The organism is Syntrophales bacterium, assembly GCA_035363115.1.
GTDB lineage: Bacteria > Desulfobacterota > Syntrophia > Syntrophales > PHBD01 > PHBD01.
The window spans coordinates 630,877-746,219 of the sequence record DAOSEM010000001.1; the positions used below are offsets into that span (position 1 = coordinate 630,877).

Sequence of the window (115,343 nt, forward strand, 5' to 3'; positions counted from 1 at the left end):
CCTGCCATGGGTCGGGTTGCCGGCCCTCGCTGCTCCGGAACAAGGCGGGTTTTCCGTTTGCCAAGGGGCTGCCAAACCAGTATGATCCCGAAGCATTTCCATGGAGTTAACCAATTCGAAGAGACAGGTGCCGGTCCGTGAAAGTCCTGCTCGTTTCCCTCAACCGCCTGACAGCGCCCTACCCGGTATATCCCCTGGGGCTGGACTACGTGGCGGGGTCTATCCGCGACCGCCATCCGGTCCGCATCGTCGATCTGGCCGTCCCGGGGTCGCCGGAGGGGCTGGCCGGCGAGATCCGAAGCATGGCTCCGGACCTGGTCGGCCTGTCGATCCGCAACATCGACAACACGGATGCCTCCAATCCCCGGGATTTTATCGAGGAGTACCGGGAGGTTGTCGCAAGGATCCGCTCCGTTTTCTCAGGCCTCCTCGTTCTCGGGGGAAGCGGTTTCACGATTTTCCCGGAAGCGCTGATGTCCCGGCTCGGGGCGGATTACGGAATCGTCGGCGAGGGCGAGCGCCTTCGCCTGCTCCTGGACACCCTGGAAGACGGCGGGGATCCATCGGGACTGCCCGGCGTCGTCACGAAAGGCGGCGGTGCCCCGGCGCCGGTTCCCTGGGACGGTTCCCCGGTCCGGCATGTTGAGGAATCCGCCTGCCATGTCGCGACGTATCTCGACCGCGGGGGGATGATGAACCTGGAGACGAAGCGGGGCTGTCCGCATCAATGCCTGTACTGCACCTATCCCCACATCGACGGCGGAATCCTCCGCCGGCGGGACCCGGAAGAAGTGGCGAGAGAGGCGCGGATGCTCCAGGAGCGGGGAGCCCGTTTTCTCTTCCTGACCGACTCCACCTTCAACACGGACCTGTCCCATTCCCTGGAGGTGGCCCGCGCGTTCCGAAAGGCCGGCCTGTCCGTCCCCTGGACGGCATTTTTCGCCCCCTTCCGGGTGCCGCCGGATTATTGGCAGGAGCTGAAAGAAGCGGGGCTCAGCCACGTCGAGTTCGGCACCGAGGCCCTCTCGGACCGGATGCTCGCCTCGTACCGGAAACCCTTCCGGACCGCCGATGTCTTCCAGTGCCATGAGGCGGCCGTGGAGGCCGGTCTTCACGTGGCCCACTATCTCCTCCTGGGCGGTCCCGGCGAGGATGCCGAGACCCTGGCGGAGACCCTGGACCGGGCCGAGGAACTGCGCAGGGCCGTGTTTTTCCTGTTCCCGGGGATCCGGATCTACCCCCACACGGGGCTGTATGAGGTTGCCCTTCGCGAGGGGCGCCTGCAGGCCTCGGATGACCTCCTGAAGCCCCGTTTTTATATCTCCGGAGCCTTCGGGGAAGGGGAGCTGGAGCAGCGCGTGAGAAGCCGTGCCGCCGGGAGGGGCCACTGGGTCGTGGGGGCCGGCGGAGACGAGACGGCCTCTGTCGTCACCCGCCTCCACCGGCGCGGGTGGAAAGGACCGCTCTGGGAGCACCTGATCCAATGAAGAACGCGCCTTCGCCCTGGTCGCCGGCCCACCGGACGGGAGCCGCCTCGCTGCTGCTGGCGGTGGGGGCGGGGGCCGTGCAGCCCTGGTGGGCGATCGCTCCCCTCGCGCTTTTTCTTCTCCTCTGCGGCGTCCTTCCGTTCTTTCCCCGGTCAACGTTCTTTCTGCCTGTCATAAGTTCAGGAGATCCCGGAAAGAATGCCGTCTCGCTCACATTCGACGACGGACCGGATCCCCTGGTCACCCCCCGTCTCCTGGAGATCCTGGCCGCGGCAGGTGTCCCGGCGGCCTTCTTTGTGACGGGGGAGCGGGCGGCCCGCCACCCGGAGTTGATCCGGACGATCATCGAGGCGGGACACGAAGTGGGGAACCATTCGTGGCACCACGATCCCCTGCTCATGCTCCGCCCGGTGTCCGTCCTGAGGCGCGAAGTCGAGGAGACCCAGCGGATCCTCGCGGAGGCGGGAATCCACCCGCGGGTGTTCCGTCCGCCCGTCGGCATCACGAACCCGAGGCTTCCCGCTGTCCTTCGCGGATCGGGCATGATCTGCGTCACCTTCAGCCGCCGGGGCGCCGACTGGGGAAACCGCCGCGTTCCGGGACTGGCGCGGCGCCTTCTGCGGCGCGTCCGGCCCGGCGACATCCTGCTTCTGCACGATGTCTCGCCTCCCGAGCCCGGAGGGGCCGACCAATGGCTTGCCGAGGTCGCCGAACTCCTTCGGGGGCTTCGGGAGCGGTCCCTCGGGATCGCTTTACTATCCGATCTGATTGGACAATCTGTCATGGAACGGGCCGTCCGTCCGGGGAAAAAAGGTTTTGCTCCCCCGGGGCAAGAGTGATATAGAATCACGCTTTCATCGGCTTCCCTTGACAGGGTTTGGGCAGGGAATCATATTCATCATTCTCTTCAGGTTCCGGGACGTCCATTGCAGTTGGGGGAACATGACCGAATACTGGCAGGACCTGAAGCTGGAAGGGAAAGACGCATCCGGAAGGCTTGTTGCCGAGGCCCGGTTCGCCCCGGATTCACTCTGGTTTTCCGGTCACTTTCCCGGGCATCCCATTGTCCCGGGTGTGGCGCTGCTGTACCTGGTGGCGGAGGTTCTCCGCCGGGGCGAGGCCGGAGGAGAGCGGATGATCATGAAATCCATCCGGAGGGTTCGTTTTCGCCAGCCGGCTTATCCGGGTGACAGCCTGACCGTCATCATTTCCCCTGAAGAGGGGGGAGCGGAAGGCACATACCTGTTCCGCCTTCTCTCGGAGGGGGAAACGGTCTGCAGCGGATCCATCGGGACGCGCCGCGTCCGGGGCGGGAATGGCTGCTGAGAATACCGAATCGTCGAGGAGGAAGATTCATGTCTGACGTCAAGGACATCGAACAGCATATTCTACGCATCGCCCAGATCGTCATCGACGAGTTGAGGCTGGAAGACGTCACGAAGGAGACCTTCGATCCCGACCTGGATCTTGTGGATGAACTGGGGATCGACAGCATGGACCTGGCGACCGTGGCACTCGTCCTTCAGGACGAATACGGTGTGAGCATTGATGAAGACGATTATCCCAAGCTGAAAACCCTTCGGCTGATTGCGGAATATCTTCTGGCCAGGCTTCAGGAAAAGGCCGCCTGATGCCGGCGATGGGCAACGATTCCGGTAATGGAGGAGCCGTTGACGAATCGAACCGCCCCGGCGGAAAAAACGGAAGGAAAATGGAAGTTCGGCGATCTTCTTCGTGACGCGCAGGTCCGGGACCGGTGGGAGAAGGTCCGGAAGTACTTCTTCCTGCGGGAATCGACCTATGACATGACCAACCGCTGCAACATCCGGTGCGACGGCTGCTACTATTACGAAGGGGAAAAGCAGTTTGCCCCGGAAAACCGGGATCCCGGCGCCTGGCGGGAACGGATGCACAAGGAGAAGGAGCGGGGAATCACGTACGTGGTCCTGGCCGGAGCCGAACCCTCCCTGGTTCCCGAGCTTCTCGAAACCTGCTTCGAGGTCATGCCCCTGGGCAGCATTGCCACCAACGGATTCCGGCTCATCCCCCCCGCGATCGGCTACAAAATCCACATCTCCGTCTGGGGAAACGACGAGACGAGCCGGCGGGTCCGCAACGCCGCCAACCTCCTGGAGCGGCAGCTCGACAACTACGACGGGGATCCCCGGGCGGTCTTCGTTTATACCTTCACGAAACAGAATATCCGGGAAATCGGCGAAGTGGCGGAACGGATCGCCGGCCGGAACGGGAAGCTTACTTTCAACGTCTTTTCCGCTCCCGTCGGTTACGAGGGTCCCCTCCGGCATGACCGCGCCTCCCTGGAGGAAACACGCCGGGCGATGCTGGAGATCCTGGCGCGCCACCCGGCATCCGTTCTGTTTTCGAATTACAGTGCCATGGCCCATACGCACGGGCTGGGGCTGCACGCCCTGTACGGCTGCTCCTATCCCCGCCGGAACGCCTCCACGGACATCGGCCTCGGGCGCTCCTTCCGGCAGTACCGGGCCGATCTGACCTGGGACCGGAGCGTGGCCTGCTGCGTTCCCGACACGGACTGCGACGACTGCCGCCACTATGCAGCAGGCAGCGCCGTGGTGACGGCCCGCCTGTTCCGCCATGCCTCCGACCCCGATACGTTCCGCTCCTGGCTGGATTACGTGGACACGTACCTGGCGGTGTGGGTCATGGGTTACGAGAAAGGGGAGAATCTCTGCGACCGCCTGGTGGACCCGCCGGGATTTTCCATGAAATAGAGACCCCGGGAAAACCGGGACCGAGAGAAAGGATGGACCATGAAACCGAATTCCATGAAGACCTGGAAAGCCGGAGCCGCTCTTTTCGTTGCGATTCTGTTTCTCGCCGGATGCGGGGCCGCCGGGGGCGTCAAGGTCGCCGTCCAGCAGGATAAATACAGCCCCGGATTCCGTGCCTCCGACGCGGGGCGGCTCAAGAGCAAGCGGATCGCCCTGGCCTCCTTCATCAACCGGGCGGAAAACACGAAGACCTGGAACTTCTACAGCCCCGACAAGAAACGGGTCTACGAGACCTCGACGCCCCTGGAGTCGTTCTTCTGGGAGTGCTACAGCAAGGCCTTCCGGCATGCCGGCGCCCGGATCGTGGACTACCAGGCGGGTGCCTACCACGGCCCCGGTCCCTGGTGGTGGGGCGGGCCCCAGCCGGCAGGCGTCACCGCTCCGAAGGGCGTTCCCGAGGTCCAACTGGTTCTGACCTCCGTCACGGACCAGGAGGTGCGATTCCAGGTCTACGTCTTCCGGGACGGCGTCGAGAAATTGCGGAAGGACTATGTGGCGACGATGTCGCCGGCGGCGTCACAGGACGTGAAGGACCTGGAGAAGCGGGCCTATGAACTGGTCGACCAGACCTTCACGACCCTGGTCCGGGATCGTGATTTTCAGAGGGCCCTGTAGGCATGCAGACCGTCAGCTCCCTCCTCGACAGTGACTGGTACGAGCGATACCGGCGGATTTCACATCTGAACATCCGGAGCTCTATTTATGATGTGACAAACCGGTGCAACCTGCGCTGCAAGGGGTGTTTTTTCTTTTCTTCCGGGGAACACGAGGCGGCAAAGGACGAGGAAGATATCCATCGATGGGAGTCTTTCATCGACCGGGAGAAGGCCCGGGGCGTGAACATGGCCATCCTGATCGGCGGCGAGCCGACCCTCTTCCTGGACCGGGTGGAGGCTTTCTATCGGCGGCTCCCGACCTACTGTGCCACCAACGGCCTGATCCGCGTGCCCCGGGACCGCTTCCCCGGAATGCTGGTGGGAATCTCCCTCTGGGGGGACGAAGAGGACGAGAAGGCCCTCCGGGGGCGGGACGTCTTCAGCATATCGCGCAAAAATTACGAGGGGGACAGCCACACCTATTACCTGTACACGATCACCCCGAAACAGATCGGCAGGACGGAGACGATCATCCGGAAGATCGCCGACGCGGGGCTGAAGGTACACATGCAGCTCCTCACCAACGACGAGCAGGTGGAGGGCTTCCACTGGACCCCGGAGGCCCTGCGGGACGTCCGGGCGGAGATGGACGCGATGCTGGACCGGTATCCCCGGACGGTCATTTCCTGCCGGTACTATCACGAGATCATCTGTACGGGAAAGATGATGGGCCGCCCCTTCGGATGGGGCGAGTGCCCCTCCGTGACGGAGCCCCTGGACAACCGGGATCCGAAGCCCAAACGGCTCATCCGTTTCATCCGCTGGGCCGCGGATCTCCAGACGATGCACCGCTGCTGTACCAGCGCCACCCGGGATTGCTCCATCTGCAAGGACGGGGCAGCCCACATGAGCTGGGTCATGGTGAACAAGCGCGAGCACCTGCGCTCGGCCGGGGATCTGAAGAACTGGATCGAGGTGTACGAGATGTTCGCCAAGCTCTACGGATTCATCCCCTGGTAACGGCCCGCCAAACCCCTTTACGAATCGCAAGGACGGCATGCACCCCGATCAGCGACCCGTCATTCTCGGATACGATGCTGTTTCCCCCTTGGGCGTGGAGTGGGAGGACCAGTGGCGGCGCGCCGCAGGAGGCGACAGCGGCGTCGGTCCCCTGACGCGCTTTCCCCTCCGGGAGGGGTTTCCCGTCCGGGTGGCCGGCCAGGTGGACGGGTTCGACGAGACCCCCTATCCCTTTCTGAAGCCGCGGGAGATGGCGCACTGGACGTCGCCGATTTTCAGGCATGCTCTCCTTGTGGTCCACCGGGCACTTCGCCGGGCGGGTGTCGAGATCACAGGGGATTTGGCGCCCCGCGTGGCCGTCACCTTCAGCACCGCCGTGGGCGGCCTCGACGCCGTCATCTCCGCCGACCGCCTCCTCGTATCGGAGGGACGGCTGCCCCACCCCTTCACGAACGCCAATTCCTGCGTCAACATGGTGGGCGGAAAGGTGTCCATCCTGACAGGGGCCACGGGCCCCATCTGCTCCCCCATCACGGCCTGTGCCACCGGGTCCTCCTCCCTGATCCTGGGGGCGATGTTCCTTCGGCAGGGCATGGCCGATGCCGCGATCTGCGGCGCCGTGGATTTTTCCCTGGTCGAGCCGATCGTCGCCGGTTTCGCCACGATGAACGGGGCTTACCGCCCCAAGGAAGGCCGGCCGGAGGAGAATCCCCGCGCCGTGAGCCGTCCCTTTTCCCGGAATCGGCGTGGATTCGTCATCTCCGAGGGGGCCGGATGCTTCATCCTCGCCACGAAGGACTTCGCCCGGGCCCATGGACTGCCCTGGAGGATCGAAGTGGCCGGCTGGGGAATGACCTCGGACGCGTACCACTTCGTGGCTCCCAAAAGGGAAACGATCCGGCGCTGCATGACCGAGGCGATCGAGCACGCCGGAATCGAACCCGGCGACGTGGACGCCGTCAACGCGCATGCCGCCTCGACGAGGGTGGGCGACAAGGTGGAGGCGGAGGCCCTGGGAGATCTTTTCGGGGACAGGATTCCCCCCGTGTCGGCCAACAAGTCCCAGATCGGCCACGCCATGGGGGCCTCCAGCGCCATCGAGGCGATTCTCGGCATCGAGGGGATGCTCCGGGACACCCTTCTGCCGACCATCAATTACGATGCGGACCCGGAGATCGTCCTGGACTGCGTCCCCGGGGAAGCCCGCCGCGGGGAGCAGGAGTTTCTCCTGAAGAACGCCTTCGGATTCGGCGGATGCAACGCCTGCATTGTCTTCCGGAGGTCCGGATAGAATGCGGCCCCCGAGGAACAGACGCGTCTTCGTTGTCGGGTACGGCGCCGCCACGCCCCTGGGGGGAACCCTCGCCCGGACCTGGGAGAGGGCTGTTCGGGGCGAGGCGGGCTTCCGGACCATCACCCGCTGTGCGGTGGACGCCGCGTCGAAAGTGGTCGGCGAGATCCCCGACTGGGACCCCCGGGCGTACCGCTTCGCCAGCGCCAAGGAGGTCTACAACTGGAACGCCGCCTTCGTGCTGCTCACCATGGCCCTCTGCAAGGATGCCCTCGATGACGCGGGTCTGGCCATGGATGCCGGGACGGCGCCCCGGACGGCCTGCCTCGTCGGGTCGGCCCTCAACGGAACGGACGCCTTCCGGATCGCGTCCGAGCAGCTTCGGGAGAGGGGGCCCCTCCGGGTGAGCCCCTACCTGCTGCCCAACCTCTGCGCCAACCTCCCTTCCGGCAAGGCGGGCATTCTCCTGGGTTTCACCGGTCCCGTCTTTTCCCCCCAGGGGGCCTGCGCGTCGGGAAACCACGCCATCGGCCTCGGGGCCCGGATGATCCGGGACGGGGACTGCGATTTCGTCCTTGCCGGGGGTGTGGACATGCCGATTTTGCCGGAGCTGGTGCACGGCTTTGAGAACATGAACGCCACCATCAGGATCGGTCCGAAGGACCGGGCCTGGAACGATCCGTCCCAGGCCTCGCGGCCCTTCAGCCGCGACCGGAGGGGCTTCGTCCTGGCTGAGGGTGGGGCTGTCCTGGTCCTGGCGGCGGAGGACTGTCTCGGGTCGCAGGGACTGACACCCCGGGCGGAGGTCCTCGGGGTGGGCTGGACCTCCGACGCCTTCCACTTCACAAACCCGCGGCAGGAAACCATTGTCCGGGCGATCCGGGAGGCCATTGAAGACGGGGGGATCTCTCCGGCGGACGTGCAGTACGTCAACGCCCACGGGACGTCTACGCCGAAGGGGGACGCCGCGGAAATCGCCTGCCTCCGGGAGGTCTTTGGCCGTCATCTGAAGACCATGGCCGTGTCCTCCAACAAGTCGCAGATCGGCCACACCCTCGGGGCGGCGGCGGCCATCGAGGCGGTCCTCACCATCGAGGGCATGCGGCGCGGGGTGATCCTGCCCACGATCAACCACATTCCCGATCCGGCCCTGGAGGACGTGGACGTCGTCCCCAACGAAACAAGGAAGCAGGCCGTGGAGATCGCCCTGTCCAACGCCTTCGGTTTCGGCGGCACCAACTGCTGCATCCTTTTCCGGGGGGCATGAAGAGAAGAACAGCGCCGGGGCGGTCCCGGCGGAATCGTCGGGAGACGACGATGCGAACGATCGATCTTGGGACAACCTGACATGAAACCAAAACCCTTTCTCCCGGAACCCCTTGCGGATGCCCGTTTCGTCCGGGACCGGACAACGGGCCTGGCCTGGCACCGCTGCTCCAACCGGACCCTGTATGCCGACACGGACCGGTCCGCCGTGGTCTACCACGCCAACTACCTCCGGTATTTCGAGATGGGCCGGGCGTCCCTGATGCGCGACGCCGCCTACCCGTACCGGGAAATCGAGGAGAGCGGCTTCGTTTATCCCATTATCGATCTGGCGGTGCAATTCTACCAGCCGCTGCGCTATGACGATCCCATGTGGATCCACACCCGGCCCGGCGAACTGGAGCGGGTCCGCCTCCGGTTCGATTACGTCGTGACGCATGCCGAGACGGGGGTCCTGGTCTGCAGGGGCCACACCCGCCACTGTGCCCTGAACCGGGCGGGCAGGCCCGTGGCCGTGGATCCCAAGACGGTCCACCTCTGGAAGAGCTTCCCGCCATGACGGCGCGGGAAAGCGAATCCGTGAAAATCGCCGTCCCGGCCTGGCTGCGGGACCATTCCCTCGAGGGACGGACGATCCTGCCCGCCGTGGAGATTCTGGAAATCCTCGCCGATTCCGTGCAGGGCCGCTTTCCGGACACCGGTGTGCGGATCATGGAAGAGGCCCTGTTCCCCCGGTTTCTCGTCCTCGATCCCGGGTTGACCGTCCTGGACGGCCGGATCGAATGGCAGCCGCTGGAGGGCGGCCGTGTGAAGGCGGTCCTCGGGACGGCGGTCCGGTCCCGTTCGGGAGCCATCGGCCGGCTGGCGGTTCACGGGACAGCCGTCTTCGGGGGAGAAGCGGAGACAATAGCGCCTCCGGAAGAGGTGCAGGCGGCGCTGCGGACGGACCGGTTCACTGTTCCGGCCGGCCTGCTGTACCGGGATCTGGTCCCCTTCGGGCCGGCTTTTCGAAACGCCCGGGACCCCATCGAGATCTGGGAGGAGGGAGCGGAGGCCGTCCTGGAAGCCCCCGACGGCAGGCATTCCCTGCGGCTGCTCGGATCCCCCTTCGTGCTGGATGCCGCCCTGCACGTGGCCTGTGCCTGGTGCCAGCGTTACGGAGACACGGTTGCGCTTCCCGTCGGATTCGCGAGCCGAAGGATCGTCCGGCCGATTGCACCCGGCGAGTCCTGCCGGGTGAGGATGGATGCGAGAGGCGTTTCGGCGGGGACGTTTTGTTTCGATCTCGTGATCCTGGACTCGGATTGCAGCCTGCGGGAGACCCTTTGGGGGGTGCGGATGCGGGATGTGAGCCGGGGGCGCCTGCGGCCGCCCGCCTGGATCCGGACCGGGCGGGACGGGGCATCCGGAGAGCCGGTGCCGGGAAGCGGGAAGCCCCCCGCTTGACTTTTCGGGGAGGGGAAAGATACAAGGGGCGGGAGGCGTGTGAAACAAACGCCGTTATCCCCTGCGGAGTTGTTTTTTCCGGCGGGCCCGGCAAATTCCGATTCCAGAAAGGTGCGTTGAACAGGAACATGACACGCGAGGCGATCGAAGCCGAAATCCGGCGGATTTTTCTTCAGGAGTTCGAGATTGAAGACCCGGCCATGGACGCGGATCTCCGGGAAGCCTACCAGTTCGACAGCATCGACGCCATCGAGCTGCTGGTGGAGATCGAGCGGTTCCTGGGCTCCGAGCTGACCATGGAGGAGAAAAAGAGGGCCATGGATATCCGTACGGTTCGCCAGATCTGTGCTTACGTGGAGGATCTCGATCGGATCCGCCGTCCCGGCGGAGGCCGTCCCATCGGAGAATTATGCAAAGAAGGGTCGTAATCACAGCGGCATCCGCCATTACCCCGATCGGCCACGGCCGGGAGAACATCGTGCGGAGCCTCCGGCAGGGAGTCTCGGGCGTAAAGCCCCTCCGGCGGGATGATCTCCTTGCGCCCTTCATCCACTCCCAGGTCTTCGGCACCGTCGATTATCCCATTCCCTTTGACTTCAAGCGGGTCAACCGGAAAACCATGGGCCCCGTCGGATACTATGCCTGCCAGGTGGCGAAGGAGGTCCTGGAGGCCTCCGGCCTGGAGCAGGAATTCATCACCTCCGGCCGGCTGGGGGTGGCCTTCGGGTCCACCCACGGCAGCCCTACGATACAGCGGGACATTTACCGGGTCTTCCACAGCGCCGACCGGGCGGGCGTCGCTTCCATCGGGGCGGTGGATTACCTGAAGTCGATGGTGCACACCACGGCGGTGAACATCACCAAGATGTTCGGCATCACCGGGCGCGTCATCGCCTCGTCGACCGCCTGCACCACCAGCAGCCAGTCCATCGGCTTCGGCTACGAGACGGTCCGATACGGCATGCAGGACGCCATGCTCTGCGGCGGAGCCGACGAGTACGACACCACCACGGTGGCCGTCTTCGACAACCTTCTGGCCTGTTCCACCGGATTCAACGACGAGCCGCAGAGGACTCCCCGTCCCTTCGATGTCCGCCGGGACGGTCTTGTGGTCGGGGAGGGAGCGGGAGCGGTCCTCCTGGAGGAGTACGATTCTGCGCGCCGGCGGGGGGCTCCCATTCTGGCGGAAGTCGTCGGATTCGCATGCAACAACAACGGAGGGGACCTGATCCTTCCGAATCTGGCCGGCATACGGGAAACCCTGCGCCTGGCTCTCCGGGACGCCGGCATGACACCAGGCGAGATCGATCTCGTCAGTGCCCACGCGACAGCCACGAAGATGGGGGACATCATCGAGGCTCAGGCCATCTCTGCCGTCTACGGAGACCACCCCCTAGTGACGGCCCTGAAGAGCTACATGGGGCATACCATGGCCTCCTGCGGGGTCATCGAGACGATCCTGGTCCTCTACATGATGCAGGAGGGCTTCGTCGCGCCGACTCTGAACCTGGAAGAGGTGGACCCGCGGTGTGCCATGATCCGCCATGCCACCTCACTCGCGGAGACCCCCGTTCGGACTGCCGCCGTCCAGAATTTTGCCTTCGGAGGGGTCAATACGGGCCTGATCCTCCGGAAGGATCCGTGATTCCGCCTCCCGGACGGTGCAGATGAATCCGACGCGACCCACGATCCCCCGCCGCTCAGCATGCAGGTCGCTGATCGATCTCCTGGTGACGCTCCTCCTCTGGGTCTATTTCCTGGCGGGAACGCTGATCCTGCCGTTCTATGGTCTGGTGCGCCTGTTCTCGAACGACCGGGAGGCGTCCTTCCAGGGGATGAACAGCCGTTTCTACCGGGGATTCTTCCGGCTCGTCCAATGGCTGATCCCCGGGCTTTCCCTCCGGATCGGAGAGGACGTCCGGACGCTGCGCTCGGCGGTCATTGTCTCGAACCACCTGTCCTTTCTCGATCCGATCCTGCTGATCTCCCTTTTCGACCGACAGAAGACCATCGTCCGGAGCGATTTTTTCAACTATCCGATCTTCGGCTGGGTCCTGAAGACGGCGGGATACCTCCCCTCCTCGGCAAACGGGGACCGTTTCTCGACCCTGCTGATCCAGCGTGTGGAAGACATGGATCGCTATCTTGCCACGGGGGGCAATCTCTTCATCTTTCCCGAGGGGACGAGAAGCCGGAGCGGTCGCCGCCGGCCCTTCAGCCGGGGTGCCTTCCGCATCGCCGCCCGCTGCCGGGCGCCCCTCGGCGTGGTCCGGATCACGAATACCCACCTGCTGTTTCCGCCGGACCGGTTTCTTTTTCGAACGGGCATCCGGGAGCCGGTGTCTGTCGAGCTGCTGGCACTTCTGCACCCTGACTGGGATGCACCGGACTTTTCACTGAACGAGCTGATGGCCCGGGTGCAGGCCCTTTACGATGAGCGGGAGCAACGGGACGGGGAACGGGATCCGTCGCCGGCGGCCGGCCCCGGCGGAAAGCCGTCCGGAGGGGAGGCCGGGACACCGTGACGGAATGCCTGTTGGGGGCGGCCGTCGTCTATGTCGCCGCCTCGGTGAACTTCGCCATCCTCATCCTCACCGTCCTGGGGAAGGGGGATCCACGGGGCCGATTCAGCGGGAATGCGGGAACCACGAACGTATACCGCATGGCCGGCCCCTTCTGGGCGGCGGTGGTCCTGCTTCTGGACGTGGGACGGGCCGTGGCAGCAGCGGTCCTGGGCTCGATGCTTTTGCCTCCGAATCAGGTCCCCTGGCTGGGCCTGGCACTGGTGGCGGGAAACCGTTTCCCCTGTTTCCATGGCTTCCGGGGCGGAAAGGGTGTGGCCGCCTACCTGGGTTTCGCGGGGGCCCTGGCCCCGTGGGCGGCGGCCCTGGCGGCGGCGCTGTGGCTGGTTGTCTTCTCGGTCGTCCGGGTGCCCTTCGTGGCCTCCTTCTACATGATCGCCGCCCTCACGGCTGGAGAGGGACTGGCTTCCGGGGCGTCAGCAGGCGCCGCCGCAGCGGTGTCGGCGACGGTCCTTTTGATTCTGGCGGGCCACCGGCGGAACATCCGGGAGATCGGGAAGGGGAAGAAGACGGATGCCTCCGTGATCGAATCGGGGGCCGGATGACAGGAGATGCACGATGAAAAAAGGGGAAGTGCCGCAGGACGACATCCGCCATTTCCGGACCGCCCGCAAGGCGGCCTATGCCGTGGACGAGGAGGGACATTACACGACCGTTCCGACCACCGGCTGGGACGTGGAGGAGGTCATCCTGTACCAGGCCATCGGGGAGTTCGAGGAGCTGGCGGAGGCCTGCCGGCAGCGCGTCCTCCGAGGGGAAGACTCGCCCATTGCCTTTTTCATGTACAAGCGCTGCATGGATCCCACGGTCCTGGCCCAGGCCATGGGCCTGCCGAAATGGAGGGTCAAGCGTCACCTGAAGGGGAAGGTCTTCGCCCGGATGGGGGAGGAGATGCGGAAGGAATATGCCAGGATCCTGCGGGTTCCCCCGGACGCCCTCGCGCCGTTTCGTCCAGAGGTGCTGGATGGGGAGACCTACGAGCTGCCCCCCGGACTCTCCACGGAAGACCGGGAGGCCGGAAGAATCCCCGGGCCCAAATCGGAAGACGGAAAAACGAATGGAAGGAGCGCTTCTTGAAGCACGTCATCGATTTTGAACACCGCCATTACGGCCACTGCGAGAGCGGAGTCGTATCCGGCCTCCTCCGGCACAGCGGGCTCGACCTTTCGGAAGCGATGGTTTTCGGGCTCGCCAGCGCCATCATGTTTGCCTACGTGCCGTTCCTCCGGATGAACAACATGCCCACCATTTCCTACCGGATCCTCCCCCGGACCATCATCAGCGGCATCCAGAGCCGCCTGGGGGTTCCCTTCCGGAAGCGGACCTATCGGGATCCGGGCCGGGCGATGGAGGAACTGGTCGATTTCATGCGGAAGGGGCAGATCGTGGGACTCCAGACATCGGCCTACTGGCTGACGTACTTCCCGCCGGAGATGCGGTTCCAGTTCAATGTCCACAACCTGATCGTATTCGGGGTGGAGGATGGCGAATTCCTGGTGAGCGATCCCGTCTTCGAGCATCCCGTCCGCATCCAGGCGGCGGACCTGGAGAATGCCCGTTTCGCCAAGGGCGTCATGGCCCCGAGGGGGTTTGTCTACCACCCCGAAGCGGTCCCGTCGTCGGTCGACCTGCCGGTCCTGATCCGGAAAGCGATTGCCCGGACCCTCTTCATGATGCTCTCCTCACCGCCCCCCTTCGGGATCCGCGGGATCTTCTACCTGGCCCGGAAGATCGAGCGGCTGGACCGAAGCAGGGACGGCCGCTACATCCGCCTCTTCCTTGGACATATGATCCGGATGCAGGAGGAGATCGGTACGGGCGGGGGCGGGTTCCGCTTCATGTATGCCGCGTTTCTCCAGGAGGCGTCGGAGATCCTGCGTTCGGCCGCTCTTCAGGAGGCGTCGGGGAAAATGACCCTGGCGGGGGATCAGTGGCGGACCTTCGCGCTGGCCTGTGCGAGGATGATCCGGCAGCGCGACGGCGCTCCGGACCTGAGGGAAATCGCCGCGCTGCTCCGCCACTGCGGCGAGATGGAGCGGGACGTGTACGTGCTGCTGAAAAAGGGGATCTGAGGTCTCCGCGGGGGAGGTCGTCGATGCGTGTCGCCCTGGTCCAGCCGGCCGGGTCCAACTGGGTCCGGGGCCGCCGGGACATGGCCGCCGTGGCCAACCGGATGGCTCCGCTGGGTCTCCTGTCCATAGCCGCCTGGCTCGAGCGCGAGGGGCACGAGGTGTCGGTCCTGGACTGCCTGGGACCCGGCGCCGCGCCGGATGTGGAGTCGGTCGTCCGGAGCCTGCTTGGATTCCGCCCCGACCTGGCGGGATTCTCCACCACCACGTCCAGTTTTCTCGACGGCCTTGCCCTGGCGGTCCGCCTGAAGGAGGCCGCCCCGGGAATCCGGACCGTCTTTGGCGGCGTCCATGTCTCCGCCGTCGGCGGGTCGCTCCTGGAGCGGTTCGAGGCCATTGATTATCTCTGCCCCGGGGAGGGAGAGGCCACCCTGGCGGCGCTGGCCGGCGGCGGGGATCCGCGGGAAATCGACGGCCTCATTTGGCGAGACGGGGAGCGCGTCGTCGCCAACCGGGCCAGACCGACCCTGCCCGACCTGGATCGACTTCCTTTCCCGGCGTACCACCTGCTCCGGGGGTTCCCGCGGGGCTACAACCTTCCGCTGTTCAGCTATATCCGGACGCCGGGAGCCACCATGGTGACAAGCCGCGGCTGTCCTTACCGCTGCAGCTACTGCGACCGGTCCGTCTTCCGGCAGTCCTATCGCATGAATTCCCCGGAATACATCTACGAGCACCTGAGCCACCTGCGGCGGCATTTCGGGGTGCGCCATGTCAACATTTACGACGACCTGTTCACGGCCCACCGCCCGCGGATCGCCGAGCTCTGCCGGCTTCTCCGTTCCCGGCCCCTGGGGATCCAGTTCAACTGCGCCGTCCGGGCGGGCCATACGGATCGCGAGCTCCTTCGGATGCTCCGGGAGGCGGGCTGCCTGATGGTTTCCGTGGGCATCGAATCGGGGGAGCCGGAGTTGCTGGCCCGGCACAAGGCCGGGGTGACCCTGGAGGAGATGCGGGAGACGGTGGCGCTGATCCGGGAGAGTGGACTCCGGGCGAAGGGGCTGTTCATGATGGGGCTGCCCGGCGAGACGGAGGAGTCGATCCGGAAGACCAGCGACTTCTGTCTGTCCCTGGAACTGGACGACATGAATATGGCCAAGTTCACCCCGTTCCCGGGGGCGCCCGTCTGGGGCTCTATCCGGGAGGAGGGAGCCTTCGAGGAGGACTGGCCGCTGATGAACTGCCTGAACTTTGTCTTCGTGCCCCGGGGAATCGCCTCGCGGGACCGCCTCGATGAGCTGTACAACCGGCACGTGAAGCGGTTTTACACCGACCCGGGCTGGCGGCGCCGCCTGATCCGCCGGACCTGGCAGCACCGCTGGAGCCTCTGGTACCTGTTCTCCCACCTGCCCCAGTTCTGGACGGCGAAAAACTCGTTCCAGCCGAAGGGGTGACCGCGCCCATGATCCCGGGATAAACCGGGACGCCCCGGCTCCGGGATTCTATTTCGTCCGGTGGTTGAGGATGTAGTCTGCCAGCGCGTTGAGCGAGGCGAACACCTTCACCCCCAGCTCCTTGTTGTCGATCTTGACGCCGTAATCCTTCTCGATCATCATCACCAGCTCGAGCACGTCGATGGAGTCCAGGCCGAGGTCTCCACCGACCAGCGCTCCTTCCTCGTCAATATCCTCCGGGGCCACGTCCAGCAGGCCCAGCGTGGAGATAATCTTCTCTTTCAATTCCTGCTTCAGATTGTCCATTTGCTTCTCTTCTCCTTGCCGAAAATAACCGGGCCCGTTCACGGGCCTTTATCCATCTCCATTCCGCCCTTCCCCGGACGGGCGGGAAAGGGGAGGGCGGAGCAGGATTCGCTCCATGAACCGCCGGGTGGCGTGCTTCATCAGCAGCCTGATGTACCGGGCCCCCGCAAGCCATGCCCCGGCGAGGAACACCAGGTGGGACAGGCCGTACGTCAGGGGGCCGCCGACGGCGATGATCAGGGGTTCCCGGAACCAGGCGGCCAGCACTCCGAATGCGGCCACGGCGGGCCAGCCGATCACGTAGCTGAGGCCGACGAGGAAGAGGCCCGCCCACACCCGGGGGGAAGGTTTTCTTCGGATTTCCCGCAGGTCCGGAGGGTGTTCGAGAGCGTCCCGGACATAGGCCGTCCGGGCCAGGCGCTCCGCGATTTTCCGGATCATGCCCGGACCTTCCTGCGTATCACCGGGAGATCCGGACGTTCTGAAAGGCGAAATCAAACTCCTGCCACGACCAGAAAACCTTGCGGAAGTAAATGTAGGGATGAATCGTCAGCTTGCTGATGGATTTCATACCGGGGACCTGCTTGAAGTGCAACAGGACGCTTTTGGTCGCCCGGCCATCGAGAGGCACCCCCCTGTTTCCTGCACTGTACATGGTCGTCTTCTCGTTCCCGCTGTAGAACGTGACTTCCGACACGTTGTGTTGCTTTCCCTCCGAATCGGTAATCCGGGACTTGGTCCAGCGATAGGCATGGTCGTACAGGGCCACGCTGCGGATCGAGTCCTCCGTCAGGTTGGTGATGTCCACCCGGACCAGGATGTCCTTGCCGGCGGATTTCACGCTGATCAGCTCGAACAGGACGTCGTTGCCCTCGTGGGAGCCGATGGCATGGGGGTTCCGCCGGACCGGCGTCTTCGCCGCCGGAGCCGGTGCGGCGGGCTTTTCGACATCCCGGGACGGCTCCGGAGACGGAAGGATCTTTGCGAAGAAGCCGTCATCCTTGTCCTTCTCCTCGGGAGGTTTGGCAGCCGGGGTGTGCTCAGCGGGTTTCCGTTCGATCGGTTTGCGATTCACCTGTTTGCGATCGGAGGATTTGCGGTCGGCGGGTCTGCGGTCGACGGGTTTCCGTTCGGCGGGCCTGTAATCGGCCACCCGTTTCCCGTCATCCGCGCTCTCCTCCAGGACGGTCCGCACCCGGAACGCCATCTTCACCCGGACGCTGTCCCCCTCGTTGATGAAGGAAATGAGGCGGACGGACTGGATCCGGGCCTCCGTCACGGCCTGGTGGGACGATTCACCGGTGACGGTGAAATTCGTCACCTCCGTGGTGGATGTGGAGTGTTGTGTCTTGGCGTCGTTTTTCACCTCCGCCAGCTTGTCGATGATCGCAAGTGCCGAGGCCTCGGCCGGCGTCTGGGATCCCCGGGCCGTCGCCAGGGCGGTCTTGAAGATGATGGATTCGCGGACCCGCTTGGTGTCGTGCAGGGCTTGCTGGGCGTCCCGGAAGGCCTTGTCCGCTTCCTCCTTCTGAGATTGGACGGCGGCCGCTTCGCGGGTCGTCTTGTCGAGCTGTTCCTCGCGGCGCTTCAGGATGGACGCCTGGCTCTCCTTGTCCGCCTGGGCCTCCCGAATCCTCTTCTGGAGAGAGGCGATGCGGTCCTGGTAGGACTTGACCTGCTCCTGGAGTCCTTCCTCGGCGGCGGCGTTTGTCTGTGCGGTCTCGCGGATCAACCGGTAAGCGCGGTCGAGATCATGGGCGGTGGGGGTATAGCGGTTCTCGACGAGAAAATTGTCCAGGTCCTTCTTGCTCGTCACAACGACTGCCCGGATACCCCGGGATGCCGGCGGCGGTTTGACACGCCCCCCCTTCGGGGCCTGGAAGGGATAGAGCTCGTAGCGCTTCAGCCGGAGATAGGTCGTTCCCCTTGTGCCCTTTTCCATCTCGTAGCGGAGGGGTTCCTCGTTGTTCCACTTGGCCGTTCCCTCCTCGATGGCGCGGATGAAGTCCACCGACAGGACCGTATTGATGACCTTCGAAAAGGACTGGATGTAGGTGCCCATGTGCTGGGCCATCAGGGGGGCGGAGGCCTGGTCGGCCAAGGCCTCCAGTGTATGGGCCTTGTCCTTGAAGCCCCGGGTGAACAGGACCGCCACGGCGGCCTCTCCCTGCTTCTCGGTCTGGAGCCATTTCTTGAGGGAGGCCTGCTGGGCCTGGATGTCCTGGTTGTAGCGGGCAACTTGGCTGTCCAGGTTCTCGATGCCGGTCCGGATGGTCCGGACGTTCTTCTGCTGCTCCTCCCGTTCCGAAAAAACAGCCTGGTATCGGCTTGTCAGATCGTCCCGTTTCTTCTTGGCACGGACAAACTCTCGATTTGCGTTGGAAATCCCCTTCTTGTAGGCGGAGTCATCGTGCTCCTTTTCCTCCTCCGCGGACTTCAGGTTCGCCCTTTCCTCCTGGGACGTGGAAAAGCCCTCCCGCTTGTCCACCTCCGAGCGGATAGTCTCCCTGACTGCGCCGGTATCGTCGGAGCGGAGTGTCACCCAGCGACTCAGGGGTACGGTGGCGGCAAGGACCGGGACGGCCAGGAGCAGAACGAGCATAACCGGGACCCATTTTCGGATGGCCGCAGGCATGGATCATGATCCTTTCTGTATTATGCCCGGCAACAGGCTGGAACGAAAGAAAGACAGCAGGTACCCGGAACCCTCGTTTTGAGGACCCGATTCCCCTCCTCCGGGCAGGGCGTAATCTAATGGATCGATTGCCTGATGTCAAATCATTTTCAGCGATTACGAGGGAACAATCCTGTTGACAGTGGTTTTGGTGCATGTTAGGAATGACGACCTCGCGGAAAGCACGCAACGGCGCGGTTTTGAGCCTCTGCCCCGGGCCAGGAAAACCTGCGGATGCAGTGGCATGCCGATATGTTGCCGGGGAGCCCCCGCGGGGATGCTGTGCAGGGACATCAGGAGGCGTTCATGACCTTTCAAGAGCTTGTCCTGGCCCTCGACCGCTACTGGGCCGACCGGGGCTGCGTTATCCAGCAGCCCTACGACCTGGAGGTAGGGGCGGGGACCTTCAATCCGGCCACCTTCCTTCGCTCTCTGGGGCCGGAGCCGTGGAACGTAGCCTATGTTGAGCCGTCGCGGCGGCCCACCGACGGGCGCTACGGGGAAAACCCCAACCGACTCCAGCATTATTACCAGTACCAGGTGATCATGAAGCCCTCCCCCCTGGATGTCCAGGATCTCTACCTGGATTCGCTCCGCAGCTTCGGCATCGATCCCCTGGACCACGACATCCGTTTCGTCGAGGATGACTGGGAGTCGCCCACCGTCGGGGCCTGGGGCCTCGGGTGGGAGGTCTGGCTGGACGGCATGGAGATCACCCAGTTCACCTATTTCCAGCAGGTCGGGGGCTTCGACCTCAAACCGGTTTGTTCTGAAATCACGTACGGCATCGAGCGGATCGCCATGTACATCCAGGGGGTGGACAACGTCTACGACCTCATGTGGAACGATTCGGTGACATACGGGGACGTTCACCACCGGGGGGAGGTCGAATGGTCCGTCTACAATTTTGAGAAGGCCGACACGGCCATGCTGCGGACGCTGTTCGACATGTACGAGGCGGAGGGAGTCCGGGCCGCTGGACTGGATCTCGTTCTGCCGACATATGACTGCTGCCTCAAGTGTTCGCACACCTTCAACATGCTCAATGCCCGCGGAGCCATCAGCACGGCCGAGCGGACGAGCTACATCGGCAGGGTGCGCAACCTTGCCCGGCTCAGCGCCGAGGGATACCTGAAGCAGAGAGAGAAAATGGGTTACCCGCTGCTGGGCCGGACGTGGAAGACGTCCTGAGCGGGCGGCTTCTGAACCTGTCGTTGAACCAGGCTGCACCAATACGCACGAAAGCCGAATTCCCCGGTCCCTGAGCCTCAAGGCATGCCTGATGGCGCGCCGCAGGACGATGGGTGGGGGATTAGGGCGGTTCGGCGTTCTTTGGCATTCTGAACAAAGCGGTTACACGGCTACGCTGGATACGGGAGATGAACATGGGCAAGGAGTTGCTTCTGGAAATCGGAACGGAGGAAATCCCCGCGGGTTTCCTGCCGAAGGCGATCGCGGACATGGATGAAATGGTCCGGAAGGCCCTCGCCGAAGAGAGAATTTCTCACGGACCGGTGCGGGTTCTTGCGACGCCCCGCCGCCTCTGCCTGACCGTGGCGGATGTGGCCGAGCGCCAGGAGGACCAGCTGGTGGAGAAGATGGGACCGGCCCGGAAGGTCGCCTTCGACGAGGCCGGAAACCCCACCAAGGCCCTCCTCGGCTTCGCCCGGGGGCAGGGTCTCGATGTTTCGCAACTGGAGACGGTCGTGACGGAGAAGGGGGAGTACTTCTGTGCCCGCAAACGGATCGCCGGGGTGGAGACGGTGTCCATCCTCCCGGTCCTCCTGACGAAGCTCCTGGTCTCCATCCCCTTCAAGAAGACCATGCGCTGGTCCTCCTTCGACCTTCGCTTCCCGCGGCCCATCCATTGGATTCTGTCCCTGTTCGGAGGCGAGGTGGTGCCGTTTTGCATCGAGAACATCGCGAGCGGCCGGGAAACCCGGGGGCATCGCTTCATGAGTCCCGATCCTGCTCCCGTAAAGGGGTTTGAGGATTACCGGAACGTCCTCCGCGGAAAATTCGTGATCGTCGACCCGGAGGAGCGCAAGCGCATCATCCGGGAGGAGAGCCGCAAGGCGGCCGCGGCGGTTGGCGGCCTGCCCCTGGAGAATGACGACCTTCTGGAGACGGTGACGTTTCTGGTCGAGTATCCGACGGTTGTGTGCGGTAGTTTCGACGCGGCCTACCTGGCCCTTCCCCGGGAGGTGCTGGTCACCTCCATGATGTCCCATCAGAAGTACTTTCCCGTCGTGGACGCAGGAGGTAAGCTCCAGGCTCATTTCCTGACGGTGAACAATACCCTGGCGCGGGACCCCGCCGTGGTGACCCGCGGCAACGAAAAAGTCATCCGGGCCCGCCTTTCCGACGCCCGGTTCTTCTTCGACGAGGATCAGAAAATACCGCTCGACCGGCGCGTGGAGGATCTTCGCAAGGTCGTGTACCACAGCCTGCTGGGGACGTCCTTCGACAAGGTCGGGCGTTTCCGGGCGCTGGCGGCGGCCGTCGCCGGCCGGGTCTGCCCCGCAAAGAAAGGGACCGTCGACCGGACGGCTTGGCTCGCCAAGGCGGATCTGGACACGCAGATGGTCGGCGAGTTCCCGGAGCTCCAGGGCGTCATGGGGCGAGAATACGGCCTCCTGGCGGGGGAGGCTCCCGCCGTGGCGCGCGGCATCTACGAACACTACCTTCCGGTGGTCGCCGGCGGCGACCTGCCACAGACCGACGAAGGGGCCGTCGTCAGCATCGCCGACAAACTGGACACGATCGTCGGATTCTTCGGGGTCGGCGTGGTTCCCACGGGAACGGCGGACCCCTATGCCCTGCGCCGGCAGGCCCTGGGCATCCTCAACATCATCCTGGACCGGGGATATGTCCTTGACCTCGGTGAGCTCGTGGAGGAGAGCCTGGCCGTCCTGGGGCCGCTGGTCAGGAAACCCGGGGCGGACGTGAAGGCCGACGTCCTGGCTTTCATCCAGGCCCGTTTCCAGAACCAGCTCATCACCCAGGGCTACGCCTATGACGTGGTCGACGCCGTCCTGGCCGCCGGGGCGACGGACGCCGTGCAGGTGCTCCAGAGGGTCAAGGCCATGGACGTCTTCAAGTCCCACGAGGCCTACCGCCCCCTGGCGACGGCCTTCAAGCGGGCAGGGAACATCATCCGTGACTTCCAGGGGGGGAACGTGGATCCCTCCCTTTTCGAGGGCGAAGAGGAAAAGGCGCTTCACGCGGCATTTCTCGGTATGAAGGAAAAGGCCCAGTCGAACATATCCCGGCACGACTATCTGGCGGCCCTCACGGAGATGGCCGGGATCCGCGGACCGGTGGATGCCTTCTTCGAGAAGGTCCTGGTCATGGCGAAGGACGACCGGATCCGTTTCAACCGCCTGTCGCTGCTCAGCGAGATCTCTTCCTTTTTCCGGCAGGTGGCCGATTTCTCGAAGATTGTCACGGAATCATGAAGCGGGGAAAGAAGACCCCGAAGTTGAGGCGGATTTCGGACCGCCTTGTCCCCGCCTGACAAGGGGAGCAGCCATGCCGGTCCCTTCCGGATACGAAGGGTGAGAAGCCGGCACCGACAGAAAAGAAATCAGCCGGCTCGCATGTGTCCCGCCGGGAAGGCGGGCGGGTCGGGGGGAGTTGAAAAATGGCGTCGGATCCCGTCAGCAGCAGAAAAATATCCGAGCTCGAGGAGAAGCTGATTCTCCGCAAGCAGCTCCAGGATATCACCAACCGCATCCACGCGGCGCAGAACCTGAAGCAGATCCTGGTGGACCTGAAGGACGGCATCCTTACGCTTTTCGACGCCCATTCCGTCACCATCTACGTGGTGGACAAGATCCGCAACGAGATTTACTCCATGTTTCTGAGCGGGACGGAGCTCAGGGACATCCGCGTCCCCATCAGCAACAACAGCATCGCCGGTTTTGTGGCCAACACGGGCAAGATCGTGAACATAGCCGATGCCTACGACGCGGAAGAGCTCCGGAAGATCGACAAGAACCTGAACTTCGACCCGAGCTGGGACAAGAAGACCGGGTTCCGGACCCGGCAGATCCTGGCCATGCCGGTTCTGTACAACAACACCCTGATGGGAGTGGTCCAGATCATCAACCGCAAGGGTTCGACGGGCCGGTTCTCCGACGACGAAGAAAACTTCCTTCGCGAGATTGCCCAGGTCCTCGGGGTGTCCTTCTTCAACCAGGAGCGGTTTGCCCGGCGCCGGAAAACCAAGTTCGATTACCTTGTGATCCGTGGACTCCTGAAGGAGGAGGAATTGGATTCCGCCTGGGACGAGGCCCGGGAGCAGAAGGAGACCATGGAAAACTTCCTCATGAAGAAATACAAGATTTCCCGGGAAGACGTTGGGAAATCCTATGAGGAGTTTTATCGCTGCCGCTTCATCCAGTTCAACGACAAGCTTCCCATTCCCGGAGAGCTGCTGAAGAACCTCAAGCCCGAGTACCTGCGCCGGGAGCTGTGGGTGCCCATCGAAAAGATCGACGGCCAGATCCACGTCATCGTCGACGACCCGAACAACATCCTCAAGCGGGATACCATCGAAAGCCTCCTGAAGACGAAGGCGGTCAAGTACGACGTCTCCCTGCCGGAGGACATCATCAAATACATCGCCCAGTTCTTCCATTCCGCGGTGGACGAGACTTCCATCTCGGAGATCCTGGGGAGAATGGACACGCCGGACGAGGAGGCATACGAGGATGGCGAGGAGGTCGTTACCGAGTCGGACAGCGCCATCATGCAGCTGGTGAACAAGATCATCAACGACGCCTACGCCCGCCGGACTTCGGATATCCACATCGAGCCGAACGTCACCAAGAAGAACGTGGAAATACGGCTCCGCGTCGACGGGGACTGCGGCCTCTACCAGACCGTTCCCTTCAGCTACCGGAACGCCATTGTGTCGCGCATCAAGATCATGTCCAACCTGGACATCACGGTGAAGCGGATCCCCCAGGACGGCAAGATCAAGTTCCGCCGCGCCGGGGGGGACGAGATCGAGCTCCGCGTGGCCACCATCCCGACCCAGGGGGGAGTGGAGGACGTAGTCATGCGCATCCTCGCCAAGGGCGAGACGCTTCCCCTCGAAGCCATGGGGATGCTGCCCCGGAACTACAAGGAGCTGGTCAATTCCTGCGAGAAGCCCTACGGGATGGTCCTGGTGGTGGGTCCCACCGGATCCGGTAAGACCACCACCCTCCACGCGGCGCTGAAGCACATCAACACGCCGGACCGCAAGATCTGGACCGCCGAGGACCCCGTGGAAATCACCCAGTACGGGCTCCGCCAGGTCCAGGTACAGCCCAAGATCGGGTTCGACTTTGCCGCCGCCATGCGGGCCTTTCTCCGGGCAGACCCGGACGTGATCATGGTCGGGGAAATGCGCGACTTCGAGACGGCCAAGACGGGCGTCGAGGCCTCCCTGACGGGCCATCTCGTCTTCAGCACCCTCCATACGAACAGTGCACCGGAGACGATCACCCGCCTCCTGGACATGGGCATCGATCCCCTGAACTTCGCCGACGCCCTCCTGGCCATCCTGGCCCAGCGGCTGGTCCGGACGCTCTGCAAGAGCTGCAAGGAGGCCTATCACCCGACGCAGGCGGAGTACGACGAGATCGTCCAGAGCTACGGGGAGGAGGACTTCGCGAAGCTCAATATTCCCTACAGCGACAGCCTGACCCTCTATCGCCCCAAGGGCTGCGGTGCCTGCGACAATTCGGGATACAAGGGCCGGATGGGGATCCACGAGCTTTTGCTGGGAACGGACGAGATGAAGCGGCTCATCCAGAAACACTCCTCCATCGAGGAGCTGCGGGCCCTGGCCATGGACCAGGGGATGACCACGCTGCTGCAGGACGGCATTCAGAAATCCATCCAGGGGGTGACGGATTTCAAGCAGGTGAGGAGAGTCTGCATCAAATAGCCTGCCAAGGCCTTGAAATGATAAAAAGATTGTAAGAGTCCGTCTTTTTCTGTATAGTTTTTTTAAAGGGTTTGTAGGGATTCAGCAGGCGGACGGTTGGGGAGACATCATGCAGATGGGCAGGGGAGTACAATGAGCAAGTGGAAGGGTTCGTTCGTGGCCGATGCCATGATCGGCCTGATTCTGACCGTTCTGGCCCTTCTGGCTTTGTATTTTCAATGGGGACCCCTGGAAAGAATCGGTTACGGCACCTATGACCTGGGGCTTTCCCTGCGGCAGAATCCCTCCGCCCGGACCGCCCCGTCCCCCGTCGTCGTCGTGGCCATCGACGATGCCAGCATTGCCGGGATCGGCCGGTGGCCGTGGCCCCGCCACTACATTGCCCAGATGATCTGGTTCCTCCGGCAGGCCGAGGCCAAGGTCGTGGGGGTGAACATCATCTATTCGGAACCGGACCAGAATCAGGGCCTCCTGGAAATCCGGAACATCCTCAAAGAATTCGAGAGCGGTGCTGCCCGGTCAGGCCAGCTCTTCACCATGCTGAAGGATGCGGAGGGCCGCCTCGACAACGATACGCGCCTGGCGGCAAGCTTGGACGAGAGCAAGCGGGTGGTCCTGCCCCTGTATTTCCAGATTGGAAACGCTTTCGGCGGCGAGCGGAAGGACATGCCGGAGGTTCTGAAACGGAATTCCGTGTCGCTTCCCGGCCTCGCCGGCGGGCTGACGGCCATCGAGATCACGCCCCCGATTCCTGAGTTTGCCGAGAGAGCCGCGGCCCTGGGCCACCTGAACGTTCTCATGGATCCCGACGGCGCCGTGAGGAGCGCACCGCTCCTGATCAACTATGAAAACCGCTTCTTCCCGTCCCTGCCGTTGCAGATGACCCTGCAGTACCTGAATTACGGCATCGGCGACCTGACGGCCCGGGGGCAGGAACTCCGCATCGGCCGCCTCGTCATTCCCGTACAGCCGGACAATCGAATGTTCGTGAGCTATTCACGGTTTCCAACGGTCTATTCGTTCGTGGACGTGGCCAGCAACAAGGTACCGCCGGAGGCGTTCAAGGATAAAATCGTCCTCGTCGCCCTGAATGCGGTCGGCCTGGGGGCGTTCCAGTTGACGCCCCTGGGGCCCAACGTCCCGTCGTTCGTGGGGCTTTCAAATGTCATCACCGACATCATCGACAACCGGGACTTCGTGGTCCGGCCCGACTGGGCCTTCTGGGTGGAGATCGCGGTGACGGTTCTCTTCGGCCTCTTCCTGGCCCTTGCCATTCCCCATATGAAGGCCTGGCTGAGCGCCCTGATCTCCCTGATCCTTCTGGTGGCGTGGTGCGGCGCGTCCATGTTTCTCCTGGTGTCCCAGGGCTGGTGGATCAAGATGACCTATCCCGCCGTGCTGCTCCTGGCGGGGTACATCGTGCTCGTCTCGAAGCGGTTCCTCTGGACGGAGAAAACCAAGGAGCACATGGAGGCGGACGGCATCGAGACGAACAAGATGCTCGGACTTTCCTTCCAGGGCCAGGGGATGCTGGACATGGCCTTCGACAAGTTCCGGAAATGTCCCGTGGAGGACGAGTCGGTGAAGGATCTCGTCTACAACCTGGGCCTCGACTTCGAGCGGAAGCGGATGTTCAACAAGGCCGTGGCGGCCTATGAGCATATCCGCACGGCCGGGCCGTTCAAGGACGTCGACGACCGGATCAAAAAGCTCAAGGTGGCCGGAGAGACGATGATTTTCGGCCTCGGAGGCGCCAAGAAGGACGGAACCGTCCTGATCGACAGCGCCGAGACGAAACCGACGCTGGGCCGTTACGAGGTCGTAAAGGAGCTCGGCCGAGGCGCCATGGGTACCGTCTATCTGGGGAAAGATCCGAAGATCAACCGGGAGGTGGCCATCAAGACCCTCCGGTACGAGGACATCGACGAGGAGCAGCTTGCGGAGGTGAAGAAGCGGTTCTTCCGTGAGGCCGAGGCGGCCGGTCGACTTTCGCACCCGAACATCGTCACCATATATGACGTGGGTGAGGATTATGAAATCGCCTACATGGCCATGGAACTTCTCTCCGGCTCCGACCTGGCGAAATACTGCCAGAAGGAAAACCTCCTGCCCCTCCACGAGGTGGTGCGGATCGTGACGGCCACGGCGAACGCCCTGGATTACGCCCACGAGCACGACGTCGTCCACAGGGACATCAAGCCGGCGAACATCATGGTCCTGAAAAACGGCGAGGTCCGGGTTGCCGACTTCGGCATTGCCCGTGTGGTCACGTCTTCGAAGACCCAGACGGGGGTTGTCCTGGGTACGCCGAGTTACATGTCTCCGGAGCAGATCGCGGGACAGAAGGTGGACGGCCGTTCCGACCTGTTTTCCCTGGGGGTTGTGCTCTTCGAGCTCTTGACGGGGGCGAAGCCCTTCCAAGGAGACAGCATCGCCACGCTGATGTTCAACATTACGACGGGGCTTCCGCCCCGGGTGACCGAGCTGGTCCCGGACATCCCGCCGGCCTTGCAGGCCATCCTGGACAAGGCCCTGGCCAAGGACCGGGAACAGCGATACCAGAAGGGATCGGAGATGGCCGGGGACCTTGCCCAGGCCCTTAAATCGTAAGGAGGAGGCTCCCGAGGAATGCTCCGGATTGCCGCACGAACCGACACGGGACGGGTCAGGGCCAACAACGAGGACGGTTTTTACGTCCGCGGGGACAGCGGCCTCCTCGTCGTAGCCGACGGCATGGGGGGGCACGCCTCCGGAGAGGTCGCGAGCCGGATGGCTGTGGATATCATCCGGGACTACTTCGACGGCGCGGCCGGCGAGAAAGGCTTTGTCGGCGATTTCGATCCGTCCTGCCTGGAAGGGACGAACCGGCTGGGGGCCGCCATCCGGCTGGCCAACATGGCTATTTTCGAAGCGGCGGCAGGCCAGGCGAAATACGCCGGCATGGGAACGACGGTCGCGGCGGTGCTGATTCAGGGCAAACGCATGGGCATCGCCCATGTTGGAGACAGCCGTGTCTACCTGGTCCGGGCCGGGGACCTGATCCAGCTGACGGACGATCACTCCCTTGTGGCGGAGCAGCTCAAGCGGGAGATGATCACCCCCGAGGAGGCCGCGGCGGCGGAAAACCGGAACATCCTGACCCGGGCACTGGGCATTGCGCCGGAGGTCCGGGTGGATCTCGACGAGATGACCGTGGCCGATGGGGACAGGATTGTCCTCTGCTCCGACGGGCTGAATACCATGGTCTCCGACGGGGAGATCCTGTCCGTCGTCGAGACGGCGGAGGATTTCGATGCGGCCTGCGACAGGCTGATCGCGATGGCCAACGACCACGGCGGACGGGACAACATCACCGTGGTCCTGGCGGAAATCAGGAAGAAAAAGGGTCCGGTCGCGTCCATCTGGCACGCGTTGACATCATGGTTCAGGAGGTGAGGTATGGCAAGGGTTCTGCTGAAGTTCAAGGAGGCCTTGATCAAAGAGATCCCGCTTGACAAGCCCGTCATCACCATCGGCAGAAAGGCGGAAAACGATATCGTCATCGACAACCAGGCCGTCTCGGGTTTCCATGCCAAGATCCTGGCCGAAGGCGAGGCGTTTGCCATCGAGGATCTCGGGAGCCTCAACGGCACCTTCGTGAACGGGCAGCGGGTGACGAGGATCGACCTGGACAACGGCGATGTCGTTCTGATCGGGATTCACAGCCTGGAGGTGGAGTGCCCGCCCCGCAAGGAGGCGGACAGGCTGGCGCAGGCCGTGAGAGGACGGTCCATGGACGAGACGATGGTGATCGATCCGGCGTCCCAGAAGCGGATGCTGGAAGCGACCGTCAAGGCCGCCGAGGAGGTCCTCGGGGGATTTGTTGTCGTCGAGGGCTCCTCGGAAAAGCGGGAATACGAGCTCAAGGACCGGGTGGTGACGATCGGAAAGGACGACAGCGCCGCCATCCGCCTGAAGGGGTTCTTCGCGCCGTCCGTAGCCGCCCTGGTGAACCGCCGCAGGGAAGGGTACTTCATGACGCCCGCCAGCGGGAAATCCTTCAAGGTGAACGGCCAGGACGTGAAAACCCGCTATGACCTGAAGGACGGCGACCTGGTGGAGGTCGGCAACCTGAAGATGCAATTCTTTATCAAGGAGTGAATCCATGAAAAAGTTCATCGTCAACGGGGTGATTCTGATTGCAGCGGGGTTGCTGGTTCTTCCGGTCCTGTCGGGGTGCATGGTCAAGGAGAGCACGTACCTGAAAAAGGTGGAGGAAGAGAAGGCCCTTCAACAGAGGTACAACCAGCTGGAGAAGGAAAAGGCCGATGTCATCCAGAAGAAGGAGGAATGCGACCGCGACCTGCAGCGGATCATGACCGAACTCCAGCAGAAGAGCGTCGACATCAAGTCGCTGCAGAAGAAGAAGGAGGAGATCCAGACGGAGAGCCAGGCCTACAAGGACCTGCTCCGGGAGATGAAAGGCGAGATGGCCAGGGGCCAGGTGACCATCGAGGAGCTGAAGGGAAAGCTGACCCTCGGACTGGCGGACCAGATCCTCTTCGATTCGGGCCAGTCGGAGGTGAAGAAGGACGGCCTGGCGATTCTCAAGCGGATCGTGGACATCCTTGGCAAGGTGCAGGACAAGGCCATCCGCGTCGAGGGGCACACGGACAATGTGAAGATCTCCGGGCGTCTGGCCAAGCGCTTCCCGACCAACTGGGAGCTCTCGGCCGCCCGGGCCATCAATGTCGCCCGTTTCCTTGAAGAAAACGGGATCGACCCGAAGATCCTGTCGGCCGCCGCCTACGGCGAGTACAAGCCCATCGCGGACAACAGCACGCCGGATGGCCGCCAGAAGAACCGGCGGATCGCCATCATTCTCCTGCCGAAGGACTGAGGGCGAGGCGAACCGGGATTCATCACGAAGGGGTTGGAGGGGAGGGGAGAGCCGGAGCCCCGCCTCCGACCCCTTCCTGTTTTCGTATGGAGGGGCATCGTAGAGGAGCCATGCCGGGAAAAACCATCACCGAAAAGATCATCGCCGGTCACCTGGTAAAGGGAACATTCGGACCCGGCGAGGAGATCGCCATCCGCATCGACCAGACCCTGACCCAGGACGCCACGGGAACCATGGCCTACCTGCAGTTCGAGTCCATGGGAATCCCCCGTGTCCGGACGGAGCTGTCCGTCAGCTACATAGACCACAACACCGTACAGATCGGTTTCGAGAATGCCGACGACCACCGCTATCTCCAGACGGTGGCCCGGCGGTACGGCATCCACCTTTCCCGGGCGGGAAACGGCATCTGCCACCAGGTGCACCTGGAGCGGTTCGGACGCCCCGGGAAGACCCTGGTCGGCTCCGACAGCCACACCCCTACCGGAGGCGGGCTGGGCATGCTGGCCATCGGCGTCGGTGGTCTGGACGTGGCGCTGGCCATGGCCGGGGAGGCCTTCTGGCTGACCTGCCCCCGGGTCGTCGGGATCCGGCTGTCCGGAAAGCTCCGGCCCTGGGTCTCAGCCAAGGACATCATCCTGAAGGTGCTGGAGATCTTTTCCGCCAAGGGCAACGTGGGCACGGTCTTCGAGTACGGCGGGGAAGGCCTGGCGGGCCTCGCCGTTCCCGAGCGGGCGACCATCGCCAACATGGGGGCCGAGTGCGGCGTCACGACATCCGTCTTCCCCAGCGACGAACAGACCCGCCGTTTTCTCCGGGCCCAGGACCGCGAATCCGCCTGGGTTTCCCTGGAAGCGGACCCGGACGCATCCTATGACCGCGTGGTGGAGATCGACCTGTCCATGCTGGAGCCCATGGCGGCGAAGCCCCACAGCCCCGACAACGTCAGCCCTGTCCGGGAGATCGCCGGGATCGGGGTGGACCAGGTCTGCCTCGGCAGCTGCACAAATTCCTCCTACCGGGATCTGGCGACGGTGGCCCGCATCCTGAAGGGCCGGTCCGTCCATCCCGACGTCAGCTTTGTTATTGCCCCGGGGTCCCGGCAGGTTCTGGAGAACCTGCTCCGGGACGGATACCTGGAAGACCTGCTGGCCTCCGGCGCCCGGCTCATGGAAAACGCCTGCGGCTTCTGCATCGGAAGCGGCCAGAGCCCCCGCACGGAGGCCGTTTCCCTCCGGACCTCGAACCGGAACTTCTTCGGCCGGTCGGGGACGAAGGACGCCCGGGTCTACCTGGTAAGCCCCGAGACGGCGGCGGCCGCCGCGCTGGAAGGGCGCATCACGGATCCCCGGGAGCTCCGGATGCCCTTTCCGGAGATTTCCCTTCCGGAGCGGTTCCACATCGACGACGGGCTGATCCTGTCTCCTCCGGACGTCGAGGCCGCCCAGGCGGTGGAGGTCTACCGCGGTCCCAACATCGGGGAGCCTCCGGCCAACACACCGCTCCCGGAGGATCTCCGGATGGAGGCGGCCATCAAGGTGGGGGACGCCATCACGACGGACCACATCATCCCGGCGGGGGACCGGATGAAGTACCGGTCCAACATCCCCAAGTATTCCGAATACGTCTTCGAGATCGTGGACAATCATTTCCACCGGCGGGCCCGGAAGATCCAGAGCGAGGGAAAACAGAACGCCATCATCGCCGGCCTTTCCTACGGCCAGGGATCGTCCAGGGAGCACGCCGCCATCTGTCCCATGTACCTGGGGGTGCGGGCCGTCATCGCCCGATCCTTTGAGCGTATTCATGCGGCGAACCTGGTCAATTTCGGGATCCTGCCGCTCGTCTTCGCCGACGGGAGGGATTACGACCGAGTCGATCAGGGAGACCGCCTGGAGGTTCCGGGCATCCGGGAATCCCTGCTGAAAAACGGATCGCTGGTGTTGGAGAACCGGACGAAGGGGACCTCCTTCCGGGTGACCTGCGACCTGACGGACCGCCAGAAGCGCATGATCCTGGCCGGCGGGGCTCTGAACCTGCGTAACGGCTGAAGAAGGAAAACGGGACTCCCGGCGGGAAGCGCCGCGGGGTCCGGGAAAACCATTACGAACGGGAGTTGTCATTCATGGTCAAGGCTGCAAAAATTGTCGTCAAAACGCCCCTTGTCGAGATGGACGGGGACGAGATGACCCGTGTCATGTGGGCGATGGTGAAGCAGAAACTGCTGTTTCCCTTCCTGGAGATGTCCCTGGAGTACTACGATCTGCACCTGAAACACCGCGACGAGACGGACGACCGGGTGACGGTCGATGCCGCCCGGGCCGTGGCGAGGCTAGGCGTGGGCGTCAAGTGCGCCACCATCACCGCCAACGAGGACCGTGTCCGGGAGTATTCGCTGAAGGAAGCGTGGAAGAGCCCCAACGCCACCATCCGGGCCTTCCTGGACGGGACGGTGTTCCGGACGCCGATCCTCGTAAAGAACATCCGGCCTTCCGTGAGCTCCTGGAAGCATCCCATCATCATCGGCCGCCACGCCTACGGCGACGTCTACAGCGGTGTCGAGATCCGCGTGCCCGGAGAGGGGACGGCGGAGATCGTGTTCCGGCCCTCCGACGGCGGCGAGCCTCTCCAAAAGACCATCCACACCTTCACGGGGCCCGGCATCATCCAGGGAATCCACAACACCGACGCCTCCATCGAGAGCTTCGCCCGGGCCTGCTTCACCTACGCCCTGGACCGGAAGGTGGACGTCTGGTTCAGCACGAAGGACACCATCTCCCAGACCTACGATGCCCGGTTCCGGGAGGTCTTCCAGCGGGAGTACAATCAGAACTGGAAACAGGCCTTCGAGAAGGAGGGGCGGGAGTATTTCTTCACCCTCATCGACGACGCGGTGGCCCGGGTCATGAAGTCCGAGGGGGGAATGCTCTGGGCGCTGAAGAACTATGACGGCGACGTCCTGTCCGACATGGTCGCCTCCGCATGCGGCAGCCTGGCCATGATGACCTCCGTCCTCGTGTCTCCCCGCGGGTGGTATGAGTTCGAGGCGGCCCACGGGACGGTGCAGAAGCACTACTACAGGCACCTCAAGGGGGAAGTCACGTCCACCAACTCGATGGCCCTCATCTTCGCCTGGACGGGAGCCCTCCGGAAACGGGGCGAGATGGACGGGACGCCGGACGTCGGCGCCTTTGCCGATGCCGTAGAGAAGGCCGCCATTGGGACCATCGAGGACGGGACCATGACGGGCGATCTCCTGGCCCTGGCCGATCCGGATTCGCGAAACCGGAAGGTGACCACAGAGGGATTCATCGATGCCGTGGCGGAGCGGTTGGCGAGGGAGCTGTAACCGATTGTCCAAGCCTTTCCCTGCGGGTAGTTCCATGAAAAAACCGAATCTCCGGGACATGACGCTGGAAGAGCTGGAGGCCTTCATCGCCGGGATGGGGAAGGAGCGCTACCGGGCCCGCCAGATCATGAAGTGGCTCTACAACACGCCGGTGGAGTCCTTTGCGGAGATGACGACCCTATCCCGGCCGTTCCGTGAACAGATGGAGATCCAGGCCTCCCTGGACCAGCCGGAGATCGCCGGCGATCAGGTCTCCCGGGACGGGACGAAGAAGATCCTCTTCCGGCTGCGGGACCGGCGGTTCATCGAGAGCGTCCTGATCCCGGGGAAGAATCATTGGACCGCCTGCGTCTCCACCCAGGCGGGCTGCGCCATGGGCTGCCGGTTCTGCCTGACGGGGAAGACGGGCTTCGGGCGTGATCTCCTGCCGTCGGAGATCACGGGGCAGGTGACGCGGATCCGGTTCGGCACCCCCGAGGGGCCCGACGTGAAGAACATCGTCCTCATGGGGATGGGGGAGCCCCTGGCCAACTACCAAAACACGGTCAAGGCCCTGAAGAACCTGACCTCCGACTATGGGCTGGGATTCTCGACCCGGAAAATCACCGTGTCCACCTGCGGCCTGGCGCCCCGGATTCTCCGGCTTGGGGAAGACCTCTGCGTGAACCTCGCCGTCTCCCTGAACGCCCCGGACGACCGGCGTCGCAGCGAGCTCATGCCGGTCAATCAAAAGTATCCCCTGGCGGCGCTCCTGAAGGCCTGTCGCGACTATCCCATGCCGGGGCGAAGGATGTTGACCTTCGAGTATATCCTCATCGGGGGGATCAACGACGCGCCGGCCGACGCGGAGACGCTCGCCCGGCTTCTCCGGGGGCTCCGCTGCAAGATCAACCTCATCGCCTTCAACGAATTCCCCGGGTCCCCCTACCGCAGTCCCTCGGAAGAGGCGGTGCAGGCCTTCCGGGACATCCTCATCCGCCGGCACTACACGGCGATCCTCCGGGCCAGCAAGGGGAGCGACATCCTCGCCGCCTGCGGCCAGTTGAGCGGCCGGGCGGCGGACGAGGCCGGGCCGCCGTCTTACTCCTCCAGCATGTAGGGCAGGGACTCCCGGATGTTGTCGGGAATCCGGCCGTACATTCCCTCGAACTCCTCCAGGAAGGCCTGCCGTCCCCGGAAGAAGTCCCGGACTTTCTTTTTCAGGACTGCTGTATCCTCATGCAGCCGGGAAGCGACCATCATGTCCAGGTTTGCCCGGTCGCACTGGACGGGATAGGAGTATCCCAGGATGTCCGCGTCGGAGCTGAAGCGGATCTGGCGGCGCACCAGGTCGTTGTAGGAGGCCAGGGACTGGCGGAGGGTGACCTTTCGCTCGAAGGCGCCGATGGTTCCCGTGTTGGCCAGGTAGCAACGGGTGGGGTTCTTCATCAGGATTTCATGGAAGAGCATGGCGTGCTCCAGCCGGTTCCCAGTCAGGAAGGGATCGAGGAAGATCTCCCGTTTGAACTTTCCCGCCTCTTCGGGATTGCCGCCGCTCGACTCGATCGACTCGCCGTAGAGAAACTGCATGACCGCCTGCTCGGGAGTAAGGCGGGAGAGGACGTTGGCGAGAGGGTTCCGGGTCAGGATGATGATGTTGTGGACCCGGTCCGCCCGGAGGCCGGGGCTCGCGATCTCCAGATTGGCCCGGGTGACGATGGCCCGGCCGTTTCCCGTCTTGGAGGTGTCCCGGAAATCGGGCATATAGGGATATTTCGTAACGGCCACGTTTTCCAGGAAGGCATCCCGGGACTCGGCGGCCCGGAGGATCTCCGGCTGGCTTTCGTCGAGGCCTTCCGTCTTCACGTAGAGCCCGCCCATTTCGAAGGCCTCGTAGCCGCCGTCGAAGCCGAAGGTCCCGCCGTCGTCGCCGATCATCTCGGAGGTCTCCCGGGGCAGCCGGGCAAAGGACCGGCAGAGGGTGGTGGTCTTTCCCGTGGCGGTGAGGCCGGAGACGGCGGTGACGACTTCTGTCAGTTCCGGCCGGTCCGTCTCCGGAGAGAAGACCCACAGCCTGTCCCGGCGTGCCCCGGCATGGAGAAAGATGCCCGTCCGGTCGATGGCCTTGACCCGCCAGTTCTCGAAATGGAACACCCCTTTTTTCCCCTCCCCGAGGTACATCGTGTTGCGGCAGATCTTGACCTGCTCTCCCCGGCGGCTGCCCATCATCAGGCGGACCGTCAGGTCTTTTTCGAGAAGCTTCCGGAACCGGTTGAGCCGGAAGGCCTCGTCGGTGAAGAAGAGAATCGTGTAGGTCGGGTCCTCGACGCTGCGCGGAGCCGGGGAGTCGTCGAAGAGAAGCTTCAGGCCGTAGGCGATCTGGGCGAAGTGCTCAGGGATCAGGAAACGGCAGGACACCCCGTTTCGGCCGTCGCCGACGAGGACGTCAAGGGAGACGATCCGCTCGTTCCGGAGGCAGTAGACGGCCTGTTCCGCCAGGGCGTCCTCTTCCGTGCCGAAGGCGTCGTCGACGCTGTTTTTGGTATGGGGGGCCGACCGGTTCATGGGCTCCGAATCGGAGGCCAGGGATCCGAAGGACGTACGGATCACATCCTCCTGGCGCGTGGCGATATCCTTGATTTCGGTGAGGGAGAGCCCCTCCAGGAGACGTCCGTCCCGGCGTGCTTCTTCAAAAACCTGCCGGGCTGCCTTCTTGAACGTGTTCATCATGTTCCTCCACATTGACATGTCCGGCAAACTGTCATACCGGAGTGGTCGATGAAATCGCTTTTCTCTTTTCTGTCCGGGCTTCCGGTCAAACCGTCCACCCGGGCCTTTCTCCGGGAAGCCGAATCCGTGCCCGGATATGGATTCCTGGACTTTGTTCATGGATACGTTTACGGCCGGTGGCCTTCCCTGTATGTCGGCATGGCAACGGGATGCCATCCCCTGGCAAGGATCCTCGGGCCTCCCGCCCGGCTGCTCCTGGAACTTTACGAACGAAGCGTCCGGTGTCCGGACAGCGGCATGCCGCCAGGAAAAACAAGCTTCGCCGATGCATACCACGGCAAGGTGATGCCACTGGAGGGCGCGATCCGCCTTGTGTCCGTCCAGCGGGAGGTTTGCCTGCAAGGCATGGAATCGGTCGTTCCCTATCCCGTGGCCCGGGACCTGATTCTACGCGAGCCGGACCGGATGGTTGCTCTCGAGTGTCCCTGCCGCGCTCACCGGGCCGACCCTTGCAGGCCCCTGGACGTGTGTCTTGTTGTCGGAGAGCCGTTCGCCTCATTCGCCCGCGAGCACAACCCCCGGAAGAGCCGCTGGATTACGCCGGAGGAAGCGGCATCCATCCTGAAGGCGGAGCATGACCGGGGACACGTTCACCATGCGTTCTTCAAGGATGCCATGCTGGACCGCTTCTATGCCATCTGCAACTGCTGCTCCTGCTGCTGCGGAGCCATGAATGCCTATCGGGACGGGAGTCCCATGCTGGCTTCTTCAGGATATGTCTGCTGGATGGATGCGAGTCTCTGCGTCGGTTGCGGGAACTGTGTCGGAGCCTGCCCCTTCCGGGCGATCGGCCTGATAGGGGATAAAGCCGTCGTCGATCCGCTCCTCTGCATGGGTTGCGGGATCTGTGTCGACGGCTGCCCCACCGGGGCCTTGAGCCTGTTGCGGGACGTCACCCGGAGTGTGCCCCTGGAGATCCCTTGAGGCATGTAATTCCAATGTCGGCAGTACCTGCATCCCATATTCGGCGGCCCCGGTCAAGAGGCCGGGAGGGAACAGCCACGAATGGAGCCGGTGATTCGGGGCTTCTTTGGTCTTGGCCGATGTGGTAGGATGCATCCATACCGTCCGGAGAGGGGGTGGAGCCATGACGGATGAAAAGAAGTTGCCGGATGTCTGGTGGAAGTGCAGCAACTGCGGCAATACAATCCAGGCGGAAAAGCCGCCGGTGGAATGTCCGGCCTGCCGGCAGAAGTGCGAGTTCCTGAATGTGACCTGCTATCAGCCGGACTGCGGTTTCACTGGAGTCGATCCCCGGCTGAAGTGATCCGGCGGATGATTGGGCGGGCAGGACGTGACCGACACGGGGCCATGAAATCATGAGGTGAGATGATGACCGTTGAGCATATGGAAGGGGAAAACCGGGGGAGCATCATGCTGTATGCCCTGAGCACCTGTGGTTGGTGCAAGAAGACCAAGGCGCTGCTGGGCGAGATGAAGGTGGCCTACGATTACACGGATGTGGACCTTTTGGACAAGGAAGAGAAGCGGCAGGCCATGGAGGAAGTGAAGAAATGGAATCCCGCCTGTTCGTTTCCGTCCATGGTCATCAACGGAAGCCAGTGCATCGTCGGCTTCAACGAGGCGAAGATACGGGAAGCTTTGAAAAAATGAACCCTTCGATCATTGAGCAGGCCTGTGTCCGGCTGAGGCGGGAGGCCGAGGACGCCGGGTATCGCCTGAATCCCGACGAAGCCTTTGTCCGGGACCTTGTGGAAGGGCTTCTCGCCAACGAGGAACGCTATGGATACCGGGCTTGTCCGTGCCGTCTCGCCTCCGGGGTTCGGGAGGAGGATCTGGACATTGTCTGTCCCTGCGACTACCGGGATCCGGACCTGAATGACTTCGGTGCCTGCTATTGCGCCCTCTACGTGTCCGATGAGATCCTGAGCGGAGCCCGCGATCTGGAATCGATTCCGGACCGACGTCCGCCGGGGGGGCCCGGGCCCGTTTCCAGCGCTCCGGAGCCGTCCCGCAGTGTGGCCGGTGGAGGTCTGGCATATCCCGTCTGGCGTTGCCGGGTTTGCGGCTACCTGTGTGCCCGGGAGGAACCTCCCGGGGTCTGTCCGATCTGTAAGGCCAAAAAGGAGCGTTTCGAGAAGTTCATGTAAAGCATTTTTCGGTGGCGGAATCGGCGGGGCAATTCCAGCCGGGATCGTTGGTAACGGGTCCACGGACAACCGGCGGGAAACAAAAAAAAGGAGGGGCGGCCCCGGGGCAGCCCCTCCTCCTGTATGATGCGGGAACCACGTTATTTAAACGCTTCCGTTTCCCGTCTTGGCCTGCTCCTTTTCCTTGCCTTTCAGCCGGACGGCCTTCACAAAGCGCTTGCTGTAATAGGGATCGTCCAGGTTGTTGATGCTCACCTCGCGCTTCTTTCCCGCCGCCGCGTGGATGAACTGGTTGTTGCCGATGTAAATGCCGACGTGGCCGAAAGCGCGGCGCGTATTGAAAAAGACGAGATCTCCCACGTCCAGCTCGTCCTTGTCAACGTTCATGCCCACCCTGGACTGCTCACGGGCCGTACGGGGCAGGTTGACATCAAAAAACTGGTAGATCTTGGCCACGAAGCCCGAGCAGTCAATGCCTCGCACGGTCGAACCGCCGAACCGGTAGGGAGCGCCCAGAAAGCCCTTGACGACCTTCACGAACAACTGCTGCTCCTCCGGATTTCTCCAGTTCCCCATGAGATCGGCGCTGGAAACTATATCTTCCTCGATCTTGGCAAGATCCTCCGGTGTGGGCGCCGCGCCTTCATCTTCATCCAGTTCATCCTCGTCGCTCATTGCTGCTGTCCGCAGGCGCGGCTCGCTCCTCTCTGAATGCTGAGTTCCTGAAGCGACCCGTGCCAGAACAATTCTGCTCCCGGGTTTCAGCTTACTGGCGCGAAGATTGTTGAGTTTCTTGAGTTGTGCTACAGAGATGCCCGTTTTCTTGGAGATGCCGGAGAGGGTGTCGCCCGACCTGACCGTGTAGGTCGTTGTCCTGGCTGTTGCCGATCTGCCGTGGGAAGCGGCCTTGGCGCTCTTTACCGCGGTCCTGGATGCGCTTTTTGCGCTTGTTGACGGAATGGTCAGGACCTGCCCGAGTTTGAGCCGGTCGGATGTCAGGTTGTTGGCCTTTTTGATGGCATCAACGGAAACACCATGTTTTTTCGCGATGGTGTAAAGATTGGTACCGGATTTGACCCGGTACTTCGAGTCGGCAAGGCACTCCGTATGGATGAAAATCACGGAGAGCAGGACGATCAGTCCCAGCGAAACACAAATCTGCCGTCTCATCATGGAAGTACCTCCTTCTTGGAAGTCGGGGGATGCCCCACTAAGAGGCGGTGCACAGATTTCGGCAGAAAATGAACTGTACACGTGATGACATGTGCGCCTCTTGTATCTGAACAAACCCCCCAAGTCAATTTTTTTTTGCCTCCCATCCCTTCAAGGCGCTAAAAGCTTTGTGATTTCGGAGAATCCTGCTTTGCAAACGGGTTGTGTTGATGTATGAAGGGACCCCCGGCGGTACCGCCGGGCGAGTCGGAACAAAGGCTCCGTACGGATCGGTGAGCGATGAGGAAAAGAACCGGAAAAAGGATAAAGAATATCGTCAAGAAAAAGTGGATCTGGCTTCTTCTTCTGATCCCCGTGGTGTGGCTGATCGGCAGCATCGGTCTCTCCTTCGTCTGGCCCGGTGTTTCGAAGTTCCAGAAGGTGAACCCCGTGAAGACGTCCTTCATGGAATACCGGGAGGACGAGTGGCGAAGCCAGGGGAAGGGCATCCGGATCCAGCAGCGATGGGTGCCGCTCGGCAGGATTTCTCCCTATGTCGTCAAAGCGGTGATCATTGCCGAGGACGACAAGTTCTGGCGTCATGAGGGATTCGACTACGATGCGATCCAGAAGGCCATCGAGAAAGACCTGAAGCAGAAGAAGTTCAAGGTTGGGGGGAGCACCATCAGCCAGCAGCTGGCAAAAAACCTGTTTCTCACGCCGTCCAGAAATCCCGTCCGCAAGATCCGTGAGGCCATTTATACATGGCGCATGGAGGAGAACCTGTCGAAAAAGAGGATTCTTGAGCTCTATCTTAACGTTGCCGAGTGGGGGGAGGGAATCTTCGGAATCGAGATGGCCGCCCGGCACCACTTCGGGAAAACCGCGTCGGCACTGTCGGCCATGGAGGCGGCGCGCCTCGCCGCGGTCCTGCCGAACCCGCGTCTGTACAGTCCCACCGGAAACTCGCGCTATGTAAACTACCGTTCCCAGAAGATATACGGGATCATGGTGCGGCGGGGAATCGTAATCGAGGAATATGAGGAAGTCCTGCAGGATGCCAGGGAGGCCGTCAGCGATGAGGCCAGGGGCATAACCATTACGCCCGGGCAGGATGAGAAGGCGCCGGGTGCTTCTCCGGAGACCTCCGCTCCCGGCGGCCTGCAGACCCCGGCGCAGGAAAACCGGCCGCAGGAGCGGAAGCCGGAGCCCCTCCCCGGCGAGCCACAGCCTTCCCGTTATCCCGGTCGGTGAATTTTGGCGCATGCAGCGGTTGCGCCTGTCTGCCTCCCGACCAGGGAGGACGCCGTCGGCCGCGGCAGGGGTATCGATCCCCTGGGTAGTGCCAAGATTCCGATATCGCACAAGTATTTCTCTTGCAGGTGGAGGAAATCCATGGTGCCACCGGCTGAATAAACCTTGACAAGGGGTGGTGATTATGGTTTATCACACGACCTATTTCTATTTTCGGGAACGGACACGATGAAGAAAACATTAAGGAATACAACAAATAAGAAGCGGAAAAGGACCCACGGTTTCCGGGCTCGGATGTCCACCCGGGGGGGCCGTCAAGTCCTGAGCAGGAGGAGAGCCAAGGGCAGGAAGCGCCTGGCGGTGTGACACCGGAATCGGACGAGGAGAGCGGGGTGGCGGAGCCCGGCGGGTGAAATCATCCGCAGAGCATGACCAGACAAACCTTTCGCAGAACCGAGCGGATCCGCAAAAAAAAAGAGTACGATGCCATCTATCGTCACGGGATTCGCCGCCACTCGGCCCACTTCACCGTCATCACTGTACGTTGTTCCTCCGGTGTCAGCAGGCTGGGACTCACCGTCAGCCGGAAAGTTGGAAATGCGGTCAAACGAAACCGCATCAAACGGCTCTTGAGAGAATTTTTCAGGCTCAACCGATCCGGATTTCCAGTTCCCTTAGACATTGTTATCATTCCGAAGCGGAACCTGCCACCGCTGACGTTTGCCGATGTGGCCGGAGAACTGGAAAGTCTGCTGATTTCGAGAACTGATGTCTGACCGTCCAATCAGGGACCTGCTGGCAAAGGTTTTGATCCTGGCCATCCGGTTCTACCAGGCTGCCATTTCACCCTTCCTGGCTCCTTCTTGCCGTTTCCACCCGAGCTGTTCCGAGTACGCCCGTACGGCTATCGAGCGGTATGGGCCGTTTCGCGGACTCTGGCTCGGCCTGAAGAGGCTGGCCCGTTGCCATCCGTTTCATCCAGGCGGGTTTGATCCCGTCCGGTAACAGCCCATCGAGAGGCCGATCATGGACAAGAAAACCATCCTTGCGATTGTCTTATCCGTTCTGGTAGTTCTCATCTACCAGATATTTTTCATGAAACCGCCCGCCAAGACGACGGGGGCACCGGCGGCGACCAAGCAGGAAACCCCGACGGCAGGCAAGACGACGGGGACAGCCCCCTCCGCCGCTGTCTCGGCTTCAGCAGCTCCGGCCGCACCGGCAATGGCCTCTCCGCCGCCGGCAGCCGTGCCGGAAAAAGACGTGCGCATCGAAACCCTCCTCTATACGGCGGTTTTCTCAACCCGGGGAGCAACGCTCAAGTCCCTGAAATTGAAGGGATATCGTGAAACGATCCAGCAGGATTCCCCACTCGTCGAGATGGTGGACGTGAAGACGGGGATGCCGCGTCCCCTGACGATGACGTTTCCGGAATCGGATTTGAGTGTGCCGGGGGAAAGTCCCTTTGAGGTCAGCACTACGTCCCTGGACCTGACTGCCGCCCAGGAAAGCCGATCCCTGACCTTCAGCGTGACCTATCCGGGGGAGATCCGCATCGACAAGACCTTCACGTTCCATCCGACGAAGTATGTCATCGACCTGGAGGTGAAGACGACCAACCTGTCGGGGCGTCCCCTCAACCAGAACGGGTCCCTCAACTGGACCCAGTACGTGGATCCAAAAGCGGAAACGGACAGCTACACGCACCTGGGACCCATCACCATGGTGGGCAAGAGCGTGGAGTTGCAGGAAATCAAGAAGATCGAGACCACCAAGCTTCTGGGACCCAACATCGCCTGGACGGGATTTGAGAACAAGTACTTCATCGCCGCCATGGTACCGCAGAACCCGTCCCTGTCCTCCGTGTCGCTCGGCAAGGACGGGCGGGACATGACGACGGTAAGCCTCCGGGGACCCAAGAACCTCATTCCCCCCGGGCAGGCGGGCTACTTTCTCTACAGTCTGTTTCTGGGTCCCAAGGACCACGGGCTCTTGAAGGCGCAGGGCGTCGGGCTCGAGGATGCGGTGGATTTCGGATCATGGCTGAAATGGCTGGCCATGCCGCTCCTGTGGGTCCTGAACTTCATCTACAAGTACCTCCCCAATTACGGAATCGCCATCATCGTGCTCACGCTCATCATCAAGATCATCTTCTGGCCGCTGGGGAACATCAGTTACCGGTCCATGAAGGAGATGCAGAAGCTGCAGCCCAAGATGAAGGAAATCCAGGAGAAGTTCAAGAACGACCGGCAGCGCCTCAGCCAGGAGACCATGGCTCTCTACAAGGCCCACAAGATCAACCCCATGAGCGGCTGCCTGCCCATGCTCATCCAGATTCCCGTCTTTTTCGGGCTCTACAAGGCTCTGATGTATGCCATCGAACTGAGGCACTCGCCGCTCATCTGGTGGATCCAGGATCTGTCGGCGAAGGATCCCTATTACATTACCCCGGTCATCATGGGGGCGACCATGTGGCTGCAGCAGAAGATGACCCCCTCCACGGGAGACGCCATGCAGCAGAAAATCATGCTGTGGATGCCCGTGATCTTCACATTCCTGTTCCTGAACTTCCCTTCAGGCCTGGTCGTCTACTGGCTCTTCAACAACATCTTCAGCATCGGCCAGCAGTACTACATCAACAAGAAGGTCGCGTGACGAGAGGTGTCCATATGGAAACACTCGAAATTGAAGCAAAAACCATCGACGAAGCGATCGAGAAGGCCTGCCGGGAATTCAGCGTACCCCGGGAAAAGCTGAACATCGAGATCATCTCCGAGGGTGTGTCGGGATTCCTCGGGTTCGGGCAGAAGAAGGCGAAAATCAGGGCGGGCCTCCTGTCCATCGACCAGGCCCTGGAGGAGGTTCTCCTGGAAGAAGGGCCGGAAACACCGGCGGCCCGCAGGGAAAAACCCCGGGAGAAAGCGCGTGTCCGGGAGCCGGAGACCGCCGCCCCGCCGATGAAGGCGGTGGAGGTGGAGAAACCGCCCGCCCGCCAGGCACCTCCACCAGCGGAAAAACCGTCGGCCCGGCCGGCGCCCCCTGCCTTGGAAAGCCGGGAAGCGTTGCCGGTGAAGGCCCCGGTTGAATTCAATCCCGAGTTCGCGGAGAAAGCAAGGGAACTCCTCGTGGGAATCCTCGTCCGGATGGACCTGGAGTATCCCGTGGTCGTCGAAGAGACGGAGGACACGATCCGGCTCAACATTCAGGGCGAGTGCAGCGGCCTGCTCATCGGAAAGCATGGACAGAACCTGGATGCCATCCAGTACATCGTCAACAAGGCCCTCCACAAAGGTAGCAACGGAGGCAAGCCCGTCGTCATCGATATCGAGGCCTACCGGAAGCGGCGGGAGGAGTCTCTGGTAACCCTGGCGGCGAAACTGGGCGAAAAGGTCAAGAAGACCCGGAAAGCCGTCACGGTCAGCAACATGAACGCCCACGACCGGCGGATCATTCACCTTGCCCTGCAGAACGATGCAGCCCTGGTAACGAAAAGCCGGGGCGAGGGGGAATACCGCAAGATCGTCATCATGCCTTCCCGGAAGGGCCGTCCCGTCCGGAACGAGGGCTGACACACGGACGGGGCCGCCGTGTCTGAAACCGACACCATTGTCGCCGTCGCCACCCCGCCCGGGGTGGGTGCGATCGGGATCATACGGCTCAGCGGACCGGACAGCCTGCCCGTGGCGAGACGTCTTTTCCAGCCGTCGAACCCCCGTATCGAGTGGACCAGCCATCGGATGCTGCACGGCCGCGTGTTTTCCGGTGCGGGAGATTTCCTCGACGAGGTCCTGCTCTGCTGGATGCAGGGCCCGCATTCCTTCTCCGGCGAAGATGCAGTTGAAATTTACTGCCACGGGGGGCCCGTCATCCTCCGGTCCGTCCTGTCGGAAGCGGTACATGCCGGGGCCCGGCCGGCGGAGCCGGGTGAGTTCACGAAGCGGGCTTTCCTGAATGGCCGTATGGACTTGGCCCAGGCGGAGGCGGTGGCGGACATGATCGCCGCCCGGACCGAAGCGGCCCGGAAAGTCGCCGCATCCCAGCTGAAGGGGGAATTGTCCCGGCGGATCGAATCCCTCCGGAACGGACTGATGGATGTCCTGGTCCACCTGGAGGTGGAGATCGATTTCAGCGACGAGGACCTGGCTCCGGTTCCGCCGGAGTCGCTGGCGGAGCGGGTGATGTCCCTCCGGGACGGGATCGGGGACCTGCTGGATACCTGGAACGAAGGCCGGCTATACCGGAGCGGAGCCTCCGTGGTCATCGCCGGGCGTTCCAACGTCGGGAAATCCAGCCTCCTCAACCGGCTCCTGGGGATGGAGCGGGCCATCGTGACCCCCACGCCGGGAACGACCCGGGACTTCATCGAAGAATGGATCTCTCTGGAGGGGATTCCCGTGAAACTGGCCGATACGGCCGGGATCCGGGACACGGAAGACCCGGCCGAACGGGAGGGCATCCGGAGGGTCTGGGAACGGATCTCCGCCGCCGACCGGGTGATCGTGCTCCTGGACGGAAGCGAGGCCCTGACCGCGGAGGACCGCCGGATCACCGGAGAGGTGGGCAGCCGGAAGGGCTTTCCCGTGATCAACAAAGCGGACCTGACACCCGTCATCGATACGGAGGAGGTGCGGGCGCTGTTTGACGGGCAGGCGCCCCTGTGGATTTCGGCGAAACGGGGTGATGGAATTCCGGAGTTGATGAAATCCCTTCACCGTTTCCTCCTGCAGGGTGGCGGTGCCGTGTCTTTGGAGGGACTCCTGTCGAACGCCCGCCACAAGGCCGCCCTGGAGGGCGCCCAGTACTTTCTCTCCCAGGCCGTATCGGGCCTCGCGGCGGGGTGCTCGCCCGAGGTTGCCGCCTGCGATATCCAGGACGCTCTGGACCGGATGGGTGACATCGTGGGCAAGACAACGGCGGAGCAGGTCCTGGAGCGGATTTTTTCCACGTTCTGCATCGGAAAATAGAATCGCCCCTCATGACGGCGGGAGAGGGAATATTCAGAAAAAGGGCAGGAAAGGAGATCCGGAAATGACCCTGGACCGGACACAGAATCACGAGGAGGACCACGTTCACCTGGAGCTGGACCAGGTTATTCAATTCATCAGCGGTTCCTATTCGCTGACCGGGGAGGGCCGGATGCCCTTCAAGGGGCGGGAAGTTCTCTATGCCGTCGGGGTCGCCATGCTGGACCGGTCGTGCTGCGGGAGCGGAGGATGCCGATTCCTGAAGGTTCCCGGATACCTTCTCCGCTGGCAGTACCGGACCGGAGAGGACGGGCGGCCGGTCAGCCGGGTCGAGCCGATACAGGACGAGGCCGAGCGGATGGAGATCCGGAGGCTCCTGGAGCAGCAATTTCCTTATTCCCAAGTCAACTTTTCTTCCTGAAGGCCGCCGCTCATCCCGGCGGCGAATTTGCTGTCCGGCATCACGGGATACCGGACGTGACGGATATTTCCCGGCGGGACATTACAATCCTGTCTCCCTTGAAAGAAACAGTGGGGGTGTGTTAGGGTCCATGACCACGATGAAAGAGGAAAGACCATTGGAGTCCCTTCAAGACACGGCGCGCAACCTGCGCATCCGAATCCTGCGCATGCTCCATGAGGCGAAATCGGGGCACACGGGAGGTTCCCTTTCCGCGGCGGACATCATCACCGCCCTGTATTTCCATGTCATGAGACACCGTCCGGACGATCCGGAATGGCCGGGCCGGGACCGTTTCATCCTTTCCAAGGGACACGCCGCGCCGGCGCTTTATACCGCCCTGGCCATGGCGGGTTATTTCGACGAGGGCCTTCTGGCCACCCTTCGCAAGGTCCACAGTTGCCTGCAGGGGCATCCGAACGCCCGCTGCACGCCCGGTGTGGATGCCACCTCCGGCTCCCTGGGGCAGGGGCTCTCGGTGGCCAACGGAATCGCCCTGGGGCTGCGCCTCGACGGAAACGAGTCTTCCGTTTACGTGCTCATGGGGGATGGCGAGGTACAGGAGGGGCAGGTCTGGGAGGCCGCCATGACGGCGGCGCACCGGCGCCTCGGAAAGGTGCTGGCGATCGTCGACAACAACGGGCTGCAGATCGACGGGTTCGTGAAGGACGTGAAAGGGGTCGAGCCGCTGGCCGACAAGTGGAGCTCTTTCGGGTGGGATGTCCGGGTCGTGGACGGCCACGATTTCGGTTCCCTGCTCCCGGTCCTTGAATCGGTAAAGGAAAAACCCCTCGTGGACGTACCGACCATGGTGATCGCGCGGACCGTGAAGGGCAAGGGGGTCTCCATCTTCGAGAATCAGGCAAAATACCACGGCGTGGCGCCCTCCGACGACGAGCTGGCGCGGGCGCTTCAGGAACTGGGGGCGGCATGACGGAAACCCTGGGTATACGGGAAGCCTACGGCGAGGCCCTGGTGGAACTGGGGCGGGAGAACCGGAACATCGTTGTCCTGGACGCGGATCTTTCCGGATCCACCATGACGAAGCTCTTCGCCCGGGAGTACCCTGAGCGTTTCTTCGACATGGGGGTGGCGGAGCAGGACATGATGGGAACCGCCGCCGGGCTCGCCTTGGCGGGGAAGACCGCCTTTGCCAGCACCTTCGCCGTCTTTGCCACCGGGCGTGCCTGGGAGCAGGTCCGCCAGGCCATTGCGTACCCGCAGCTCAACGTAAAGATTGTGGCCAGCCATGGCGGCGTTTCCGTCGGAGAAGACGGGGCGAGCCACCAGATGACGGAAGATCTCGCCCTCATGCGGGCCATGCCGAACATGCGAGTCATCGTGCCCGCCGACGCTCACGAGACGAGAGCAATCATCCGGCTGGTCGCCGAAACCCCGGGGCCGTTCTATGTGCGGACCTCCCGGATGAAATTCCCCGTGATCTACAAACCCGACGTATCCTTCCGGCTCGGCCGGGGGGATGTGCTTCGCCCAGGCTCGGATGTCTCGATCATCGCCTGCGGCTACATGGTACATCCCGCACTGCAGGCGGCGGATGCTCTCCAGGCGAAGGGAATATCCGCCCGGGTCGTGAACATGCCGACCCTCAAACCGGTCGACGAGGAACTGATCCTGGCCTGCGCCCGGGAGACGAAGGGCATCGTCACCGCCGAGGAGCATTCCATCATCGGCGGCCTGGGAAGCGCCGTCTGCGAGGTTCTCTGCGAGAGCAGGCCGGCACCGGTCCGGCGCGTCGGGGTGAGGGACCAGTTCTGCTCGTCCGGCAGGGCGGACGATCTTTTCGAGGAGTATGGACTGACGGCCGGGAATATCGTCCGGACCGTGGAGGACATGCTCCGGACCTCGCCCTGATTCCCGGAATCTGCCCCTGCTGTCCGGGGATCCAAGAATCCCCTTGATTCTCCCTTTCCGTTGTGGGAAATTCCCATCCTGTCCAAGGGGGAAAACCATGACCAATACCAGCATTCATCCGTCTGTCCGCCAACGTGTTTTCAGGCTCCTTCCCGTTTTTGTCCCGGCCTTTTTCATCTGTCTTGCCCTGTCGGGATGCGCCACCAAGGTCCGGGTGAACATGCTGCAGCCCGCAGCGTATCACCAGGCGTCGCTGACCAAGGCGGTGGCCGTCGTTCCGTTCGGCGGTCCCGACGGCACCGGCTTCGCCGCCGAGATCGAAGGGGTCCTGGCCAGCATCAACATCGACGACCGGCCCTATTTCTCCCTGGTGGACCGCCAGTCCCTCAACCGGATCATCAGCGAGCAGAAGTTTTCCCAGAGCGGGCTGGTGGATCCGAACACCGCCGCCAAACTGGGGCGCATGGTAGGGGCGCAGGGGATCTATACAGGGACGGTGACGGCATCGGACGTGAAAGAACAGCGATACCGGGAGCAGCGCCGGGAGTGCATCGAGCGGGAGGCGAAAAAGAAGGACGCGGGCTTTTTCGATGTGCCCAAGTGCCTGAAGTACCGTAACTACAACGTAAATTGCCTGAAGCGGGACGTGACGTTCGCCGTCACGCCCAAGCTGATTGACGTATCGACGGGTCGCGTCCTCTATTCCCGGAACCTGGGCGGCTCGACCAGCTCGTCCGGCTGCTCCGATGGAGCGCAGCCCAAGGGCGGGGACGAACTCCTGGAACAGGTGAAGGGCACGGCGAGGGCTCAGTTCCGCAAGGATGTGGCTCCCTTCTATGTGACCGTGGAGATCGCGCTCATGGACATGACCGATGGAATCGCCACCGCGGAGCCCAAGGATGCCCTCAAGAGGGGGGTCGAGTACGCCGGCCGGGGCCGGCTGGACGCGGCCTGCGAGATCTGGGGAGCGGCGCGGATCCAGGCCCCCACATCGCCGGCCCTGTTGTACAATCTGGGTGTCTGCGCGGAGAGCCGAGGCGACGCCGATGCCGCCCTGTCCCTGTACCGCCAGGCCGACAAGCTGCTCGGCAAGCCCGATGACGACATTACGGCGGCCCTGAACCGGGTGTCCGCGGTGATCAAGAACCGCATGAAACTGCAACAGCAGCTCCACCCGCAGGGTTGATCCGGTTCGTTTGAGAGAGGAGGATGCAGGTATGCGCTGTGTTCGTTGGTGGATGATTGGTTTCTGGATTCTTATGGTGTTCGCGGGGATGCATACCGATGCCGCCGCCCAGCAGAAATGCGTCTCTGCCGACGGGGAAGCGGTCGTCGTGAACAACGACCAGCCCTCGGCCCGGCTGGAGGCGATCGCCCGCGCCAAATGGGCCGCCATTGAGAAAACCGTCGGGGTTGACGTCAAGGCGTCGAGCTTCGTGTCCAACTTCACCCTGGTGGAAGACGTCATGAAGACGAAGGTCGGCGGCTCCGTCAAGAGCTTCAGGGTTCTCGGACAGAACCGCCAGGGGGAGACCCTGACGGTCACCATCAACGCCTGCATCGAACCGGCCAAGGCCCAGGAGGCCATCTCCTCCGAGCTGGCCCTGAACAACGGCATCGCCCTGTTTATCCCTGCCCGGAAGCCCTCCGCCAGGGGCGGGGACGAGTTCGAGGAGACGAATATTCTCTCCGAGAAGCTCATCGGCAAGCTGACGGAGCAGAACTTCAAGGTCATCGACGCGGCGCCTTCTGTTCCCTCGGATGCCGTGGCCATCGAGAGAATGGCGAAGAGCGGAAGCACCATGGCCGTCCGGAGCATGCTCTACAAATATCTGTCCAATGTCGTCGTCGTCGGAAAGATCGATTACACGATCTCGACGAAGAAGGGTGAGGACATCGGCTACGGCCTGTCCATGCCCTTCAACAACGTGACGGTGCGCCTGACCTACCGGATGCTGGCGAAGAACAACCGGACGGGGAACATGGAGATCCTGACGGCCGACGCCGTCTCCGGACGGGGCCTGGCGAACAACGTCGAGGACGCCGCCGCCCGCGGCATGGAAGACCTGGTGGAGAAACTGTCTCCGAAGGTGCTTGACACGGCGCACAAGTTCATCCGGGGAAGCGTCCGGAAAGTGCGCGTGAAGGTCAACGGCGTCAAGGACCTGGACACGAACATCGAAGTGAAGGGGGCTCTTCAGAACACCGTATGGGTGACCGGCGTCGAGGAGAACGAGATGGGCGAGTTCACCGTCAGCTACCCGGAGAATCCCCTGTACCTGGCCAACAGCCTTCGGCAGAAGGGGGACTTCGCCCTCGTGAACTTCACGCCCTATTCGCTGACCTTCAACTACCGCCGATGAAAGGGAGTCGGATGTACGGCAGACTGGGAAACGTGCTGTTCCTGGCCGTTCTTCTGGCAGGCTGCGTCGCGACTGGGGCGGCGGTCCAGATCGATTCCGCCTCGTTTCTTCCCGACCAGGGATCCAGGGAGATGGTGCCAGATTGCTGCCGGTCCCTGTACGACACGGCCTCGACACGGGTGGCCATCGCCCCCTTCTCGAACAACACCACCTTCGACTATGCCAAAGAGGTTCAGGTCCACGTGGAGGGGACATCGGACCGCCAGGTCCGGGGGGCCGCCGCCGGCAGGGCGACGCGGCGCGGGGCCGGCGTCGTCTGGGGAACCGACGAGCGCCGGCGGTTCCAGCAGGACACCCGGATGACCCGGCAGGAGATGAACTCGAAGCTGAGCGAGTCCCTGGAGGACTCCGTGCTGGACCAGATCCGGGGAATCCCCGGGATGCGCGTCTACACGCGGAAGGAGCTGGCCAAGGTGTTCGACGAGATGAAGCTCCAGCAGTCGGGCATGGTGGACCAGTCCACGGCTGTGCAACTCGGAAAACTGGCCGGGGCCAAGTATATTGTCACCGGCTCTTTCAACAACATCGCCCTCTCGTATCGGAGCACCCAGGCCATCCAGAGGGGAGGCCGCGACGTGGGCCGGCGGGCGGCGGATCAGCGCAAGGGAGACGACGCCCTCTGGGCGGCCCTGGCGGGGCATGCCGTGGCGGCGGTCGCCGAGGCCGCGGAAGGCTGGAGTGTGGAGGCGGAGGTCCTGGTCCGGGTCCTGGACGTGGAGAGCGGGGAGGTGATCTTCTCCAAGAGGTTCTCCGGAAAGGAAGGCCTGGGTAAGATCCCGTATCCCGGCTTTGCCGAGGTCGTCGGCGGAGTCAAGAAGGCGGGAACGAAGAATCTGGAGGACCTGCGGCCGGCTCTTTCCAGGAATTTTTCCGCCCGCGGCTACGTCATCCAGACCAAAACCAGCCCCGACGGAAGCCGGCGTATCGCCCTCGTCAGCCTGGGAAGCAAGGCAGGTGTAAAGGAAAACCTGCAGTTGTCCGTCTACGCGTTCTCGGAAGTGGAAGACCCCATGAGCGGCCAGAAGACCTGCGACCAGTCCCGGCTGCCGGTCGTCCTGCGGATTACCGACCAGATTCAACAGGACAAGGCCTGGGCGGCCATCGAGGGGGACCCGCAGAGCATACGGCGGGTGAAGGCGGGACAATTCGTGGAGACGCGCTGATCATCGGGGCGAACCGGCCCGTTATCCCTTCCGGATGAAGTGGGGCAGGTTCTCCGGGAGCGGCAGGATCAGCTCGAAGAAACCGGCGTAAACGCCGTCGCGGTACCAGGGGGACTGGAAGATCAATCTTCGGGTCCCCTTTTTTTCAACGGTGTAGGCATTCCGCTCCTGTTTTTCCATGATTTCCCCCAGCCTTGTTTTTGCCGGTTCGGGATGGCAGTCCAGGAGGTTCGAGCCCACCAGCGTCTTCCCCCCCTGCGATTCGAAGGAACGGTCCGCCCGGTCGTTCATGTAGAGGATCGTTCCCTTTTCGTCGCAGACCGTCAGGGAAAAGGGCAGTCCCATCAGCCACGGTCCCAGGTTTTTCAGGAATGCTTCCGGCACGGCGCAGGCCTCCCTCCCTGCCAGGGTAACGGGTTCACCGGGTGGTTCACCCCACGTTGTCATCGAAGCCGGTTATCGGCGAACAACCCCGTGCGTTTTTGTCGATTGTTCCAAATCGGTCCCGTCTTCCCCGATGCTCAAAGGCTTACAGGTCCGATGTGCAGTGGGGACAGCGGACCGCCTTGACGGGGATTTCGGTGAAGCACTTCGGGCACTCCTTGACGGTCGCCTCCGCCGGTGCCTCCCGCTTCAGCCGGTTCATACCCCTTATGACAAGGAACACCGAGAATGCGACGATGAGGAAGCTGATAATGGTGTTGATGAAAAGACCGTAGTTGAGCGTCACCGCGCCGGCCTTTTTCGCGTCCGCGAGCGCCGCGTATGGTCCCGCTACGGCGCCTTCCTTCAGGACCACGTAGAGGTTTGAAAAGTCCACGTTGCCCAGGATCATTCCGATGGGGGGCATGATGACGTCGTCCACCAGGGATTTCACGATCGTCCCGAAGGCCGCCCCGATGATGATGCCCACCGCCATGTCCACCACGTTGCCGCGCATCGCGAATTCTTTGAATTCCTTCAGCATGATTGCCTCCTTGGTCATGGATGCGTGCCGGATGGTTAGGATTCCCCTTTCCGGCGTTTCAACAGGTCCGCGCCGGCGCCCCAGGCCCTGCCCGCCTCGGAGCCAACGGTCCAGTAACGGTTGTCCGGCATCGTCAGGAGCAGCGGGTTCATCTTGCGGATGTCCGGTTTCCCGTCGGTCAGGCAGGCGTCCTCGATCCAGGCCGAGACGATCTCACCGATGAACCAGTCGTTGGTCGGCAGGTCCACGCTCTGGACCAGCCTGCACTCCAGGCAGAGCGGGCAGGCTTCGATCAGAGGGGCGGTCTTCAGGGGTCCGTAGAAGCACTTGAAGAGGCCCGATTTGTCGGCCTTGCTCCCCGACACGAGGCCGCAGTAATCCGTCTCCTCCATCATGTCGGCGGACGGGAAGTTCACGCTGAAGGTTCCGTTTTCATGAATTCCTTTTGACGAGTGGTGTCCCCGGTTGACGCCGATGCCGATCCAGGGGGGATCCGCATTCACCCTGGACACCCAGCCGAGCGGCATGAAATTGATTTTTCCCTCCACCATCGTCCCCAGCAGGGTGACGGGATTCGGGTACACGTAGACATTGGTGCCGATGGATACCTTTCCCATGACATGTCCCTCCCTGGGATTTCCGTACTTTGGATTCCGGATTGGCCGGTGATGTTGCAATTATCCGGGAAATCCGTTAGAAGTCAAGAAATACCATGCCCTTACCGGGTGATCCCCGCTGATGGAGAGCCTTTGTCCGATCTTGTCCTTCGAACCATCAACCTGACCAAGCGCTACGGGAACCGCCTGGCCGTGAACGGCCTGAGCATCGAGGTCCGCCGGGGCGACGTTTTCGGTTTCCTGGGGCCTAACGGGGCCGGTAAGAGCACGGCCATCCGGATGATCCTCCGCCTCGTCTTTCCGACGGAGGGAGACGTGGAGCTGTTCGGCCGTTCGCTTCGGCGAGACGGCCACCGGGTCCTCGATCGGGTGGGTGCCATTGTCGAGAAGCCCGCCTTCTACGGCCACCTGTCGGCTTACCGGAACCTCGAGATCCTGGGAGGTATGAGGCGGCGCGCACCCCGGGCCCGCATCATCGAGGGGCTGGAGCGGGTAGGCCTGCTGGACCGGGCGGATGACCGGGTGAAGACCTTCTCACACGGCATGAACCAGCGCCTCGGGCTGGCCCTGGCCCTGCTGTCCGAGCCCGAGCTGATCATCCTGGATGAGCCCACGACGGGGCTGGATCCGCAGGGCGTGAAGGACGTCCGTGACCTGATCCTGGAACTGGCCCGGGAGCGGGGGATGACGGTCTTTCTTTCCTCCCATCTCCTCCACGAGGTGGAGATGACGGCCACGCGCATGGCCGTCATCCACCAGGGGCTTCTCCGGGTTGAAGGCGCCGTCCGGGAGCTGCTGGGAGAGGGCGAGGCGGTGGTGACCGTGCGCACGGACCAGCTGGATGAAGCTGCCCGCTGGATCGAGTCCCGGGGCGGCTATCCGTCACCGGAGCGGCGGGGCGATGGATTTACCCTGAAGATGGACCTCCGGCGGGTCCCGGAGCTGAACCGCGAGCTGGTCCAGGCGGGCTTTCAGGTCCAGGCCCTGATTCCGGAGCGCTCCCTGGAGACGTATTTCCTGAGCCTGGTGGGGGACTGAGCCGTGGGACGTCTGGTCTGGTTCGAAGCGGTCAAGACATTCACGAAACTCCGGACTTACATCGGGTTCCTGGCCTTTGGCATCCTTGTTCCCCTGGTCGTCGCCGGCCTCCGCATGGGCGGCCAGAGGGCCTTCGAGCGGAACCTCCTGGCCCCCCTGGAGCAGGACTTCATCATCGGCGGAAACGTCCTCAACGGCTGGTTCTTCGGATTTTTCTTCCTGGGCGCCTTGTGGGTCCATGTACCCATCGTCCTGACCCTGGTGGCGGGAGACCAGATCGCCGGAGAGGGGAACGCCGGCACCTTCCGGTTCCTCCTGACCCGTGCCGTGTCGCGGACCCGGATCATCACCGCGAAGTTCCTGGTCACCCTCCTGTATACGGCGCTGATGGTCCTGTTCATCGGCGTCCTGACCCTGGGGCTTTCCCTGGCCGTTTTCGGCGGAGGGGACCTCCTGGTGGTGAAGCGGGGGATCACGGTCCTTCCGGAGGCGGTCCTGCCTTTTCATTTCCTTCTGGCCTGGGGGCTCGCCATCCTCAGCATGTGCGTCGTGTCCGCCCTGTGTTTCCTCTTTTCCGCCTTCACGGACAATTCCATCGGCCCCATCGTGGCCACCATGGCGGTCATCATCATCAGCCTCATCGTCATCACGCTCCCCTTCGATCTGTTCCAGGCCATCCGGCCCTGGCTTTTCGTGAACTACTTCGACACCTGGCAGAAGGTCTTCGCCGATCCCGTTCCCTGGGATGAGATCGTGAGGAACATCTGGATCCTCCTGGGCTTCACGGCACTCTTTTTCTTTGTGGCCCTCGCCTGGTTTAACCGCAAGGACATCCTGTCATGAGAAACCGCCGATCCGCTCTGATCCGCCTCGTCTGTGCGATCCTGCTGGCGGCCCTTTTGGGGACAGGAGCGGCGGTATCGCCGCCTGCCGGGGCCGCCGGGCCGGATCCGGTCCTGACCCTGACGGAGGTGCTCCGCCCCTACGAAAGCATCCGGGATTATTCGGTGCGGATCCAGGCGAAGGTCCGGATCCCCGATTTCCGGGTCCCCGACTTTGCCGGCACGGTATACTTCAAGCGTCCCGACCGCTTCCACCTGGAGACGAAGAACTTCGCCCCCCTGCCCCGTGAGGCCGCTCTCTTCGACCCGGCCCGTTTCCGGCCGGAGAAAAACCGCATCACCTGGCTGGGGGGGGAAGCGGTAGAAGGCGCTCCGGCGGATGTCTTCCGCGTGGAGCCCCTGGCGGAGAAGGGGAAGGTCCGATCGTACCGGGTCTGGATCGGCGGGAGTCCGAAGCGGATCCTTCAGGTGGAGAGTCTCTCCATCCAGGGGGGGAAAGCCCGGGCGCGGATCCGCTATGCCCATGTCCGGCAGGGAGGCGAAGGACTCTGGCTGCCGCAGCGGGTGGATGTCCACCTGACCTTCCCGGAGCGGGGCGTTCGTACGCCGGACAACCCCTTCCACAGCCAGGACAGCCCCGTCTCACGGGGCATGGCCCGCCTGGAGAACATGCCTGCCGAGGGATCCGTGGCGATCACCTACTCCGGCTGGACCTGGAACACGGGCCTGGACGACGTGCTGTTCCGAAAAAAGTGACCATATCCGGGCGGCCGGGTCGAAACGGGGGGGCGAGGGCTCCCCGGGTCCGGTCCCGGAAGCAATCTGGTATTCCATCACGGTAAGGACAAGGAGGATCGCATGAAGAGAGTGTGGCTGGTCGTAGCGGCATGGGTGGTTTTCTGCACGGGGGCGGCCCTGGCGGCAGATCAGATGATCATCACGTTTCAGGACGGCAGGACGCAGAGCATCGACACCGGCACCATCCTCCGGATCGAATTCCAGTCGGCCGGATCGTCGGCCGCGACCCCTCCCGCGGCGACGGGCTGCTGGACGGGCCGATTCCGGGGCACCGACATCAGCGGCTATGCCATGGACATCAAGCTGAGAGAAATGGACGGCCGGGTGGAGGGAGGATACGCTTACTATCACCGGGCCCAGCAGAAACAGGTGACGGCGGTGATCACGGACGCCGTTGTGACGGGTCGCGTTCTCCGGGGGACCTGGAGGCAGGTGACGGGCATCCCCGCGGAGGGGCGCTTTGAATGGACGTGGCTGCCGGGCTCAGAATGCCAGGCCTTCGAGGGCAGCTTCGACGGGACCCGTTACTGGCGGCGGATGACGCGCCAGTAGTCCGGTACCGGGAGGAGGACTGGGTGAGCCTCCGGATGGGTTCAGCGGATGCGGACGGGATGAGGGACGGCGGGCGGCGGCTGGCCGGTTCCAGAGAGGCAGCGGTCGTAGATGGCGCGGACGACGTCCTCACCCAGGGACTTCAATTCATTGGCATGGAAGCCCACGGGATTGCGCTTCCGGTAGTCCCTGACGGGGTAGTCTTCCAGGACCCTCCGGCGGTTCAGCACCAGGATCTCTTTTCCCCCCTGCCGGCGAATCTCCAGCAGGTAGCGGTTTTGGGAGCAGTACTTCAGGAAGCGGCGCACCTTTTCCAATAGCCGGCGATGGTCCAGCAGGTCCGGATCGAGATGAGGCAGGACGTGTGCCCTGACCCGTTCGTGGATGTCCCGGACGATCTCCTCCAGCGCCGCCAGGAATCGCTCTTTCTCCACGGTGACCGTCTCGGCGGCGCCGTCCTGGATCTCCGCCAGGCGTTTCAGGTAGTAGGCCGCGATCTGGCTGAAGGTGATCGTGTGGAGATGCTGGAGGGTGTCGAAGAGGAGGAGGTTGAATTCCTCCTTCGGCTTCCTGGCGAAGAAGGGCCGGCCCACCCGGATGAACACGTCCTTGGAGCCCCGGACGAGCCGGTCCACCTTCACGTTGATCGGCAGGATATAAACCTTCTCCCGGGCGCTCTCGAAGGCGCCCTCCACCACCTGGAAGGCGGCGCTCCGGATCTTCTTGAGTCCCCCGAACCCCCAGGTCGTTCCCTCCGGGAAGATCAGCGTGGACAGTCCACGGGCGGCGGCCTCCCGGAACTTCCCGACCTGCTCGTCAATGGCCTGGTGCAGGGCCTGCCGCTTCATGTCGAGGTGTTCGATGAAGGGCCGCTCGATGGATGTGAGCTGCATCGTCCGGAAAACGGCCAGGGGCAGTCCCGTCCGGTCCAGGAGCAGGAGGATGGTGCGCAGAAATCGGTTTCCCTGGGCGAAGTTCGTGGAGAGGTAGCGTCCGCCGAGGAAATCGTTCTTGGCCATGATCAGGAAGTCGGGTTTGGGATGCAGGGCGTAGTACACCCGGGAGAGGGAAGGGATCTCGTAGTAACTGTCGTGGGTGACGGTGATCAGGGTCGGAGTCGGGATCTCCCGGAGGTTTTCCTTCCCTTTCAGGTGCGGCCTCTGGCGCATGATCCGGGAGGCCAGAAAAAATGCGAAGATGACGAAATTGTAGAAAATGCCCCTGTGTCTGCTGGACATGGTTTCAATTGCCGGGAGCCTGATGCACTTGCGGTATCGGCAGTCCGGTCCGGCGTCAGCCCTCCTCCATTCCCTCGATGAAGGCCAGGACGTTCTGCCCCAGCACACCGTGGTTGTATCCGCCCTCGAGGATTCCGAAACAGCCGCCCCCGTGCTCCCGGGCCGCCCGGCGGACTATCTTCCCCATCTTCCGGTAGTCTTCCGTGGCCAGCAGCCCGCCCCAGTCTTCGAGATGGTTGTCGAACCCGGCGGAGACGCCGATGAGGTCCACTTTCTCAGCGAAGAGCTTCTCTTCGACTTCCCGGAGATACTTTGTCCGCTCCGCCGCGGACGGGTTGTGGATCGTCACGAAGCCACGGCCGCCCAGGATGTTCACCGTCCCATCGCCAAAGTGGAGATCGAAGTCCAAAATGTGGGCCTTTTCGATGAGCCCCTCGCGCTTGAGCTTCTCCATGGCGATGGCCATGTTGTTGAAGTAGCAGAAGCCCCAGGCGCTCCCGGCGGACGCATGGTGACCGGGCGGCCGGATCAGGGCAAAGCAGGGCTCCGTCAAGCCGGTCATGGCCGCCTGGACGGCGCCGCCGGCGGCCAGGGCGGCAATGTTGTAGAGGCGCTCGCGGCGCACTTCCTCAATGTGGGACGGGGTGTGAACGGCGGCGATGTCCTCCGGGGAAGCCGGGACGGCTTCGACAAGCTCCGCTTTGCCCCGGATCGCCTTCAGGACGGCCTCCACGCGGCCCGTGGCGGCCGCGGGGTCTGCAACATAGGACTGATGAAAATCCTTGTGAAAGATAACCTTCATGACGATGCCTCCCCGGGGTCAGGCACAGGAGGAGCGTCTCCTGCGCCGAGCTGTCGCCGCCCGTCTTCTTTTCAGACCGGCCCGGCGGGGTTCAACGGTCTTTGGATTCCTCCCACAGACGGTCCATTTCCTCCATGGACGCCGAGGCCGGAGATGCTCCCCGGCGGCCCAGCTCCCGTTCGATGAACCGGAAACGGTCCCTGAACTTCGCGGTGGCTGCCTCCAGTGCCTCTTCCGCTTCGATGGAGGCGTGGCGGGCCAGGTTCACCACCGAGAACAGGAGGTCGCCGATCTCCTCGCTCACACGGTCCGGGGAGCCGTCGGCAAGAGCCTCCTCCAGTTCCTTCGTCTCCTCACGGACCTTGTCCAGCACGCCGGCGGTATCGGTCCAGTCGAAGCCGACCCGGGCGGCCCGACGCCCCGTCTCCTGGGCCTTCCGGAGGGCCGGCATGGAGCGGGGGATTCCGTCGAGGATCCCTCCGGGCTCGCCGTTGGCCGCCTTCTCACCCCTCTTGATCTCGTCCCAGTTGGCCTTCACCTCCGCAGCGTCCTGGACGGTGACGTCCCCGAAGACATGGGGGTGGCGCCGGATCATCTTTTCCCGGATCTCCGCCGTCACGTCGGCCAGCCGGAAAGAGCCGTCCTCTTCGGAGAGAACGACCAGGAAGAGGATCTGGAACAGCAGATCACCCAGCTCCTCCCGGAGCGTCGCCGGCTCTTCTCCGGCCAGGGTGTCCAGGACTTCGTAGGCCTCGTTCAGGAGATAGCGGCCGAGGTCCTTCTTTCCCTGAGCCCGGTCCCAGGGACATCCGTCGGGGGAGCGCAGGGTCCGGATCAGGTCAAGGAGCTCCTCGATGCCGTTCCGGTCGGGCGTCGAATGCGCGCCGGCCCCTCGTCCGCCTGTATCGGTCATGGAATGGATTTCCCCCAAAACGGCCGGGTTGGCTTGTATTTCTGCAGTTCCCGGCTCCGGGGGAACCCTAACATATCCGCCCCGGGCTGACAATGATGGTTTCCAGCCGGCGGCGTCCGCGGGAATGCGGGCCAACGCTCCCGAAGGGCCTCCGCGGGAGGGTGAGGCCGGGGAACACCGGGAGCGGGGCGGTTTCCCTTGACAGTCCCCGGACCTGTCTGTTAACCATGGTTTCCATCGGGGCGACGGACGGCCCGGCGCCGTTCTTCACCTTCCCGCCCCTTCCGGAACTGGAACCTGACCCATCAACCTGTGTGCCAGCGGCCTTTCCCGGAGGCTCTTCGATGGACATGAAGCGAGACTACTACGAGGATATCCGGCTCTTCGGGAGCGGCGTGATCCTCTTCTGGTCCCTCCTTCTTCTGGCCTTCCTCTATACCTTGCCCCTGTATCTGCCGGGATACCGCTTCTATCTCCTGAACCTGATCATGGTCCACGTGATCCTGGCCGTGGGGCTGAACATCCTCGCCGGCTACACGGGGCAGATCTCCCTGGGGCACGCGGGCTTCTTCGCCATCGGCGCCTATGCGACAACCCTGCTCATGGCCAGGCTGGAAATCCCCTTCTTCCCCGCACTCCTGGCGGCGGCCTTCATCGCCGCCGCCTTCGGCTTCCTGGTGGGTCTCCCGGCGCTGCGCCTGGAAGGACCCTACCTGTCCATTGCCACGCTCGGGTTCGGTCTAACCATCACGCACATCATCGGGCATGCGGAGGTCTTCGGCGGACGGACGGGACTCCAGGCGCCGCCCCTGGATCTCGGAATTCCACAGCTCGGCTGGAGCTTCGTCCTGGAGACCGATCTGGGGAAGTACTACCTGATCCTGACGATTACCGTCCTGATGGTGATCGGTGCCGTCAACCTCATGAAGACCCGGGTGGGCCGCTCCTTCGTCGCCATCCGGGACAGTGACATCGCTGCCGAGGTCATGGGGGTCAACCTGATGATCTACAAGACCCTCTCGTTCGCCGTCAGCGCTTTCTACGCCGGCATTGCGGGGGGGCTTTTCGGGTTCATCCTGGGATTCTTCAATCCCGAGCCCTTCAACCTGATCCTTTCCATCGTGTTCCTCGTAATGGTCGTCGTGGGAGGTCTGGGATCGACCTTCGGGTCCATTGTGGGGGCGGCGCTCATCACCTGGCTGCAGTACGACCTCCTGAAGAACATCCGGGAAATGCCGCTGGCGGGCCCGCTCCTGCTGGACCTGTCGGACCGCTGGTTCACCGTCGTCGGCCTGGAGAATTTCAACAGCATCATCCTCGGTCTCGTTATGATCGCCATTGTCCTCTTCGAGCCCCTGGGGATGTTCGGGGTGTGGATCCGCGTCAAGAAATACTGGAGAACATGGCCGTTCTGAGGTGCCTATGATCGGACAACTGATTGTCGAGGGGCTCGCCATCGGGGCCTGCTACGGCCTCTTCGCCGTAGCCGTAGTGATCATCTACAAGACCTCGGAGGTGATCAACTTCGGCCAGGGCGAAATGGCCATGTTCGCCACGTTTGTGGCGTACCACATGCTCACGTATTACGGCGCTCCGTTCTGGGCGGCCTTTCTTCTGACCCTGGGGTTCGCGGCTCTCCTGGGGGCGGCCGTGGAGTTCCTGTTTCTCCGCCCGGCGAAGAATCCGAGTATTCTGGGGCTGATCGTCATCACCCTCGGGGCCGAGATGCTGCTCATGGGGCTCGCCAGCTGGAAGTGGGGGGCCGAGCAGAAGTCCTTCACGCTGCCGTGGTCCTACATGTCGATTCACGAGCCCGTTCCGGGCATCATCATCAGTGACTGGGCCATCGCCGTCTTCCTGACGGCCGGGACGATCGCGGGCCTCCTGTACGTCTTCTTCCGCTTCACGAAGCTCGGCATCGCCATGCGGGCGACCCAGCAGAACCAGAACGCCGCCAAGATCATGGGCATCCGGACCGAGCGGGTCTTCGCCTTTTCCTGGGGGCTCAGCTCCATCATCGGGACCGTCGCGGCGATGTTCTTCGCGGCCCGTGCCACCCTGGACCCGGCCTTCATGATGGAGCCCTTCCTCCGGGCCTTTGCCGCCGCGGTCCTGGGGGGGCTGACCAGCATTCCCGGCGTGCTCCTGGGGGGAGAGATCCTCGGGCTGATCGAGAACCTCTTCGGGTACATGTGGCCCCAGTGGAAGCCTATCGTTGCCTTCGTCATCATCGTGCTCGTCCTGTGCATCCGCCCCAGCGGTCTCTTTGCCAGGCATTTCGTGAAGAAGGTATAAGGTGAGGTCGGATCGTAAGCGAATGCGGCGACCGGGCGGACCACAAGGCAGACCGGTGGTCCTCGGGGGCCTGCTGATTCTGGTGATGGTGCTCTGGGGGACCGCCGCTGCTCCGGAAGATGCATCGACCGGTGAGATTGCCGCCGTCGAGCAGGCGGCCCGGGCGTACCTGGAAGCGGAGGTCCGGCGGGACTTCGATGCCGTGTGGGCGTCCCTGGCGCCTTCTTCGGTGTACCGCGAAACCCATGATTACTTGTCGTATCGGGAGGAGGCCGTCCGGTCCCCGGTCCGCATCGAGCGCTTCAGGATTCTTCGGGTGGCCGGCGTTCGGCCGAATCACGACCCGGCCCGGTTCCCGAAGGTCGAGCGGTTTGCCGAGGTGGAGGTGGACCTGGTGCTTTTCTTTACCGATACGGAGACCCGGACGGACGTGAATTACCGCTTCGCGTTCATCCGGGAGGGAGGGAGGTGGTACAAGGGGTAGTCGTCCGGGACGGTCCTGCATGACGTCTTCAGGCTCGGCCTCGAGGGAGCGCCGCAGGGGCGACAGGGTTTTTCGAACTCTTCATGGAAAGGAGGGAATCATGGGTTCGAAGCGTTTCTGGATGGTTCTTGGGATAGCGGCCTGCGCGGTGCTCCTGGTGTCGGCCCCCGGCCTGGCGGCCAAGCCGGGCTTCAACGACAAGGAGATCCGCATCGCCCAGTGGGGGCCCCAGACGGGACCCGCGGCCCCCTGGGGAAACGTGGCCCGGGGGAGTCGGCTGCTGTTCAATCTGGTCAACGAAGAGGGGGGGATTCACGGCCGGAAGATCAAGTACTTCATCCGCGACGACCAGTACAACCCGGCCCAGACCGTCGCCGTGGTCAAGGATGTGGTCGAGAGGGAGGGAATCTTCGCCTTTGTCGGAGGCACCTCCGGGGCGAGCGGGCTGGCGGTCAAGGACTACCTGGCGGCGAACAAGGTCGTCTGGGTCTCGCCGGCGACGAGCATTAAGGAATACGTGATGCCGGTGAACCCTTACATTTTCGCCCTGATGCCCCTTTACGACGACGAGGCGAGCATCCTGACCAAATACGTGGTGGAGAAGCTGAAGATCCGGAAGATCGGTGTCCTCTACCAGAACGATCCCTACGGGAAGAACGGCCTGAACGGCGTGAAGCAGCGCCTGGCCCATCTGAAAATCGCCGCCGTGGCCGAGGTTCCTGTCGAGGCGGGCGAGAAGGACCTGGCGTCCCAGATCATGAAGTTCAAGAATGCCGGGGCCGAGGCGGTTTATCTCCAGGTGAACCCGACCTCGGCGGTCATCGCCCTCAAGACGGCCGCTGCCGTCGGCTTCAAGCCCCAGTGGGTGGCATCCTCCACCCTGTCGGACTATGCACTGATGCACAAGATTTCCGGTGGCCTGTGGGAAGGAGTCATCACCGGCGCCTTTACCGAGCCTGTCGATTCGGCCCAGCCCCTGATGACGAAGTACCGCGAGGCGGCCCGGAGACTGGATCCGAAAGAGCGATGGGCCCTTTTCTATCTCGGGGGGATCGTCTTTGCTGAGCCTGTCGTGGACGCCCTGAAGCGGACCGGCAAGAACCTCAGCACGGAGGCGTTCCTCAGGGCTCTCAATTCGACAAAGAATTTCAAGGGAGTCGGCCCGACGATCACCTGGACGAAGACCCAGCACCAGGGGAGCGATTCCATCCAGGTCTGGCAGTGCGGCCCCAAGGGCGCCCTGAAGGTCCTGCAGGGATGGACCGCCAACGATCTGGCCCGGTGGAAAAAGAAGTAATCCCGATGACGGGGAAGGCTGCGGCCTTCCCCGCATTCACGGTCCGGCCGGCGGAGCTGCCGGCGGCGGGAGCATGAGCATGGACCACTTCCGCGTGGATAACCTGTCCATCTCCTTCGGGGGTCTGAAGGCGGTTCACGATGTGAGCTTCCGGGTCGAGAAGAACCGGATCTTTTCGATCATCGGGCCCAACGGTTCGGGGAAGACCACCATCTTCAACCTGATCAGCGGCATCTACCGGCCCGACGGGGGAGGGGTGTTCCTGGAGGGCGAGAGCCTGACGGGGCTGTCGCCCGACCGCGTCGCCCGCCGGGGTGTCGCCCGGACTTTCCAGAACATCGAGCTCTTCTCCAACGCGAGCGTGATGGACAACCTCCTCCTGGGAAGGCACATCCACATGAAGACGGGGGTCTTCTCCGGGGCCTTTCTCTGGGGACGGCGATCCCGGGCGGCCCGGGAGGAGATCCGCAACCGGGAGGTGGTCGAGCGGATCATCGATTTCCTGGACCTGCAGTCCGTCCGGAACCTGCCGGTGGCAAGCCTTCCCTACGGCAAGCGGAAGCTCGTCGAGCTGGGAAGGGCCCTGGCCCTCGAACCGCGGCTGCTTCTGCTGGACGAGCCCTCGGCGGGCATGAACACGGAGGAGAAGGAGGATCTGAACCTCTGGATCCGGGACATCCGGGAGGACTACGGGGTGACGATCCTCCTGATCGAGCACGACATGAACATGATCATGGGGATCTCCGACCGGATCCTGGCCGTCAATCAGGGGCAGGTCATCATCGAGGGGACCCCGCAGGAGGTGCAGAGCCACCCGGAGGTGATCCGGGCGTATCTGGGGGAGGCCGATGCTTAGACTCTCCAACGTGGAGACCTGGTACGACCTGATCCGGGCGCTTCACGGGATCTCCTTCGAGGTTCCGGAGGGGCGGATCGTTGCGCTCCTGGGATCCAACGGCGCGGGAAAGTCGACGACTCTCAAGACGATCATGCGGCTTCTCTACGACCAGAGAAAGGAGCAGCCCGAGAAGGGAACCGTCGAGTTCCGGGGGGTGCGCATCGACCGGAAGAAAACCGACGAGATCGTCCGGATGGGGATCAGCTACGTCCCCGAGGGACGGGAGGTGTTTCCGGAGCTGACGGTGCGGGAAAACATCCTCATGGGGGCCTACACGCGGCGAGACGGTTCGGCGGTCCGGGAGGACATGGATCGGATCCTTGAGCATTTCCCGGTGCTCCGGGAGCGGAGGGAACAGCAGGCAGGATACCTGAGCGGTGGAGAGCAGCAGATGCTGGCCATCGGGCGAGCCCTCATGAGCCGGCCGAAGCTTCTCATGCTGGACGAGCCGTCCCTGGGGCTGTCACCGCTCCTGACAAGGGAGATCTTTCAAATCATCCGGGACATCAACGTGCGGGAGGGAGTGACGATCCTGCTGGTGGAGCAGAACGTCCACATGGCCCTGAAGGTTTCGCAGTTCGCCTACCTGATGGAAAACGGGCGCATCGTCCGGGCGGACCGGCCCGAGATCCTCCGGGAGGATGAGGACGTCAAGGAGTTCTATCTCGGCGTAAACCGGGAGGCGTCGGTGAAGGGCTTCAAGCGTTACCGGCGGAAGGTGAGGTTCCGATGACCGGGAAAGCGGAAGGCATCGTCAATACCCTCCCCAAGGCCCTGGCATCCATCGCCTCGAAGCAGCCGGAGCGGACGGCGATGCGCCGCAAGGACCTGGGGATCTGGCGCGACATTTCCTGGGCCGAGTATCTTCGGCACGTGAAGCGGACGGCCCTGGGGCTCTGCTCCCTCGGCATCGGTCGGGGAGACCGGGTGGCAATCATCGGCGAGAACCGGCCGGAGTGGCTGTACAGCGCCCTGGGGACGCTCGCCGCGGGCGGGACCTTTGTGGGGATCTATACGACCAATCCTACCGCCGAGTGCGAGTACGTAGTGGCCCACTCGGAGTCCGTCGTCTACATCTGCGAAGACGAGGAACAACTCGACAAGGCCCTGGCCTTCCGGCAGCGGACCCCGCAACTCCGGAAACTCGTGGTGTGGAACATGGAGGGGCTCCGTCATTTTCAGGATCCCATGCTGATGAGCTTCGACGACCTGCTCCGGGAGGGGGAGCGCCTGGACACGGAGCAGCCGGACCTTTACGGCCGGCTTGCCGGGGAAGGGAGCGGCGGGGACGTCGCGGGGATCATCTACACATCCGGCACGACGGGCCCTCCGAAGGGGGCCATGCTCTCCCATGAAGGATATCTGTGGGTCGGGAGGAAGGCCGGCGAGATCTGCCGGGCCGGGAGGGACGACGAGACCATTTCCTTCCTTCCGCTCAACCATGTCTACGAGCAGATCTTCGACCTGATGGTTCATCTGACCGTGGGGCACACGGTCAATTTCACGGAGAACACCGATACGGTCATGGCGGACATGCAGGAGGTGTCGCCGACCCTCTTCCATGCGGTACCCCGCATCTGGGAGAAATACTACTCGGGCATCGTCCTGAAGATGGCCGATGCGACCCCCCTGAAGCGGGCCGCCTACGGGGCCGCTGTCCGGATCGGCTCGCGGTACAACGAGGAGCATCTGGCGGGACGGAGCCCGTCCTTCCTGATGCGGCTGGCCTATGGAGCGGCCTATTTCGCAGTATTCCGAAAGCTGAAGGAGCGGCTGGGTTTTGACCGCGTCAGGCTCGGTTTTTCCGGAGCCGCCCCCATCTCACACAATATTCTCAAATACTTCCAGGGGATCGGAATCCCCATCCGGGAAGGATATGGCATGACGGAGACCACGGGGATCACCCACATGTCCGACGAGCACCACTTCAAACTGGGTACGGTGGGAAGGGCGCTCCCGGAAACGGAGGTGCGGCTTTCGGAGGACGGCGAGATCCTGGTGCGCCACCCGGGCATCTTCCTGGGCTATTGGCGGGACGACGACAACACGCGGGAGGCCCTGCGGGATGGGTGGCTCCACACGGGGGATGTCGGGACAATCGACGACGAGGGCTATCTCCGGATCACCGACCGCAAGAAGGATCTGATCATCACAGCGGGAGGAAAGAACATCGCCCCGCAGTACATCGAGAACCTCCTGAAGTTTTCTCCCTACATCAACGATGCCGTGGTCATCGGCGACCGGCGCAACTACATCACGGCCCTGATCGTCATCGACGAGGACAACGTGGTCAAGTATGCCCAGGATCAGAAGATTCAATATACAACTTTTGCATCCCTGACCAGGACGGATGAAGTCGTTGCCCTGGTCCAGCGGGAGATTGACCAGGTGAACGCCCAGGTCGCCCGCGTCGAAAACATCCGGAAGTTCAGAATCCTGGACAAGAAGCTCTATACCGAGGACGGAGAGGTGACGCCCACCATGAAGGTCAAGCGAAAGGCCATCAACGCGCAATTTGCCGATCTCATTGAGTCCATGTACTCCGAATGAAATCAAATTTTGTCCTTGCAGAATTCCCCAGGGAAGGCCCGGCATGCTTGCTGGAGCATCATGCATAAGTAATTGTATTCACTAAATGAAAAAATCTGTTGCCGGTTCGAATTAATGGGTTGAAATTTCATGGCAAATCGGATACAGGGACACCGTTGTTCTTCCGCTGTCCGTGACGGTAATTCGATGGATCTCTCCGGAGAACCGCATCCATCCGTTGATTATTCAGTGGAATCCAAGCCTTGGACAAGAGGTGACGTTTCCGTCCGGGTTTTGGAGGATCGGGACCACCGGGGAAAGTCTTTTCGGTAGCACCGCCTGTAATGCGTCTATTTTTTTCACCACGTGAGAGGAGGGTAACATGGCAGAAGAGAAGAAAAAATTGACAAGGGCCGAGAGACTCGAGGCCGAGAGGGAGAAGAATCTGCAGCACTGGCTTGCGGAGGACGAGATCCTGTTCAAGCACCGGGAAGAGGCCTACGACATCGGCGGCGCCGATCAGGTCGCGAGGCTCGCGAAGCAGAACAAAAAACCCATGCGCGATCTCATCAAGCTGTTGATCGATCCCGGAACGGATTTCTTCGAGCTGGGGCTCGACGCCGGGTACGACATCGGCAAGAAGCGCCTCTACGGCGGGGAGATCTACGAGTCGGAAAAGCGCAGCCACATTCCCGGCGGCGGTGTCGTCACGGGCATCGGCACGGTCATGGGAAAGGACTGCATGATCTTTGCCAACGAGAACCGCTATGCCGCAGGCACCTATTTCCCCATCACCCTGAAGAAGCACATGCGGGCCCAGGCAATCGCCGAGCAGTGCGAGCTGCCCTGTGTCTACCTGACCGATTCGGGCGGCATCAACCTGCCTCTCCAGGTGGGCTGTTTCGCCGACGATGGACACTTCGGCAGCATGTTCTACAACATGTGCCGCATGTCCGCCAAGGGGATCCGGCAGTACACCCTCTCCACCGGTGGCAACACGGCGGGTGGCGCCTACATCGTCTACCTGGCCAGCGAATCCATCATGATCGAGAAGATGGCCTATGCCTTCCTGGCGGGCCCCCCCATGGTCAAGTCGGCCATTGGCGAGACGGTTTCCATGGAAGACCTGGGCGGTGCCTATGTTCACACCCAGCATTCCGGCGGCTGCGACCATTTCGTCCGGACCCAGGAAGAGGGGATCGCGAAGCTCCGGGCCATGATGGAGTTCGAGCCGACCTCGAAGCTCTACATCGACCGGCGGGAAACCCGGGAGCCGAAATTCGATTTCAAGGAGATGATGCGCGGCACCCCGACGGACACGTACCAGTATATCAACATCAAAGAGACGATCAAGTGCCTCGCCGACGACAGCTACTTCTATGAGTACAAGCCCACCTATGGTCCCGGCCGCGGTGATTCCATCATCGCTGGCAAGATGTGGATGAAGGGCATCCCCGTCGGCGTCATCGCCTCCAACGCCAGCGGCGTCATTTACATCGACGCGGCCCGGAAGGCGACGGAGTGGATGATCCGCTGCGGGAACTCGAAGCTTCCCGTCCTCTTCCTCCAGGGGTCCCCCGGCTACATGGTCGGCAAGGCCGAGGAGTGGGGCGGCATCGGCAAGTACGGCTCCGATATGGTCCGGGCCTGCACATGCCTCGACACCCCGAAGGTCACCTACGTCATCGGTCCCGACCACGGCGCCGCCAACTACGGCATGTGCGGCCGGGCCTTCAAGCCCCGCTTCGCCTTCACGAACATGCGAGGCCGCACGACCGTCATGTCCGGCGAGACGGCAGGCTTCATCGTCGAGACGGTTCGCCGCAAGAACATCGTCGACAAGGGCGGCACGGTGAACGAGGAAGAAATGGCCGCTTTCCGCAAGATGATGCGTGACCGGTACGATGCAGAAGGTCATCCCTTCTACACCGGATCGCTCCTCTTCCACGACGGCGTGATTGCCTTCAGCGAGGCTCGGGACAAGATCACCCGAGCCTTCGAGGTCTCGCTGCGCGTGCCCATCAAGAAGTCCGATTGGGGCGACTTGAAGGTGTAATCCCGATCCGGGAAGAAGGGAGGAGGAAAACATGTCGGACGTACTGCTGAAAGAAAGAACCGAAGATGGCATCCTGATTCTTACGCTGAATCGGCCCGATGCCATGAATTGCTTCAACTTCGATCTGCTGGCGGTGCTGGCAGACACGATCCGCGAAGCCAACTTCGATCTGGATCTGCGCTGTATCATCATCACCGGCTCCAAGGCCGGCGACGATCCCAAAAAGTGGTCCTTTTCCACGGGGGCCGATCTGAAAGAGCGACGGACCCTGACCCAGGACCAGGTACGACGGTTTATCTTTACGATTCGCAACACCTTCACGGCAGTGGAACAGGTCCGAATCCCCGTCATCGCCGCCATCAACGGCTTTGCCTTTGGCGGCGGCACCGAGCTGGCGCTGGCGTGCGACATCCGCATCGCATCGTCCAACGTCCTGATGGGATTGACGGAAACGTCCCTGGCGATCATTCCGGGTGCCGGCGGCACCCAGAGGCTTCCGCGAATCGTCGGGATGGCAAAGGCGAAAGAGCTGATCTTCACGGCCCGGCGGTTTGGTGCCCAGGCAGCCCTCGATATCGGGCTGGTGAGCAAGGTCGTGGAGCCCGACAAGCTGATGGAAGCCGCACTGGAACTGGCCCGGGAGATCGCGAAGAACGGTCCCATCGGGGTTGCCCAAGCGAAATTCGCCATCAACTACGGTATGGAAGCCAGCCTGGGCGTAGCCCTGCCGCTGGAGTCCAAGGCCTACGAAGTGACCATTCCCACGAAGGATAGGCTGGAAGCACTGGCGGCCTTCGCGGAGAAGCGGAAACCCGTTTTCAAGGGCGAGTAATCCATGGCCGGCGCCGTTCCGTTCCTCCGCTGCCGCCAAGGGGGGGACGGCGCCGGTCAGTCGGAACCCGCAAACAAATAACCACCAAATCTGAGGAGGAGGGTAGTTTTTTATGGCGACAGAGTACGATTATTGGAAGATATTCCCCCGGATGCCCAAGAAGGTATCCATCGGGGACATCACGATCCGTGACGGTTTCCAGCACGAGGAGAGGTTCATCTCCACGAAGGCAAAGATCTTCTACGGGCAGGAAATGATCCTGGCGGGTTGCCGGGAGCTGGAAGTGACCAACCTGGCCGCCGCCACGACGCCCCAGTTCGTGGACGCAGCGGAGGTCATGAAGGCCATGCGGAGCGATGAGTTCCGGAAGCGGGCCTCCCGCCAGGGCATCGACCTGGACAAGGATGTCTGCCTGACATGCGTTACGATCCGGGAACCCTCGGTTGACATTGCCATCCGGATGAAAAAGGAAGGATTCGGCCCCGACCGGATCCTCATGATGGTCTCCACGGATCCGGAGCATCATTTCGCCAATTCCGGCACCACACTTACCGTGTACTGGCGCGAGGCGGAGCGGTGCATTCAGAAAGCCCGGGATGCCGGCATCAAGATGGTCGGCACCGTGAGTACCATCTGGGGGAGCCCCATCAGCGGCGCCACGAAGCTTGAGGATGCCGTGGAATTCACGAAGCGCTGGTTCCAGATCGGCGCCCATGACATCGAGCATGCGGATCACGACGGATCGGCCAACGCGGCGGACGTCTATCGTTACTGTTCCATGATTCTTGATGCCATGCCGAATCCGGAAGGCCACCTGCTTCACCTGCACGAGACGAAGCGAATCGCATCTTCGTCGATTCTGGCGGCACTGCAGGCTGGTTTCACGAGATTTGAAGGAACCTTGGGCGGATTGGGCGGCCAGCCGGCCAACTTCCTCGACGACTGTCCCATTCGGGGCACCGGTGAGTACTACTACGACGATCCGCGCTTCGTCGGTCTGATTACCTTTGAGGACCTCCTGGTCCAGATCGATGAACTTGGCATCGAGCACGGTTATGATGTGGATCGCGTCCTCTGGCTGGGCAAGAAGATGGAAAAGAGCATGGGCAAGAGACTGCGCTCGGAAGCCATCTACAACGGCCGTACACAGAAAGCGGGTCATATGAAGTTTGCCCGTCCCGGCTTGAAGAAACTCATCGATAAGCTTGGTGAGAAGCCGGGTCAGCGGGTTCCTCCGGACTGGTCGGCGGAAGCGATTGTTCCGGAGAAATGGGGTCCTGCAGATCCTCTCTGGAAGAAGTAACCGGTATTGCACTGGGAGAGGGGGGGCGAGAGCGTTCCCCCTCTCACCATAAGAAATTGTTCGTTATCAAATTCGTTGAGGAGGTAAACCCATGGCAGTAGAAGTTGTGGCCCCGATGCCGGGGACCATTGCGGAGATTCTGGTGAGTGTCGGTGACGATGTGAAAGCGGATGAAGAACTGATCATCCTGGAGGCCATGAAGATGGAAAACCCCATCGTGGCCCCGGCGGATGGAAAGGTCACCGAGATCAAGGTGGAGGAGAAGGACAAGGTCGACACCAATCAGGTTCTGGTCGTTCTGGGGTAGCCGATATCCCTGGATTCAAGATAGAGATCCCCCGGTCTGGATACGGACTCGGGGGATTTCTATCTTCAGGCTGCTGAAAAGCACTCGTCTGCTTCGTTGCACTCATCCCGGACCATTCGACGTACCAAAGGGTACGCCTCATGGCCCGGCATTTCGTGCGCCTTGCATCCGAACGCTTTTGAACAGCCTGAGGCGTTGGTTTGTTTACAGCAGCCTGAAAGATGTCCATCTGCTTCGTTTCTGAAATGTGAAAAGGGGGACGGATCTCAAATCCGCCCCCCTTTCCTGTGTCGTGTTTTTTCAATATCGCCGGATCACTTAATCGGCCATTCTCCCCGCTCTTTCAGGACTTCCCGGTAGACCTCGAGTGCCTCGTTGACGGCGGGCATGCCGGCATAGGTCGCCACCTGGAAGAAAATCTCCGCCAGCTTCCGGGGGTCGCAGCCCACGTTCAGGGCGGCGTTGACGTGCAATTTCAACTCGCCCGTGGCCCGGAGGGCCGCCAGCATGGCGCAGGCCGCCATCTGCCGCTCCGGCAGGGTCAGCACCGTCCTGGAGTACAGGTTTCCCGTGATGAACCGGGATAAGTCGTTGGCCAGATCCTTGTCGTACTGGCGCCACATCAGGTACGGAGGATCCATCTTGATCCCCTTGCCGAACAGCTTGGTCGCCGTCTCCTGGGTCTTCTTGTTGACGTCGTCGCTCACGCTTCCTCTCCTTTCTCCTTGGTTGCAATTCCACCGGGTGCGGTAGACCGGTTTATAGCCTGGTGTTTATTTCTTCCCGGGATGGATCGAGATCCGGTTTCTTCCCGGTCCTGCAGGGATCCTCTGTCACGATTGCGGTTATCTTGATTTCACCTGGAAGCTGTCCCGGTCCCGGTCCTGGAGATAGACGTGTGAATACTGCTGGACGGGAATCTTCCCGAAGAAATCTTCGCCCTCCCGGCGGCAGACGGAACAGGCGTGACGCGGGATGATGACGGCATAGATCCGTTTTCCCGTATCGGCCTGGGAGTCGATCAGGACAAGACCGCCGCAGTCCTCGCAGATGCGGACCGTTTCCTCCTGGTGCTCCGAGATGCCGTCCGTATCGTAATAAATGCCCTTCCGCCGCCTGGTGTACCGGGCATCCCCGACCATCTTCTTCTTCAGGGAATGCCGGTTTTTCCAGATCTGGCGGATCTCCATCACGTCCCGTTCGATTTTCCGCGTCAGTTCGTCCGACTGGCGGAGGGATTCCGCATGGTAGTCCGGTTCCCGGACGGAGTCGTAATCGAGACCGGCCATGGCCAGGATGATGCCCGTATTCACGTAGGGCAGGGCCTTCTCGATGGAGTACCCGCCCTCCAGGACGGCGATGTCGGGAGACAGCCGGTCGTTCAGAAGGGCGTATCCACGGGCGCTGAAGCGCATGTTCGTGATCGGATCGCTGTAGTGATTGTCCTGGCCGGCGGAGTTGATGACCAGTTCGGGCTTGAAATCTTCCAGGATCGGCAGGATTGCATTCTCCAGGGTATACAGAAACCCCTCGTCGGACGTCCGGGGCGGCAGGGGGATGTTGATCGTATACCCGAGGGCGTTCGGTCCTCCCATATCCTCAGGGAAGCCCGTACCCGGGTACAGCGTCCGGCCGTCCTGGTGGATGGAGATGCAGAGGGTGTCCGGGTCGTTCCAGTAAATATCCTGGGTCCCGTCGCCGTGGTGACAATCGGTGTCGACAATGGCGATTTTCCGGATGCCGTAATGCTTCCGGATGTATTCCACCATGACGGCCTCGATGTTGATGTTGCAGAACCCCCTGGCGCCGTGCACGACCAGCATGGAGTGATGGCCCGGCGGCCGAACGAGGGCGAAGGCGTTGTCGACTTCTTTCCGCAGGACTTTGTCGGCCGCGGTGATGGCTCCGCCGGCGGAAATCAGGTGGGATTCGGTGATGACGGAGCGGGCGTCGGGTACGCAAATGTGGGCCCGGTTGATGTCCTCGACGGTGGCCAGGCCCGGTTTGAACTCGATGATGTTTTCGAAATCGAGGAGACCCTCTTCGAAGACCTGGTCCTGCGTATAGAGGAGCCGTTCTTCGCGCTCCGGGTGAGTGGGGGAAATGGCCCAGTCGAAGGCGGGGAAAAAGATGAGCCCCGTTTTTCTCGGTTTCTTCGTCATGACTTTCCCCCTGCGGCGAGGCCGGCAATCAATCCCGGCTTGACCTGCACCTTGACGCGGATGTTCTTCCCGGTCGTGTAGAACTGCTTGACCATGTTGAATTCCATGTCTTCGATCACTTCGATCTCCAGGTCCTCTTCCCGCGCTCCCATGGCTGTTACCTTTTCACGCAGGCGATCCTTCCCGATCCGGATGGCGTCCATCTTGCTGAAATTGGCTGGAATGCTTTCCTGGTAGCCTTCTTCCGCGATCGTCAGGATCCGCTGCTCCGTGTCGGCGAGGAGTGTCATTTCGGCAGTGGTGCGGGCCAGCGCGGCACCGATGGCATTGGCCACTTCGGCATGCTCGGGGATCTGGACGGGGTAGCCCAGGAGTTCCGACAGACGCGGAGCGATCGGTCCGGCGGGGCCTCCGACCACGAACAGGGTCTCGGGAATCAGTTTCTTGCCTTCCAGCATCTCATGGATCGTATACACAGGCTTGTTGTTGACTTCATCGATCATGGACGTCACGGCTGCCGCGACCATCCGGCAGGTTTCCTCGTGGACGGCCCGTGCTGCATCCTCGCTCCCGATGCCCAGTTGCCTTCCCACGCCCTCCATGGCTTTCCGGGCCAGCGACGGATCTCCGATGGCGGTAAGGCCGAGGACAATCATGGCATCCGTCGGCGTTGGACAGGGGCCTCCACAGGCATATGCCGGTCCTTCCCGAACGGGTCCGATCTGGAGCTTTTTATCTGTGACGACGACCCGGCTGTCCCCCCCGACCCCGATGGATTTTGTCTTTAGTCCCCGGATGAGGCTCTTGTGGCCTTCGATGGTAACGCCGAAAGGCTCCAACAGAGGCACACCGTCGGCGAAGAGGGCGATGTCGGTCGTCGTCCCGCCCATGTCCAGGGCGACGGCGTCCCGACGGCAGCGGGCCATGCTGAGGATGCCCATGATGCTGGCCGCCGGGCCGGAGAGAATGGTCTGAACGGGGAACTCGCGCGAATGCTCGATGTCGAAGGTCCCTCCGTCCGCCTTGAGGATGTAGATTGGGACGGTGATTCCCTGGTCGCGCACGAAGCCCTGGATCTGGGAAATGAAGGAGTTGTATCGTCTCCAGATCGACTCGTTGAGATAGGTTGTGGCAATCCGGCGGGGGAAATTCAGATGACCGGACAGGCGGTGCCCCAAGGATATGTGCTCGAAGGCTCCATCCAGAAGATCCCGGACGGCACCTTCCTGTTTCGGATTCCGGGTGCAGAACTTGCCGACCACGCCAATGTGTTTGATCCCTGCTTCCAGAAAACGCTTCGATGCCCTGGTGACTTCGTCCGGGTCGATGGCCGCCATTTCCACACCCCGGTGGTTCGAATAGCCACGGATATGGGTGCTGTCCTGGTGTACGGGCAGCAGGGACGGCGGCAAACCGGGACCACTGATGAGGATCATCCCGACCGGATCCGTTTTTTTCTGGACGATGGCGTTCGTGGAGATGGTTGTGCTCAGAACAACACGTTCGAGTTTTTCCGGCTGTTCTTCTTTCAGCAGATCGGTGGTAACCGCAAGGAGGGAATTCAGCAGGTTTTTCTCGTCGGTCGGAACTTTTGTCTTGCGCTTGACGGCCAGATTTTCGATCAGGACTGCATCGGTATGCGTCCCCCCAACATCGATGCCCAAGATCATTGGTTCCCCCCTCGGGGAGTGAGCCCCGCGTTTCAGTTTCGGCTGTATATACCGATAAAATTGACTTGACAAGGCAAAAAAAAAGCGTATCGTTCGTGCCCAATGACCTGTGATGTCAATGATCACAGAAAGATCGAAAGTCTCATGAAAGGAGGTGAATAGGTAGATGAAGAGGGTCTTCGCTATCGTTCTTTCCCTGCTATTCTGCGTGTCGTTATCCTTCGCAGTGGTTGGCTGCAAGAAGGCAGAAGAGCCGAAACCCGCAGAGGTGAAGCAGGCAGCCCCGGCTCCGGCCCCGGCTCCGGCCCCGGCTCCGGCCCCTGGTGCGGCTCCCGCAGCCCCCGGCGCGGCTCCCGCAGCCCCCGGCGCAGCTCCGGCAGCCCCGGCAGCCCCGGCAGCTCCGGCAAAGTAGTTACCTCAAGACAAGATTGTATAAAAAACCGGGTATCCGCCCTGCGGATGCCCGGTTTTGTTTTTATTGTTCGCTGAGATGAACAAGCATTCCTGCTTTTTGCCGTATTCACGTCTTTTCTTCCTTGTTTCCTTTCTTTATGGTAAAGATACAACCCTGTTCATATTGGAGGAGTGAGTCTGGATTGTGGATATTGGCCAAGGAAGGAGGGAGCGTCATGTCCAACAGAGCGACGGATTTGTTGACGGGACTGCTGATCGGTGGTCTGATTGGCGCCGCACTGGGGATTCTCTATGCCCCGAAGAGCGGCAGGGAAACAAGGGAGGATATCGGCCGGAAATCGGAAGAATGGATGGCCAAGGCGAAGGAAGAGTATGAGGCTGCCGTTGAGCGGAGTAAGAAGATTTATGACGCCACGGTGAACCGCCTGAAATCCATCGAGGAAGCCGCCAAGGAAAAGGCCGGCGAGATGGAGGAGAAGGCCTCGGAACTGGCGGCGCAGGGAAAGGCGAGCCTCCAGGAGAATACCGGACGGCTGAAAAGGGCCATCGATGCCGGTGTTGATGCGTTCAAGGAGGAAAAAGGAAAAACCGCCTGATTGGATCGAGCATCCGGAGCTTCGTAAACCATGCTTGAAGTCAGCCTGGTCATCATTTGCGGTGCTTTTCTCCTGCTGGTCCTCTTCACGCTTCCCTTCCTGCTGCAACTCTGGAAAGCGGTGAAAAGAGCAACCGAGACCCTGGAAATCCTGAACCGGAGACTGCCGGGGATCCTGCAGAACCTCGAAGAGACGTCTGCGAGCATCAACCGCTCTACTCTGGCGGTCAGTGCGCAAGTGGAAGCGGTCTCCCTCTATATCCAGAGGTTTCAGGGAATCCTGGGTGTGTTGTCCGAAGTGGAATCGATTCTTCGCGGCCGTTTGAAGCACCCGCTTGTTCGGTCGCTGTCGACAATGGCAGGGGTAGCCAGAGGGCTTCGGGTTTTCTGGAAAGTGTTTCGCGATCCGGACAAAGGCCGATCCACCCGCGAATCCACGTAGTCTGGGGCGAGACGCAAACAAGGCATCCGGCTTACCGTTCTCGTTTCTATCATGGCTAAAGTAACCTATGCTCCGGGAGCGGGTCGAACCAGGACCCGCGCTGCAAAAAGCGGTGTTCCTGCAGGCCGTTCCCCGGAGGATATCGTCCGGGAATTGAAAAGGGAAGCCGGGGCGAGGGATGAAGGCTACCGTGAGCGATCCCTGGCCATCCATGGACTGACCTGTGCCAAGTGTGGCCGCTCCTTCGATCCGGCAAACCGTCACTTGTTGACGGTTCATCACCGGGATGGAAATCACCACAACAATCCACCCGATGGGAGCAACTGGGAAAACCTCTGCATCTATTGCCATGAGGACACTCACAGCCGCGGGCTTCTCGGTGACTACCTGGAGGGAAATTCCGGCGGAACCGACGTGGACCTGGTTTACAGGGATGAAGGACAATCGCCTTCCGGGTCCTTCGGGGTCCTCGGAGATCGTCTGAAGCAGGCCCTCCAGAAAACGAAAAAGTGAATAGGCGAAACTCGCTTTCCCTTCGCAACCGGTCAACATTCCTGAATAATCATTGATCATATTTCCTTGCTTCGAGAACCGTCTTGTAGTATGTGCATCAACGTTCGGATTGCCGCAAAGCGTCCGGGCTTCCGCGTTTCTCCAAGGTGGGCGAGTTGTCCGGTACGAGCGAATAAAATCAAGAAAGGGAGGTAGGCTTCAGTGGACGTAATTGCACAAGGAAGCGGAAAGATCTTCACGGATCCGGATGCGGACAAGGCGCGGGCGTTTTTCCGCACCAAAAACCGCAAGCTGGAAAGCAAGGTTATGACCGTGAAGGACGCGGTCGAGAAATTTACGAAGGACGGCGATTATCTTGTTCTCGGCGGTTTTGGAGCGAACAGGATCCCCGCAGCGGTGGCGCATGAACTCCTTCGGCAGGGACGGAAAAACATGGGGTTTGCCGGGCACACATCCACCCATGATTTCCAGATTCTGTGTGCCGGTGAGGTGTTCAACAAGCTGGACGTGGCCTACATCGTAGGCCTCGAAGCCCGCGGTCTCTCTCCCAACGCCAGGAAGTACATGGAGAGCGGCAAGGTGGATGTGAGCGAGTGGACGAACTATTCCCTTTCCGTCCGGTTCAAGGCGGCCGCGGCGGGTGTCTCCTTCTATCCGGCCCGCAACGTCATGGGAACGGACACCTTCAAGTTCAGCGGCGGGAAAGTTATCGCCTGTCCCTATACGGGAACGAAATACATTGCCCAGCCGGCTATTTATCCCGATGTGGCGGCCATTCATGTTCATGAGGCCGACATCTACGGGAACTGCCGCGTCCGCGGCATCACCGTGTCGGACTTCGACGTGGCCAGGGCGGCCAAGCGGCTCATCATCACCTGCGAGCGCCTGATCCCGAACGATGAAATCCGCCGGGATCCGAGTTACACGGTGATTCCCTACTGGTGTGTCGACGCGGTCTGCGAGGTTCCGTTCGGCAGCTACCCCGGGAACATGTACGGCGAATACTTCTCCGACGAAGAGCATCTGCGGGAGTGGATGAAGGTCGAACAGGATCCGGAGGAATTCAAGAAGTTCCTCGACAAGAACATCTACAGTTGCAAGGATCACTTCGACTACATCGACCGGAACGGTGGTATCCGGAAGATGCAGATGCTGCGCCAGAAAGAATTCATGTTCATCGGCGCAAGGGCTTAGGGAAAGGAGGAGACAGAGCAAATGGCTGACTATAATACCATGGAATTGATGATCTGCACCGCCGCCCGGGAGCTGGAAGACGGTGCTTCGGTCGGCGTCGGTACGGGTGCCCCCTGTGCGGCGGCGATGCTGTCCCAGAAGACGGGATCCCCCAACCTGACCATTCTGTTCGAGGCGGGCGGAGCGGCTCCCCTGATTCCCGAGATGCCCATCTCCGTGGGCGATTCCCGGACTACCTGGAAGGCCCTCATGGCGAGCGGCATGTGCGAGATCATGGAAGCGGCCTGCCGTGGAATGCTGGACTACACATTCCTGGGCGGCGCCCAGATCGACATGTACGGCAACCTCAACTCCACCCGCATCGGGCCGGACCACCAGAAGCCGAAGGTCCGCTTTCCCGGGAGCGGCGGCGCCAACGATTTCGCCTCCTTCTGCTGGCGGATGATGGTCATGACCCCGCAGGATCCCAAGCGGTTTGCCGAGAAGTGCTCCTTCATCACCACCCCCGGGTGGCTGGAAGGCGGCGATTCCCGAGCGAAGTCGGGTCTCCCCCTGGGAGCCGGTCCCTACAAGATCATTACGAACATGGCGGTCATGGATTTCGAGCCTGAGTCCAAACGGATGCGCATCATTGCAGTCAATCCCGGCTATTCCGAGAAGGACGTGCAGGACAACTGCGGGTTTGAGCTTCTGAAGGCTGCCAAGATCGTCGACAATCCGCCCCCGACGGCGGAAGAGCTCCACATCCTCCGGGATGTCATCGATCCCTACCGTTATGTCATCGGCAGGTAAGGGATAAAGGATTTCCTCAGGCAGGAAGAGAACAGGAAAAGGCCGTGGCGGTGCAGACCGTCACGGCCTTTTGTCCGATGGAATCGGGACGGAACGATCCTTGTTCCGTCCGGAGCGGAACGGATCTGGGCGGGTCCTAGGCACGGGCCGTTTCCCATCCGTCAGGGAAGGCGCCCCTTATCGTATGAGAATCCGGCTGCCCTCGGCCCGGGTGACGGTTTTATCCCCTACGGACGTGCCGCAGACGGCGCAGGTATAATCGTATTTTTCGCCTTCCGTCAGGACCAGGAGGAGCCTCTTCCTGACAGGTACGGCCCTGCGGCAGACGGGGCAGAAAAGCCGCGTCGCGTCAAAATCCCGAAACTGCTCACCGGCCATGGATTCCGCGTGTCCTCCGGATGTTCATTCTTCGTCCGGTATGCACCGGACATTTTCCAGCCAGGCCGAGGCCTCGCTGTCACTTGGGGCGCGGTAATCCCCCCGGGGGGACAGGGATCCGCCGGATCCGACCTTGGGGCTGTTGGGGATGCAGGATCGCTTGAACTGGCTGGTCTTGAAGAAGCGCTCCAGGTAGATGGTCAGCCATTTCCTGATCTCCCCGATGGAATAGCTCCGCCGCTTCTCCGGCGGCACATCGGGCCAGAGTCCCCGGTCTGTATCCCGCCACGTACAGTAGGCCATGAAGGCCACCTTCGACGGCAGGTAACCGTAACGGGTTGTGTAGAAGTTATTGAAGTCCTGCAGTTCGTAGGGGCCTACAAAATCCTCGGTCTTCTGTGCGGGGCCTCCGTTTTCTTCGCCCGGTACAAGCTCCGGGCTGATTTCCGTGTTCAGGATGTCCAGCAGAATGCCGCTTGTCTCCACGGCGAACTGTCCGGATTGGGCCACCCAGCGGATCAGGTACTGGATCAGCGTCTTGGGCACGCTTGCATTCACGTTGTAGTGGGACATGTGATCGCCCACGCCGTAGGTGCACCAGCCGAGGGCCAGTTCGCTCAGATCCCCCGTCCCCACGACAATGGCCGCCCGCATGTTGGCCAGGCGGAAGAGATGGGAGGTCCGTTCCCCTGCCTGGATGTTCTCGAAGGTCACGTCGTAGACTTTTTCCCCCTCTGTATAGGGGTGACCGATGTCCCGCAGCATCTGAAGGCAGCTGGGGCGGATGTCGATCTCGTTGGCCTCGACTCCGAGCGATTCCATCAGTTTGAGGGCGTTCCGGTGCGTCCTGCCGGTGGTGGCGAAGCCGGGCATCGTGTACGCCTTGATGTTCGTGCGCGGCAGGTCCAGCAGGTCCATCGTCCTGGCGGCCACGATGAGGGCATGGGTGGAATCGAGCCCGCCGGAAATCCCGATGACGACGTTCCGGATGCCCGAGGCCTTGAGTCGCTTCGCCAGTCCCTGGACCTGAATGTTGTATGCCTCGTAGCATCTCTGGTCCCGCTTGCCCGGGTCCGCGGGAATATATGGATAGCGGGCGTAGTCTCGTTCCAGGAGGATCCTCCCGTCCGGTGCCTCCAGGCGGAAAGGGATGGTGCGAAACTGTTCGATTCGATCCCGGTTGGCCCTGGCGTTCTGGCCGAACGTCGTCATGCGCATCCGGTCCTGGACCAGGCGGTCCATGTCCAGGTCCGCGAAGATGATCTGGGGATTCCTCGCAAACCGCTCCGATTCCGCGAGCAGGTTCCCGTTCTCGTGAATCATGGCATGACCGTCCCAGGCCAGATCGGTTGTCGACTCCCCCGGGCCCGCCGCGGCATAGAGATAGGCGGCGATGCAGCGGGCGGACTGGTTGGCGGCGAGGCTCTGGCGGTACTCGGCCTTGCCGATGGTGATGTTCGAGGCGGAGAGATTGCAGATGATTGTTGCGCCGGCCATGGCCGCATAGCTGGAGGGAGGAACGGGAACCCAGACGTCCTCACAGAGTTCCATGAAGAGTTGAACGTTCGGTGCGTTCACGGCCCGGAACAGGAGATCGGCCCCGAAGGGAATCCCCTCCTGCCCGCAAAGATCCACGTTCCGTGAAAAGGCGGTTTCCGCGGGGGCGAACTGCCGTGCTTCGTAAAACTCCCGGTAGTTCGGAAGATAGGATTTGACGGCGACGCCCAGGATACGGCCTCGCTGGATCACGATCCCGCAGTTGAACAGGCGGCAGTCCACCCGGAGGGGCATGCCGACGACGAGAACAGGGTTGAGGGTCGCCGTCTCGTCCAGCACTCTCTGAAGTCCGGCTAGGGCGCTCTCGAGGAGGGCATCCTGGTGAAAGAGGTCCTCATTGGAGTATGCCGTCAGGCCCAACTCGGGAAACAGGGCCAGGACGGCCTGTCCCTCATGGGCCCGGCGGGCCATTTCGATGGTTTTCTCCGCATTGAAGGACGGATCGGCGACCCGGACTTCCGGGATGCAGACCGCCGCGCGGAGAAAACCGTGCCGGTACAGATTGAAGAATGGATTGGGCGTTTCCATGGGGCTCCCTTCCGGTCAGCGCCCGGATGTCCTGTCTTCAGGAGTCCTTCTCCAGGTATGCATAGGCGCTGTGGTTGTGAATGCTCTCGAAATTTTCCGCTTCCACGCTGTACCAGGGGAAGTTTTCGTTTCTGTTGAGCTGTGTGGCCACGTTGCGGACCACATCCTCCACGAACATGGGATTTTCGTAGGCCTTCTCGGTCACGAATTTCTCGTCGGGCCGTTTCAGGAGGGAGTACACCTCGCCGCTTCCTGATTCCTCCACGAGCCGGATCAGATCTTCGATCCAGAAGAATTTCCGAAACCGCACCTTGACCGTTACCATGCTCCTCTGGTTGTGGGCGCCCCTATTGCTGATCTCCTTCGAACACGGACAGACGGTGTTCACGGGCACCACGACGGAGACCAGGAAATCCGAGCGGCCGCCGCTGTTCTGCCCGCAAAACGTGCAGTTGTATTCCATCAGGCTCTTCGCCCCGGTCACGGGAGCCTCTTTCTCGATGAAGTAGGGAAAGGAAATCTCCATGTGGGCCGATTCCGCCCGCAGTTTCTCCCGCACCTTCTCCAGGATGACGTGCAGCGTCCGGATGTTGACCTGCCCGCGAAACTCGTTGAGGATTTCCACGAAGCGGCTCATGTGGGTCCCCTTGAAGTGGTGCGGAAGGTTGACGTACATGCTGATGGTGGCGTTCACGGGCTGGGTGCCCTGGGCTTTGTCGAGGACGATGACGGGATACTTGATGCCCTTGACCCCCACCTTCCGGATGTCGATCTTCCGGTGATCATGCTGGCTTTGTACGTCAATCATGAGTGCCGCCGGTCTGTCCCTCTCTCATAGACGGCCCGGGCGTCTTCCGACTCCCAGACGGCCACCCGTGAAACCCGGACCCGATCCGAATCGATCTTGTCCGCGAGGCGGGCATGAATCCATCTTGCCAGGTTCTCCGACGAGGGGTTGATCCCCGCAAAAAAATCCATTTCGTTGAGATGCCTGTGGTCCAGCGTCTCCAGCGTCTCGTCCGTCCATTGTTTGAGCAGCCGGAAGTCGATGAGCAGGCCTTCACCGTCCAGCGATTCTCCTGCCACGGTAACGTCCACACGGAAGTTGTGTCCGTGAAGGGATTCACACTTGCCCCCGATATCCCGCAGCGTGTGAGCGGCGGAGAACGAACGGGTGATGGTCACTTCGTACATGATCGGTCCTTCCCGGAACGGCATCCCTCCGTGATCCCGGGGCGCGGCCCTTCGTGAACGCGTGGTTCCGGAGGGATGTTCGGGATCATTACCGTAGATGGAATTTTCTTGTAAAGGAAAAGTTTGGTGATATCTGCAACATCGGTGCATGAACCGGCATGCTTCCGGACCGTTGCCCATGCCTCCGGAGGGGAGATGGTTTCCCCGCATGGAGGAAGATCCGGTGAATTTCCCCGGTGACCCGGAAAAAAGGCGGGTAATTTCCCCCGATCCGCGAATGCTCCCTTGGACGGGGAAGAGGCTGTCGGGGAGAGAACAGTGCATTTCTTGAGCATTGCGCCGATATGTGGATGGCACATTCTCTTGGTATGCCGATTGCATAGCCATATGCGGTCTTCAAAATGAACAATACAGAGACAGCAGCAATGAAAAGGAGGTGGTAGGGGAGTCGATCCGCAGTCATTCCATTCGGCATCAAGCATGAAACAAACAAATTCAAGAAAAGGAGAAATGATATGCTGAAAGCGTTTCGCAAGAAGAATCAGAAAGGTTTCACCCTGATCGAGCTCATGATCGTCATCGCGATCATCGGCATCCTGGCAGCCATCGCCATCCCGCAGTTCACCGCCTACAGGACCAGGGGTTATGAGGCGTCGGCCAAAGCGGATGCGAAGAATGCCTACACGGCCGCCCAGGCCCTGTTCTCCGACTCGCCGGCCGCCACCGCCGACATCACGGCCCTGCAGTCCTACGGCTTCAAGTCCACGAACCTCGTTACCACCACGGTCGTTGCCGGGACCCAGTCCGGCCTGAGCCTCACGTCCGTTCATGCCAGCGGCGGCAGGACCTACTCGGTCGGCTCCGACGGCGCGATTTCACCGTGATGTAGCATCCATGTTTATGGAAAAGGGGTAGGGCATTCGTCTTACCCCTTTTTTTTTCCTGCTCCCGGACGTCCCCGTCATGCGGCTATCGACCCGGCAATCGCTTCCAGTCCTTCTTTGCGTCATCCTGACACTGGCCCTGGTGGCCGTCTACAGCCAGGTGCAGACCTTCAAGCTCATCCGCTACGACGACACGGTCTATGTGGCCGAAAATCAGCGGGTTCTGGAGGGGTTATCCTGGGAAGGCGTCCAGTGGGCCTTCCGGAACGACGAAGCCGGTTTCTGGCACCCCCTGACCTGGCTGTCCCTGATGACGGATGCCCAATTCTACGGGCTCTGGGCCGGGGGATACCACCGGACGAATGCCCTCCTCCACCTGGGAAGCACCCTGCTCCTGTTCCTCTTTCTGTTCAAGGCTACCGGTGCCCCGGGGCGGAGCGCCGTCGTGGCAGCGCTGTTCGGCCTTCATCCCCTCAATGTGGAGCCGGTGGCCTGGGTGGCGCAGCGCAAGGACGTCCTCTCCATGTTCTTTGCCATGGCCGCCCTGCTGGCTTACGCTTTCTATGCGAAACGGCCCCGCGCGTCTCTCTACCTCCCGGTCCTGGCGATCTATTCCCTGGGGCTGATGGCCAAGCCGATGATCGTGACCCTGCCGTGCGTGATGCTCCTCCTGGACGTCTGGCCCCTCCGGCGCCTGCGGTTATTCCGGCCGGCCGACCCCCTGGCGGAAGCGGAGAAGGGGTTCCCGGAAGTCCGTCTTTCCCGGGCACTCCTGGAAAAACTGCCCCTGCTCGTTCTCGCGGCGGCGGCCTCGGTCCTCGTCATCTTCACGGAGCAGAAAATCGGGGCCCTGTCCTCCCTGGATGCCGTTCCCATGACGGCCCGGATCACCAATGCCGTGGTCTCGTACGCCGTCTACCTGGGAAAGATGGTCTGGCCCGTGAACCTCGCCTTTTTCTATCCCCATCCGGTGACGATTTCCGCAGGCCCGCTCCTTCTTTCCCTGGCCGTCCTGGTTGCGGTCAGTACTTTTGTCGCCCTCAAGGGCCGACGTTTCCCCTATCTCCCGGTGGGGTGGCTGTGGTATCTGGGAGCGCTGGTGCCGATGATCGGGCTGATCCAGGTGGGCCCCCATGCCCTGGCGGACCGCTACACCTATCTGCCGATGATCGGCCTGTACCTGGCGATCGTCTGGGGCGTCGCGGACACGGCGGCGGCATGGAACGTCCGGAAGCCCTTCCTGCTCGGGACGTCCCTGATCCTGCTCACCGCCCTGGCCGCCGGTTCCTGGATGCAGCTTGGGCACTGGCGGAACAGCTTCACCCTGTTCGGGCATGCCCTGAAGGTGACAAAGGGAAACTACATCGCTGAGAACAATCTCGGCCTGGCCTGGTATCACGAGGGAAACATGGATAAGGCGCTGTCCCATTTCCGGGCGTCCCTGGCGATCAACCCGGAGTATTCCCTCGTCTACAGCAACCTGGGGAGTGCGCTGTTTCACAAAGGCGAATACCGGGAGGCCGAGAAATACTTCCGGGAGGCGATTCGCCGCTTTCCTTCCGATGGCGGTTATCACAGCAACCTGGCCAGCGCGCTCTACCGGATGGGCTCCTACGAGGAGGCCGCCTCCGAATACCGCACGGCCCTTCGGTTGGGACACAAAAAGGCGGAAACCTACAGCGGCCTTGGGATGGCCCTCCTGGAGCTGGGGCGGCGGGATGAGGCGGGACGGGCATTCGGCGATGCCCTCCGGATCGATCCCAGCCACGATCGGGCGCGCGAACAATGGAACCGGCTGAGGGAGAAATGAGGGCTTCTTCCCCGTTCCCGCACGGGAGGGCCCTGGTCTTCCTCGCACTGGCGGCGCTGGTCCTGCTGTCCTTTCACGGCGTTCTCCGGAACGGGTTCATCCACTACGACGACCATGTCTATGTCACGGACAACCCGCATGTCATGGGAGGGCTGTCGGGCGAGGGGATCCGCTGGGCATTCAAGGCGACCGACGCGGGATTCTGGCACCCCCTGACCTGGCTGTCCCTCATGGCGGACGCCCAGTTGTTCCATTTTCATCCCGCCGGGTACCATGGGACGAACCTGCTGCTGCATCTCCTCACAACGCTCCTCCTTTTCTCCGTTCTCTCCGGTCTGACCGGAAGGATCGGGCCGAGTGCCTTTGCGGCGGCCCTCTTCGGCGTCCATCCCATCCAGGTGGAGCCGGTGGCATGGGTGGCGGCCCGCAAGGACGTAATGAGCGCCTTCTTCTGGGTTGCCACCCTGGGGATCTACGGCTGGTATGCCCTCCGGCCGGGCCTGATGCGCTACGGAGCCTTGGCGGCGTTCTTTTTCCTGGGGTTGATGGCCAAACCCATGGTGGTCACCCTGCCTCTGGTTCTCCTCCTCCTCGATTTCTGGCCGCTGAAGCGCCTGGTAGCCGGAGGGGGGAAACAAAATGTCGCACCGGAAGCGGGACGGCGCTTTCGCCCCGTTTCCTGGAAGGCGGCGCTGCTGGAGAAGATGCCCCTGCTGGCGATGGCCGCGGGTGTCGTCGCCGTCACCTTCTTCGCCGAGGCCAAGACAGGCGCCTTGAAGCCCTTGGAGGCGTTTCCCCTTTCCGACCGCCTCGGAAACGCCCTCGTTTCGTACGCGCGGTACCTGGGACACGTGCTCTGGCCGTCCGACCTGTCCATCCATTATGCCCATCCCGGAAGCTGGCCGCTGTGGGCGACCGCCGGATCCGCCGTCTTCCTGGCGGTCGTTACCCTGGCCGTTCTGAAGGCTTTCCGCAATCGTCCCTATCTCGCGACGGGCTGGTTCTGGTTCCTGATCGTCCTGCTTCCCGTCATCGGGATCGTACAGATCGGTTCCCATGCCATGGCGGACCGCTATGCCTACATCCCCTCCATCGGGTTGTTCCTGATGGTGGCCTGGGGAGGGACGGACCTGATCCGAACCCGGTTTTCTCCGCGAGCCGGAATGCTCTTCGTTGCCGCCGCTGTCGTTCTGCTGGCGATCCTGGCAGTGGTCAGCCGAAGCCAGGTGGATGTCTGGCGGGACGCCGTCTCCGTCTTCCGTCATGCCGCCCGGGTGGAACCGCACAACGCCCTGGTGCAGAACAACCTGGGGGCCGCCCTGACACGGGCCGGCAAAGGCGCCGAGGCGGTCGGACCCCTGCGGGAGGCACTGAAAATAAGACCGGATTACGCGGAAGCGGCCTTCAACCTGGGAGTCGTGCTGGCAGAGAAAGGGGATCGGAATGAGGCGGTCTTGTGGTATGACAGGGCCCTGAAGATCCATCCGCGTTTTGCGGAGGCATACAACAACAAGGGGATCCTGTCTGCTCAAAGCGGCCGTTTCGGCGAAGCGGCCGGGTTCTTCCGGAAGGCGCTGGATATCAGGCCCGATTACCGGGATGCCCGGTTGAATCTGGAGCGCGTGACGGCGGAGGCAGGCGCCGACCGGAACGTCCGGTAAGGGGGAGTGGGTTCTGACGTGAAAGAGACACCGGATATTCGTGGCGGCCTTTGGGATGCCTTCACCTGGCGCCATGCCCTGTTCGTCTTCCTGGTCCTGACCGTTGCCCTGTTTACCGATGTTCTCTTCACGGGCGACGACGTCATTCTCTCGGCGAAGTACCTGGACCTGTATTCCGGGGAGATGTCGGGGCTGGAATACCAGTTGCGCGAGCTGGCCCGGGGAAACCTGCCGCTCTGGAATCCCCATGTCTTCTCGGGGACGCCGAACCTGTCCACACCTCTTTATCCCTCCATCCTGCTCGGCCTGGTACTCCCGCTGGCCAAGGCCATCAACGTGCAGATCGCGCTGCATGTCTTCCTGATCGGCTTCTCGATGTACCTCTGGGCGGCCTATCGTGGGCTTCATCCCCTGGCCTCGCTGGCAAGCGGCGTCCTGCTCATGTTCTCCGGCTCTTTCTATCTTCACATCTTTGCCGGGCATATGGGTAATCTCTTCGCCATGGCGTGGGTTCCCCTGCTTTTCCTGGCGGTGGACGCCGTTCTGGATCGTCCGGCTCCCGCTGCGGTGGCAGGCGGAGCGGTCGTTACGGCCCTGCAGATCCTCACGTGCCAGTACCAGTATGTCTATTATACGGCACTGGCCATGTCCCTGTACGTTGCCCTCCATATCCGTTTCGCTCCCGAGGGCAAGAGGTGGAAGGCCATGGCCGCCCTGTGCGGAATCCCGGCGGGAGCGGTCGCCCTGAGCGCGTTTCATCTCTTTCCCAGCCTGGCGGCAGGCGCGGAGAGCGTCCGTTCGGCCGGGGTGTCTTACGAATTCGCAGCGATGTTCAGCCTGCCCCCGGAAAACCTGTTGACGCTGGTGATCCCGTTCTTCTTCGGGGACATGACCACGATCCCTTACTGGGGCCGCTGCTACCTCTGGGAGATGTGCCTCTTCACCGGCGCCGCCGGGCTGGTGCTGGCGGTATACGGGGCCGTCTGCGGCGGGAAGGATCAAAAACGGCATGCCCTGCCGCTGGTGCTGATCATGGCCGTCATGGCCCTCGGGGCGCACACCCCCCTGTTTTCTCTCCTGTACGGGTGGCTGCCCGGGTTCAGCTCCTTTCGAGGGACCTCGAAATTCGCATTCCAGGCGGTGGTCTTCCTGGCCCTCCTGTCCGGAATCGGCCTGGACGCCCTGATCCGCCGCCGGGCATTCCCCGGGGCCGGGATTCTGCTGGTGTGCCTGGCGGGTTTTGGTCTCCTGGCCTCCTCTCTCTGGCTGTTCCATGCCTCTTCGAACGGAACGGCGGATGGGTTCTGGACGCGGCTGGTCCTGGGGATTGCCGGGACAGGGGAGTCCTACCTGCCGGCGGCGCTGTATCGGGACCCGGCATTCGTGGCGCAGGCGGCGGGCTTCGCCGCCCGGAGCGTCCTGGCGGCGTCGATGGTCCTGCTGGTCACGGCCCTCCTGCTCCGGATCGCCCGGACGGATGTCCGGGCCGTCTGTCTTCTCCTGGTCCTGGTCGCGCTGGAGGGATTCGTCTTTGCCTGGATCAGCCGCCCCGTGTTTCACTACCGGGAGACGCGCATCCCGCAGCTCCGGGAATTCTATGCATCCAGGACCGGGGATTACCGGGTGCTCAACCGGGTGCACCCCAACTCGGCCATGTCGACGGGGAGCCGGGACATCTGGGGGTACGGGCCGATGGTCCTGAAACGGTACGCCGAGTTCATGGCCGTCACGCAGGGTGTGAACCCCGACCGGGCGTCGACCTACCTGCCCCTGCACACGTACCATCCGCTCTGGGATCTCCTGGGGCTCCGCTTCATCCTGCTTCCGGCCGGGGAAGGGATTTCCGTCCGGGAAATGGATACCGGCCTCCCGAGGGTCCGGCTGCTGGCGGACTGGAAGGCGGCGAAGACGCGAAACGAGGCGCTGGCCCTCTTGTCGGAGCCGTCCTTCGATCCCCGGAGGACCGCGATCCTGGAGGATCCTCCGGGTTTCCCGGCGGGTTCGCCCCCGCCTGCCGGGGATTGCTCCATCCGGGATGACGGAAGCAGCCGCAGGGTGGTCACGGCCAGAACGGACCGGCCGGCAATCCTGGTCATCGCGGAGAATTACAGCGCCGGCTGGCGGATCGAGCCGCTAGGGAAACACACCGCGGCACCGTACAGGATCGTACCGGCCGACCACACGCTGATGGCGGTTTCCCTGCCCCCGGGAGAGCATGCCTTTGCGCTCCGGTACAGTCCGCGCTCGTTTCTCGCGGGGGCGTGGATTTCCGTGACGGCGTGGACGGTCCTGGCCTTCTGGAGCGTGTGGAGGGGAGTCCTCCGCCGCCGCAGGGCCCGGACGGGAAGAGGGACATGAGGATTCGGCTTCGGAATAGCGACGGATTTCGGGGTGCGGGGATGCTCGGCGGGGGAGTCGAGACCGCCCTGGCGCTGTCGCTGTTTCTCCTGGTCCTGATCGTTTTCGGCCAGACCGGCGGTTTTGGGTTTATCCATTTCGACGACAACGTTTACGTGACCGGAAACGCCCATGTCCGCTCCGGCCTGACGGGTCCCTCGGTCGCCTGGGCCTTCTCAACCCTTGATGCGGGATTCTGGCACCCCCTGACCTGGCTTTCCCTGATGCTGGATGTCCAGTTGCATGGAGACTGGGCGGGCGGATTCCACTGGACGAATGTCCTGTTCCACGGACTGTCCACGGTGATTCTGTTCCTGGCGCTGTGCCGTATGACCGGAGCCCCGTGGCGGAGCGCCTTCGTGGCGGGGCTCTTCGCCGTTCACCCGCTCCACGTCGAATCCGTGGCCTGGGTCGCCGAGCGGAAGGACGTCCTCTGCGGCTTTTTCTGGATGACCGCCCTGGCGGTCTATGCCTGGTACGCGCTCCGTCCCGGTCCCTGGCGGTATGGACTCCTCCTGGCCGTATTCCTTCTCGGGCTGATGGCCAAGCCGATGATCGTGACGCTGCCGTTCGTCCTCCTGCTCCTCGATGCCTGGCCCCTCCGCCGCGATGAGGCCACCCTGGGGATCGTGGGCAGAAGGGAATTCAGCAGGGTCTCCTGGGGGCGACTGATTCTGGAAAAGGTCCCGCTCTTGGCGATCTCCGCCGGATTTTCCATCCTGGCCTACCAGGCCGAATTTCGGGCGGGGGCACTCGGCCCGGACGCCGTCTATCCCCTGGCAGACCGGATTGCCAATGCCCTGGTCTCCTATACCGCCTATCTCCGGCACCTCTTCTTGCCGACGGGCCTGGCTCCCTTCTACCCGCATCCGGGCCAATGGCCGGCCGGACAGGTGCTCCTCTCCGGGGTTGTCCTGGCGGCGATCAGCATTGCCGTCTTTGCCCTGGCGAGGCGCCGTCCCTGGTTGGGCGTCGGCTGGCTCTGGTACCTGGGAACCCTGGTGCCCGTGAGCGGGATCGTCCAGATCGGGAACATCGCCATGGCGGACCGGTTCATGTACATTCCCCTGGTCGGTCCCGCCATCATGCTGGCCTGGGGGGCTTCGGGCGGGTCCGGACGGCCCGGCGCAGGCCGGAGGATCGCCGTTCCGGCCGGGATTCTCATCCTGGCCGCCTGTGCCCTGCTTTCCTGGTATCAGGCCTCCCACTGGAAAAGCACGGAGACGCTCTTCCGGCACACCCTGGAGGTGACGGAGCGAAACGACAAGGCACACCACGCCCTGGGGCTGGCCCTTCACGAGCGGGGCCTCTCCATCGATGCAATCCGCCATCTGGAGGCCTCCCTGGCACTGCGGGAAGATGCCCGGGCCAGAAACGACCTTGGCGTTGCGCTGATGGGGGCGGGGCGTCTCAAGGATGCGGAGGCACAATTCCGGAAGGTGGTTGTCCTTCGGCCCGCTGTAGCGAAATACTGGAACAACCTGGGTGCCGCCGTGGCCTCGCAGGACCGCCCGTCCGAGGCGGTTCCCCTGTTCCGGGAGGCATTGCGGCTTCAACCGGATTACCGGGAGGCCCGGCGAAACCTGGAGCAGGCCCTGGTCGTGCCGCCAGGCGCCTCTCCCTCGCACCGCCGGTAATCACCCTCATTCCTTCTGCACGGAAATGAATAGACGGGGAAGTATTCCGCTCCTTCAGGAAGCGGTTCCGGATGCGTTGTGCCTCTTTGCAAGGCAGGCGAGGACCGTCCGGAGGACCTCCTCTACCATGATGACCTGCATGCACCGGCCGTCAAGGCAGGGGGAAAAGCGGTGGTTGAAGGCGTTCACACAGGGGCTGCAGGCGAGCTTCGCGTAGATCGTATGGGGCCGCCCTCCGATGGCGCCGAAGAGACGGGGTGTTTCCGGTCCGAAGAGGACCACGTTGTCGATGTCCGTCATGGAGGCGAAATGGCCGGGGCCGCTGTCGTTGGTCACCAGGACGTCGGCGAGCGTGTACAGGACCAGGAGTTCCCGGAGCGTCGTCTTTCCGGCCAGCGATACGGCCCGGCTTGATCCGATCCGGGAGCACAGATTCTCCGCCGCCGCCGCCTCCGAGGGGGCTCCGGTTATGATCAGTCTCGCATCCGGCCTTGCCTCCAGGATTTTCCGCCCGAGATCGAAAAAGTTTTCCAGGGACCATTTCCGCAGGGGAAGAAGATCGCCGGCGTTGGGATTCAGGAGAACCAGCGGGCCACTTTCCGCCGTTTGGGGCATTTCCGAGAGGCGCTTCTTCAGGCGTCCGGTTTCCTCTGCTGTCGGCCGGAAACAGGGGGCCGTGACCGCGAGGTCTCCTTCGGGGACCTTGGACAGCGGGATCTCCCCCGACTCCCTCTCCAGCGCGTCCACCAGGAGAAGATAGGCCTTTGCCGTGTGAAGGTAAGGATTGTACTGCACCCGGTGGGTCATCAGGTCACCCCGGTAGGGGGCCTCGCTGGTGAAGCGGTGGAGGCCGACCCGCCGTTCCGCTCCCGTCAGGAACGAAATGATCGCCGAGGCACGGGCAAAGAACTCGAGATCTACCGTCGCGTCGATCCCCAGCCTCCGGATCCGGATCAGGGCGGCCAGGATATCCCGCGTGAAGGTCGGGAAGTCCCTGTTCCGGATGACGAGCACGTTCTCCTCCGGCAGGAGGTCCAGGATAAACAGGATCTCCCGGTTCTCCTCGAAGACCATGAAATAGACGTTTTCCCGGCCGGCCCGTTCGATGGCCCGCCGGATGGCGCTGTAGGCCAGGACCGTCGCCCCCTGTTCGATGAGCTTGATGAAGAGGATTTTCCTTGCGGGCGAAGGGGAAGCGGCGCGTGGCTTGAATGCGTCCAGCAGACGCCGCAGCGCTGTGAGGATGAAGCAGATCCCTTTTCCCGTCCAAACGTCAATGATCCGTATCGTTTCCGCTTTCAAAGGGTCACTCCTGCATCGAGCCGGGGTTAGGCAAGGTTGAAGGCCCGGCGGCTGCTTGCGCCTTTCATAAGGGAATCCTTGAGGAAAAGCAATCGCGAACATTTTCGCTTGACAGCACCGGATCAATCGGGTAGACGGTTCACGAACTGACCATCGGTCAGTAAATGACCGTTATTCACAGGCAGGACTTGCGGTCATTCATCTCCGGGGAAACAGCGTGGGGCTCGAAGAGCGAAGAAGGCGGGAGAAGGAAAACCGGAGGGCGGCCATTCTCAAGGCGGCCCGGAAGCTCTTTTTTGAGAAAGGTTTCAAGCCGGTAACGGTTGAGAGCATCGCCCACAAGGCCGAGCTCAGCAAAGGTTCCATCTACCTGTACTTCAACAGCAAGGAGGAGATTTACACACAGATCCTCCTGAGCGACATCGACAAGTTCCACAAGAGCATCGCCGACCTGTTCCGTACCGGAGTAACGGCGTCCGATCTTCTCGTCGAACTGGCCCGAATCTACATCAATTTTTTCCTGGGCGACAAGGAGCTGTTCCGGATTCTCATGACCTTCATGCTTCACACGGAGCACATGAACCTTCCGGAAGAGCTGAACCGCCACATCGTCAAAACCACCAACAAGACTGTCAGCATCATTGAGAAAATCTTCCAGTACGGGGTGGAACGGGGGGAGTTCCCAGCCACGATGAACCTCCGCCTGAACCGTGACGTCATATGGGGTCTTCTCAATGGGATCATCTCCCTGCACATCTTCACGGGGCAGGAGGCTCGCAGAGAAGAGCGCATCCGCACCACCGTCGAAGAGGGGATCCGCGAAGTCATTCGCGGTCTGTCCGCCCGGGAGGCAGCGACGGAAAATCCGGTGATGACGGCTGCAGGCGGAAGAGCGGACCGGTAGAATCGGCGTTTCACCCCTGAAGCAAGCAGGGGGCGGAAACGTCGTCAGTCATTGGTAAACGTAACGGACATTTGGGAAGGAGGTTGTTATGAGCAAGCTGGTAAACGGGAGAGATCAGCAGTTTGTCCTTTTCGAACAGCTCGGGATTGAAAAGCTGTTCGCCACCGAGAAGTTTTCTGCTTTCTCCAAGGAAGACATCCTGATGATGCTCAATGAGGCGGAGAAACTCTGCGCCAACGTCATCGAGCCCACCTACAAGGAAGGGGATCACGAAGGCTGCACCTTCAAAGACGGCAAAGTCTTCGTTCCGAAATGCTTTCACGATGCATACAAGAAATACTGCGAAGGCGGATGGCTCGCCATGATTCGCGACCCCGAGGTCGGCGGGCAGGGAGTGCCTCACGTGATCGGCAACGCCTGCTCCGAGCTCATCTCGGCGTCCAATTTCGCCTTCTGGATGTATCCAGGCCTGACCAACGGCGCCGCCGCCCTGATCCAGACATTCGGGACGGAGGAGCAGAAGAACAAGTACATGTTCAAGATGTATGAAGGCAAGTGGGGAGGCACCATGTGCCTCACCGAGCCCGGCGCAGGCAGCGACGTCGGCGCCCTGAAGACGAGCGCCAAGCGCCTTCCCGACGGCAAGTACCTCATCACCGGGACAAAATGCTTCATCTCCTGCGGCGATCACGACCTGACCGAAAACATCGTCCATCCCGTCCTGGCGCGCATCGAAGGGGACCCCCCGGGGACGGCGGGCATCTCCATTTTCATCGTTCCCAAGTACCGGGTGAACGACGACGGCTCCATGGGTGAATTCAACGACGTCAAAACGGGAAACATCGAGCACAAGATGGGTATCAAGGCCAGCGCCACCTGTACGCTGAACTTCGGTGAGGACGGAAAGTGCATCGGCGAGCTCCTCGGCAAGGAGCGCGAGGGAATGCGGGTCATGTTCCAGATGATGAACGAGGCCCGGATGGAAGTGGGCATGCAGTCCCTGGGGCACGCCACGGCAGCCTTCGAGCAGGCCCTGGCCTACACCCGTGAGCGCATCCAGATGACCCCCGTCTGGGAGATGAAGAATCCCGACGCCAAGGCCGTTCCCATCATCAAACATCCCGACATCCGCCGGGACCTGATGTGGATGAAATCCTACGTGGAGGGGCTCCGGGCCCTGAACCTCTACGCTTCCTTCTGCCTGGACATGTCCCATGTGACGGAAGGTGCGGAGTCCAAGAAGTGGTTCGGCATGCTGGAACTCCTGACCCCGATCTGCAAGGCCTTCTCCTCCGACATCGCGCTGATGGTCTGCTCCAAGGCCGTCGACGCCTTCGGCGGTTACGGCTACTGCAGTGAATACCCCGTGGAGCAGTACATGCGGGACGTCAAGATCGCCGCCATCTACGAGGGAACCAACGGCATCCAGGCCCTCGACCTGGTGGGACGCAAGCTGGGCGCCAACAAGGGCGCGAACGTCATGAACCTGGCCGGCGAGATCATGGCGACCATCGGCAAGGCAAAGGCATCCAAGGAACTGGCCAAATACGCCGGCAAGCTGGAAATAGCGGGGAACGCCCTGATCGACCTGACCATGGCCTTCGCAGGCTACGGCAAGAGCTCGAGCTTCCTGCTGCCCGTCCTGAACGCCTCCACCTACCTGGAGATCTTCGGGGACGTGGTCCTGGGCTGGCTGCTCACCCAGGGAGCGTTGATCGCGGAAGAGAAGCTGGCCGCCCTGTACGAGGCGAACGGCGCCGATACCGTCGGGAAGCAGCGTGCGCTGGTGCACACGAATCCCGATGTGGCCTTCTACCAGGGAAAGATCATGTCGGCGAAGTTCTTTGCCGTGGAGATGCTCTCGACGGTCAAGGCACGCTGCGATCTCATCAAGGAAGGGGAGAAGGTGCCCATCGAGATCGCCGACGAGTGCTTCTCGGCATAACGTTCCGCTCTACCGATTTTCACAAGGAGGAAAGACATGTCATATCAGATCAAGAAAGCCGCTGTTCTGGGAGCCGGGGTCATGGGGGCCACCATTGCCGCCCACCTGACCAACGCGGGGATCGAGTGCTGTCTGCTCGACATCGTCCCCTTCGAGCTCACCGAAGCCGATAAGAAGGCCGGGCTGACCGAGAAGAGTCCCGCCTGGCGGAACCGCTTTGCTGCAGGCGGGCTGGCCGGCGTCACGAAATCCAAGCCGGCGAGTTTTTACTCCAAGAAAAACGCCTCCATGATCAAGATCGGCAACTTCGAGGACAACCTGAAGTGGCTGGCTGACGTGGACTGGGTCATCGAAGTCGTCGTTGAGAACCTGAAGATCAAGCAGGACCTGTTCGCCAAGGTCGAAAAAATCGTGAAGCCCGGCTGCATCGTCACGACGAACACCTCGGGCCTTCCCATCAAAGACATCACCGCCAACTTCGGCAAAAAGCTCAAGGAGCACTTCCTGGGCACCCACTTCTTCAATCCGCCCCGGTACATGAAGCTTCTTGAGGTCATTCCCGGCAAGGAGACAAAGAAGGAAGTCGTCGAGTTCATGATCAAATTCTGCGAGGAAGTCCTCGGGAAGGGTGTCGTGGTCTGCAAGGACGTCCCGAACTTCATCGGCAACCGCATCGGCGTCTTCGACATCTCCAACGCCGTCGCTCTGATGGTCCAGAAGGGCCTGAAGGTGGAGGAAGTGGACGCCGTCATCGGCAAGGCCGTCGGCCGTCCCGGCACCGCCGTCTTCGGGACCCTGGACCTGGTGGGCCTCGACACGGGCTACCACGTCATGAAGAACCTCCATGCCGCCGTGCCCGACGATGAGTCCCGGGACCTCTTCATCCCGCCGGGATTCATGGACAAGATGATGGAGAAGAAGTGGCTCGGCAACAAGACCAAGCAGGGTTTCTACAAGAAGACCAAGGACGAGAAGGGCAAGAAGGTCAAGCTGGTGCTGGACTACAATTCCCTCGAGTACGTGGCGCCCACGAAGCCCAAGTACGCGTCCGTCAGTGAGGCCAAGAAGGCCTCCGACCTCGGCATTGCCGAATCGATGAAGATCGTCTTCAGCGGGAAGGACAAGGCCGCGGACCTGATCCGGGAATACCTCTGCAACAACTTCATCTATGCGGTGAACCGGATTCCCGAAATCGCCGACCGCGTCGTCGAGATCGACAACGCCATGAAGTGGGGCTACAACCACGCCCTCGGACCCTTCGAGACGTGGGATGCCGTGGGTGTCCGCAATGCCGTGGACGCCATGAAGAAGATGGGCAAAAAGGTGCCCAAGAAGATCGAAGACATGCTCAAAGCGGGCTGCGAGTCCTTCTACGCGAAGAAGACGGACGGCCTGTACTATTATGATTTCGCCAAGAAGGGCTACGTCAAGCTGGAGGAGAACCCGAGAATCATCCTCCTGCCCAGCCTGAAGGAGCAGAAGAAGGTCGTGGCGGAGAACGCCTCAGCCAGCCTCATCGACATCGGTGACGGCGTGGCCTGCCTCGAGCTCCACACGAAGATGAATGCCGTGGATGACGGCGTGATCGAGATGATCAACACGAGCTGCGACATCGTCGAGAAGGACTTCCTCGGCATGGTCGTCGGCAACCACGATCCCCGGGCCTTCTCGGCCGGTGCAAACATCTTCAAGGTCCTCCTGGCCATCCAGCAGGGTGACTGGGACGTCTTGGAAGCGCTGGTCGCGAATTTCCAGAACGCCAACATGAGAATGAAGTACCTCGGGAAGCCCGTTGTCACCGCCCCGGCCGGACTGGCCCTGGGCGGTGGCTGCGAGATCGCCATGCACGGCGCCCGCTGTCAGCCCTGCGGGGAGACCTACATGGGCCTCGTGGAAGTCGGCGTCGGCGTGATCCCCGCGGGCGGCGGATGCAAGGAAATCCTGGTCCGCGTAACCGAGGGTCTTCCCGACGGTGTCGTCGAAGCGGGCCTCAACCTGCAGTTCCACATGGCCAAGGCCTTCGAGAACATCGGAACCGCCAAGGTCGCCACCAGCGCCATGGAGGCCATGGAGCTGGGGTACATCCGCAAGACCGAGAACATCAGCCTCAACCGCGATCAGCAGCTCTGGGACGCCAAGCAGGTCGTTCTCGGCCTGTCCATGTTCTACAAACCGCCGCGGCCGGCTCTTATTCCCGTGATGGGCGAGAACTTCCGCGGGATGGCCAACGGCGTCCTGTACAACATGCGCCACGGCAACTATGCATCGGACTACGACGTCCATGTCGGCCGGAAGGTTGCCTACATCCTCTCCGGCGGCGACTGTGCAGAAGGGACGTACGTTACGGAGCAGGAAATCCTGGATCTCGAAAAGGAAGCCTTCCTCTCCCTCTGCGGCGAGAAAAGGACCCAGGACCGGATCATGCACATGCTCACCACGGGCAAGCCGCTCCGGAACTAGTAGCAATTTCAACAATGACGCGGGCGCCTTCGCCCGCGCATCCTAAGGAGGAATATCATGACTGATGCTGTGATTGTCGAAGCGGTCAGAAGTCCTGGTGGACGTTATAAGAGGGGCGGCCTTGCCGCAACGAGAGGAGACGAGATCGGTTTCCAGGTGATCCGGGGCCTCATGGCCCGGGTCCCCGCGGTGAAGCCGGAAGACGTGGACGACCTGATCGTCGGCTGCGCCTTCCCGGAGGCCGAGCAGGGCATGAACTACGGCCGGGTGCTCGCCATCGGTGCCGGACTGCCGATCAGCGTGTCCGGCATGACGATCAACCGTTTCTGCTCCTCGGGCGTGCAGTCCATCGCCGACGCCACGGCGAAGATCCGGGCCGGCTGGTCCGATATCATCATCGCCGGCGGCTGTGAGACCATGTCCCACATCCCCATGGGCGGCAGCATTTTCCGCCCGAACCCCGACTGGAACTTCGACGGCGGCCAGCCCAACGTGTACGTTTCCATGGGCATCACCGCGGAGAACGTGGCGGTCAGCTACAACGTCTCCCGGGAAGACATGGACAAGATGGGCGTGGAGAGCAACCGCCGGGCTTACGAGGCCATCAAGGCCGGCAAGTTCAAGGAAGAGATCATTCCCATCGAGGCCTTCAAGTACAAGAGGGACAAGAACGGGAAGCGGATCCGTGAGAAGGTCGTCTTCGACACGGACGACGGCGTGCGCTGGCCCGTGAAGCTGGAGGACATGGCCAAGCTGAAGTCGCCCTTCAAGGCGGGCGGCGTCATCACGGCGGCCAATGCCTCCCAGATGACCGACGGCGCGGCGTTCTCCCTGCTCATGTCGACCGAGAAGGCCAAGGAACTGGGGCTGAAGCCCCTGGCCAAGCTTAGCTACTTTGCAGTGGCGGGCTGCAAGGCCGAGGAGATGGGCATGGGCCCGGCCTACGCGATTCCCAAGGTCCTGAAGATGGCGGGCCTGACCGCGAAGGACATCGATGTCTTCGAGATCAACGAGGCCTTCGCCTCTCAGGCAATCGCGTCCTGCCGTATCGTCGGGATCGAGGACCGCTACTGGTCAGGCGACATCAACCCGAACGGCGGCGCCATAGCCCTGGGGCATCCCCTGGGAGCCACCGGCGCCAAGCTGACGGCGCAGCTGCTCCACGAGCTGAAGCGCCGGAAGGCGAAACGGGGCATCGTCTCCATGTGCATCGGCGGCGGCATGGGTGCGGCTGCGATCTACGAGATGCTGTAACCGTCAACCATAGTTTCCAACGGCGCGTCCCGGCCGGGAAGGACGGGGCGCGACCGGTGGCCTGATAGGAAAAGCCGCGGCCCCGTGCCGCGGCTTTTCTGTTTTGTACCGGCGCCCCCTGTGCTATATCGCTCCTGTCGCCCGGTCAGGGGTTGCACGCCGGCGGCGATTCACGGACATTCGGGAGGAATCGAATCATGAGAGTCGGGTTTGTTCAGACCAAGCCGGTTTTCGGCCACGTGGACGGGAACGTCGAGCGGGCCGTGAAGATGATCCGCCGCTGCGACGCGGACCTGATCGTCCTTCCCGAGCTGTTCAACACGGGATACCTCTTCACCTCCAAGGAAGAGGTCCGGGATCTGTCCGAGACGGTTCCGAAGGGAAGGACGACGGAGGCCCTGCGGGAGGTCGCCGCGGAGCGGAACGTCCACATTGTGGCGGGGCTGATCGAGCGGAGCAGGCGGAAATATTACAACGCTGCCGTCCTGGTATCTCCCGGCGGCTCCGTGGAGACTTACCGGAAGATCCACCTCTTCCACGAGGAGAAGCTCTGGTTCGACCCGGGCGACCGGCCCTTCACGGTTTACGACATCGGCTCCTGCCGGGTCGGGATCATGATCTGCTTCGACTGGTTCTTCCCCGAGTCCATGCGCATCCTGGCCCTGAAAGGGGCCGACGTGGTGGCCCACTGCGCCAACCTCGTCCTGCCCTTCTGCCAGGACGCCATGATCACCCGCTGCCTGGAAAACCGGCTCTACGCCGTGACGGCGAACCGTATCGGATCGGAGAAGCGGGGCGGGAAGTTCTGCCTCTACACGGGCCGCAGCCAGATCACGGGTCCCCAGGCCAATCTCCTCTATCGGGCCGGAGCCGGCGAGGAGGAGATCGGGAGCGCTGCGATTGACGTCGCCGCTGTCCGGGACAAGCGCCTGAACGCCCACAACGTACTCCTGGACGACCGCCGCATCGAGTTCTACGGCGATTTGACGGCCCCGGGCGTCCGCGTCGGGGACACCTGAATCTTCACGTCCACGGCACAGCATCCCCGGCCCTCCCCGTAAACCAGGACCGGGTTCATGTCGAGGTTCCGGATCTCCGGGTGATCCGCCAGGAGACGGGAGACCGCGACAATCAGTTTCCGCAGGGCATCCAGGTCCGCCGGCGGCTCCCCCCGGAATCCTTTCAGCAGGGCCGCCCCCCGGGTCTCCCCGATCAGGGATCCCGCCTCCTCTTCCGTGAGCGGCGCCACCCGCAAGGCCACGTCCCGCAGGACCTCCGTCAGGATTCCACCGAGTCCGAAGACGACTAGCGGGCCGAATTCCCGGTCCTGCCTGCCTCCCACGATGACCTCCCGGCCCGGCGGCACCATTTTCTGCACCAGCCAGGGGCCGGCCATTCCGTCCAGGGCCTCTTCCAGGGCCTGCTCATCCTCCAGGTTCAGCCGCACCCCGCCAGTCTCGGTCTTGTGGAGCACGTCCGGGTCGGCCGTCTTCAGGGCTACGGGATAACCGATGCTCCGAGCCGCCTCCACGATCTCCCGGCGATTCCCGGCGACGGTGAACGGCGGGTGGGGGATTCCGCAGGAAGCCAGGAGAGGGAAGGCCTCCTCCGGGGGCAGGAAGCGATCCGGGCCTTCCGCCGGAAGGGAGGGAACGCTGAAGAAAACGGTTTCCCGCGGCTGGCGATCGATCTCCTGCAGGCGCAGGTGAAAGCGGCGGGAGACCGCCAGGGCCGAGAGGGCCTGCCGGGCGTCCGAAAAGAGCGGGAGGCTGCAGGTCTGCTTCAGGGTAAAGTGAAACTTCCGGCTGGCGATCACGTAGATGACCACCGGCTTGTTGTAGCGCTCCTGCAGCTCCAGGGCGAAGCGGATGAGCGCCTGCGTCTCGGGGATGTGCGCGCTGTGCAGGTAGGTCAGGCCGAAGACCACGCCGTCCACACCGGGCTCCTGCAGGGCCTTTTCGAGCACCTGGATGTAGAAGCGGGTATCGAAGACGTCTCCCAGGTCCAGGGGGTTCGTCATCCGGATGACCCCCGCCCGGGTTTCCCGGCGGATCGTGTCGTACACCGCATCGGAGTATTGCGCCAGGCGGAATCCGGCGCGGCCGACCGCGTCCGCCAGGACCACGCCCTGGCCGCCGGAGCGGCAGAGGACGCCGATGCGGTCGCCCGCCATGGGGGGCAGGAGAAAGGCCTTGAAGACCTCCATCATCTCGCCCAGGGTCTCCACCCGGTGCATCCCCGCCTGCCGGAAGGCGGCCTCGGCGACCTCGTCGTCCCCCGCCAGCGCGGTCGTGTGGAATTTGGCGATCTCGCGGCTGGCCGGTGTCCGGTTGGCCTTGAGGACGACGATGGGCTTCCGGGCGGTCCGGGCGATCTCCAGGAGGCGGCGGCCGTCGGAGACGTGCTCCAGGTAGAGGCCGATCATGCGGGTCTCCGGGTCGTCCAGGAAGAAGGAGAGGTAATCGCACTCGTTCAGGTCCAGCTTGTTGCCGATGCTGAGGACCTTGTTCAGGCCGATGTTCTCGAGCGTCAGCAGGCGGATGCTGTCCATCACGACGCCGCCGCTCTGGGCGATGACGGAGGCGGGCCCTTTCATGACGGCATCCGGCTCGACCGGGAAGAAGGGCAGGAGGAGGCCGTTGTCCAGGTTGACCGTGCCGATGCAGTTGGGGCCCATCAGGCGCATCCCGTAGCGGCGCAGAACCTCCCGGATCCGGTCTTCCAGGTCGCTCTTCTCCTCGTCGTATTCGCTGAACCCGGCGGCCTGGACGACGGCGAAGGACACGCCTTTCCGTCCGCAGTCCTCCAGGACCTGGAGAACCGATCGTGCCGGGATCAGGAGCACCGCCAGGTCGGGGGAGCCCTCGATCTCCTCGATGCTCCCGTGGATCGGCCGGCCGAGGTACGTTCCTCCTTCCTTGCCGACCAGTTCCATCCGCCCGGGGAAGCGGAAGGTCTCGAGGTTCAGCGCCGTGAACTTGGCCAGGTTGCTGGGTGAGTCGGAGACTCCGTAGATCAGGACTCGCTCCGGGTAGAACAGCCGCGACAGTGGATGCATTGTCTCCTCCCTCGTTTTTTTTTCTTGAAAAAAGAACCTCCTTGGATTACATACAACGCCCTCACGGGCGGTTAACTCAGTGGGAGAGTGCTACCTTCACACGGTAGAAGTCACTGGTTCAAATCCAGTACCGCCTACCATGAACGTCAAGGGGTTACGGGTCATGCCGTAACCCCTTTTTTCTTGCCTGCTACCGTTCGCCATCCATGGGCCATGGAAGTGTATCCGGCTGATCATCGCACCCCTCAACGCTTCAATGTGCGTCTTATATGAATCCCTTTCCTTTCAATGTCAACGTCTGCCTATACAATCCCGAGATTTCACCATGCAGCACCTGGCATCATCGCTGTGAAGAATGGCGGCCGGGATTTCTGATCGATCAATTATCTTCTCCCTTGGGTGGACATCTGTGTTTCCTGATCCTCTCGGCGGGTGACCATTTTTTTCTCTACCGTTGCCGACATCTGATCCTGTAATACCTCCGACCGCTGTTGACTCTGTTCGTCCATACTGAACCCCCATAAACGAAAAGAGCCATCGGATGTGCCGAGGCTCCAAAGAAGCCTTCTGGGGTATTGCCGTATCCCTGCATCCGACGGCAATTTTGCGTTATGGCGTCGACATAAAGTCCACTGTTGGTTGATTTACCAGTCCAAAAGTTTAGGCGTCTTTAGGATACCGCAGATGGAAGGAAAGTCAGGGAAGGAGTTGTGGGGCTGGTTTAAACTGGGCGGTTTTAGACCACCTCCCCAGTCAGAAAAATTACATTATGGCTTGACTCTGTTGGATTTTTTTGGTTCCGTTTCCGTGGTTGTCAGTCATGGCATAGGGGGTGCCATAATAAGGGCTACAATCATTCCGTTCATGCTTCTTGTCTTTTGTAAGTCATTCATCGTTATTTTTTCATCACAGAATCAAAAAATGTGCGAATAATTCGGACGAACGAAAGTTATCAGCACCAAGAATAAGAGGCCCTATATGAAGGATAAAGAGAATCCCATGGGTATGATAAAAGATCCTTTCGCAGGGGATAGCTATGTACTTCCATCAACATTCTGTACAGATCAGAGAAGATTGTGGTTCAAGCGATCAAATCAAATATTACGATTCTTTATGAGTTCAGAATGGGCTCTAAAAGAATGCAAGAAAATATATGAAAATCGTCTGATCACTCAACGTGGATTAAGTCCTGATACACCGATGAGAATACAATCCTCCGATGGGAGATCTTTAATTCTACCTGCTAGAGTGTTATTAAGTGGACTTGCTAGTGATGTTGATGTTCTTTGTCGCCAAATATTTGTGATGCTCTACGGTTCATTAGAAACATATTTGTTTGAACTGATCGAGAGATCATTTAAGGAAATTGGACAAACAGAAGATATTTTGGGAAAATCATTGGATATTATGATGAGAGGAAAATGGGATGCGAAGATTGGGAAAATGAATCATATCTTTGAGCTAAATTATAGGGCTAGTGACCTGATGGAACATTTCAAAGGTTTTGAGCTTAATTTTATGGGAAATGTATTTAGAAATCCTCTGTCATTTTTGGATGAACTGGCGCAGATTCGACATAGAATTATACATGCTTCCAGTATCATAGACCAAGGGAAGTTAATTTATATAGATACACGCATATTCCAAGGATATTATATTTTCTGTGCGCTTTTGACAGACTTCACCGATAATCTATTTGTAAATAAATTTAAATTCGACCGTACTGAAATAAACCCCGCTGATGCATAATTATTTATGTGTAATGAAAGGGGGTTACTCTTTATAAAAATAGTATAAAATACGAAGAGCAAGATTTGTTGAATGGGAAACCACTACTTCTGTGTTAGGAGATTCAGAAAATGAATCAACATGAAAAGGTAAATGGTGAAGGTTTTCCCTTGAAACGTCTTCGTTATATTATAACCTTGATTTCTCTCCTATTGGCATTGGCTCACCTCATATGGCCTTATTTAGCGATAGATGTTGTTACACTTGTTTTATTAATTATCGCTATTCTGCCGTGGCTGGCCCCTCTTATCAAGTCGTTTGAGTTACCTGGAGGATGGAAGATGGAATTTCAGGATCTGCAAAAGGTGTCTTCTCGTGCTGATACTGCTGGCCTTCTTGCGGCGGAACCGACTAAAAAAGAAGAAATATTTTCATTTCAGTCAATTGCAAGACAAGATCATAATCTCGCTCTTGCAGGCTTGAGAATCGAGATAGAAAAGAGATTATCTCTGCTTTCTGAGGTTGCAGGCTTGAAACGAAACAAAGTTATGGGTATCGGTGAATCACTAAGGGCATTGTCTAAACATGACATACTGACCAGTGAGGAAAGGTCTATTCTCTCTGACATGATAAATATGCTAAATGCTGCTGTACACGGTGCAACTGTTGACCAGCGTAGTGCGGATTGGGCGATTGACGTAGGGCCAAGATTACTGACCTCACTAGATGAGAGAATAGATGAGGTCCGGGCGACTAATCTGCCAATTGAGTAGATGAATTTGAATCCATGATCTGTCTTTAGATATGATCTTCAAGAATCTGAATAGTAAACTATGTATACATTAAGATTTCCTTTTCGTATTCCACAGGAAGATCAATCATTAGGTAAAGATATTGCGTCTATAAATATCGGTGAGTTGTTGTATTCACTGGAAAATTTGGATCCCTATTTTGTTTTGACAATCAAGGGTTTTCTAACAGAGGCAGAAGCCGAAAGGCATATTAACAGAATATGGGCCGGATTTATGTGGTTGCTTTTAAATCGTGGAATATCGGTCAATGCTATTCTTGCCACAAAAGAAGTATTTTATACTGACGATCCGATAAAGGCAGCTGAGAATGTTAGTAAGACATACAGAATTCCAATACGGGGTCCGCTTCATGGCTCACTTGATGGAACCCGCCCCGCCGTTTTCCCATCAAATAAGAAGCTCTCTATCTTAACTGGTTATGCGCCAATTGGCATTGCAATTACACCACCTTCAACTATGCTAACATGCATTGCTGAAGGATTATCTTTTCCACATAGCGATGAACTTATAAATGACAATTTCTTGCGTCTTGCCCTTGAGCTTTACAGAGCCTATTTCACAGAAGCTTCTCGAAATGCTCGATTCTTGACATTAATTATGGCTTTAGAAGTTCTGAGGCCTCAGCCGAGTAAGCGAGGTAGTATCAGAAAGCAGATCTATGAAATGGTTTTATCTACTCTACAACAAGTAAGAGATGAAGAAGCAGAGCTTCTCGCAGAAAAAGCCCAATATTTCTATTGTCTACGAAACGAGTTAGTACATGAAGGAATACTGAATAGCAGTGTGGCTGTTGATGAGGCAAGGCAGCTTGTGCAACGTGTTTTGAAAGCAAAATATTTAGCGTATGTGCAATAATAGGATGGAGGCTTTCCAACTAATTGATTACAGGCAATGTTAAGGAAGAGTTGTCATCATTAGTAACGATATTTCGGCGTGCTATTCTTGCGTGTGACAGCAGTTCTCTTTGTACGACTCTTCAGACATTCCCTCGGGGTGCCTGTGGGGATGCCTCCTATCTATTAGCAAGATTCTTATCAGAACAGGGTTGCGGTGAATTTGAATATGTCTTGGGACGAAACGATCATTATGGTTCTCATGTCTGGTTAGAAAAAAGCAACATCATTATCGACATTACATTTGATCAATTTGACGAAAATAAAGGCTCATCTATGGTGACTACAGATGGACGATTCTATTCACAATTTCAAATAGAAGACCGACATATTGCAGATTATGAAATTTATGATCACGTAACTATTCTGAATCTAACGAACACGTATAGAGAAATTATTAAGCATATTTAAATATGAAATTGGTTGTAAAAGTTAGGATCTTCCCGAACAGTTATTTGCCGAAAAAAAGCGACATAGGACGAAAACCTTTCAGCAGGGGGACTCCTTCCACTCCGGTGCCGCTTTTCAAACTTCTGCTAAAGTCTTCCATTCCCTCCTCATTGAATGGAGATGTTTCCTTCTACCCCGCCCCGCCCGTCTTCGCATCCAGAATGATGCGACAGTCGGCGACCGTCGCTCCCTCTTTTTCCCCATGAACCAGCAGGGGGTTGATGTCCAGCTCCCGGATCTCGGGATGCCGGACCGCCATGTCGGAGAGGCTGACCAGGATCCGCTCCACGGCCTCGATATCCGCCCTGGGGCGCCTGCGGAAGCCCGTCAGGAGCTTGTAACCGCGGATTTCGTGGATCATCCGGTGGGCTTCGTCCCGGTCTATGGGAGCCAGGCGGAAGACGACGTCCCGGAAGACCTCGACAAAGATGCCGCCCAGCCCGAACATGATCAGGGGGCCGGCGGAATAGCGCTGCACTCCGATGATGACTTCCTCTCCCCGGCCGGCCATTTTCTGGACCAGGACGCCGCGGATGTTCGCTTCCGGGTTGAAGGTCTTTGCGCCCTCGACGATGCGAGTGTACGCATCCGCCGCCTCTTCCCGGCTCCCGATCCCCAGGACGACGCCGCCCGCGTCGGATTTGTGGATGATTTCATCCGACACGACCTTCATGACGACGGGGAATCCCATCTCCGAAGCGATGTCCGCAGCGTTTGACGCGCTGTCCGAGAGCCTGGTCGGCAGGACCGGGAACCCGTAGCAGCCCAGGAGGTCGAGCCCCTCGATTTCACTCAGGTAGGTCCTGCCGGATGCCAGGTTGTCGCGGATGATCCGGGAGGCCCTTTCCGTGTCGTGGCAGATCGGTGTCGTCGGCAGGCGTTCGCGATTGAGCCAGTTGGCGTATTTGAACAGGGCGGCAAAGGCCTTGGCGGTGTTTTCCGGGAATCGATAGACGGGATAGCCGTGTTCCTGGAGGAACTTCACCCCCGCGGATACGTCTATGATGCCCATGAAGCAGCAGAGGATGGGCTTGGTCGACCGCCGGGCGACCCGGACGATGGCCTCCGCGGTGCCCAGGGAGTCGGTCATGGACTGGGGGGTCAGGATGACCAGCGCCCCGTCCACGCCGGGGTCGTTGATGACGGCCCGCAGGGCGTTTTCATACCGCTCCTGGGTGGCGTCCCCGATGACATCGACGGGGTTGTGGATGTTGGCGGTCTGGGGGAGATGCCGGGCGAGCTCGTCCACCGTCTCCTGCTGGAATTGCGCAAGCTCGAGGTCGGAGGAGACCGTCATGTCGGTGGCGATAATGCCGGGGCCTCCTGCATTGGTGATGATCGCCACGCGCCGCCCCGCGGGAAGCTTCCGCATCGTCTTGCCCAGGCTGCTCTCCTGCTTGTACGTGAAGGCGTTGGCGTAGTCGAAGAGCTCGTCGATCGTGTCCGCGCGGATGATGCCCGACTGCTTGAAGATCGCGTCGTAGACGGCCTCGGTGCCGGCGAGGGCGCCGGTGTGGGACGCCGCGGCCTGAGCCCCGGCGCGGGTACGTCCCGACTTGATGACCAGGATCGGCGTGGGGTGCCTCCCCATGGTGATCTCCCGGGCCGCCTCGATGAACTCCGACCCCCTCCTGAGCTCCTCGATGTACAGCATGATGACGGACGTGTCCGGGTCCCCGTGCAGGTAGCGCAGCAGGTCCAGCTCGTCCACGTCGGCCTTGTTGCCGATGGAGATGAACTTGGAGAAACCGAAATCCCGGTCGGCGGCGAAATCCAGGACGGCCGTGCACAGGGCGCCGCTCTGGGAGATGAAGGAGATGCGGCCCGCCGCCGGCATCCGGGCCGAGAAGCTGGCGTTCAGCCGGATGGTCGAGACGGGATTGATCACCCCGAGGCAGTTCGGCCCGACGACGCGAACCCCCGCCTCGCGGCAGACGGCGACGATCTGGTTTTCAATCTCCAGCCCTTCGCCGCCGACCTCCCGGAATCCGGCGGAGACGATGACGATGCCGTGCACGCCTTTTCCGACGGCCTCCTGGACGGCCTTGAGCGTCTGCCGGGGCGGCAGGACGAGGATCGCCAGGTCGACGGGGTCGGAGATGTCGCCGATTGCCGGGACGGATTTGACGCTGAGAATGGACTTCGCCCTGGGATTGACGGGAAACAGGGTGCCCTGGTATCCGCCCTTGAGGATGTTCGCGAAGATGTCGTGGCCGACTTTTCCGGTTTCGGAGGAGGCGCCGATGACGGCAATGGATTTGGGCCAGAATATGGCGTCGAGATTTTCAAACGATCGGTTTCTCTCGTCCATCGATGGTTACCTCCCTTTGGAAAAAAGAAAGAAAGCAGCCCTGCCGTTTGGGGAAGGGCACGGCCATGATTGCCCCGCTCTCCGCCGGGGGCATCCGCCTGGCAAAGACGCCCGCAAGGACTTCCCGGAGGAATTCCCCGTCGGCGGGGGTATTTTAACCACACTCAACTTCCGTCTGCAACCACGACGACGGTCCGGCGGGCGGGGTGGGGGCATGCCGCCGACCGGCCGCTGTCCACGGAGCGGGATCGCTCATTGGAAAAAAGGGGTGTCTCTGGTATAAAAAAAGAGCATGATATTGAAACGCTGCGGTTGCAGAGGAATCCGGATATTCCACGTTGGAGGACGGAAGGCTGTAATGCCCTGAGCGGAGGGAGCGAAAATGGCGGATCCGACAGCGGTGTGGAAAAAGCTTTACCCGGACAAATTTGCCCCGGAGGAGGAGGTCTTCGGCAGAATTCACCGCGGGAATGCGATATTCGTGGGAACCGCCTGCGGGGAGCCCCAATACCTCGTCCAGTGCCTGACCGATTACACCCGTGAGCATCCCAAGGCGTTTTTCGACGCCGAGATCCTGCACGTCATGACCCTGGGGGTAGCCCCCTACGCCGACGAGAAGTTCAAGCAGAACTTCCGGCACAACTCCTTCTTTGTCGGCGACAGCACCCGGAGCGCCATCAACCGGGGGGCGGCCGATTATACGCCGGTTTTCCTGTCCCGGCTGCCGCGCCTGTTCCGCAAGAAGATGATCCATCTCGACGTGGCCCTGATCCAGGTGTCCATGCCGGACAAGCACGGGTACGTCAGCCTCGGCATCAGCGTCGACATCGTCAAGGCCGCCCTGGAGAGCGCGTCCCTCATCATCGCACAGGCAAACCGCTTCATGCCCCGGACGCACGGCGACAGCCTGCTTCACCTGGAGGACATCGACTTCCTGATCCACCACGACGAGCCGCTTCTCGAGTACTCCCCCAAGGCCGACACGAACATCAGCCAGCGGATCGGGCAGTACGTCGCCCGGCTCGTGGAGGACGGCGACACGATCCAGGTGGGGTACGGGAACATCACGAATTCCATTCTCGACAACCTGAAGGAGAGAAGGCACCTGGGCGTCCACAGCGAGCTTCTCAACGACGGGATCGTGCGGATGATGAAAGAGGGCGTCATCGACAACACCATGAAAAAGATCGACCGCGGCAAGACCGTGGCCACCTTCTGCATGGGCAGCCGGGAGACCTACGAGTTCATCGACGACAACCCGGCCATCGAGTTCCGGACCATCGACTATACGAACAATCCGCTGATCATCGCCCGGCAGGAAAACATGGTGGCCATCAACAGCGCCTTGGAGATCGACCTGACGGGACAGGCGACGGCCGAGTCCATCGGAAAGACGTTTTACAGCGGCGTCGGGGGACAGGCGGACTTCATGCGGGGGACGGCCCTGTCCCCCCGGGGAAAGAGCATCCTGACCATTCCTTCGACGGCGGACGGGGAGACGAGGTCCCGGATTGTTCCCTACCTCAGTGAAGGGGCCGGGACCACCCTGATCCGGGCGGATATCGAATACGTGGTCACGGAGTACGGGATCGCCTACCTCCAGGGAAAGAACGTCCGGGAACGGGCCATGGCCCTGATCTCCATCGCCCATCCGAAGTTCCGGGCCGAGCTGATCGAGGAGGGAAGGAAGGCGGGGATTCTTTACAAGGACCAGGCCTTCATCCCCGGCCAGCAGGGCATGTATCCGGAGGAGCTGGAGTCCTTCCGGACGACCCGGAAGGGGATGCGGATCTTTTTCCGGCCGATCAAGATCAGTGACGAGACGCTGCTGAAGGACTTCGTCTATTCGCTGTCCGATCAGAGCCTGTACCGCAGGTTCATCTCGGTCCGCAAGGACATGCCCCACGAGCGGCTCCAGGAGCTTGTGGTGATCGACTATACGCAGGAGACGGCCATCCTGGCGATCGTCGGCTCGGAGGATAACGAAGAGATCGTAGGCGTGGGGCGCTATTTCATCGACTCGTCGAGCCACACGGCGGAGGTGGCCTTCGCCATCCGCGACGACTTTCAGAACCGCGGCATCGGATCGGAGTTGTTGTCCTACCTCACCTACCTGGCAAAGAGGCAGGGCTTGCTCGGCTTCACTGCGGAGGTCCTGGCCGAAAACGAGCCCATGATGCACGTTTTCGAAAAGGGGGGCTTCATCATGGAGAAGCGTAACCTGGCGGGGGTTTATGAGTTGAAAATGTCCTTCCGGGAGTGACGGTCCCGCGGAGAGGCAGAGGCGGCGGCCGTGGATTCCTGTTCGCGAAGGGGCGATACGAAGAGGATGGAATGCAGGAGGTGACGGTATGAAGAGAATCGTCGTCGCGTCGATGGCGGCGGGTGACGGGAAAACGAGCATGATTGTCGGGATCGCAGGAGCGATCGGAAAGAAGATCGGATACCTGAAGCCTTTCGGGGATCGCCTTCTCTACCGGAAAAAGAGGCTCTGGGACTATGATGCAGCCCTGGTCACCAGGGTCTTCCGTTTGAAGGAGAAGGCGGAAGACATCACCGTCGGGTTTCGCCACGCCAAGCTCGGCTATCTGGCCGATGAAGGGACGGCCCGGGAAAAAGTCCTGGAAATCCTCGACGGTGTCTCGCCGGACTGTGAATATCTCTTTGTCGAAGGGGGGAAAGGCCTGGCGTACGGCCTGTCCATTCACCTGGATTCCCTTTCCCTGAGGCGCTATCTGAACGGAACCCTCCTGTTCGTGGCGAACGGGTCGGGCGAAGACGGCGGCCTGGACGACCTGCTGGCGCTTCAGAAATACCTGGCGGCGGAAAAGGACACCCTCTCGGGAGTCATCATCAACAAGATCAAGGATCCGGACGATTATCGCGAGGTGTTCCTGCCGCGCATCGAGCGGCTGGGGATCCCCGTTCTGGGACTTGTCCCGGAGCGGAGGGAGCTCGGCTGCCTGTCGGGCAACCATCTGGCGGATCGCCTTTTCGCCACCGTTCTCACCGGGGAGGAGCATCTGGGCCGGCTGATCGAAAACGTGCTCGTCATGCCCATGGATCTCTCGGAGGCCAGAAAGCATCCCCTCTTTTCCGCACCGGGCAAGCTGGTCATGACGGACGGGAACAGACCCGACCTGGTCGAGGCCGCTCTCGAGGGAGACACCTCCTGCGTCCTGTTGACGGGCGGCATGGAGCCGCCGGAGGGTCTTGTCACGAGAGCCCGGGATCTGGGCATACCCATGCTGCTCGTGTCCCTGGACCTTCTTTCCTCCATCCGGCAGGTCGATCGAATCGAGCCCCTGCTCATGCAGAACGACACCGTCAGGATCGGAATCCTGGAAGACCTGGTGAGAGAGAACGTCCGGCTGGAGGCGATTCTTTCCTGAAGCGGCTGGCTTCCTGACCTGCATACGGCGGCCCCGCTGTCCGGCGGGTTCCCGTCCCGGACTTCACGCGACAAAAAACCTCCCCGACCGGCTTTGTGAATCGGGGAGGTTTTTTTCAGTCCGTCAATCTCGTGGCCGCTTCCTACCGTCTCATCTTGTCGATGGAGAAATCGTACCAGTTCCGGTTGTTGAAGGCCTCCTTGATGATTCCCTTGGCGACGGGAACGCTGCAGTTTTCCATGTTGATCACCAGGTCGTAATTCATGGGATCCAGCATGTCGGCATGGAAGTAGCGGCGGATAAAGGCCTTGCGGTCCGATTCCGTCCGCATGACGTTCTTCTGGGCCGCCTTCTTGGAAACGCCGTAGGCCTTCGCCACGTTCTGGATCCTCATCTCCATCGGAGCGACCACCAGCACGCGGAGGCATACCTCCTTGGGCAGGATGTAGCTGGCCCCCCTGCCGAGAATCACGGCGTGGCCGTGGGCGCCGATGGTGCTGATCACCCGGGTCAACTGCTCGATGTATTCATAGGGCCAAACCTGGCGCTCCGTCGAGAGGAAGGCGAGCCACTCCTTCACGATGCCGCTGTCCTGCTCGTCCAGGGTTGCAACGACCTTTTTGCTCGCATTCGTGTTCTTGGCGATCTCTTCGATGATCTCCTGATCGAAAGCATCAATCTTCAGGTCTTCCGAGAGCTGCTTTGCGATCTGCGAGGCATTGGCACCGGGCAGCCTCGAAATGGTGATCACCGGACGGACCGGTTTCTTGTACTTCTTCTTCTGGTCCACCTGCCACCGCTTGATCTGCTTCTCGATGATCTTGTCTAGTGTTTCATCAGGATACGTAGCCATCGCAATATAACCTCCTTGTCCGTTCCGAAGATAGGTCCATGAATGACACAATCCCTGCCGGACCCTTCTGATTTTATAGCCATGCGCGTTTCCTTAATCAAGGGAAAAAGCGGGACGTGTGGGGCGGGGGCATCGGGGCGGCGGGGCGTGCCCGCCGGGTACCGGGCCGGGACATCCCGTCGGGCTCGTCAGGTTCCTTTCCTCAGGTTGTACTTGATCATCTTGAGTTGCAGCCCCTTGCGGCTCATCCCCAGCTCCCGGGCGGCATGGGTGACGTTGTATCCGCAGGATTCCAGGACCGAAAGGATCATCTGCCGCTCGATCTCCTCGGACTGCTCCTTGATGAGCTTCTTGACCGGCTCCTTCTGGTCGCCCCTTCCGGGGACCGCGGCCTCCTGGGCGGCCGATCTCAGCTCGGGCGGAAGGTATTCCGCGCACAGCGTGTCCTTCGAGGCCATGAGCACGAGCCGCTCCATGACGTTTTCCATTTCCCGCACGTTTCCCGGCCAGTCGTAGCGCCGGAAGACGTCCAGGAGCGCCCCGTCCGCTCCCTGGATGGTCCGCTCGAGCTTGCGGTTGAACTTCTGGATGAAAAAGTCCACCAGGGTGGGAATGTCCTCCCGGCGCTCCCGGAGCGGTGGGATACAGATCGGAAAGACGTTCAGGCGGTAGTAGAGATCCTCCCGGAAGCGGCCCTCCTTTACCTCCTGCTGCAGGTTCCGGTTTGTCGCGGCGATCAGCCGGACGTCCACCTTGATCGTCCGGAGTCCGCCCACCCGCTCGAATTCCTGCTCCTGGATCACCCGCAGGATCTTGACCTGCATGTCCCGGGACAGCTCGCCGATCTCGTCCAGGAACAGGGTTCCCTTGTGGGCCAGCTCGAAGCGCCCCGGCTTGCTCACCACGGCCCCCGTGAAGGAGCCCTTCTCGTGACCGAACAGCTCGCTCTCCATGAGGTTTTCCGGGATGGCGGCGCAGTTGATCTTCAGGAAGGGGTTGGCTTTCCGGGTGCTGTTCAGGTGGATCGCCTGGGCGGCCAACTCCTTGCCCGTGCCGGTCTCCCCGGTGATCAGGACCGTCGTCGTCGTCGGGGCGACGCGGCGGATCGTCTCGAACAGCTCCGTCATGGCCTCCCCCCGGCCGATGATGCCCCCGTGGTCCATCTCTCCCGGCCCGGGAACGAACTCGCTGTCGTCCAGGGTCTTGGTCTGGATCGCCTTCCGGATCACGTTCTTGATCTCGTCCTGCTCGAACGGTTTCGTGATGTAATCGAAGGCGCCCTTTTTAAGGGCGTCCACGGCCGTCGCAATCGTGCCGTAGGCGGTGATCATGATGACCGGCAGGCCGGGGTGGTCCTGCCGGATCGCGTCGAGCAGACCCATCCCGTCCAGCTTCGGCATTTTCAGGTCCGTGACGACCGCCGAGACCTCCTCCCTCTTGAGAGCCTTCAGCGCTTCGAGGCCGTCCGCGGCGAGGAGGACGTCGAGGCCTTCCTTCTTCAGCATGGCCTGCAGGACCAGCCGCATGTTCAGCTCATCGTCCACAACGAGAATCCTGTGCATTGAAGAACCTTTCCAAAAGGGCGGACGGCCGGAGCGGGGCCGCCTCCCGTGAAGTATCCGGGCCTATGAGGGAAGGCCGACCCGGATGATGAAGATGCTTCCCCGGCCCGGGAGGGACTTGGCCCGGATGTGGCCGCCGTGCCCCCGCATGATCCGCTGGCAGATGGCCAGCCCCAGGCCGACCCCCCGCTCCTTGGTCGTAAAGAATGGCTTGAAGATGTTTTTCATGTCTTCCCGGCGGATTCCCGGTCCCGTGTCCCGGATCGTGATGGCCACTGTGTCTCCCTCGTCGCTTTCGATCCGCCGGGTGCGGAGCGTCAGGGTTCCCCCTTCCGGCATGGCCTCGATGGCGTTCATGGCGATGTTGAGGATGACCTGGACCAGTTGCTCCGGGTCGGCGTTGACTACCGGCAGCTCGGGGCGGAGGTCCGTCTGGATCGCGATCTTTTCGGACAGGATGTTGGCCCGGATGACGTCCACGGCCCGCTCGATGACGCGGTTGATGTCCTGGGGCTTCAGGTCGGGCCGGTAGGGACGGGCGAAATTGAGGAATTGCGACACGACCCGGTTGAGCCGGTTCACTTCCTCGATGATGACGTCCAGCAGTTTCAGGTTCTCCTCCGAGTTGACCTCCGAGCGCAGGTACTGGGCGGCGCCCTTGATGGACCCCAGGGGGTTCCGGATCTCGTGGGCGAAGACCGGGGCCATCTCCTCCAGGAGGAGGGACTTCTCCCGCTCGAGCTTCTCGTCGAAGGCGAAGAGGGACCGCAGCAGCTCCCGGCTGTGCGGAAACAGGAGAGTGAAGAGCTTCTTCAGGATCTCCCGGAGGGGCTCGATGGCGATGACGATGAGGAAACTGGCCACCATCAGGTGGGTGAAGGGCGGGGTCGTTTCCGCGGAGAACAGCCTCAGGATCGCCCAGGCCATCAGGGTGAGCGTGATCGTGATGATCGCCAGGAACAGCGTCCGGGCCATGATCTCCCGGAGCTCCGCCATCTGGGTATGGGTGACGAACATCAGGACGAAATAGAGCAGGACGGCGATGAAGATGTTGGAGAGGGGCGGGAACGCTCCGTGGAGGTGCTGGAACAGGTCCGCCATGCTCAGGAGAAACGCGGCCGTGCAGGCCAGCGTCAGGTAGAGAAACCGCTTCTTCTCCGGTCCCGCCATGCGGCGGAGGGTGAAAAGGATCAGGGCCGCCAGGCAGACCAGCAGGATCCCGATGACGTAGATTTCCAGGGCCAGGGTGAAGGAGTAGCGCTCGCGGAACGGCGTGAAGGACGCCGCGCCGAGGGCGAGGCTGACCAGGGCCGTCACGGCCGCGTCCCGCCGGCGGAGGACGCGCCGGTCCTTCACGAGGTTCTGAAAGAAGGCCACCGCCAGGGGCGGGATTCCCAGGAGTCCCAGAAAGGAGACGGCGTTCCAGAATTCGGCCGGCGTCACCTGCCCGAAGAACTGACCCCACTTGTGCAGGAAGACCGT

General features: G+C 61.6%; 104 protein-coding genes, 1 tRNA gene and 1 pseudogene (1 of these 106 running past the window's edge). 82 read left to right on the top strand and 24 right to left on the bottom strand.

Annotated elements, in window-relative coordinates; all coding sequences use genetic code 11:
• Positions 1-137 precede the first annotated feature (137 nt).
• From PLO63_02780 to PLO63_02865, 18 genes are all read left to right on the top strand, one after another.
• Complete coding sequence (locus tag PLO63_02780; GenBank protein HOI73051.1) at positions 138-1,487, top strand: lipid biosynthesis B12-binding/radical SAM protein; 1,350 nt, start codon at positions 138-140, stop codon at positions 1,485-1,487.
• Positions 1,484-2,326, top strand: coding sequence for a polysaccharide deacetylase family protein (locus PLO63_02785; protein HOI73052.1), 843 nt, complete (start codon positions 1,484-1,486; stop codon positions 2,324-2,326). The genes PLO63_02780 and PLO63_02785 overlap by 4 nt, the downstream gene beginning before the upstream one ends.
• A gap of 103 nt (positions 2,327-2,429) precedes the next feature.
• The gene (locus tag PLO63_02790) at positions 2,430-2,813 is read left to right on the top strand and encodes a hypothetical protein (GenBank protein HOI73053.1); all 384 of its coding nucleotides are present in this window, start codon (positions 2,430-2,432) and stop codon (positions 2,811-2,813) included.
• 29 nt (positions 2,814-2,842) lie between these two features.
• Positions 2,843-3,118 (top strand): phosphopantetheine-binding protein, encoded by a 276-nt coding sequence (locus tag PLO63_02795; GenBank protein HOI73054.1) that lies wholly within the window; start codon positions 2,843-2,845, stop codon positions 3,116-3,118.
• Positions 3,119-3,157: 39 nt separating this feature from the next.
• Positions 3,158-4,240, top strand: a complete 1,083-nt coding sequence (locus tag PLO63_02800; GenBank protein ID HOI73055.1) for a radical SAM protein — start codon at positions 3,158-3,160, stop codon at positions 4,238-4,240.
• A gap of 39 nt (positions 4,241-4,279) precedes the next feature.
• Entirely contained in the window at positions 4,280-4,915 is a 636-nt protein-coding gene (locus tag PLO63_02805) for a hypothetical protein (protein ID HOI73056.1), read from the top strand.
• A 2-nt stretch (positions 4,916-4,917) separates the two neighbouring features.
• Entirely contained in the window at positions 4,918-5,916 is a 999-nt protein-coding gene (locus PLO63_02810) for a radical SAM protein (protein ID HOI73057.1), read from the top strand.
• Positions 5,917-5,953: 37 nt separating this feature from the next.
• Positions 5,954-7,207 carry a beta-ketoacyl-[acyl-carrier-protein] synthase family protein gene (locus PLO63_02815; protein HOI73058.1) on the top strand — a complete coding sequence of 418 codons (1,254 nt, stop codon included), beginning with the start codon at positions 5,954-5,956 and terminating at the stop codon, positions 7,205-7,207.
• 1 nt (position 7,208) lies between these two features.
• Positions 7,209-8,474, top strand: a complete 1,266-nt coding sequence (locus PLO63_02820; GenBank protein ID HOI73059.1) for a beta-ketoacyl-[acyl-carrier-protein] synthase family protein — start codon at positions 7,209-7,211, stop codon at positions 8,472-8,474.
• An 81-nt stretch (positions 8,475-8,555) separates the two neighbouring features.
• Positions 8,556-9,032, top strand: a complete 477-nt coding sequence (locus PLO63_02825) for a thioesterase family protein (protein ID HOI73060.1) — start codon at positions 8,556-8,558, stop codon at positions 9,030-9,032.
• Positions 9,029-9,919 (top strand): polyketide synthase dehydratase domain-containing protein, encoded by an 891-nt coding sequence (locus PLO63_02830; protein ID HOI73061.1) that lies wholly within the window; start codon positions 9,029-9,031, stop codon positions 9,917-9,919. Before PLO63_02825 ends, PLO63_02830 begins: the two co-directional genes overlap by 4 nt.
• A gap of 128 nt (positions 9,920-10,047) precedes the next feature.
• Positions 10,048-10,347 (top strand): phosphopantetheine-binding protein, encoded by a 300-nt coding sequence (locus tag PLO63_02835; protein ID HOI73062.1) that lies wholly within the window; start codon positions 10,048-10,050, stop codon positions 10,345-10,347.
• Positions 10,329-11,564, top strand: a complete 1,236-nt coding sequence (locus tag PLO63_02840) for a beta-ketoacyl synthase N-terminal-like domain-containing protein (protein HOI73063.1) — start codon at positions 10,329-10,331, stop codon at positions 11,562-11,564. Before PLO63_02835 ends, PLO63_02840 begins: the two co-directional genes overlap by 19 nt.
• A gap of 22 nt (positions 11,565-11,586) precedes the next feature.
• Positions 11,587-12,444, top strand: a complete 858-nt coding sequence (locus PLO63_02845) for a lysophospholipid acyltransferase family protein (protein HOI73064.1) — start codon at positions 11,587-11,589, stop codon at positions 12,442-12,444.
• Positions 12,441-13,046, top strand: a complete 606-nt coding sequence (locus PLO63_02850; protein HOI73065.1) for a glycerol-3-phosphate acyltransferase — start codon at positions 12,441-12,443, stop codon at positions 13,044-13,046. Before PLO63_02845 ends, PLO63_02850 begins: the two co-directional genes overlap by 4 nt.
• Positions 13,047-13,059: 13 nt before the next feature.
• Complete coding sequence (locus PLO63_02855; GenBank protein HOI73066.1) at positions 13,060-13,578, top strand: hypothetical protein; 519 nt, start codon at positions 13,060-13,062, stop codon at positions 13,576-13,578.
• Entirely contained in the window at positions 13,575-14,573 is a 999-nt protein-coding gene (locus tag PLO63_02860; GenBank protein HOI73067.1) for a BtrH N-terminal domain-containing protein, read from the top strand. Before PLO63_02855 ends, PLO63_02860 begins: the two co-directional genes overlap by 4 nt.
• A 23-nt stretch (positions 14,574-14,596) precedes the next feature.
• A complete protein-coding gene (locus PLO63_02865; protein ID HOI73068.1) occupies positions 14,597-16,024 on the top strand; it encodes a radical SAM protein in 1,428 nt (475 codons plus the stop codon).
• 48 nt (positions 16,025-16,072) lie between these two features.
• On the opposite strand, the gene PLO63_02870 is transcribed toward PLO63_02865, so the two are convergent.
• Genes PLO63_02870 through PLO63_02880 form a run of 3 tightly spaced genes read right to left on the bottom strand, consistent with a single transcriptional unit; the run spans position 16,073 to position 18,965 of the window.
• A complete protein-coding gene (locus PLO63_02870) occupies positions 16,073-16,330 on the bottom strand; it encodes a phosphopantetheine-binding protein (protein HOI73069.1) in 258 nt (85 codons plus the stop codon).
• A 48-nt stretch (positions 16,331-16,378) separates the two neighbouring features.
• Positions 16,379-16,771 carry a hypothetical protein gene (locus PLO63_02875; GenBank protein HOI73070.1) on the bottom strand — a complete coding sequence of 131 codons (393 nt, stop codon included), beginning with the start codon at positions 16,769-16,771 and terminating at the stop codon, positions 16,379-16,381.
• Positions 16,772-16,790: 19 nt separating this feature from the next.
• Positions 16,791-18,965: a hypothetical protein gene (locus PLO63_02880; GenBank protein HOI73071.1), complete on the bottom strand. Its 2,175-nt coding sequence runs from the start codon at positions 18,963-18,965 to the stop codon at positions 16,791-16,793.
• A gap of 345 nt (positions 18,966-19,310) precedes the next feature.
• On the opposite strand from PLO63_02880, the gene PLO63_02885 reads away from it, so the two are divergent.
• The 10 genes from PLO63_02885 to rlmN all read left to right on the top strand — a co-directional run bounded on the left by PLO63_02885 (position 19,311) and on the right by rlmN (position 34,272).
• Positions 19,311-20,195 (top strand): glycine--tRNA ligase subunit alpha, encoded by an 885-nt coding sequence (locus PLO63_02885; protein HOI73072.1) that lies wholly within the window; start codon positions 19,311-19,313, stop codon positions 20,193-20,195.
• Between the two features lie 194 nt (positions 20,196-20,389).
• A complete protein-coding gene (glyS, locus tag PLO63_02890; protein ID HOI73073.1) occupies positions 20,390-22,462 on the top strand; it encodes a glycine--tRNA ligase subunit beta in 2,073 nt (690 codons plus the stop codon).
• Positions 22,463-22,647: 185 nt separating this feature from the next.
• Positions 22,648-24,945 carry a GspE/PulE family protein gene (locus PLO63_02895; protein ID HOI73074.1) on the top strand — a complete coding sequence of 766 codons (2,298 nt, stop codon included), beginning with the start codon at positions 22,648-22,650 and terminating at the stop codon, positions 24,943-24,945.
• A 132-nt stretch (positions 24,946-25,077) separates the two neighbouring features.
• Positions 25,078-27,555: a serine/threonine-protein kinase gene (locus PLO63_02900; GenBank protein ID HOI73075.1), complete on the top strand. Its 2,478-nt coding sequence runs from the start codon at positions 25,078-25,080 to the stop codon at positions 27,553-27,555.
• 18 nt (positions 27,556-27,573) lie between these two features.
• On the top strand, positions 27,574-28,380 hold the full coding sequence (locus PLO63_02905) for a Stp1/IreP family PP2C-type Ser/Thr phosphatase (GenBank protein ID HOI73076.1): 807 nt from the start codon (positions 27,574-27,576) through the stop codon (positions 28,378-28,380).
• Between the two features lie 3 nt (positions 28,381-28,383).
• Positions 28,384-29,085, top strand: a complete 702-nt coding sequence (locus tag PLO63_02910; protein ID HOI73077.1) for an FHA domain-containing protein — start codon at positions 28,384-28,386, stop codon at positions 29,083-29,085.
• 4 nt (positions 29,086-29,089) lie between these two features.
• Positions 29,090-29,824: an OmpA family protein gene (locus tag PLO63_02915; protein ID HOI73078.1), complete on the top strand. Its 735-nt coding sequence runs from the start codon at positions 29,090-29,092 to the stop codon at positions 29,822-29,824.
• A gap of 110 nt (positions 29,825-29,934) precedes the next feature.
• Positions 29,935-31,875: an aconitate hydratase gene (locus PLO63_02920; GenBank protein ID HOI73079.1), complete on the top strand. Its 1,941-nt coding sequence runs from the start codon at positions 29,935-29,937 to the stop codon at positions 31,873-31,875.
• A gap of 74 nt (positions 31,876-31,949) precedes the next feature.
• Positions 31,950-33,173: an NADP-dependent isocitrate dehydrogenase gene (locus PLO63_02925; GenBank protein ID HOI73080.1), complete on the top strand. Its 1,224-nt coding sequence runs from the start codon at positions 31,950-31,952 to the stop codon at positions 33,171-33,173.
• A 34-nt stretch (positions 33,174-33,207) separates the two neighbouring features.
• Entirely contained in the window at positions 33,208-34,272 is a 1,065-nt protein-coding gene (gene rlmN, locus PLO63_02930) for a 23S rRNA (adenine(2503)-C(2))-methyltransferase RlmN (protein HOI73081.1), read from the top strand.
• Here the strand turns inward: rlmN and PLO63_02935 are convergent.
• Positions 34,254-35,882, bottom strand: a complete 1,629-nt coding sequence (locus tag PLO63_02935) for a phosphoenolpyruvate carboxykinase (protein HOI73082.1) — start codon at positions 35,880-35,882, stop codon at positions 34,254-34,256. The genes rlmN and PLO63_02935 overlap by 19 nt on opposite strands.
• Before the next feature lie 48 nt (positions 35,883-35,930).
• On the opposite strand from PLO63_02935, the gene PLO63_02940 reads away from it, so the two are divergent.
• The 4 genes from PLO63_02940 to PLO63_02955 all read left to right on the top strand — a co-directional run bounded on the left by PLO63_02940 (position 35,931) and on the right by PLO63_02955 (position 38,053).
• Complete coding sequence (locus PLO63_02940) at positions 35,931-36,866, top strand: 4Fe-4S binding protein (GenBank protein HOI73083.1); 936 nt, start codon at positions 35,931-35,933, stop codon at positions 36,864-36,866.
• 163 nt (positions 36,867-37,029) lie between these two features.
• A complete protein-coding gene (locus tag PLO63_02945) occupies positions 37,030-37,209 on the top strand; it encodes a hypothetical protein (protein ID HOI73084.1) in 180 nt (59 codons plus the stop codon).
• A gap of 62 nt (positions 37,210-37,271) precedes the next feature.
• Complete coding sequence (locus PLO63_02950; GenBank protein HOI73085.1) at positions 37,272-37,556, top strand: glutaredoxin family protein; 285 nt, start codon at positions 37,272-37,274, stop codon at positions 37,554-37,556.
• The gene (locus PLO63_02955) at positions 37,553-38,053 is read left to right on the top strand and encodes a ferredoxin-thioredoxin reductase catalytic domain-containing protein (protein HOI73086.1); all 501 of its coding nucleotides are present in this window, start codon (positions 37,553-37,555) and stop codon (positions 38,051-38,053) included. The genes PLO63_02950 and PLO63_02955 overlap by 4 nt, the downstream gene beginning before the upstream one ends.
• Positions 38,054-38,197: 144 nt before the next feature.
• On the opposite strand, the gene PLO63_02960 is transcribed toward PLO63_02955, so the two are convergent.
• Entirely contained in the window at positions 38,198-39,226 is a 1,029-nt protein-coding gene (locus PLO63_02960; protein ID HOI73087.1) for an NlpC/P60 family protein, read from the bottom strand.
• A gap of 279 nt (positions 39,227-39,505) precedes the next feature.
• Here PLO63_02960 and mtgA point away from each other — a divergent pair, with 279 nt between their 5' ends.
• The 13 genes from mtgA to PLO63_03025 all read left to right on the top strand — a co-directional run bounded on the left by mtgA (position 39,506) and on the right by PLO63_03025 (position 51,341).
• Positions 39,506-40,459 carry a monofunctional biosynthetic peptidoglycan transglycosylase gene (gene mtgA / locus PLO63_02965; GenBank protein ID HOI73088.1) on the top strand — a complete coding sequence of 318 codons (954 nt, stop codon included), beginning with the start codon at positions 39,506-39,508 and terminating at the stop codon, positions 40,457-40,459.
• Positions 40,460-40,687: 228 nt separating this feature from the next.
• Positions 40,688-40,825 (top strand): 50S ribosomal protein L34, encoded by a 138-nt coding sequence (gene rpmH / locus PLO63_02970; protein HOI73089.1) that lies wholly within the window; start codon positions 40,688-40,690, stop codon positions 40,823-40,825.
• A gap of 62 nt (positions 40,826-40,887) precedes the next feature.
• A complete protein-coding gene (rnpA, locus tag PLO63_02975; GenBank protein ID HOI73090.1) occupies positions 40,888-41,235 on the top strand; it encodes a ribonuclease P protein component in 348 nt (115 codons plus the stop codon).
• Positions 41,228-41,464: a membrane protein insertion efficiency factor YidD gene (gene yidD / locus PLO63_02980; protein ID HOI73091.1), complete on the top strand. Its 237-nt coding sequence runs from the start codon at positions 41,228-41,230 to the stop codon at positions 41,462-41,464. Before rnpA ends, yidD begins: the two co-directional genes overlap by 8 nt.
• Positions 41,465-41,485: 21 nt before the next feature.
• Positions 41,486-43,114 carry a membrane protein insertase YidC gene (yidC, locus tag PLO63_02985; protein ID HOI73092.1) on the top strand — a complete coding sequence of 543 codons (1,629 nt, stop codon included), beginning with the start codon at positions 41,486-41,488 and terminating at the stop codon, positions 43,112-43,114.
• 14 nt (positions 43,115-43,128) lie between these two features.
• Positions 43,129-44,028, top strand: a complete 900-nt coding sequence (jag, locus tag PLO63_02990) for an RNA-binding cell elongation regulator Jag/EloR (GenBank protein ID HOI73093.1) — start codon at positions 43,129-43,131, stop codon at positions 44,026-44,028.
• An 18-nt stretch (positions 44,029-44,046) separates the two neighbouring features.
• A complete protein-coding gene (gene mnmE / locus PLO63_02995; protein HOI73094.1) occupies positions 44,047-45,423 on the top strand; it encodes a tRNA uridine-5-carboxymethylaminomethyl(34) synthesis GTPase MnmE in 1,377 nt (458 codons plus the stop codon).
• Between the two features lie 64 nt (positions 45,424-45,487).
• Positions 45,488-45,844 carry a hypothetical protein gene (locus PLO63_03000; protein HOI73095.1) on the top strand — a complete coding sequence of 119 codons (357 nt, stop codon included), beginning with the start codon at positions 45,488-45,490 and terminating at the stop codon, positions 45,842-45,844.
• Between the two features lie 130 nt (positions 45,845-45,974).
• Positions 45,975-46,817, top strand: coding sequence for a transketolase (locus tag PLO63_03005; GenBank protein ID HOI73096.1), 843 nt, complete (start codon positions 45,975-45,977; stop codon positions 46,815-46,817).
• Complete coding sequence (locus PLO63_03010; GenBank protein HOI73097.1) at positions 46,814-47,755, top strand: transketolase family protein; 942 nt, start codon at positions 46,814-46,816, stop codon at positions 47,753-47,755. Before PLO63_03005 ends, PLO63_03010 begins: the two co-directional genes overlap by 4 nt.
• Before the next feature lie 97 nt (positions 47,756-47,852).
• Entirely contained in the window at positions 47,853-48,941 is a 1,089-nt protein-coding gene (locus PLO63_03015; protein ID HOI73098.1) for a CsgG/HfaB family protein, read from the top strand.
• A 31-nt stretch (positions 48,942-48,972) separates the two neighbouring features.
• Entirely contained in the window at positions 48,973-50,118 is a 1,146-nt protein-coding gene (locus tag PLO63_03020; protein HOI73099.1) for a hypothetical protein, read from the top strand.
• Positions 50,119-50,129: 11 nt separating this feature from the next.
• On the top strand, positions 50,130-51,341 hold the full coding sequence (locus PLO63_03025) for a CsgG/HfaB family protein (GenBank protein HOI73100.1): 1,212 nt from the start codon (positions 50,130-50,132) through the stop codon (positions 51,339-51,341).
• Positions 51,342-51,362: 21 nt separating this feature from the next.
• Here PLO63_03025 and PLO63_03030 read toward each other — a convergent pair whose 3' ends face one another.
• From PLO63_03030 to PLO63_03040, 3 genes are all read right to left on the bottom strand, one after another.
• Positions 51,363-51,725 carry a PAS domain-containing protein gene (locus tag PLO63_03030; protein HOI73101.1) on the bottom strand — a complete coding sequence of 121 codons (363 nt, stop codon included), beginning with the start codon at positions 51,723-51,725 and terminating at the stop codon, positions 51,363-51,365.
• A 145-nt stretch (positions 51,726-51,870) separates the two neighbouring features.
• Positions 51,871-52,308, bottom strand: coding sequence for a large conductance mechanosensitive channel protein MscL (gene mscL / locus PLO63_03035; protein ID HOI73102.1), 438 nt, complete (start codon positions 52,306-52,308; stop codon positions 51,871-51,873).
• A 35-nt stretch (positions 52,309-52,343) separates the two neighbouring features.
• Entirely contained in the window at positions 52,344-52,925 is a 582-nt protein-coding gene (locus tag PLO63_03040; GenBank protein HOI73103.1) for a flavin reductase family protein, read from the bottom strand.
• Between the two features lie 132 nt (positions 52,926-53,057).
• On the opposite strand from PLO63_03040, the gene PLO63_03045 reads away from it, so the two are divergent.
• The 4 genes from PLO63_03045 to PLO63_03060 all read left to right on the top strand — a co-directional run bounded on the left by PLO63_03045 (position 53,058) and on the right by PLO63_03060 (position 56,155).
• Complete coding sequence (locus PLO63_03045) at positions 53,058-53,963, top strand: ABC transporter ATP-binding protein (protein HOI73104.1); 906 nt, start codon at positions 53,058-53,060, stop codon at positions 53,961-53,963.
• Positions 53,964-53,966: 3 nt separating this feature from the next.
• Positions 53,967-54,806, top strand: a complete 840-nt coding sequence (locus PLO63_03050; GenBank protein ID HOI73105.1) for an ABC transporter permease subunit — start codon at positions 53,967-53,969, stop codon at positions 54,804-54,806.
• The gene (locus PLO63_03055; GenBank protein HOI73106.1) at positions 54,803-55,561 is read left to right on the top strand and encodes a hypothetical protein; all 759 of its coding nucleotides are present in this window, start codon (positions 54,803-54,805) and stop codon (positions 55,559-55,561) included. The genes PLO63_03050 and PLO63_03055 overlap by 4 nt, the downstream gene beginning before the upstream one ends.
• Positions 55,562-55,663: 102 nt before the next feature.
• Positions 55,664-56,155: a hypothetical protein gene (locus PLO63_03060; GenBank protein HOI73107.1), complete on the top strand. Its 492-nt coding sequence runs from the start codon at positions 55,664-55,666 to the stop codon at positions 56,153-56,155.
• Positions 56,156-56,196: 41 nt separating this feature from the next.
• On the opposite strand, the gene PLO63_03065 is transcribed toward PLO63_03060, so the two are convergent.
• The 3 genes from PLO63_03065 to mazG form a co-directional block, all read right to left on the bottom strand.
• Positions 56,197-57,393, bottom strand: a complete 1,197-nt coding sequence (locus PLO63_03065) for a 1-acyl-sn-glycerol-3-phosphate acyltransferase (protein ID HOI73108.1) — start codon at positions 57,391-57,393, stop codon at positions 56,197-56,199.
• 55 nt (positions 57,394-57,448) lie between these two features.
• Positions 57,449-58,195, bottom strand: coding sequence for a histone deacetylase family protein (locus PLO63_03070; GenBank protein ID HOI73109.1), 747 nt, complete (start codon positions 58,193-58,195; stop codon positions 57,449-57,451).
• 91 nt (positions 58,196-58,286) lie between these two features.
• The gene (mazG, locus tag PLO63_03075) at positions 58,287-59,108 is read right to left on the bottom strand and encodes a nucleoside triphosphate pyrophosphohydrolase (GenBank protein ID HOI73110.1); all 822 of its coding nucleotides are present in this window, start codon (positions 59,106-59,108) and stop codon (positions 58,287-58,289) included.
• A 344-nt stretch (positions 59,109-59,452) separates the two neighbouring features.
• Here mazG and PLO63_03080 point away from each other — a divergent pair, with 344 nt between their 5' ends.
• The 11 genes from PLO63_03080 (at position 59,453) to PLO63_03130 (ending at position 71,109) form a co-directional block, all read left to right on the top strand.
• Positions 59,453-60,523, top strand: a complete 1,071-nt coding sequence (locus PLO63_03080) for a branched-chain amino acid ABC transporter permease (GenBank protein ID HOI73111.1) — start codon at positions 59,453-59,455, stop codon at positions 60,521-60,523.
• Positions 60,524-60,530: 7 nt separating this feature from the next.
• A complete protein-coding gene (locus PLO63_03085; protein HOI73112.1) occupies positions 60,531-61,403 on the top strand; it encodes a branched-chain amino acid ABC transporter permease in 873 nt (290 codons plus the stop codon).
• Between the two features lie 55 nt (positions 61,404-61,458).
• On the top strand, positions 61,459-61,887 hold the full coding sequence (locus PLO63_03090) for a hypothetical protein (protein ID HOI73113.1): 429 nt from the start codon (positions 61,459-61,461) through the stop codon (positions 61,885-61,887).
• Positions 61,888-61,987: 100 nt separating this feature from the next.
• The gene (locus PLO63_03095; GenBank protein ID HOI73114.1) at positions 61,988-63,184 is read left to right on the top strand and encodes an ABC transporter substrate-binding protein; all 1,197 of its coding nucleotides are present in this window, start codon (positions 61,988-61,990) and stop codon (positions 63,182-63,184) included.
• 79 nt (positions 63,185-63,263) lie between these two features.
• Positions 63,264-64,040, top strand: a complete 777-nt coding sequence (locus tag PLO63_03100; protein ID HOI73115.1) for an ABC transporter ATP-binding protein — start codon at positions 63,264-63,266, stop codon at positions 64,038-64,040.
• Positions 64,033-64,815: an ABC transporter ATP-binding protein gene (locus PLO63_03105; GenBank protein ID HOI73116.1), complete on the top strand. Its 783-nt coding sequence runs from the start codon at positions 64,033-64,035 to the stop codon at positions 64,813-64,815. Before PLO63_03100 ends, PLO63_03105 begins: the two co-directional genes overlap by 8 nt.
• The gene (locus PLO63_03110; protein HOI73117.1) at positions 64,812-66,632 is read left to right on the top strand and encodes a long-chain fatty acid--CoA ligase; all 1,821 of its coding nucleotides are present in this window, start codon (positions 64,812-64,814) and stop codon (positions 66,630-66,632) included. Before PLO63_03105 ends, PLO63_03110 begins: the two co-directional genes overlap by 4 nt.
• 361 nt (positions 66,633-66,993) lie before the next feature.
• Positions 66,994-68,667 (top strand): carboxyl transferase domain-containing protein, encoded by a 1,674-nt coding sequence (locus PLO63_03115; protein HOI73118.1) that lies wholly within the window; start codon positions 66,994-66,996, stop codon positions 68,665-68,667.
• Positions 68,668-68,698: 31 nt separating this feature from the next.
• Positions 68,699-69,499: an enoyl-CoA hydratase-related protein gene (locus PLO63_03120; GenBank protein ID HOI73119.1), complete on the top strand. Its 801-nt coding sequence runs from the start codon at positions 68,699-68,701 to the stop codon at positions 69,497-69,499.
• Positions 69,500-69,611: 112 nt separating this feature from the next.
• Entirely contained in the window at positions 69,612-70,802 is a 1,191-nt protein-coding gene (locus tag PLO63_03125; GenBank protein ID HOI73120.1) for a hypothetical protein, read from the top strand.
• Positions 70,803-70,893: 91 nt separating this feature from the next.
• On the top strand, positions 70,894-71,109 hold the full coding sequence (locus PLO63_03130; GenBank protein ID HOI73121.1) for a hypothetical protein: 216 nt from the start codon (positions 70,894-70,896) through the stop codon (positions 71,107-71,109).
• A gap of 314 nt (positions 71,110-71,423) precedes the next feature.
• On the opposite strand, the gene PLO63_03135 is transcribed toward PLO63_03130, so the two are convergent.
• The 3 genes from PLO63_03135 to PLO63_03145 all read right to left on the bottom strand — a co-directional run bounded on the left by PLO63_03135 (position 71,424) and on the right by PLO63_03145 (position 74,941).
• The gene (locus PLO63_03135; GenBank protein HOI73122.1) at positions 71,424-71,816 is read right to left on the bottom strand and encodes a carboxymuconolactone decarboxylase family protein; all 393 of its coding nucleotides are present in this window, start codon (positions 71,814-71,816) and stop codon (positions 71,424-71,426) included.
• A 138-nt stretch (positions 71,817-71,954) separates the two neighbouring features.
• Positions 71,955-73,271 (bottom strand): histone deacetylase, encoded by a 1,317-nt coding sequence (locus PLO63_03140; GenBank protein ID HOI73123.1) that lies wholly within the window; start codon positions 73,269-73,271, stop codon positions 71,955-71,957.
• A complete protein-coding gene (locus PLO63_03145) occupies positions 73,268-74,941 on the bottom strand; it encodes a hydantoinase/oxoprolinase family protein (GenBank protein ID HOI73124.1) in 1,674 nt (557 codons plus the stop codon). Before PLO63_03145 ends, PLO63_03140 begins: the two co-directional genes overlap by 4 nt.
• Before the next feature lie 629 nt (positions 74,942-75,570).
• On the opposite strand from PLO63_03145, the gene PLO63_03150 reads away from it, so the two are divergent.
• The 5 genes from PLO63_03150 (at position 75,571) to PLO63_03170 (ending at position 78,891) form a co-directional block, all read left to right on the top strand.
• On the top strand, positions 75,571-75,951 hold the full coding sequence (locus PLO63_03150) for a YtxH domain-containing protein (GenBank protein ID HOI73125.1): 381 nt from the start codon (positions 75,571-75,573) through the stop codon (positions 75,949-75,951).
• A 30-nt stretch (positions 75,952-75,981) separates the two neighbouring features.
• Entirely contained in the window at positions 75,982-76,392 is a 411-nt protein-coding gene (locus tag PLO63_03155) for a DUF948 domain-containing protein (GenBank protein HOI73126.1), read from the top strand.
• Between the two features lie 153 nt (positions 76,393-76,545).
• A complete protein-coding gene (locus PLO63_03160; protein ID HOI73127.1) occupies positions 76,546-76,905 on the top strand; it encodes a YajD family HNH nuclease in 360 nt (119 codons plus the stop codon).
• A 201-nt stretch (positions 76,906-77,106) separates the two neighbouring features.
• Positions 77,107-78,099 carry a CoA-transferase gene (locus PLO63_03165; protein HOI73128.1) on the top strand — a complete coding sequence of 331 codons (993 nt, stop codon included), beginning with the start codon at positions 77,107-77,109 and terminating at the stop codon, positions 78,097-78,099.
• Between the two features lie 21 nt (positions 78,100-78,120).
• Entirely contained in the window at positions 78,121-78,891 is a 771-nt protein-coding gene (locus tag PLO63_03170) for a CoA-transferase (GenBank protein ID HOI73129.1), read from the top strand.
• A 177-nt stretch (positions 78,892-79,068) separates the two neighbouring features.
• On the opposite strand, the gene PLO63_03175 is transcribed toward PLO63_03170, so the two are convergent.
• Genes PLO63_03175 through queD form a run of 4 tightly spaced genes read right to left on the bottom strand, consistent with a single transcriptional unit; the run spans position 79,069 to position 82,548 of the window.
• Positions 79,069-79,269, bottom strand: coding sequence for a cytoplasmic protein (locus PLO63_03175; GenBank protein HOI73130.1), 201 nt, complete (start codon positions 79,267-79,269; stop codon positions 79,069-79,071).
• Positions 79,270-79,293: 24 nt separating this feature from the next.
• A complete protein-coding gene (locus tag PLO63_03180) occupies positions 79,294-81,354 on the bottom strand; it encodes an NAD(+) synthase (protein HOI73131.1) in 2,061 nt (686 codons plus the stop codon).
• Between the two features lie 37 nt (positions 81,355-81,391).
• A complete protein-coding gene (folE2, locus tag PLO63_03185) occupies positions 81,392-82,162 on the bottom strand; it encodes a GTP cyclohydrolase FolE2 (protein HOI73132.1) in 771 nt (256 codons plus the stop codon).
• The gene (queD, locus tag PLO63_03190; GenBank protein HOI73133.1) at positions 82,159-82,548 is read right to left on the bottom strand and encodes a 6-carboxytetrahydropterin synthase QueD; all 390 of its coding nucleotides are present in this window, start codon (positions 82,546-82,548) and stop codon (positions 82,159-82,161) included. Before queD ends, folE2 begins: the two co-directional genes overlap by 4 nt.
• Before the next feature lie 515 nt (positions 82,549-83,063).
• Here queD and PLO63_03195 point away from each other — a divergent pair.
• The 5 genes and pseudogenes from PLO63_03195 (at position 83,064) to PLO63_03215 (ending at position 90,937) form a co-directional block, all read left to right on the top strand.
• Positions 83,064-83,171: pseudogene (locus PLO63_03195) on the top strand (prepilin-type N-terminal cleavage/methylation domain-containing protein).
• Between the two features lie 340 nt (positions 83,172-83,511).
• Positions 83,512-85,242, top strand: coding sequence for a tetratricopeptide repeat protein (locus PLO63_03200; protein ID HOI73134.1), 1,731 nt, complete (start codon positions 83,512-83,514; stop codon positions 85,240-85,242).
• The gene (locus PLO63_03205; protein HOI73135.1) at positions 85,239-86,903 is read left to right on the top strand and encodes a tetratricopeptide repeat protein; all 1,665 of its coding nucleotides are present in this window, start codon (positions 85,239-85,241) and stop codon (positions 86,901-86,903) included. The genes PLO63_03200 and PLO63_03205 overlap by 4 nt, the downstream gene beginning before the upstream one ends.
• 18 nt (positions 86,904-86,921) lie before the next feature.
• Positions 86,922-89,261: a 6-pyruvoyl-tetrahydropterin synthase-related protein gene (locus PLO63_03210; GenBank protein HOI73136.1), complete on the top strand. Its 2,340-nt coding sequence runs from the start codon at positions 86,922-86,924 to the stop codon at positions 89,259-89,261.
• The gene (locus PLO63_03215; protein HOI73137.1) at positions 89,258-90,937 is read left to right on the top strand and encodes a tetratricopeptide repeat protein; all 1,680 of its coding nucleotides are present in this window, start codon (positions 89,258-89,260) and stop codon (positions 90,935-90,937) included. Before PLO63_03210 ends, PLO63_03215 begins: the two co-directional genes overlap by 4 nt.
• Positions 90,938-90,991: 54 nt before the next feature.
• Here PLO63_03215 and PLO63_03220 read toward each other — a convergent pair whose 3' ends face one another.
• On the bottom strand, positions 90,992-92,239 hold the full coding sequence (locus PLO63_03220; protein ID HOI73138.1) for a glycosyltransferase family 9 protein: 1,248 nt from the start codon (positions 92,237-92,239) through the stop codon (positions 90,992-90,994).
• A gap of 217 nt (positions 92,240-92,456) precedes the next feature.
• Here PLO63_03220 and PLO63_03225 point away from each other — a divergent pair, with 217 nt between their 5' ends.
• The 5 genes from PLO63_03225 to PLO63_03245 all read left to right on the top strand — a co-directional run bounded on the left by PLO63_03225 (position 92,457) and on the right by PLO63_03245 (position 99,821).
• A complete protein-coding gene (locus PLO63_03225; protein ID HOI73139.1) occupies positions 92,457-93,143 on the top strand; it encodes a TetR/AcrR family transcriptional regulator in 687 nt (228 codons plus the stop codon).
• Between the two features lie 88 nt (positions 93,144-93,231).
• A complete protein-coding gene (locus PLO63_03230; protein HOI73140.1) occupies positions 93,232-95,088 on the top strand; it encodes an acyl-CoA dehydrogenase in 1,857 nt (618 codons plus the stop codon).
• Between the two features lie 36 nt (positions 95,089-95,124).
• A complete protein-coding gene (locus PLO63_03235) occupies positions 95,125-97,548 on the top strand; it encodes a 3-hydroxyacyl-CoA dehydrogenase/enoyl-CoA hydratase family protein (GenBank protein ID HOI73141.1) in 2,424 nt (807 codons plus the stop codon).
• Positions 97,549-97,605: 57 nt separating this feature from the next.
• Positions 97,606-98,802 (top strand): thiolase family protein, encoded by a 1,197-nt coding sequence (locus PLO63_03240; GenBank protein HOI73142.1) that lies wholly within the window; start codon positions 97,606-97,608, stop codon positions 98,800-98,802.
• A gap of 197 nt (positions 98,803-98,999) precedes the next feature.
• Positions 99,000-99,821 carry a nitrilase-related carbon-nitrogen hydrolase gene (locus PLO63_03245; GenBank protein HOI73143.1) on the top strand — a complete coding sequence of 274 codons (822 nt, stop codon included), beginning with the start codon at positions 99,000-99,002 and terminating at the stop codon, positions 99,819-99,821.
• On the opposite strand, the gene PLO63_03250 is transcribed toward PLO63_03245, so the two are convergent.
• The gene (locus tag PLO63_03250) at positions 99,776-101,860 is read right to left on the bottom strand and encodes an acetate--CoA ligase family protein (protein HOI73144.1); all 2,085 of its coding nucleotides are present in this window, start codon (positions 101,858-101,860) and stop codon (positions 99,776-99,778) included. The two genes, PLO63_03245 and PLO63_03250, sit on opposite strands and share 46 nt — an antisense overlap.
• A 65-nt stretch (positions 101,861-101,925) precedes the next feature.
• On the opposite strand from PLO63_03250, the gene PLO63_03255 reads away from it, so the two are divergent.
• The 5 genes from PLO63_03255 (at position 101,926) to PLO63_03275 (ending at position 105,704) form a co-directional block, all read left to right on the top strand.
• Positions 101,926-102,000, top strand: a tRNA-Val gene (locus PLO63_03255).
• An 838-nt stretch (positions 102,001-102,838) separates the two neighbouring features.
• Positions 102,839-103,609 carry a HEPN domain-containing protein gene (locus PLO63_03260; protein ID HOI73145.1) on the top strand — a complete coding sequence of 257 codons (771 nt, stop codon included), beginning with the start codon at positions 102,839-102,841 and terminating at the stop codon, positions 103,607-103,609.
• A 110-nt stretch (positions 103,610-103,719) separates the two neighbouring features.
• Positions 103,720-104,361, top strand: coding sequence for a hypothetical protein (locus PLO63_03265; GenBank protein HOI73146.1), 642 nt, complete (start codon positions 103,720-103,722; stop codon positions 104,359-104,361).
• A 60-nt stretch (positions 104,362-104,421) separates the two neighbouring features.
• Complete coding sequence (locus PLO63_03270; protein HOI73147.1) at positions 104,422-105,255, top strand: HEPN domain-containing protein; 834 nt, start codon at positions 104,422-104,424, stop codon at positions 105,253-105,255.
• Positions 105,256-105,278: 23 nt separating this feature from the next.
• On the top strand, positions 105,279-105,704 hold the full coding sequence (locus tag PLO63_03275; GenBank protein ID HOI73148.1) for a hypothetical protein: 426 nt from the start codon (positions 105,279-105,281) through the stop codon (positions 105,702-105,704).
• Positions 105,705-105,873: 169 nt separating this feature from the next.
• Here the strand turns inward: PLO63_03275 and PLO63_03280 are convergent, their stop codons facing one another.
• Entirely contained in the window at positions 105,874-108,054 is a 2,181-nt protein-coding gene (locus tag PLO63_03280; GenBank protein HOI73149.1) for an acetate--CoA ligase family protein, read from the bottom strand.
• A 382-nt stretch (positions 108,055-108,436) separates the two neighbouring features.
• Here PLO63_03280 and PLO63_03285 point away from each other — a divergent pair, with 382 nt between their 5' ends.
• Positions 108,437-110,317 carry a GNAT family N-acetyltransferase gene (locus PLO63_03285; protein HOI73150.1) on the top strand — a complete coding sequence of 627 codons (1,881 nt, stop codon included), beginning with the start codon at positions 108,437-108,439 and terminating at the stop codon, positions 110,315-110,317.
• Positions 110,318-110,405: 88 nt separating this feature from the next.
• Entirely contained in the window at positions 110,406-111,446 is a 1,041-nt protein-coding gene (locus tag PLO63_03290; protein HOI73151.1) for an AAA family ATPase, read from the top strand.
• Positions 111,447-111,588: 142 nt separating this feature from the next.
• Here the strand turns inward: PLO63_03290 and PLO63_03295 are convergent, their stop codons facing one another.
• The 3 genes from PLO63_03295 to PLO63_03305 form a co-directional block, all read right to left on the bottom strand.
• Positions 111,589-112,299 (bottom strand): cytidylate kinase-like family protein, encoded by a 711-nt coding sequence (locus PLO63_03295; GenBank protein ID HOI73152.1) that lies wholly within the window; start codon positions 112,297-112,299, stop codon positions 111,589-111,591.
• Between the two features lie 188 nt (positions 112,300-112,487).
• On the bottom strand, positions 112,488-113,843 hold the full coding sequence (locus PLO63_03300; GenBank protein HOI73153.1) for a sigma-54 dependent transcriptional regulator: 1,356 nt from the start codon (positions 113,841-113,843) through the stop codon (positions 112,488-112,490).
• An 81-nt stretch (positions 113,844-113,924) separates the two neighbouring features.
• Positions 113,925-115,343, bottom strand: the 3' portion of a protein-coding gene (locus PLO63_03305; GenBank protein ID HOI73154.1) for an ATP-binding protein. It continues 105 nt past the right edge of the window; the window shows 1,419 of its 1,524 coding nt (coding positions 106-1,524); its start codon lies beyond the right edge, outside the window; it ends in the stop codon at positions 113,925-113,927.

Coding starts and splice junctions, on each gene's coding strand:
- PLO63_02835 (HOI73062.1), top strand. CDS start 10,048: ATGACACGCGAGGCGATCGAAGCCGAAATCCGGCGGATTTTTCTTCAG.
- PLO63_02830 (HOI73061.1), top strand. CDS start 9,029: ATGACGGCGCGGGAAAGCGAATCCGTGAAAATCGCCGTCCCGGCCTGG.
- PLO63_02910 (HOI73077.1), top strand. CDS start 28,384: ATGGCAAGGGTTCTGCTGAAGTTCAAGGAGGCCTTGATCAAAGAGATC.
- PLO63_02820 (HOI73059.1), top strand. CDS start 7,209: ATGCGGCCCCCGAGGAACAGACGCGTCTTCGTTGTCGGGTACGGCGCC.
- PLO63_02915 (HOI73078.1), top strand. CDS start 29,090: ATGAAAAAGTTCATCGTCAACGGGGTGATTCTGATTGCAGCGGGGTTG.
- PLO63_03285 (HOI73150.1), top strand. CDS start 108,437: ATGGCGGATCCGACAGCGGTGTGGAAAAAGCTTTACCCGGACAAATTT.
- PLO63_03265 (HOI73146.1), top strand. CDS start 103,720: ATGAATCAACATGAAAAGGTAAATGGTGAAGGTTTTCCCTTGAAACGT.
- PLO63_02815 (HOI73058.1), top strand. CDS start 5,954: ATGCACCCCGATCAGCGACCCGTCATTCTCGGATACGATGCTGTTTCC.
- PLO63_03230 (HOI73140.1), top strand. CDS start 93,232: ATGAGCAAGCTGGTAAACGGGAGAGATCAGCAGTTTGTCCTTTTCGAA.
- PLO63_02945 (HOI73084.1), top strand. CDS start 37,030: ATGACGGATGAAAAGAAGTTGCCGGATGTCTGGTGGAAGTGCAGCAAC.
- folE2 (HOI73132.1), bottom strand. CDS start 82,162: ATGATTGACGTACAAAGCCAGCATGATCACCGGAAGATCGACATCCGG.
- PLO63_02785 (HOI73052.1), top strand. CDS start 1,484: ATGAAGAACGCGCCTTCGCCCTGGTCGCCGGCCCACCGGACGGGAGCC.
- PLO63_03105 (HOI73116.1), top strand. CDS start 64,033: ATGCTTAGACTCTCCAACGTGGAGACCTGGTACGACCTGATCCGGGCG.
- jag (HOI73093.1), top strand. CDS start 43,129: ATGGAAACACTCGAAATTGAAGCAAAAACCATCGACGAAGCGATCGAG.
- mtgA (HOI73088.1), top strand. CDS start 39,506: ATGAGGAAAAGAACCGGAAAAAGGATAAAGAATATCGTCAAGAAAAAG.
- rpmH (HOI73089.1), top strand. CDS start 40,688: ATGAAGAAAACATTAAGGAATACAACAAATAAGAAGCGGAAAAGGACC.
- yidD (HOI73091.1), top strand. CDS start 41,228: ATGTCTGACCGTCCAATCAGGGACCTGCTGGCAAAGGTTTTGATCCTG.
- PLO63_02880 (HOI73071.1), bottom strand. CDS start 18,965: ATGCCTGCGGCCATCCGAAAATGGGTCCCGGTTATGCTCGTTCTGCTC.
- PLO63_02840 (HOI73063.1), top strand. CDS start 10,329: ATGCAAAGAAGGGTCGTAATCACAGCGGCATCCGCCATTACCCCGATC.
- mscL (HOI73102.1), bottom strand. CDS start 52,308: ATGCTGAAGGAATTCAAAGAATTCGCGATGCGCGGCAACGTGGTGGAC.
- PLO63_03215 (HOI73137.1), top strand. CDS start 89,258: ATGAGGATTCGGCTTCGGAATAGCGACGGATTTCGGGGTGCGGGGATG.
- queD (HOI73133.1), bottom strand. CDS start 82,548: ATGTACGAAGTGACCATCACCCGTTCGTTCTCCGCCGCTCACACGCTG.
- PLO63_03130 (HOI73121.1), top strand. CDS start 70,894: ATGGCAGTAGAAGTTGTGGCCCCGATGCCGGGGACCATTGCGGAGATT.
- PLO63_03290 (HOI73151.1), top strand. CDS start 110,406: ATGAAGAGAATCGTCGTCGCGTCGATGGCGGCGGGTGACGGGAAAACG.
- PLO63_03150 (HOI73125.1), top strand. CDS start 75,571: ATGTCCAACAGAGCGACGGATTTGTTGACGGGACTGCTGATCGGTGGT.
- PLO63_02905 (HOI73076.1), top strand. CDS start 27,574: ATGCTCCGGATTGCCGCACGAACCGACACGGGACGGGTCAGGGCCAAC.
- PLO63_03180 (HOI73131.1), bottom strand. CDS start 81,354: ATGGAAACGCCCAATCCATTCTTCAATCTGTACCGGCACGGTTTTCTC.
- PLO63_02845 (HOI73064.1), top strand. CDS start 11,587: ATGAATCCGACGCGACCCACGATCCCCCGCCGCTCAGCATGCAGGTCG.
- PLO63_03280 (HOI73149.1), bottom strand. CDS start 108,054: ATGGACGAGAGAAACCGATCGTTTGAAAATCTCGACGCCATATTCTGG.
- yidC (HOI73092.1), top strand. CDS start 41,486: ATGGACAAGAAAACCATCCTTGCGATTGTCTTATCCGTTCTGGTAGTT.
- PLO63_02870 (HOI73069.1), bottom strand. CDS start 16,330: ATGGACAATCTGAAGCAGGAATTGAAAGAGAAGATTATCTCCACGCTG.
- rlmN (HOI73081.1), top strand. CDS start 33,208: ATGAAAAAACCGAATCTCCGGGACATGACGCTGGAAGAGCTGGAGGCC.
- PLO63_02855 (HOI73066.1), top strand. CDS start 13,060: ATGAAAAAAGGGGAAGTGCCGCAGGACGACATCCGCCATTTCCGGACC.
- mazG (HOI73110.1), bottom strand. CDS start 59,108: ATGACCGATACAGGCGGACGAGGGGCCGGCGCGCATTCGACGCCCGAC.
- PLO63_03250 (HOI73144.1), bottom strand. CDS start 101,860: ATGCATCCACTGTCGCGGCTGTTCTACCCGGAGCGAGTCCTGATCTAC.
- PLO63_02805 (HOI73056.1), top strand. CDS start 4,280: ATGAAACCGAATTCCATGAAGACCTGGAAAGCCGGAGCCGCTCTTTTC.
- glyS (HOI73073.1), top strand. CDS start 20,390: ATGGGCAAGGAGTTGCTTCTGGAAATCGGAACGGAGGAAATCCCCGCG.
- PLO63_03055 (HOI73106.1), top strand. CDS start 54,803: ATGAGAAACCGCCGATCCGCTCTGATCCGCCTCGTCTGTGCGATCCTG.
- PLO63_02865 (HOI73068.1), top strand. CDS start 14,597: ATGCGTGTCGCCCTGGTCCAGCCGGCCGGGTCCAACTGGGTCCGGGGC.
- PLO63_03000 (HOI73095.1), top strand. CDS start 45,488: ATGACCCTGGACCGGACACAGAATCACGAGGAGGACCACGTTCACCTG.
- PLO63_03095 (HOI73114.1), top strand. CDS start 61,988: ATGGGTTCGAAGCGTTTCTGGATGGTTCTTGGGATAGCGGCCTGCGCG.
- PLO63_03235 (HOI73141.1), top strand. CDS start 95,125: ATGTCATATCAGATCAAGAAAGCCGCTGTTCTGGGAGCCGGGGTCATG.
- PLO63_03200 (HOI73134.1), top strand. CDS start 83,512: ATGCGGCTATCGACCCGGCAATCGCTTCCAGTCCTTCTTTGCGTCATC.
- PLO63_03070 (HOI73109.1), bottom strand. CDS start 58,195: ATGAAGGTTATCTTTCACAAGGATTTTCATCAGTCCTATGTTGCAGAC.
- PLO63_02940 (HOI73083.1), top strand. CDS start 35,931: ATGAAATCGCTTTTCTCTTTTCTGTCCGGGCTTCCGGTCAAACCGTCC.
- PLO63_03080 (HOI73111.1), top strand. CDS start 59,453: ATGGACATGAAGCGAGACTACTACGAGGATATCCGGCTCTTCGGGAGC.
- PLO63_02955 (HOI73086.1), top strand. CDS start 37,553: ATGAACCCTTCGATCATTGAGCAGGCCTGTGTCCGGCTGAGGCGGGAG.
- PLO63_03115 (HOI73118.1), top strand. CDS start 66,994: ATGGCAGAAGAGAAGAAAAAATTGACAAGGGCCGAGAGACTCGAGGCC.
- PLO63_02885 (HOI73072.1), top strand. CDS start 19,311: ATGACCTTTCAAGAGCTTGTCCTGGCCCTCGACCGCTACTGGGCCGAC.
- PLO63_03140 (HOI73123.1), bottom strand. CDS start 73,271: ATGACGAAGAAACCGAGAAAAACGGGGCTCATCTTTTTCCCCGCCTTC.
- PLO63_03260 (HOI73145.1), top strand. CDS start 102,839: ATGAAGGATAAAGAGAATCCCATGGGTATGATAAAAGATCCTTTCGCA.
- PLO63_02900 (HOI73075.1), top strand. CDS start 25,078: ATGAGCAAGTGGAAGGGTTCGTTCGTGGCCGATGCCATGATCGGCCTG.
- PLO63_03100 (HOI73115.1), top strand. CDS start 63,264: ATGGACCACTTCCGCGTGGATAACCTGTCCATCTCCTTCGGGGGTCTG.
- PLO63_03025 (HOI73100.1), top strand. CDS start 50,130: ATGTACGGCAGACTGGGAAACGTGCTGTTCCTGGCCGTTCTTCTGGCA.
- PLO63_03060 (HOI73107.1), top strand. CDS start 55,664: ATGAAGAGAGTGTGGCTGGTCGTAGCGGCATGGGTGGTTTTCTGCACG.
- PLO63_03120 (HOI73119.1), top strand. CDS start 68,699: ATGTCGGACGTACTGCTGAAAGAAAGAACCGAAGATGGCATCCTGATT.
- PLO63_03245 (HOI73143.1), top strand. CDS start 99,000: ATGAGAGTCGGGTTTGTTCAGACCAAGCCGGTTTTCGGCCACGTGGAC.
- PLO63_02895 (HOI73074.1), top strand. CDS start 22,648: ATGGCGTCGGATCCCGTCAGCAGCAGAAAAATATCCGAGCTCGAGGAG.
- PLO63_03085 (HOI73112.1), top strand. CDS start 60,531: ATGATCGGACAACTGATTGTCGAGGGGCTCGCCATCGGGGCCTGCTAC.
- rnpA (HOI73090.1), top strand. CDS start 40,888: ATGACCAGACAAACCTTTCGCAGAACCGAGCGGATCCGCAAAAAAAAA.
- PLO63_03010 (HOI73097.1), top strand. CDS start 46,814: ATGACGGAAACCCTGGGTATACGGGAAGCCTACGGCGAGGCCCTGGTG.
- PLO63_03155 (HOI73126.1), top strand. CDS start 75,982: ATGCTTGAAGTCAGCCTGGTCATCATTTGCGGTGCTTTTCTCCTGCTG.
- PLO63_02935 (HOI73082.1), bottom strand. CDS start 35,882: ATGATGAACACGTTCAAGAAGGCAGCCCGGCAGGTTTTTGAAGAAGCA.
- PLO63_02950 (HOI73085.1), top strand. CDS start 37,272: ATGATGACCGTTGAGCATATGGAAGGGGAAAACCGGGGGAGCATCATG.
- PLO63_02920 (HOI73079.1), top strand. CDS start 29,935: ATGCCGGGAAAAACCATCACCGAAAAGATCATCGCCGGTCACCTGGTA.
- PLO63_03015 (HOI73098.1), top strand. CDS start 47,853: ATGACCAATACCAGCATTCATCCGTCTGTCCGCCAACGTGTTTTCAGG.
- PLO63_03065 (HOI73108.1), bottom strand. CDS start 57,393: ATGTCCAGCAGACACAGGGGCATTTTCTACAATTTCGTCATCTTCGCA.
- PLO63_03205 (HOI73135.1), top strand. CDS start 85,239: ATGAGGGCTTCTTCCCCGTTCCCGCACGGGAGGGCCCTGGTCTTCCTC.
- PLO63_03020 (HOI73099.1), top strand. CDS start 48,973: ATGCGCTGTGTTCGTTGGTGGATGATTGGTTTCTGGATTCTTATGGTG.
- PLO63_03175 (HOI73130.1), bottom strand. CDS start 79,269: ATGGCCGGTGAGCAGTTTCGGGATTTTGACGCGACGCGGCTTTTCTGC.
- PLO63_02875 (HOI73070.1), bottom strand. CDS start 16,771: ATGATCCGGAAAATCGCGGAGCGCCTGGCCCGGACGGCCTATGTCCGG.
- PLO63_03125 (HOI73120.1), top strand. CDS start 69,612: ATGGCGACAGAGTACGATTATTGGAAGATATTCCCCCGGATGCCCAAG.
- PLO63_03240 (HOI73142.1), top strand. CDS start 97,606: ATGACTGATGCTGTGATTGTCGAAGCGGTCAGAAGTCCTGGTGGACGT.
- PLO63_03270 (HOI73147.1), top strand. CDS start 104,422: ATGTATACATTAAGATTTCCTTTTCGTATTCCACAGGAAGATCAATCA.
- PLO63_02925 (HOI73080.1), top strand. CDS start 31,950: ATGGTCAAGGCTGCAAAAATTGTCGTCAAAACGCCCCTTGTCGAGATG.
- PLO63_03145 (HOI73124.1), bottom strand. CDS start 74,941: ATGATCTTGGGCATCGATGTTGGGGGGACGCATACCGATGCAGTCCTG.
- PLO63_03040 (HOI73103.1), bottom strand. CDS start 52,925: ATGGGAAAGGTATCCATCGGCACCAATGTCTACGTGTACCCGAATCCC.
- PLO63_02825 (HOI73060.1), top strand. CDS start 8,556: ATGAAACCAAAACCCTTTCTCCCGGAACCCCTTGCGGATGCCCGTTTC.
- PLO63_02790 (HOI73053.1), top strand. CDS start 2,430: ATGACCGAATACTGGCAGGACCTGAAGCTGGAAGGGAAAGACGCATCC.
- PLO63_02960 (HOI73087.1), bottom strand. CDS start 39,226: ATGATGAGACGGCAGATTTGTGTTTCGCTGGGACTGATCGTCCTGCTC.
- PLO63_03170 (HOI73129.1), top strand. CDS start 78,121: ATGGCTGACTATAATACCATGGAATTGATGATCTGCACCGCCGCCCGG.
- PLO63_03110 (HOI73117.1), top strand. CDS start 64,812: ATGACCGGGAAAGCGGAAGGCATCGTCAATACCCTCCCCAAGGCCCTG.
- PLO63_03005 (HOI73096.1), top strand. CDS start 45,975: ATGACCACGATGAAAGAGGAAAGACCATTGGAGTCCCTTCAAGACACG.
- PLO63_03295 (HOI73152.1), bottom strand. CDS start 112,299: ATGGCTACGTATCCTGATGAAACACTAGACAAGATCATCGAGAAGCAG.
- PLO63_02795 (HOI73054.1), top strand. CDS start 2,843: ATGTCTGACGTCAAGGACATCGAACAGCATATTCTACGCATCGCCCAG.
- PLO63_02810 (HOI73057.1), top strand. CDS start 4,918: ATGCAGACCGTCAGCTCCCTCCTCGACAGTGACTGGTACGAGCGATAC.